Source organism: Serinicoccus sp. JS2-9, from assembly GCF_059025165.1.
Window position 1 is genome coordinate 2,358,653 of record NZ_CM180091.1, and the last position, 111,973, is coordinate 2,470,625.

Sequence of the window (111,973 nt, forward strand, 5' to 3'; positions counted from 1 at the left end):
CCCTGGTCCAGCCGCAGCAGTCGACCGATCATGGTGAGCACCGTGGACTTGCCCGCGCCGTTGGGGCCGATGAGCGCCGTGATCCCCCCGGCGGGGATCTGCGCGGTGACCGGGCCGATGAGCGTCTCGGTGCTGTAGGTCTTGGCGACGTCGGTGAGCTCGATCACAGGCGGCCCTTTCGCAGGATGTAGACCAGGAAGGTCACCCCACCGACGAGCTCGATGATGATGGTGACCATGCCCTGGGCGTAGAACACGTGCCGCAGCACGAAGTAGGCACCGGACAGCACGACATACCCCAGGCAAAAGGCCATCGGCAGCAGCAGGCGGTGGCTGTAGGTGTCGGCAAACTGGTAGGCCAGCATCGCGACGAGGAAGCCGAGGAAGGTCATCGGCCCCACCAACGAGGTGGTCATCGCCATGAGCACCGACACGAGGAAGAGCACGGTGATCACCTCGCGCTTGTGGTTGAGCCCGAGGTTGTTCGTCGCGTCCCGTCCGAGCGCGAGCACGTCGAGGCGGCGGGCCCGCCACCACAGGGCGCCGCCGGCGAGGAGCGCGATCGGTATGGCGTAGGGCAGGTAGGCCGCGTCGGCGTTGCCGATGTTGCCGAACAGGCGGGCGGTGAGGATGTCGAACTCGCTCGGCGTGAGCAGGCGCTGCATGAAGGTCGACAGCGATCCGAGACCACCACCGAGGATCACGCCGACGAGCAGCATGATGTGCAGGTTGCCGAAGCGGCCCGACAGCAGCCAGCCGTAGAGGATGGTGGCGACCACGACCATGAGCAGGGCCTGCACGAGGAACTGCGTCGTGCCCGTGACCATCGCGACGCCGGAGGCGCCGAGGAAGAAGACCGCGCCGGTCTGCACGACGATGTAGAGCGCCTCGAAGCCCATGATCGAGGGCGTGATGATGCGGTTGCTGGTCGCGGTCTGGAAGGACACGGTCGCGAAGGCGTGGCAGAAGGCCACCACGAGGATGACGCCGATGCTGGTCGCCCGCAGCTCGGCGATCCGCCAGAAGCCGTCGCTGCCCACAGGCATCGGGTTGTCCCAGGCCAGGATCCCGGCCGTGAACCCGACGGCGAGCAGGGTCAGCAGCACCATGACCGCGGCATACCGGATCCGGTCACGACGGTCGACGAGAGGCCGGGTGCCGCGGGCGGGTCCCGACCTCGGGGCCTCGGCCGACGCGGCGCCGGCCTCCGGCGCGACGGGGGGCGTGGTCCGGGAGGCTCGCTGCTCGACCTGCTCAGACACGGCGCTGCCTGATGACGAGCAGGGCGATGAAGAAGGCGGCGCCCAGGACGCCGAGGATGAGGGACACGGGCACCTCGAAGGGCATGATGATGGTGCGACCGATGAGGTCGCAGACCGTGACCACCCAGACGCCGAGCAGGCACACCCAGGGCAGGTTGCTCCTGAGGTTGTCTCCCCGGATGAGCGAGACCACGTTGGGCACGATGAGGCCGAGGAAGGGCAGGGCGCCGATGACCACGGTGACCACGCCGGTCGCGACGGCCACCATGGCCACCCCGACGAGGATGACCCGGTCGTAGTTGACGCCGACATTCGTGGCGATGTCCTTGCCCAGGCCGGCGAGTGTGAGCCGGTCGGCGATGAGGAAGACGAGGACGGTCACCACGAGGACGATCCAGAGCATCTCGTAGCGGCCCCGGACCACCGAGGTGAAGCTGCCGGCGAACCAGATGCCCATCTGCTGCAGCATGTCGAAGCCCAGCGCCAGGTAGGTCGAGACGGCGCCGACGACGGCGCCGATCATGATGCCGACGATCGGCACGATGAGGGAGGAGCGCAACGAGACCCGGCGGAGGAAGGCGAAGAAGATCATCGTCCCGACGAAGGCCATGACGACCGCTCCGGTCATCTTGGTGAGCAGGCTCGCGCCCGGGACGAGGATGAAGACGAGCAGCAGACCCAGACCGGCCCACTCGGTGGTGCCGGTCGTCGTGGGCTCGACGAAGCGGTTCTGGGTGAGCAGCTGCATGACCAGCCCGCACATCGACATCGCTGCTCCGGCGAGCACCAAAGAGATGGTGCGGGGCACCCGTGTGATCGCGAACATCTCCCACCCGTCCTGCCCGGCGGTGATGTCGTAGACCCCGACCGAGAGCGAGAGCGCGAGCAGTGCGGCCGTGGCGACCAGGGCGACCACCAGAGCCCACGCCGAGGACCCCCGGCGGCGGCCAGGGCGGCCGGCCGGGGGTCCTGCGGAGGTCGACGTCGTCGACGAGGTGCTGGGCGTCACGGTCAGCGGGCGGCGCCGCCCATCGCGTCGGCCATGTCGTTGAAGATGGTGGTGTAGGCCTGGATGTCCTCGGTCAGGTAGAAGTCGGCCGGCAGGTAGACGATGTTGCCCTCGGTCACCGCGGTGACATTGGCCAGTGCCTCGGACTCGGCGATGAGCTCCTCGGCGCTGGAGTACTCCTCGCCCTCGGCGGCGACGGCCGCGTCGCGGTCCATGACGATGATCCAGTCCGGGTTGGACTCGGCGATCGCCTCGACCGAGATGTCGTCGCCGGTGTGGCCGCTGCCGCCCTCCTGCTCCAGGGCCGGGGTGAGACCCAGGACGTCGAAGACCGGACCGATCGCGCGGCCGGTGCTCGGGGCGACGTAGCCGATGTCGCCGCCGGAGGTGATCAGCCCCATGACCGTCTGCTCGCTGTCGTAGGCCTCGGTGGCCGCGGCGATGGACGCCTCGAACTCCTCGACCAGCGCGGCCGCGTCCTCCTCGTGCTGGACGGCCTGGCCGGCGAGCTCGATCTGGCGGATGAGCTCCTCGTCCAGGGGGTTGGTCTCGTAGTCCGTGGTGGTGTCGACGATGGCGGCCTCGGGCACGAGCGAGGTGATGTCCTCGTAGAAGTCCTGGAAGCGGTATCCGGTGAGCACGAGGTCGGGGTCGGCGGCCACGATGGCCTCCAGGTCGGGCTCGCCGTGGTTGCCGAGGTTGACCACGGAGTCGTCGCTGGCGTAGCCGATGTCCTTCGGGAAGATGTCCAGCGGCGCGGCCACGACCGGGACGCCCCAGGCGTCGAGGGCGCGAACGACGCGGTTGTCGGTGACCATGACCCGCTCGGCGGGGACGGGGACCTCGACGGTGCCCTGGAAGTCGGTGACCTCGACGGTGCCGGCAGCCGCCTCCTCCTCGGGGGCGTCGGTGTCGGCGGAGCTGGACTCGGTGCTGTCGTCGCCACAGGCGGCGAGCGTCAGCATGGCGGCGGTCGCGGCGGCCACCAGGCCGTAGCGAGAGCGGCGCAGGGACTGCATAGCGGTACTCCTCAGATCTCAGGTGAACGGGGACGCCCCGTTGTCGACGAGGTAACCCTAACCTAAGTTCTGTTTCGCGATGACATGTGCCCCAAATCAGAGCGCAGCCGCGACCGCCTCCGCGAAGAGCTTGTCACCGTCGGCGACGCCGGGGTCGAGGCCGCGGCCGACGAACCAGGTCGCAACGTTGGCGCAGTCGCGGTGCAGCAGGTCCGCCCCGCGCGGGTTGGCGACCACGTCCACCACCTGAGGAAGGTCGATGACGACGAGCACCTCCCCGTGCACGAGCAGGTTGTAGGCCGACAGGTCGCCGTGAGCCCACCCCAGGTCCGCCAGGCGCAGCACGGCCTCGCGGGTCTGTGCCCACAGGTGGCCCAGCAGCTCGGCGTCCGCGGGTGTCTGGGCCAGCCGGGGGGCGGCCACGCCGTCGTCGGTCCCGACGAAGTCCATGAGGATCTCGGTGCCGTCGAGGGAGACCGGGTAGGGCACGGGCACCCCGGCAGACCACGCGGTGCACAGCGTCTCCCACTCGGCGTGCGCCCAGCGGCCGCTGGCGACCTGTCGGCCCCAGGCGGTGCCCTTGGCCAGCGCGCGCTGGTCGCGCGAGCGGCGCACGCCGCGGCCCTCGGTATACGTCGTGCTGCGGTGGAAGGACCGGTGCTCGGGGTCGCGGTAGCGCTTGGCGGCGAGCAGGCAGCTACCCGCGGCGCCGGCCGTCGCGGCCGCGCGCTCGAGCAGGAAGACGTCGGCTTCCTTGCCGGTCTTGAGAACGCCGAGCTCGGTGTCGATCGCGCCCGAGTCCTGGATCACCCAGCCCGGCACCGGGTCGGGCCCGCGGCAGCCGGCCTCGACGTCCCAGTAGGTCGTCAGCCGTTGCTCGGGGGTGAGGTGGTCGGCCGCGTCGAGCGGCGTGTAGTCGAAGACGAAGAACGGGTCGATGTCACCCGTCGAGGGGGACGGTGATGCGTGCACTGGTGCTCCTGCAGGAAGAGATGGGGGTCGTGGGACCGGCAGCGGTCAACCTCATGACGCTCCCTCCTTCCTGCTCGGAGCGCGCCGGGCGCGCGCTCGTGCCATCAGGATGGTCCGCCGACGCGGGACGGGCAACGGGTTTTCCGGCTTGACCCGCACCGCCGCCGGCTGCAGCCTGGAGGGCATGTACCTCATCGTGGTCAAGTTTCCGGTCCGGCCCGAGTCTGTGGACCAGTGGCCGCAGATCGTCGCCGACTACACCCGCGGCGTGCGGGAGGAGGAGGGCAACCTCTTCTTCGAGTGGTCGCGCAGCCTGGAGGATCCGCACGAGTTCGTCCTCGTCGAGGGCTTCACCAACGAGGGAGCCGGGGCGCACGTCGAGAGCCCGCACTTCAGTGAGGGCATCGAGGCGATGCGCCAGCACCTCACCGCGACGCCGCAGATCATCTCCCGTCAGGTCGAGGGCGACGGCTGGGACTCCATGGGCGAGTTGCGGATCGACTGACGCGAGGTATGCCGTGGCGCCGGCTCAACTGAGCGAGCGCTCGGCCTGCTCCTCCTCGGGGATCTCGTCCTCGAGGCGGGTCAGGACCGTCTTGCCGAGGACGGCGACGACCACCAGCCCGACGAGCACCGCGAGCAGCCCCATGAGCGTGCTCGTCGTCAGCGCGAAGACGCAGTAGCCGAGCAGGGCCACGACCGCGCCGGAGATCGCGTAGGGCAGCTGCGTGGTGACGTGCGTGATGACGTTGCAGCTCGCCCCGGTGCTGGACAGGATCGTCGTGTCGCTGATGGGGGAGCAGTGGTCGCCCCACACCGCGCCGGCGAGCACCGCGCCGAAGGCGGCGAGCAGCAGCTCGTCACCGCCCTGCACGTTGATCATGATGTCGCCGGCGATCGGCAGCAGGATGCCGAAGGAGCCCCACGACGTGCCGGTCGAGAAGGCCATCGCCCCGGCCAGGACGAACATCACCGGGATGAGCCACTGCACGGGCATGTTGGCGCTCTCGACCAGCCCGCCGAGGTACTCGCCGGTGCCGAGCTCGCTGATGAGCGCGCCGAGGATCCAGGCCAGCACGAGGATGTAGACGGCCGGCAGCATCGACTGCACGCCGTCCCAGACGCCCTTGCCGAAGGTGGAGCCGGAGAACTTCGGGTCCGAGGTGGTGTAGCGGGTGTAGTAGTACAGCGCCGAGACCAGCCCCAGGACGGCGCCGTAGATGAGCGCCTCGGTGACGTCGGTGTTGGCCATGACGTCGAGGGCGCCGACCCCCTCGGCCGCGACGTAGTCCTCCGAGCCGGTGAAGCCGCGGTAGCCGGTCCACACGATGCCGCCGAGGACGCCGGCGACCAGCAGGAAGAACGGGATGACGAGCGCGCGCTTGTGGCCGGGCTCGTGGATCGGCAGGTCCTCGGCGATCTCGCCCGGGATCTCCTGGGTGGCGTCGTAGGTCTGGCCCTCGGTGATGGCGCGGCGCTCCTCGCCGCGCATCGGGCCGAAGTCCATCTGCAGGATGACCACGATCCACACCAGCAGGATCGCCGCGATGGCGTAGTAGTTCATCGCGGCGGCCCCGAGGAAGGCCCCGACGTCGCTGACGCTGAGGCTGGACATCGCCACGATCGGCGCCATGATGCCGATGATGCTGGCGCCCCAGCTGGAGAAGGGCACGAGGACGGCGACCGGCGCCGAGGTGGAGTCGATGAGGTAGGCGAGCTTGGCCCGGGCGACGTGGTGCCGGTCGGTGACCGGTCGGGCGACCTGGCCCACTGCGAGGGCGTTGAAGTAGTCGTCGATGAAGATCGCGATGCCGAGGGTGGCACCGAGGCCCTGCGCCCCCCGACGGGTCCGGATGCGCTGGATCGCCCAGTCGGAGAAGGCCTGGCTGCCTCCCGACATGAGGATGAGCGAGGCGATGATGCCCAGGGAGATCGTGAAGATCAGGATGTAGACGTAGTAGGTGTTGACCGCCCCGTCGGCCCAGAAGATGCCGGCGAAGGAGGTCCAGACCAGTCGGAGCGTCTCGAGCGGGTTGAAGTCGGCCACCAGCAGGGCGCTGGCGAGCACGCCGGCACCGAGGCTCAGCAGGACCTTCTTGGTCGCGATGACCAGGATGATCGCGACGACGGGTGGCAGGACGGTCAGGATCGGCAGGTTCTCAGCCATGGGTGCCTCCTCGGGGCTCAGGCTCGATCGTGTCAGCGTAGGCCAGGCTGCTCCGCCGTGTCAGACATCGGCGCGGCGGCGGTTGACCAACCGGGTGCGGATGGTGGCGATGACGACCACGGCGAGCACGCCGTAGAGCAGCCAGGTGATCCAGCTGCTCACGAGGACGCCGTAGTTGCCGTTGGACGAGAGCAGCGCCTCCCGCAAGGACCCCTCGGCGAGCGGACCGAGCACCATACCGATCATGAGTGGCGCGAGCGGCACGTCGTAGCGCCGCATGACGAAGCCGACCACGCCGATGAGCAGCAGCAGGTAGAGGTCGAACTGCGCGGCTGACAGGGCATAGACGCCCAGCCCGCAGAAGACGGTGATCCCGGCGTAGAGGTAGGGCGGTGGGATGAGCAGCAGCTTGGCCCACAGCTGGGCGAAGGGCAGGTTGATGACGAGCAGCACGACGAGCGCCACGAAGAAGCTCGCGAGCAGCGCCCACACCAGGTCCGGGGCGCGGTCGAAGAGGAGCGGGCCGGGTTGCAGACCGTACTGCCGGAAGGCGGCCAGCATGATGGCCGCGGTGGCCGAGACGGGGAGTCCGAGCGCGAGCAGGGCTCCCATCGCGGTGCCGGTCGTGGCGTTGCCCGCCGCCTCCGGCGCGGCCAGGCCACGGATCGCACCCTTGCCGAAGGTCGGCCGGGGACGGCGGCGGTCGATCCGGCGCTCGATGTCGTAGGCCATGAAGGTCGGCACCTCTGAGCCGCCGACCGGGATGATACCGAACGGCAGACCGATCGCGGTGCCGCGCGCCCACGCGGGGGCCGCCTCACGGAACTCGGCGCGCGAGAGCCAGGCCCGGCCGCTGGTCTTCATCGCGACCGTCTTGGGGTCGCGGCGCACCCGACTGGCGATGTGGAAGACCTCGCCGAGGGCGAGCACCGCCACCGTGACGGTCACCAGGGAGATGCCGTCGAAGAGCTGGGCCGCGCCGAGGGTCGAGCGCTCCACCGCCGAGATGCCGTCCATGCCGACCGTGGCGATGCCGAGCCCGATGACGAGTGAGGAAACCCCCTTGATGACGGAGTCCCCGACGATCGAGGAGGTCGCGACGAAGGCGAAGATCGCCAGCGCGAAGTACTCCGCGCTGCCGAACGAGGCGGCGAAGTCGGCGAGCACGGGCGCGACGAAGACGACGACCACGGCCGCGCAGAAGCCACCGATGAAGGCGCCGAGGGCCGCGGTGGCCAGAGCCTGCGGTGCCCGGCCGTCCTTGGCCATGCGGTGGCCCTCGAAGGTCGACGCTATCGCCGAGGCCTGCCCCGGCGTGTTCATGAGGATCGCCATGGTGGAGTCGCCGAAGAGCCCGCCGAAGTAGACCCCGGCGAACATGATGAAGGCCGCCGTGGGCTCCAGGGCGAAGGTCATCGGCAGCAGGAGGGCGACGGCCATGGAGGACCCGAGACCAGGCATGACGCCGACCGCGGTGCCGAGCAGGCAGCCGACGACGACCCAGAGGAGGTTCATGGGGGTAAGGGCTCCGGCGAAGCCCTCCATGAGCAGCGACAGGGACTCCATCTCAGAACACCCCGAGCACGCCGGCCGGCAGGTTGAGCCCGAGTCCCATGGCGAAGAGCAGGTAGATCACCGAGGAGACCACGAGCGCGAGGCTGGCGTCGAAGAGCGGCCGCCGCGAGCCGATCCCGCGGGCGACGCACCAGAAGAGCAGGGCGGCGGCGAGGATCCAGCCGAGCAGCTCGATGGTGAGGGCGAAGGCGAGGAAGCCGCCGATGCACCAGGCCACGGCCTGCCAGTCGGTGAAGGTGCGCCACTGCTGGTCGCCGGTCTCCTCCACCGGTTCGGGGTGGCGCAGGTAGTGCACGACGAGCAGCGCCGTGAGCAGGTATCCAGCCACGATGAGCAGGATCGGGAAGAACCGCGGGCCCGGGAAGTCGGTGCCCTCCGGGACGTCCATCGTGAGCACCCCGACGAGGAGGAAGGTCATGAAGGCGCCCAGCAGCGCGGGGAAGACGAGCCCGGAGCGACCGTGCCAGAAGCCACGGTCGGTGAGGTCGGTGTCGACGGCCGTCCGGTGCGGCGGCGGAGTCTCCTGCAGCCGAGGTTCGGTCTGGGTCTGCGGGCCGGTGTCCCGGCCCCGGTCCTGCCCGCTCATAGCCCCAGCTCCTCGACGAGTGCCTCGTTCCGTGCGATGTCCTGCTCGAGGAAGTCGAGCAGCTCCGGACCGGTGAGGAAGACGTCGGTCCACTTGTTGCGCTCCATCGCCTCCTGCCACTCCGGGCTCTGCGCCGTCTCGGTGACGATGGCCTCGAGCTCGGCGAACTGCTCGTCGGTGATGCCGGCCGGGGCGAGGAAGCCGCGCCAGTTGGTCATCGCGACGTCGTGGCCCTGCTCGACCAGGGTCGGCAGGTCGATGCCGTCGACCCGCTCCGGGGAGACGATGGCCAGCCCGCGCATCCGTCCCGCCTCGATCTGGTCGGCGAACTCGTTGTAGCCCGAGACGGCCGCCCGCGCGTCGCCGGAGGAGAGCACCTGGATGGCCTCGCCGCCGCCGGACTGCGGGAGGTAGGTGATCTCGGTCGGGTCGATGCCGACCTTGATCGCGAGGTCGGCGACGATGAGGTGGTCCAGTCCGCCCGCGGAGCCTCCGGTGAAGGGGAAGGCCGACGGGTCCTGCTCCCAGTCCGCGATGAGATCGTCGATCGTCTGGTAGGGCGAGTCCGCCGGCACGACGATGATGTCGTACTCCTCGCTGACCCGCGCCAGCGGTCGCATGTCGGTCATCTCGACGGGCGAGTCGTTGAGCGCGATGGCGCCGGCCATGACGGTTCCCGTGGTGAGCAGGTTGGTCGCCTGCCCCTCGAGCGTGGAGAACTTGCCGAGCCCGATGGTGCCGCCCGCACCCGGGATGTTGAGCACCGTGGCGTTGTTGACGATGCGGTTGGCCCGCATCGCCGCCTGCTGCTCCCGGGTGAAGGTGTCCCAGCCACCGCCCGCGCCGGCCGGGGCGATGAGGGTCAGGGTGGAGCGCAGGTCGTCGCTCTGCTCGCTCGACCGCGCCGAGACCGTCGTCGCCCAGCCGACCACCAGCACCGCGACCACGGCATACACCACCATCCCCCACCGTGGCCCGGACCTGCCCCTCCGTGCTGCCGTGTCCATCTCGCTCCTTCGCTGGTCAGCGCCTGCCGACTACTATCACTGACGTAGCGTCAACGCACAAGGAACCGACGCTTCTAGACCGATGAGGACGGGGGCCGCGATGACCGTGGTGCTGGCATGGACGACGACACCGGAAGGGCACGCGGCGCAGGAGACTGCGGTCGCCGAGGCGCGGCGACGCGGGCTGGGGCTGGTCGTGGTGCCCCTGGGTGAGGAGGCACCCGACGAGGCGGCGATCGAGGCGGCAGACCTCGAGGTCCGGGTCCACCAGCCCGATCGGCGCGACCGTGACGTCGTCGGCGACTTCCTCGACATCGCAGGTGAGGAGGACGCCTCGCTCATCGTCATCGGGGTCAAGCACCGCTCTGCGGTGGGCAAGCTGCTCCTCGGCTCGGCCGCCCAGCAGATCCTGCTCGAGGCGGCCGCCCCAGTCCTCGCGGTCAAGGCTCCCCGCTGACCCCTGCGCGCACCGGACGCACGTTCTGCACGCACCGGACGCACGTTCTGCACGCACCGCCCATCGCGCCGGGAGGGGCACGTGACAGGCTGGGTGCCGTGACTGGTGCTCTGGACACCCAGCAGATCCTGACCCTCCTGCAAGAGGTCGCCGCCGAGGTGATCACCCCGCGCTTCCGGGCGCTCGCCGACGACGAGATCGGCACCAAGTCCCACCCCGGTGACCTCGTCACCGTCGCCGACCGCGAGGCCGAGGTGATCATCACGCGGGAGCTGCGGACGGCATACCCCGACGCGGTGGTGCTGGGGGAGGAGGCCTTCGCCGACGACCCCTCCTCGATGGAGCGCTTCCGGGTCGCTGAGCACGCCTTCACCGTGGATCCGGTCGACGGGACCCGCAACTTCGTGCACGGATCGCCGGACCACGCCGTCATGGTGGCTGAGACGCGGGGCGGTGAGACCGTCCGCGCGTGGATCTGGCAGCCGCAGCACGAGCTGGCCTACGTCGCGGAGAAGGGCGCCGGCGCCACCCGCAACGGCGAGGGTATGCCGTCACTCACCGCCGGAGCAGACCCCTCCGGCTGGCGCCTGCGGTCCTCGGCGCCGCGCCGGGTGGGGGAGTCGGTGGCCGGGTCCCGGCCGATGGAGCTGTCCTGGCTGAGCTGCGGCATCGACTACCCCAAGCTCGCCGAGGGCGTCTGCGACGCGATCGTCTATCACGGTCGCCAGCCCTGGGACCACGTGCCGGGCGCGCTCATCGTCAGCGAGCTGGGCGGCGTCGTGGGATCGCCGGAGGGCGAGGCCTACGGTCCGCGCAGCACGCCGAGCGCGCTGCTGGCGGCGGCGACCCCGCAGGTCTACGAGGGGCTGCGACCGGCGCTCTGAGACGGACCACCGGCGCCGTCGCGAGGCGCCCCCGCGTGGCCCGGGTGATCATCGGCCTCCCCGGCCTCGTGCTCGGTGGTGTCGTGGACGGCGGCGCGCAGCGCCAGCTCGCGCGCGAGCGTGGTGACCTGCTGCTCCAGCTGCCGCATCCGGCGGTAGGAGGCGGCGACGTACCCGAGGAAGACCACGGTCAGGCCGTAGAGCAGCAGGTCCGCGCCGCGCCCCACCCCGAGCAGCTGGGCGACCTGGGTGAGCAGCCGTGGAAAGAGGATCGCCATCGCGGCGAGCACGACGAAGGCGACGAGCAGCAGCCGGCGCACCGCCTGGTGCCGGACCCCGGCGGTCGACCGGGTGAGCATCGCGGTGACCACGACCACGCTGGCCAGGAGCACCACCTTGATCACAGGTTGGTCGAGCACGTCGGCTCCTCTCGGGCGGCGGGGCGGGCCTGGGTCATCGGCATCGTCATCGCGCCAGCCTCACTTGAGGATGGTGTCGACGAGGATGTTGACCGAGTTCATGAGCGACTGGCCCTTGGCGCGGCTGTAGTCGGTGTAGAGCACGTGCACCGGGTGCTCGGCCCAGGGGAGCTTCGTGCGCCCCAGCTGCAGCACGATCTCGGTGGCGTGCGCCATGCGGTTCTGCCGCAGGTTTAGCAGCGACGCGGCGTCGCGCCGGATCACCCGGAGCCCGTTGTGCGCATCGGTGAGCTTCAGCCCGGTCTGCTGGTTGGTCAGCCAGACCGCCGCCTTCAGCACGAGCTTCTTGAGCAGGCCCGGTCGGGTGCGCTTGTCGAGGAAGCGCGAGCCGAAGACGATCGCCAGGTCCTCGTCCTTGGCCCGCTGCACCATCTCGGCGGCGTCGGCCGGTCGGTGCTGTCCGTCGGCGTCGAAGGTGACGAGGTATGCCGCGTCCGTCGCGTCGAGGACGTAGCGCATCCCGGTCTGCAGCGCGGCCCCCTGCCCGAGGTTGAACGGGTGCTGCACGACGACCGCGCCGGCCGCCCGCGCGCGCTCCGCCGAGGCGTCGCTGGACGCGTCGTCGACACAGACGACGTGCGGGAAGAGCTCGCCCGCCTCGGCGAGCACCTCCTCGATGACACTCGCCTCGTCGAAGAGGGGGATCACCAACCAGGCATCCTCCTGCACGGGCGCTAGAGTCATGCCTGCATTGTCCCTCACCGACCTGCCTGGGAGCTGGCATCACCACCTCGACACGCATCGTGGACAGCGCCGACGTCGCGGACAGCGCGACCATCGGCGACGGGAGCTCGGTCTGGCACCTCGCCCAGGTGCGCGAGGACGCCGTGCTCGGGACGGGCTGCGTCGTCGGCCGCGGCGCCTACATCGGCACCGGCGTGCGGCTCGGTGACGCGTGCAAGGTGCAGAACTACGCCCTCGTCTACGAGCCCGCGCGCCTCGGGCACGGGGTCTTCATCGGGCCGGCCGTGGTGCTGACCAACGACACCTTCCCGCGGGCCGTCAACCCCGACGGCTCGGCCAAGTCGGCCAGCGACTGGGAGGCCGTCGGCGTCACGATCGAGGACGGTGCCGCGATCGGGGCCCGTGCCGTCTGCATCGCCCCGGTGACCATCGGTGCCTGGGCGACGGTCGCGGCGGGGGCGGTCGTGGCGCACGACGTGCCCGCCCACGCCCTCGTCGTGGGGGTCCCGGCGCGGCAGGTGGGCTGGGTCGGCCACGCCGGCCGACCGCTGGAGGCGACCGGCACCCACGGCGAGTGGCGCTGCCCGCAGGAGGGCACGACATACCGTGAGCAGGACGGCACCCTGACCCTGGTGGAGGGCGAGGGTGCCACAGACCCCGCCACGTCCCCGTGACCACCCCTGACCCCACCCCGCAGACCCCTGAGGAGACCGATGAGTGAGCAGCCCATGATCCCCGCCGCCAAGCCGATCATCGGCGAGGACGAGCGGGCCGCCGTCGACCGGGTGCTGCGGTCGGGGATGGTCGCGCAGGGGCCGGAGGTGGCGGCCTTCGAGGGGGAGTTCGGCACGCAGCTGGTGGGTGGGCGGACCTGCGTCGCGGTCAACTCCGGCACCTCCGGGCTGCACCTGGGGCTGCTCGCGTGTGGCATCGGGCACGGCGACGAGGTGATCGTGCCGAGCTTCACCTTCGCCGCGACGGCGAACGCGGTCGCCCTGACGGGGGCGACGCCGGTCTTCGCCGACATCAGCCCGGACACCTTCAACCTCGACCCGGAGTCGGTCCGGGAGGCGCTGACGGAGCGGACCACCGCGGTGATGCCGGTGCACCTCTACGGTCACCCGGCGGACATGGACGCGCTGCGGGCGCTGACGGCCGAGCACGGCATCCAGCTCTTCGAGGACGCCGCGCAGGCGCACGGCGCGACCTACCACGGCAAACCGGTCGGGCGCTTCGGCTCGTTCGCGATGTTCAGCCTCTACCCGACCAAGAACATGACCTCGGGCGAGGGCGGCATGGTCGCGTGCGCCGACGACGAGATCGCCCGCGGGGTGCGGCTGCTGCGCAACCAGGGCATGGAGAAGCAGTACGCCAACGAGGTGATCGGCCTCAACAACCGGATGACCGATATCCACGCGGCGATCGGGCGGGTCCAGCTGACCAAGGTCGGTGCCTGGACCCAGGCCCGGCAGGAGAACGCCGCGACGCTGGACGAGGCGTTGGGCGGGATCGACGGCGTGGTGGTGCCTCCGGTGCGCGAGGGTTGCACGCACGTCTACCACCAGTACACGATCCGGCTCGCCGGGGCCACGGCGCAGGAGCGCGACCAGGTGGTCACCGCGCTGCGCGAGGAGCACCGGGTGGGCTGCGGGGTCTACTACCCCACGCCGAACCACGAGCTGGTGTCGCTGTCGCGCTTCGCGCCCGACCATGAGCTGCCCGAGACCGCGCGGGCGGCGGCCGAGGTCGTCAGCCTGCCGGTGCACCCCTCGCTGACCCAGGCCGACCTGGAGCGGGTTTCGGACGCGGTGGACGCCGTCGTGGGAGCGGGGGCGTGATGGAAGACGGCACGACGATCCGCATGGGGCTCATCGGGCTGGGCTCGATGGGGCGACACCACGCGCGGGTGATCCGTGAGGTCGAGGGGATGGACCTGGTCGCGGTGGCCGATCCCTACGGCGACAAGCACGGGGTGGCCGGCCCGCTGGCGGTGCTGCCCGATGTCGAGGCGCTCATCGGCGAGGGGATCGACGCCGCGATGGTGGCGGTGCCGACCTATCTGCACGAGGAGGTCGCGCTGGCGCTGGCCGAGGCCGGTGTCCACACGATGGTGGAGAAGCCGATCGCCGCGACCGCGGAGTCGGGGGAGCGCGTGGCCCGCACCTTCGAGGAGGCCGGGCTGGTCGGAGCGGTGGGTTATGTCGAGCGGTGCAACCCGGCGCTGCGGGAGATGCGGCGGCGGATCGAGGCCGGTGAGCTGGGCGAGGTCTACCAGATCACGACGTCCAGGCAGGGCCCGTTCCCCGCGCGGATCGCCGACGTCGGCGTGGTCAAGGACCTCGCGACGCACGACATCGACCTCACGGCGTGGATCGCGCAGTCGCCCTACGTCAGCGTCGCCGGCCAGGTGACGCACCGGTCCGGTCGCGAGCACGAGGACATGGTGGTGGCGACCGGTCAGCTCGAGAGCGGCATCATCGTGTCGCACATCGTCAACTGGCTCTCACCCCGCAAGGTGCGCGAGACAGTCGCCACGGGGGAGAACGGGTCGTTCGTCGCCAACACCCTCTCCGGCGACCTGACCTTCGTCGCCAACGGCGACGTGCGCAGCGAGTGGGACGGCGTCTCGGTCTTCCGGGGCGTCTCCGAGGGTGACTCGACGCGGTATGCCATCGCTCGCCGGGAGCCGCTGCGGGTGGAGCAGGAAGGCTTCCGGGACGCCCTCTGGGGTCGCGACTCCGACATCGTGTCGATGGCCGACGGGGTGCACACCCTCAAGGTCGTGGAAGCGGTGCTGGAGTCCGCCGCGACCGACCGCACCATCACTCTGTGACCACCCCACCCCTCATCCCACCGGGCGTCGCGCATGGTTGCTCCAGACCCGACCGGGCGTCGCGAATGGTTGCCCGACGCGCCTTTCCGGACAGAGGATTCTGGGGCCCGTTCCCCAGAAGCCTCTGTCCACTTCCTGTGGCCCCCGGCGACTGTGAGTGGTTGAACCGTGCGTGAGCGCAAGCCCCTCGTCGTCCTGGCGTCGCGGATCTACGCCCCCGAGGCGGCGGCTGCGACCTTCCGGCTGTCGGCGTTGGTCCGCGCCCTCACCGATCGCGCCCGGGTCCGCGTCCTGACCACGACGCCGCCCCCGGCTCTGCGCCCACCACGGTCGAGGCTCGGTGGGGTCCAGGCCAACCATGCGCGACGCTCGGTGGGGGGTGAGGCCAACCATGCGCGACGCTCGGTGGGGGGTGAGGGCCAGCAGGAGGAGGGGCGCGCCAGCGCGGCAAGGGTGGAGGTGTCGCGGTGGCCGGTGCTGCGCGACGCGACCGGGTATGTCCGTGGCTACCTGCCCTACCTCTCCTTCGACCTGCCGCTCGCCCTCCGGCTGCTCACCGGTCCACGCCCCGACGTGGTCGTCGTGGAGCCGCCGCCGACCACGGGCGCGGTGACCCGGGTCGCGCTCGCGCTCCGAGGCGGGATCCACGGGCGAGGGATCCCCTACGTCTACTACGCAGCCGACGTGTGGTCCGACGCGACGGCCTCGATGGGTGCACCTGCGCCCGTGGTCGGGCTGATGCGTGCGGTGGAGCGCTTCGCGCTGCGCGGGGCGGCGCACGTCGTCGCGGTGAGCGACGGGGTCGCCGAGCGCGTGCGGGCCCTGGCCGAGCCCGGGGCACCGGTGACGGTCGTGCCCAACGGGATCGACACCGACGTCTTCACCCCGGACGGCGAGGTCCACGCGGAGGCGCCCGGCACGCCATACCTCGTGTATGCCGGGACCGCCTCGGAGTGGCAGGGCGCCGAGGTCTTCGCCGAGGCGATGCGCGCGGTGGTGCGGAAGGTGCCGCACGCCCGGCTGGTGTTCCTCGGTCAGGGATCGTCCTGGCCGGCGTTGCAGCGCATCGCGGGCGAACTGCCCGTGGGGGCGATCGAGCTGCGCCCCCTGGTGCCGCCGGAAGAGGCTGCGGCGTGGCAGCGCGGCGCCGCGGCGGCGTTGGTGAGCGTCCGCCCGGGAGTGGGATACGACTTCGCCTATCCGACGAAGGTGGTCGCGGCGCTGGCGTGCGGGGCGCCCGTGGTCTTCGCCGGGCCGGGCCCGGCCGCGGCGGACGTGCGCGGCCACGGGCTCGGGGCGGCGGTGGAGCACGAGCCAGGGGCCGTGGCCGCAGCGATGGTGGCCGCCCTGCGCGCCTCGCCGGACGAGCAGGAGCGCGCCCGTCGGGTCGCGTGGGTCCGGGAGCACCGGAGCCTCGCGGCGACCGGCGAGGGCGCGGCGGCCGTGGTCCTCGAGGCGTGGGAGGGTGAAGGGGCGCCGAGGAAGGACCGACCATGAGCAGATGGGGCAAGGAAGGCGAGCGTCCGGGTGCGCCGGAGGCGCAGGACCAGCTGGCCGACCAGGGGGTGACGAAGCGGCGCCCGTCGGCGGCGACCACCGCCCGCGCGGTCCAGAACTGGGTCGACCAGACGATCGACCAGGCGCAGCGGCAGGGTGCCTTCGACGACCTCCCGGGAGCGGGCAAGCCGCTGCGCGACGTCGACACCCGCACCGATCCGGACTGGTGGGTCAAGAGCCTGATCCAGCGGGAGCAGCTCGATCTCTCGGGCGCGATGCCCGGCGTGATGCAGCTGCGCCGCGAGAAGGCGGCCTATCCGAAGGCGCTCTTCGCCCTTCCGGACGAGGCCGCCGTCCGGGCCGTGGTGGAGGACTTCAATGCGCGGGTGCTCGCCGACCGCCGACGTCCGCACGCCGGGCCGACGTCGCCGCCGGTGGTGGGACGGCTCGACGTCGAGCAGATGGTGCAGGCGTGGCGGGAGGCCCGCGACGCCTCCTGAGGGTCCTCGGGGCGGTGCCACGGTGACCGCCCAGGTCACGGCTACGCTGGGCGGCGATGCTCGCTCTGTGGCGCACCGTCCGCCAGCTCCTGACGGTCCTGCCCCCCGGCACCAGCCGTTTCATCATCGGCTTCGCGGTGCTGCAGAGCCTGCTCGCCGTCCTCGACGTCGCGGCCCTCGGCCTGCTCGCGATCGTGCTCACCCCCATGCTCACCCAGCGCAGCGCGGCGCTGCCCGTGCTGGGCATCGAGCTGTCCGAGCCGGTCGAGTTCGGGATCGTGCTGCTCGTCGTCGGCGGGCTCATCAGCACCAAGTCGGTCTTTGCGATCCTGCTGCAGTGGTGGGCGACGCGGCGCTTCGCGCGCTTCGAGCAGGCGCTGGGGGCGCAGTTGCTCGAGACCACCTTTCGTGCACCGTGGGCCGAGCGGCTGCGCCGCAACTCCACCGACCTGGTCCGCTCCACCGACGTCGGGGTCGGGGCGACGGTGGCCGGGGTCATCATCCCGTTCTGCCAGCTCTCGGGTGAGGTCTTCACCTTCCTCGCCGTGCTCGTGGTGCTCCTCGTGGCCCAGCCGGTGCTCGCGACGGCCACGATCCTCTACTTCGGCCTCGTGGCCTTCGCGCTCTACCGCGTCGTGCTGCGGCGGGCGGTGCAGGCCGGCAAGGACAACCGCAACTACTCCGCCCGCGCGGTGCGCCTCGTGACCGAGATGGTGCACTCGCTCAAGGAGGTCACGCTCCGGGACAAGTCGCAGGAGGTCGCCACCGTCGTGCTCCGGGCCCGGCGCCGCGCCTCGCAGGCGCGAGCCAACCAGACCTTCCTCGGTGCCGTCCCGCGCTACGTCCTCGAGGCAGCGCTCATCGGCGGTCTGGTGCTGGGCGGCGCGATCGGGTGGCTGCAGGACGGGGTGCCCGGCGCGTTCACCGCGATCGCGCTCTTCGGGGTGGCCGGCTTCCGGCTCGTGCCCTCGCTCACCCGCTTCCAGACGATCATGGGGCAGACGGCTGCCAACATCCCGTTCGCGACCCAGGTTTTGGAGGAGATCGACCGTGGCCGCCGGTATGCCGAGGCGGATCGGACGGGAGGCAACGCGCCGCTGCCGGACGACGCGCGCACGTTGCGCCTGGACGGCGTGACGTTCAGCTATCCGGACGCCGCGGAGGCGGCCGTGCGCGATGTCTCCCTCACCCTGCGGTTCGGCGAGACCCTCGCGCTCGTCGGGGCGTCCGGCTCGGGCAAGTCGACCCTCGTCGACCTCGTCCTCGGCCTGCTGCAGCCGGACTCGGGACAGATCCTCGTCGACGAGCAGCCGCTGCCGGACGTCCTCAAGGCCTGGCGGTCCCGCGTGGGCTACGTGCCGCAGGACGTCGCGCTCTTCGACGCCTCGGTCGCGCGCAACGTCGCGCTCTCCTGGGACGATGACGGCATCGACGAGGACCGCGTCCGCCGCGCCCTGGAGCGGGCGCAGCTGCTGGAGGTCGTCGAGGCCCGGCCCGACGGCATCCACGCGCCCGTGGGGGAGCGCGGGCTGGCCCTGTCCGGGGGTCAGCGGCAGCGGCTCGGGGTCGCGCGCGCCCTCTACACCGACCCGCTCGTGCTCGTCATGGACGAGGCCACCTCGGCGCTCGACACCTCCACCGAGCGGGCGGTGACCTCGGCCATCCGCGAGCTGCACGGCCAGGTGTCCGTCATCGTCGTAGCGCACCGGCTGGCGACCATCCGGCACAGCGAACAGGTTTGCTTCATGGACCGCGGCGAGCTGGTCGCCACCGGCACCTTCGACGAGGTCGTCGCGCAGGCTCCCGACTTCGCCGTGCAGGCGGCGCTCGCCGGCCTCGCGGACGAGAGGAAGGACTCATGAGCCCCCAAGGACCCCGTCTGCCATCGGTCGAGGGCCGGGCTCCGCGCGTCGCACTGCTCGTCTACAACGACGCCCACGCCGACTCCCGCGTCATCAAGACCGCCGAGAGCCTGCGGGCTGCCGGTGCGCAGGTCCGGATCTTCCCCGTCGCGCGGGCCGGGTATCCCGAGGGCCCGGGGGTTGTGGGCGACGGGATCGCGGTATGCCGTGCCCGCGAGTTCGCGCTCGCGCGCCAGGCCCCCTGGCTGCTCGATCTGGCGCGCCGGGTGACCGGTCGTCAGCCACCCGCGGCGGTGCCTCAGCCACCCGAGGCACTGCCGCAGGCGCCAGGGACGCCCGCGCCCACCGACCACGCACCCGACGACCACGCACCCGCCGCCTCGGCCCCCGCGGCGGGCGAGCGGCATACCCCCGCCGCCCCTGGCGCCGCGCCGTCGGAGCCGCCGCAGCCGCCGCTGCCCGAGCCCCTCTTCGACCTCTGGCTGCGCACGTGGCGGACCGCCAGCCTCGGACTCTACTGGTGGGACGCCGCCCGCGACGCGATCGACTTCGACCCCGACGTGGTGCACGCCAACGACGGCAACACCCTCGCCCCCTCCTGGTGGATCACGCAGCGCACCGGGGCGCGCCTCGTCTACGACGCCCACGAGCTGTGGCGGCACCGCAACGTGCGCCAGGACCGGCCGGTCGCGCCGCACGTCGAGGCCCTGATCGAGTCGACGGTCATCCGACAGGCGGCCGGTGTCATCACGGTCAGCCCGTCGATCGTCACCTGGCTGCAGAAGGCCTACGGCCTGCCGGAGGCGCCCACCCTGGTGCGCAACGTGCCGCGACCGGCCGTGGGCAAGGCACCGGGCCGCGAGCAGGGCCGGCTGCGCGCGCTGGCCGGGCTCGGCCCGGAGCAGCAGGTCATCGCCTACGGCGGCCGGATCACCACCTCCCGCGGCATCGAGGAGACGCTGGAGGCGATGACCCACCTGAGCGCCCAGGTGCACCTGGTGCTCCTGGGCTACGGCGAGGCGGGCTATCTCGCCGGGCTGCGCCGCCGGATCACCGACCTCGGGCTCGACGCTCGGGTGCACTTCGTGGGAGCGGTCGCCCCGCACGAGGTCTCGACGGCGCTGGCCGACGCGGATGTCTCGGTCGTCTACGTCCGCCCCATCTGCCTCAGCTACCGCTACAGCCTGCCCAACAAGCTCTTCGAGTCGATCCACGCCGGGATCCCGGTGGTCGCCGCGGACCTGCCCGACACGGCGGCGCTGGTCCGCGAGCTCGGCGTCGGCGAGATCTTCGCGGCCCAGAGCCCCCTCGACCTGGCGATGACGATCGAGCAGGTGCTCGCCGACCCGGCACCGTACGCCGCGGCCGCGCGGCGCGTCGCGGACGGGCTGACCTGGGAGGGGGAGGAGCAACGGCTCCTCGAGCTCTACGCGCGGGTGCTGCGCGGGTGAGCGGCCCTCGCGACCCGCGTCCCCGGCTGCTCGTCATGGCCTGGAGCCCGCTGCGATCCGACGCGCGGGTCCTGCGCCAGATCCGACTCTTCGCCGACCGCTACGCCGTGACGACGATCGGCTACGGCGAGACGCCAGACGGCGTCGTGGAGCACCTGCGCCTGCCCGACCACGTCGTCCACTGGCACAAGGACCGCCGGCTCCTCGCGTTGCGGCGGTTCGAGACGGCATACCGCACCGCGCCGGTGACCGTCGCGGCGGCGGAGCTGCTCGCGGACCAGCGGCCCTTCGACGTCGTGCTGGCCAACGACGCCGACACGCTGCCGCTCGCGCTCGACCTGGCTCCCTACGGCGGGGTGCACCTGGACCTGCACGAGTACGCCTCCCGGCAGAGCGAGGAGTCGTGGCGGTGGCGGGTCTTCGTCGCGCCCTACTACCGCTGGCTGCTGCGTAGGTATGGGCGCGAGGCCGACTCGGTGAGCACGGTCGGGCGCTGGCTGGCGCGGGAGTACCGTCGCGAGTTCGGCCTCACCTGTGCGGTGGTGCCCAACGCCGCACCGTATGCCGATCGCGCACCGACGCCGGTCGGCTCGCCGCTGCGGCTGGTGCACTCGGGTCTCGCCCGTCGGGGCCGGAGCCTGCACGTCATGGTCGACGCCGTGCGCGCGTGCGAGCGCGACGTCAGCCTCGACCTCTACCTCATGCCCAACGACCCGGCCTACCTGGAGCAGCTCCGGTCCTCGTGCGCGGATCTGCCGCAGATCCGCTTCCACGAGCCGGTGCCGCCCGAGCAGCTGGGCGACGTGCTCGCAGCGGCTGACCTGGGAATCTTCGTGCTGCCGCCGGTCAACTTCAACTACAGGTTCACCCTCCCCAACAAGTTCTTCGACTTCGTGCAGGCCCGGCTCGGGATCGTTGTCGGGCCGAGCCCGGAGATGGCCGACCTGGTGCGACACCATCACCTGGGCATCGTGCTCGACGACTTCACGGCCGCGGCGCTGGCAGTGGCGCTGGACGCCCTGACCGACGAGCAGGTCGCGGGCTACAAGGCCGCCTCGGACGCCGCGGCTCGCGAGCTCTCGGCGCAGGTGCAGGTGCGCGGCTGGGTGCGTGCCGTCGACACCCTCTCCGCCCGGGTGGGCGGCTGACCCCACGGCGGGTCCTCAGTGCGGGGGGCTCGGTGCGGGGGCAGCGTTCAGGGGATCCAGCGTGGCGGAGGTCGTCAGGAGCAGGGAGGTGGCGGCGGCCCGTGAGGAGACGCCCAGGGTGGCGTAGATGCTCATGAGGTGGGTGCGGACGGTCCCCTCGGAGATGCCCAGGGAGCGGCCGATGGCGCGGTTGGTGCAGCCCTGGGCCGCCAGCTCGAGGACGGCGCGCTGCCGGGGGGTCAGGGCGGCCACACCGGTTCCGTGCTGCAGGTCACGGACCGACTCGGCGCGGTGGAAGGCCATGAGCAGGTGGGGGCGCAGCAGCTCGACCAGGAGGCGGTCGTCGTCGTCGAAGTCCGGTCCGTCGTGCCGCACGCACAGCAGGCGTAGGGTGCGGCCGGGCGACCCGCGGCCCCAGACCGTCATCATCTCGAACTCGGGAGGAGGGCCGTCCTGGCTCTCGACCCACATGCGGTAGAAGGGCGTCTCGTGCCACTGGCGGCGCGAGTAGCGGTCCGAGCCGAGGTACACCCCCGACAGGTCGCCGGTGCGGTCCGGCAGGGAGCAGTCACTCTGCCAGTACTGCTCCCAGAAGGCCAGCTCTGCCGGGTCGTCGGGGTCGACGGCCACCTCCTCGTCACTGCTCTCGTGGTCGACCTCCTGCAGGAAGTGGTGCCGCCGACGCGCGCTGTCGACGTCGTTGAACCCCACCGCGTCACACTGCAGCACGCGCCGCACCCCCTCCAGGAGTCCGAACGGCAGGCCAGCTCCCGGCCCGTCCTGCTGCAGCACCTCGTGCAGCTGCCACAGCTCGTCGAGCGTCCGCACCCTGCGCGTGACGGGGGCCGACATGGGCTCCTCCTCGCTTCGCTGCCCACCTATTCTGCCAGCCCCTGAGTCGGCGCACCAGGGTTCGAGGACTACGACGAACGTCGTATACCGCCGCCGCCCAGGTCCCGGCAGCGTGGTGGTGGTCAGCGCGGGACCCGACAGCGGGACCCGACCGAGAGAGGAAAGACCATGTTCACGACCACCACCCGACACACAGCCCTGGCCGCCGGCGCGGCGGTCGCCATCGTCGGCGCGCTGCTGGCCCCCACGGGCGCCGCCGCCGACGACGCCACCGCCGACGACCCACCGGCACCCCAGGTCAGCGTCCTGTCCCGACACGCGGACTTCCCCGACGACATCACGATGTCGATCAGGCGTTCGCTGGACGGAGGGCCGACCCAGGTGCTCAACCTGCGCGACCCCGGCCACGTCGTGGTCGCCCGGGTCGAGCTGGCCCCTGGGGCCGCCTTCCCGTGGCACACCCACCCCGGCCCGGTCGTCATCTCGGTGGCGGAGGGCGAGCTAGTCTACCAGCAGAGCACCGACTGCCGGAAGCGCACCTACGGCCAGCAGACGGCGCTCGTCGACCCGGGCGACATCGTCCACACGGCCTGGAACGACGGGGACGTGCCGACGGTCCTCTACGCCACCTTCTACGACGTGCCGGCCGACGGCGCCCCGACCATCCCGGCGGACCGCCAGGACGGTTGGTGCGAGGGTCAGGTCGTAGCGGGACGCAAGGCGCTCTGATCGACGGACGGACGGGCGGAGGGCACGCGTCGGGGCGGCGACGCCTCGCGTGTGCCACCCGGTCAGGGGTGCAGCCGGGCGCCCTTCAACACCTTGTCGACACCGTTCTTCGGGCCGTGCACCGCCAACCCCACCAGATCCAGGTCGGCGCCGCCCACCGCCTCGACCACGGCGCGGTTGGCGGCGTCGTGGCCGGTGCTGAACATGTCGGCGGTGTAGACCGCCACCGGCAGTCCACGGTTGAGCGCCCGCTCGCGGGCCGACCGCAGGGTCTCGGCGGAGGCCTCGAAGACCAGCACCGGCATACCGAGGATCGGCAGGTAGGCCTGCCCGTCCGCGTCGGCGTACGGCTGGCCGACGAGCTCGGGGAGGTCCGCGGCGATGCCCGAGGAGAGGAAGGCGGTGACGTTGAGCCGCTGCCAGGTGGCGAGGTCGTCGCGCACGGCGACGGCGATCTTGGTGGCGAAGGGCGGCGTGAGCAGGTCGTCGTCGGTCATGCACCCAGCGTGCTGCCGAGCGGCCGGACCGTCTTGTACGTCCTTGATCCCGGCTCGGATCTCAGCGGTGGGAGTGCTGGTAGCGCCCGGGCGTGGTGCCCAGGAACGCCCGGAAGTGCCGGGTGAGGTGCGCCTGGTCGTAGAAGCCGGCGTCGATCGCGACCTGCCCGGCGGGCAGACCGGTGAGCAGCATCCGTCGTGCGTGGTCGAGTCGGCGACCGAGCACATACCGGTGCGGTGGTATGCCGTAGCTCGCGGAGAAGGAGCGCACGAGGTGCGGGACGCTGACCTCCAGCTCGGTCGCCACCGTGGCCAGCAGGTCGGGGCCGAACGGGTCGGCGTCCAGGCGTTCGCGCGCCCGCAACGCCAGGAGCTGCGTCGGTGGGCGCACGGGCGCGGCCCGGCGCGAGAGCAGGTGGGTGAGCCGCTCGCGGGTGAGGGCGAGCCCGCTCTCGGCCTCGACCAGGTCGTGCCGCAGCAGCGCGCGGTCCAACCGGGACACCCCGGCCCGGAGGGTGGTGTCGTCGAGGAAAGGGGCGTCGACCGCGCGCCCGACCAGCGCGGGGGCGAGCTGGTCCTCGGCGAGGTAGAGCACCCGCTTGGCGAAGCCGCCCGCGGTGAGAGCCCGGCCGTCGTGGGGCACGTGCGGTGGCAGGACCGTGACCCCGGACCGGGGCGGCGCCTGGCCGGAGCGCCGGTCGAGGGCGTAGCCGATGGCGCCGCGGTCCACGACCAGGACGGTCCACGTGTCGTGGGTGTGCGTCGGGTAGGCGTGGTCCTTCCAGGCGGCGTGGAAGACCTCCTCCACCCCGCGCAGCCCGGGCCGAAAGGCCTGCACGTGGTTCGGGGGTGGCTCCATCGCTCGATCCTCGGGGCAGCTCAGCTGCGGGTCGTGCGGTCACGCTCCAACGCGTCGAGCACCGCAGCTGCGGCGTGCCCATCGCCGTAGGGCGCGGCCTCGATGGGCGCGGGGCCCGGGCGGGAGGCAGCCTCGCGCACGGCGGGGCCGGGCTCGGCGAGGACGTTCCAGCCCAAGTGGACCGTCTCCACCCACTCGGTCTCGGTGCGGATGGTCGTGCAGGGGGTGCGCAGGGCGAAGGCCTCCTTCTGCAGGCCGCCGGAGTCGGTGATGACCCCGCGGGCCTGGCTGACCGCGCCGACCAGCTGCGGGTAGGGCAGCGGGTCGCGGGTGGTGAGCGCGCCGCCGTCGAGGTCGAGCCCCTGCTCGGTGGCCCGGACCCGCAGCCGCGGGTGGGCGAGCAGCACCACCGGGTGGTCGACCTGCTGCAGCGCCTCGACGGTCGCGCGCAGGCGAGCCGGGTCGTCGGTGTTCTCCGCCCGGTGGATCGTCGCGACGGAGAAGCCGCCCGGTGGCATACCGAGCATGTCGAGGGTCGCGCCGACGTCGGTGAGCTCGTTGCGCACCTGGAGCAGGACGTCGATCATGACGTCGCCCACGACGACGGTGCGCATCGCGAGACCCTCGGCCGCGAGGTGGTCGCGCGCCACCGCGGTGGGGGCGAGCAGCAGGTCGGCGGCATGATCGGTGAGCACCCGGTTGTGCTCCTCCGGCATCCGCCGGTTGAAGGAACGCAGCCCGGCCTCCAGGTGCGCGATCGGGAGGTGCAGCTTCACCGCCGAGAGCGCCCCGGCGAGCGTGGAGTTGGTGTCTCCGTAGACGAGGACCCAGTCGGGACGGTGCTCCAGCAGCACCTCGTCCAGCGCGGCGAGGATCGCGCCGGTCTGGGCCCCATGCCCGCCCGAGCCGACGCCGAGATGCACGTCGGGGTCGGGGATGCCCAGGTCGGCGAAGAAGACGTCGGAGAGCATCGGGTCGTAGTGCTGCCCGGTGTGCACGATGACGTGCTCGACGTCGCGCGCCGCGCACTCGCGGGCGATCGGCGCGAGCTTGACGAACTGCGGCCGGGCGCCGACGACGGAAAGGACCCTCACCTGAGCGACTCCAACCACCCTGCGATGGCGCGCCGGAGGTCATCCATCACCCGGGGAGCAGCTGCGGCAGCTTCTGCGACGATGGCCATGTCGACGGACTGGCTCAGGATCCGTTCCGTGGCCGGCCGGGCTACCGTATCGGCGGAGAGCTGCGGATGACCCATGCCGACGAGGATCCGCATGAGTTCGTCGAGGTGTGCGAGCCGAGCCGGGACCACCTCGGGATCGAGATCACGAGGGGTCATGTGCCGGTCTCCGCCAGGAGGGCGAGTTGGCGACGACGCAGGTAGGCCGTGTCAGCGTAGTCGCGCATCGCCCTCATCTGACGGGTCGCGAAGGCACCTGCTTCGCGCTGCAAGAGCACCTCACCGCGGGTGAGGGCGCGCTGACGGGCGACGGGGCCAGCGCGATCGAGATCCATGACATCCACCGCATCACCGAGCAGGCCCAGCAGGTCACTGGTCAGGCCGATGAGGTCACCGCGCGTGGTCCTGGTATCCCAGGCGACCGCGAGATCCACGTCACCGGGGGAGTTGTCGGTGGGCTCTGCGGCGCTGCCGAACAGCACGACCAGGGCGAGCCCGTGCCGCTGAGCAGCGTCGGAGAGGGAGCCGTCAGTGAGCGCGCGACGCAGTCGTGCCAGAGCTGCAGCCCCGTCGCGCGTGTGCGTCATCGACATGGCTGCCAGCCTAGAGCCTGCCCTCGAGGCGTCGCGATAGCGTGACCCGCGTGCGGGTCCTGGTGGTGACGACGTGGTGGCCGACCTCGTCGTCACCGGCGACCGGCGTCTTCGTCGCCCGTGACGTCGCCGCGCTCGCGACCCGGCACGACGTGCGGGTGCTGCATCTCGTCGCTCCCGGGCTGGCGGGACGGCCAGATGCTCGCCCGGACGGTCAGCTCGCGGGGATGGTGCTGACGGATTCGGTCGTGCCGGTGGAGCAACTGGTCATGGACGTCAAGCGGCCGGATCACGTGCTGCGGGCGGCGCGGCGGGTGCGTGAGCTGTCCAGGGGCGCTGACCTGCTGCACACGATGGCCATCTCGTCGCTGCTGCCGCTGGCGGGCTGGCGGCCCTCGGTGCCGTGGGTGCACACCGAGCACTGGTCCGGGCTGCTGGCTCCGGAGACCTTGACCCCGGCCCTGCGCGTGGCCCGCCGCGCCGTGCGACCGCTGCTCGCGCGGCCCGACGTCGTGGCCGTCGTGGGCGAGGATCTCGCGGCGGGGATGCGCCGCCTGCGCTCCGGCCCCGTCGAGGTGGTCCCCAACATCGTCACCGTGCCGGCCGAGCTGGCTCCCCGGAGGCGACCCGACGCCGACCTCGCCGGGCGCGGGGTGCTCGAGATCGTGGCGGTGGGTGGCCTCATACCTCGCAAGGACCCGGTGCGCGCGGTCGAGGCGGTCGCCGCCCTGCGGACCCGGGGGATCGCCGCGCGGCTCACCTGGATCGGCGAGGGCCCGCTGCGCGGGGAGGTCGAGCTGCGGGCGGATGCGCTGTCCGTGCCGGTGCGGCTGCCCGGCGGGGTCCCGCCGGAGGAGGTGCCGGGGCTGCTGGGGGAGAGCGATGTCTTCCTGCTGCCGACGCGCGCGGAGACGTTCTGCCTGGCCGCGGCTGAGGCGCTGGCGGCGGGTCGCCCCGTCGTGGTCGGTGACACCGGCGGGCCGCGGGAGTTCGTCGGTCCGCCCAGTGGGGCGCTGGTCCGGCCCGGCGCCGCGCCCGAGGCGTGGGCCGACGCGGTGGAGCAGGTATGGCGTGACTCCCGAGGCCTCAGTGCCGAGGAGATCTCTGGTCCGGTGGCGCGGCGCTACGGCCCGGGAGGGTATGCCCAGCAGGTGGACGGGATCTATCGGCGGCTCGTGGGGAAGGGCGGAGCGGTGTCCGGTCGTGGGTCAGGCGAGAGCCCTCCCGCTGAGGGCACCCGGGAGCAGCCCCTCGTCGACCTGGTGATCGCGCTGCACTCGGCCGATCGGCAGGTCGGCCGCGCGGTGCGCTCGGTGCTCGACGGCTCACCTGGCGTCGACGTGCGGGTGAGCGTGGTGGCCCACAACCTGGCGTTGAAGGACGCCCGCGCCGCGCTCGGAGACCTGGCCGACGACCCCCGGGTGCGGGTGCTCGAGCTGGCCGACGGCATACCGAGCCCGAGCGGACCCTTCACCCTCGGTCTGGACGCCGCCACCGCACCCTGGACGGCGATCATGGGGTCCGACGACACGCTGGCCCCGGGGGCGCTCGCCGGGTGGCTGGCGGCGGCCGATGGACTCGACCCTCAGACGCCGGTCGTCGTCGTGCCGCCGCTGCGTCTGGCGGGGCGACGCGTGCCGACGCCGCCGGTGCGTCCGGTGCGGCGTCTGCGGCCTGGGGGGCTGGATCTCGTGCGCGACCGGCTCAGCTATCGCTCGGCACCGCTCGGGCTGCTCTCGCGCGGCGCGCTCGCGCTGCCGGGCTCGCGGCTGCTCCCTGGTGCGTTCGTCGGGGGGGACGTGCCGATGGTGACCGCGCTGTGGTCGCAGGCGGAGGTCAGGTATGCCGCAGCCGCCCCCGCCTACGAGATCCACGAGGACGCCGGTGACCGGGTGACCTACGACCCGCGGCCGATGGCGCAGCAGCTGGCCAGCGTCGACGCGTTGTGGGACCTGCCTGTCGGCCAGCAGTTGACGGCGCCGCAGCGGCGTGCCGTGGCGACGAAGGTGCTGCGGATCCACGTCTTCGGCGCGATCCTCACGCGCGCCGACCCAACCTGGTGGTCGCCCGCGGAGCGCGAGGAGCTGGCACGGGTGACCCGGCGTGTGCTCGCCGAGGCACCCGGCTGCGCCGACCCGCTCAGTGTGGCTGACCACGACCTGCTGGCCGCGATCCTCGAGGTCTCGGTGCCGGCGGATCGGATGCTCGAGCTGGCCCGGGCCCGGCGCCGGCACGGGCATCCGCGGACGCTGCTGCCGTCGTCGTGGCGGCACGCGCTGCACCCGGAGGCCCCGCTGCGCTTCATGGCTGCCTCGCTGATCGCCTCGCGCCGGTGAGTCGCGCCCGCGCTTGAGCGTCGCCTCCACCTGAGTCTCGTCACGCTCGTGCGCCTGGTGGTGACACAGGCGTGGGCGGGAGAACGCCTGTGTCACCACCAGAGGCACAGGTATGCCGCATCGGCCGTCCCGATCGGCGCAGCCCCCCGGCCAGTGAGGGCATATCGCGCGGCCGGTCGGGGCATATCGCGCGGCCAGTCCGGGCATATCGCGCGGCCGGTCAGGGCATTTCGTGCGGCCGGTCAGGGCATTTCGTGCGGCCGGTCGGGGCATTTCGTGCGGCCGGTCACGGCATTTCGTGCGGCCAGTCCGGAAATGGGCAGGTCAGTGGCGGGGGAAGCGGGGGTCGAGCCAGGCGAGCAGGTGGTCCTCCACCTCGTCACGGTTGGTCTCGTGGAAGACCTCGTGGCGAGCACCGGGCCAGACCTGGGTCGTGACGTCCTTCATCCCGACCCGGGCGAAGAGGTCGCCCACCTCGCGCGCCGCGTCCGCTCCGCCGACCGGGTCGAGCTCTCCGACGACGAGGTAGACCGGCAGATCCTTCGGCATACCCGCCGCCGTGGTCTCCTCGCTCACCCAGCGCAGCCCGGTGAGCAGGTCACGGTAGAAGCCTGCGGTCGCGGTCGCGCCGGACAGCGGGTCGGCCTCGTAGGCGTCGACCTGGGCCTCGTCCCGGCTGAGCCAGTCCGAGCGGGTGCGAGGTCGCCCGAAGGCGCGGTGGTAGGAGCCGAAGGTGAGCGCGCTCATGAGGTGGCTCGTGGCACGCGGGCCGCGCAGGCGCGCCTCCAGCGAGGCGACCTGCAGACCGAGCAAGCCGTTCAGCCCAGGATCGCCCGCCGTGCCCGAGAGCACCAGGGCCGCGAGGCGGTCGCCGTAGCGCGCGGCATACGCCCGGGCCAGCAAGGAGCCCATGCTGTGCCCGAGCAGCACCAACGGCACCTCGGGATGCTTCCGCGAGATCTCCTCCGAGAGCGCGAGCAGGTCGTCCACCACCGCCGCGAAGCCGGCCTCGTCGCCGAGGTGCCCGAGCTTGCCGTGCTGCCCCCGCCCGGTCACGGTCTGCCCGTGCCCGCGGTGGTCCGGAGCGTAGACGGCATATCCGTCACCGACCAGGCGCTGCGCGAGGTGCTCGTAGCGCGCTCCGTGCTCCACCATGCCGTGCGCGATGAGCACGGCCGCGCGTGGGGAGCCGTCCGGGAGCCACCGGCGGACGCTCACGAGGGTGCCGTCGGCGGCGGTCAGCGAGAAGATCGAGGAAGGCATAGGGCACCATCTTGACCGATACCGCCACGTATCCTGTGGCAGGCACCCACACCTCTTCCAGGACGGAAACCTCTTTGATGAAGATCGCGGTCGTCGCGCTTGGCAAGATCGGGCTCCCGCTGGCGGTGCAGTTCGCCGATGCCGACGAGAACCACGAGGTCGTCGGGGTCGACGTCAACGCCGCCACGGTCGAGGCCGTCAACGCCGGCACCGAGCCGTTCCCCGGCGAGGACCACCTCGGCGAGAAGCTCGCCGAACTCGTCCCGGCCGGACGGCTGCGCGCCACCACCGACTACGCGGACGCCATCCCCGGCGCCGACGCCGTGGTGCTCGTCGTGCCGCTCTTCGTCGACGAGGCGACCGGGGCGCCCGACTTCGGCTGGATGGACTCCGCGACCCAGAGCCTGGCGCAGCACCTGACCCCAGGCACGCTCATCTCCTACGAGACCACGCTCCCGGTCGGCACCACGCGTGGCCGGTGGAAGCCGATGATCGAGCAGATCAGCGGGCTGACCGAGGGCGACGACGGTGGCTTCCATCTCGTCTTCAGCCCCGAGCGCGTCCTCACCGGCCGCGTCTTCGCCGACCTGCGGCGCTATCCCAAGCTGGTCGGCGGGCTCACCGAGGAGGGCACCCGCCGCGCCGTGGACTTCTACGAGGCGGTGCTCACCTTCGACGAGCGCGACGACCTGCCTCGCCCCAACGGCGTCTGGGACATGGGCAGCGCCGAGGCGGCCGAGATGGCCAAGCTCGCCGAGACCACCTATCGCGACGTCAACATCGGCCTCGCCAACCAGTTCGCCCGCTTCGCCGACGGCGCCGGCATCGACGTGCACCGCGTCATCGAGGCGTGCAACTCCCAGCCCTACAGCCACATCCACCAGCCCGGCATCGCGGTCGGCGGTCACTGCATCCCCGTCTACCCACGGCTCTACCTCTCCACCGATGCCGACGCCACCGTCGTCCGCAGCGCCCGCGAGGCCAACGCCGCCATGCCGGAGTATGCCGTCGCCCGCGCCGAGTCGCTGCTCGGCTCACTGGCTGGGCTGCGGGTCGTGGTGCTCGGCGCCGCCTACCGCGGCAAGGTCAAGGAGACTGCCTTCTCCGGGGTCTTCGGCACTGTCGACGCGCTGGGCGAGCGGGGTGCCGAGGTGCTCGTCCACGACCCGATGTACTCACGGGAAGAGCTCGCCGGCTTCGGCTGGACGCCCTACGCCCTCGGTGATGCGGTCGACGTCGCGATCGTGCAGGCCGACCACCCTGAGTACGCCACCCTCTCGGCCGCCGACCTCCCCGGTCTCCGGCTGCTGCTCGACGGGCGCCGGGTCACCGACCCGGAGCGCTTCACCGGCGTGCCCCGCCTGACGATCGGCGGGGGCGAGACGCCCGCCGCATGACCGGGGTGAGCTGGGGGGAGGCCCTGCCGGGTCTGGTCGGCATGGCGCTGCTCGTCGTCCTGCCCGGGTATGCCGTGCTCCGCTGCCTCGGCGCGCGTGGCCTCCTCGCGCTCGGTGCCGGCCCGGCGGTCACCGCCGGTCTGGCGGGCGTGCTCGCCGTCGGCTACGACCTGCTCGGCATCCCGTGGGGGCTGCTGAGCTTCGCCCTCGGCTCCCTCGGGGCCGTGCTCGTGGCGAGCGGCCTCGGGCTCTGGTTGCGCACGATCGCCGACCCCGCGGGCGTGACGGTCGCTGGGGAGCGGGCGCTACGGCACACCGAACGGGGGTGGTTGGCGCTCACCTGGGCCCTCGGCGGCGGCGTGATGGCCGCGGCGATGGTGTCCGGGATGGGGCGGGCGGACCAGCCGCCGCAGGCGTGGGATGCCGTCTTCCACCTCAACGCGCTGTGGTTCGTGCGCGAGACCGGCAACGCGAGCTCGCTGGGCGGGCTGGCACCGATGTACGCCGACCAGGCCGCGCCCTTCTACCCAGCCGTGTGGCACGCGCTGGTGGCGATCGCGCCGGGCTTCGACGGGGTGACCGAGGCCGCCAACGCCTCCTCGGTGGTCATCGGGTCGGTGGTCTGGATCGCCGGCCTGGTCGCCCTGGCGCGCGTGGTCTGGCCGGCGCGGGCGCTGCCCACGATCCTCGTGCCGGTGCTCGCCGCGACCTACGTGACCTTCCCGGCGATCGCGGTGTCGATGCTCGCGGTGTGGCCGTTCGCGCTGTCGACCGCCTGCGTTCCCGGCACGATCGCGCTGCTCATCGCGACCTTTCGGGGGGTGCTCTCCTGGCGGATGCACGTGGCGCTGTCGATGGGGCTGCTCTGGGCCGTCGGCGGCGTCGTGCTGGCGCACGCCTCGGGGTTGTTCAGCCTGGCGCTGCTGGCGCTCCCGCTGCTGGCGGTGCTGGTGCTGCGCCAGCTCCGGCGCCTCGTGCGGCGGGGGCGACCGCTGCTGGCCTGGGGGCAGGGCATCGCCTGGCTCGTGGTGGTGGTCGGCGCGATGACCTTCCTGCTCACCTTCCCGCCGGTGCTGGCGATCATGGACTACCAGCGTGGCGGGCAGGAGTCCTACTGGCCCGGCATGGGGTCGCTGCTCATCGACCACCCGCTGATCTACGTCTACAAGGTCACCTCGGTCAACCTCGTCGGCACCCTGCTCGTCTGGCTCGGCGTCGTGCTCGCGGTGCGGTGGCGGCACGCCCGCTGGCTCGTGGTCTCGCTCCTCGCGGCGGTGGTGCTGACCCTCCTCGCGGCGGGGCCGCCCGAACAGCCGCTGCGGATCCTCTCCGGCTTCTGGTACACCCAGGCCTCGCGCCTCAACCAGCTCGTCCTCATCCCCGCGATCATGCTCGCCGCGGGCGCGGGCGGGTGGCTCGCGGGAAAGATGGCGCGCAGCTTCGCGGTGCCGGTGCGGTGGACGGCGGGGTTGCTCGTCGTGGCGCTCGTCGTGCTGACGTCCGGGCTGCGCTGGACCACCCAGACGCAGATCATGTCCTCGACCTACACCTTCTACCCCATCGCCTGGGGCACCATCCTCGAGCCCGAGGAGATCGACATGATCGACCGGGCGGCACAGACCCTGCCCGAGGATGCAGTGGTCCTGGGGGAGCCGGTGGCGGGATCTCCATACCTCCTCCATCGCTCGGGCGTCGACGTCGTCTTCCCGCAGCTCAGCCCGATCCCCGACAGCCCGGAGCGCGACATCGTGCTGGACCGCTTCGACCGGTGGGCGGACGACGCGTCGGTGTGCGAGGCGGTCCGAGAGCTCGGGGTGACGCACGTGTATGCCGACGCGCTCGTCTTCGAGGACGTCGAGAACGCGAAGTGGGAGGAGACCTCACCCGGGCTGCGCAACCTCGACCCGGACGGGGGCAAGGGCAGCGGCGGCGGCGATGAGGAGGATTCCTGGACGCTGGTGGACGAGGGTGGTCGCGCCTCGATCTGGGAGTTCACGGGCTGCGCGTGACCAGAGCCCCATCGCATGAGCAGTCGAAGGTGCCTCACACGTGGGCCCTTGCCACCGTGTGAGGCACCTTCGACTGCTCATGGTCCGACCGCGCCGTCGCGGTAGATCAAGCTATAGTCTGAATATGACAAGAAAGAAGCGATCTGCTTCATTCAGGGCGGTGCTGATCGGAGATCTGCGGGACTCCCGGACCGTGAAGGATCGACGGGCTCTTCACCGTAGCCTGACCGAGGCGCTCGCGGGGGCAGACGAGGCGACGGCCCCCCTCGCGGCGGGATGGGTGACCGCGGGCGACGAGTTCCAGGCGGTTCACGCCCGGCTTGGCTCCGCGGTGCGATACACCCTGCTGGTGCGTCTGGCCCTGCACCCGGTCGAGGCGCGGTTCGGCATCGGCTGGGGCGGGGTGACTCTGCTGGACGAGCGCACCCAGGACGGGCCGGCGTGGTGGGCGGCCCGCAGTGCGATCGACGCCGTCCACACCCTCGAGGACGGCGCTGCAACCCGGATGGCCCGGACCGCCTTTCGCCGTGCCGAGGCGGCACACGCGCGCGACGCCGAGGCGGACGACGCCCATGCCGACGAGGTCGACACGCCTGACCTTGCCGGTGCCGATCTGGAGGCCGCGATCAACGCCGCGCTGGCCTGTCAGGACCAGGTGCTGGGATCGTGCGACGAGCGCAGCATCCGGATCCTGGGAGGGCTCGTGGCCGGGAGGTCGCAGCAGCAGATCGCCGTGGAGGAGGGCGTCAGCGCCTCGGCGGTGTCGCAGCGGGTCATCCGGGACGGCCTAGCGATGGTGCTGCGCTCGCACGAGCTCCTGGGGAGCCTGTGATGGTGGCGCTCGCTCTGGGCCTGCTCGGTCTGGCGTGCAGCGATCTGGCGGCCGGCCTCGCCCGTGCGGTCAGCGCCCGCGGGCAGGAGTACCAGCGCGTCGCACAGCGGCGGGTCCGGGGGCTGCAGGCGCTCGCCGGCCTGGTCGTGGTCGTGCTGGCCGCCTGGGCGACCGGTCTCTTCACCGACGACCGCGGGGTCGCCCTCACCGTGGTCGCCGTCGCGGGTGTCGTCGTCCTGGGATGGCAGGCCACCGGGGATCTGGGTGAGCAGCGACCGTGGGCCCCCTTGGCCGTGCTCGGTCCGGGGCTCGCCGGCCTGCTCCTGCTCGGCGGGCTGGGTGGCGACGCCTCGACCGGTGCGCTGGCGGCCTGGATGCACTGGGTCGACCTGCCCGGGATCGACGGGGTCGCGCCTGATCGTCTGGTGCTGCTCGTGGCCCTCGTGCTGGCCCAGCTCTCGACCGGCAACGTCGTCGTGCGCCTGGTGCTGCGGGCGGTTGACATCAGCCCGCCGGAGAGCGACGACCGCGACGGGCTCCAGGGCGGCCGGGTGCTCGGGCCGATGGAGCGGCTGCTCATCCTCGGCCTCGGGCTGGCCGGGGAGGTCACGGCGGCGAGCATCGTCATCGCGGCCAAGGGCCTCATCCGCTGGCCAGAGCTGTCCCGTGCCCGCAGCCAGAGCTCGTCCGACGGGCCGTTCGCGCCCGACCAGCCGGCGCCCTCGATCCACGAACAGACCGAGTACTTCCTCGTCGGCAGCTTCGTCAGCTGGCTCGTCGCACTCGGGAGCCTGGTCCTGGCCGCTCTCGGCTGACCGCTCGGCGTCCGGCCCACCGGGCGTCGCGCATGGTTGCCAGGAGCCCCACCGGGCGCCGCGCATGGTTGCCAGGAGCCCCACCGGGCGTCGCGCATGGTTGCTCCCTGACACACTGACCCCCGTGGAGTTCTACAGCGCCTACGACCAGGGCTTCGCCCGCGTCGCCTCCTGCACCCTGCCGGTCGCTATCGCCGACCCGGCCACCAACGCCGAGCGGACCATCGCGCAGGCCCGCGAGTGCGACGCCGAGGGCGTGGCGGTGGCGGTCTTCCCCGAGCTCGGGCTGACCGGGTATGCCATCGACGACCTGCTCCTGCAGGACGCGGTGCTCGACGCGACCCTCGTGGCGCTCGGGTCGATCGTCGAGGCCAGCCGGGAGTTGCTGCCGATCCTCGTCGTCGGTGCCCCGCTCCGGCACCAGCACCGGCTCTACAACTGCGCGGTGGTGATCCACCGCGGCGCGATCCTCGGTGTCGCGCCCAAGTCCTACCTCCCGAACTACCGCGAGTTCTACGAGAAGCGGCACTTCGCGGCGGGAGCCGGGACCGACGGCCAGACCATCCGGCTGCCCTTGGGCGAGGTCGAGGTGCCCTTCGGGCCCGACCTGATCTTCCGGGCCCTCGACGTCCCCGGTCTGGTGCTGCACGTCGAGGTCTGCGAGGACCTCTGGGTGCCGGTGCCGCCGTCCGCCGAGGCCGCCCTGGCCGGCGCCACGGTCGTCGCCAATCTCTCCGGCAGCCCGATCACCGTGGGCAAGTCCGCGGAGCGGCACGAGCTCTGCGCCCAGGCCAGCTCGCGGCTGCTCTGCGCCTACGCCTACGCGGCGGCGGGGGAGGGGGAGTCCTCGACCGACCTGTCCTGGGACGGCCAGACCATGGTCCACGAGCTCGGCTCGCTCCTCGTCGAGTCCGAGCGCTTCGGCCAGGGCCCGCACCGCAGCGTCGCCGACGTCGACCTCATGCGCATCCGCGCCGACCGCGCCCGGCAGGGCAGCTTCGACGACAACGCGCTCGCCCTCGGCGACCGGGTGACCCGCTTCCGCACGGTCGACCTCGTGCTCGAACCACCGCATACCGACATCGGGCTGCGCCGCACCGTCGACCGCTTCCCCTTCGTCCCCGACGACCCGGACGACCTGGCCCTCGACTGCTACGAGACCTTCAGCATCCAGGTCACCGCCCTCGCCCAGCGCCTGTCCGCGATCGGGGAGCCCAAGGTCGTCATCGGCGTCTCCGGGGGCCTCGACTCCACCCACGCCCTCATCGTCGCGGCGCGCGCCATGGACCGCGCCGGGCGCCCGCGCAGCGACATCCTGGCCTTCACCATGCCCGGCTTCGCGACCAGCGACCACACCAAGGACAACGCCACCGAGCTCGCGACCTCGCTCGGCGTGACCTTCGAGGAGATCGACATCCGGCCCATGGCGCGCCAGATGCTCGAGGACCTCGGCCACCCCTTCGCCGACGGCGAGCCGGTCTACGACGTCACCTTCGAGAACGTCCAGGCGGGCCTGCGCACCGACTTCCTCTTCCGCGCGGCCAACCAGCGCGGCGGCATCGTGCTCGGCACCGGCGATCTCTCCGAGCTCGCGCTCGGCTGGTGCACCTACGGCGTCGGCGACCAGATGTCGCACTACACCGTCAACTCCGGGCTCGCCAAGACGCTCATCCAGCACGTCATCCGCTGGGTCGTCGAGGAGCAGATGTTCGACGAGGTGACCGGGCGCGTGCTCACCTCGATCCTCGACACCGAGATCACCCCCGAGCTCGTGCCCGCCGGCGAGGACGGGGCGGTCCAGTCCACGCAGGAGAAGATCGGGCCCTACGAGCTGCAGGACTTCACCCTGCACCACGTCATCCGGTTCGGTATGCCGCCCAGCCGGATCGCCTTCCTCGCCTGGCACGCCTGGCGAGACGTCGAGCACGGTCCGTGGCCGCCCGGCTTCCCGGAGGAGGGTCGCAACGCCTACGACCTGCCCACCATCCGGCGCTGGCTGGTCCTCTTCGTCGAGCGGTTCTTCGCGTTCAGCCAGTTCAAGCGCTCGGCGCTGCCCAACGGGCCCAAGGTCTCCTCGGCGGGTGCCCTCTCGCCACGCGGCGACTGGCGCGCACCCTCGGACGGCAACGCCCGCGCCTGGTTGGATGAGCTGGAGGCCCACGTGCCGGAGGCGTAGGCCAGCCCGACTCGTAGCGCCTTCTTCTACTCGTGCCCGGTGGCAGCGCGACATCAGGGCAACAACGCGCCACGAGTGCCGCACGCCTCAGTCCGTCCACTGGCCGCGCGCGACCAGGACCTCCTTGAGCACATCGGCGCGGTCCGTCATGATCCCGTCGACCCCGAGGTCGAGCAGCCGGTGCATCTCGACCGGGTCGTTGATCGTCCAGCAGTGCACGAACTTGCCGATCTCGTGCGCCGCGGCCAGCGAGGTCGGCGTCACCACCTCGATCCCGTGGTGCTGCGGCGGCACCTGCAGCCCGTCCACCACGCGGAGCGCCCGCGCGGCCACCGAGGCGCGGATGAGCGGTGGCAGCTCGGCGGCGGCGCGGAAGCCAGCGGTGCTGCGCTGCCCGGCCGAGCTCACGACCGGCCGCGTGAGCCGCATCACCGCCGCCTCGCGCCGCTGGTCGGAGAAGCTGGTCACGCAGACCCGGTCGTGGGCGCGGGTGCGCTCGATGACGCGCACCAGCGGCACGATCGCGCCGGGTGACTTGATGTCGATGTTGAGCCGCAGCTCGGGCCAGCTGGTCAGCAGGTCCTCGAGCTGGGGCACCGGCTCCTGACCGCCGATGCGGGCCCGCGAGACCTCCCGCCAGGACAGCTCGGGGATGGCGCCCCGGCGGTCGGTCACCCGGTCCAGCGTCTCGTCGTGGAAGGCGACGACGACCCCGTCGCGGGTGGCGTGGACGTCGGTCTCGACATAGCGGTAGCCCAGGTCGACGGCCGCCTCGAACGCGGGCAGGGAGTTCTCCAGGCCGGCACCGCTCGGGTCGAACCCGCGGTGGGCCATGGGGATCGGACCGCGATGGTCCAGGTATGCCGTCCGCACAGATCGAGCGTATCGGCTGCGCGCGGGTGCTCCGGTCAGACGTCGGCGCGCGGCTCCTCGATGATCGAGGTCCCCCGGGCAGGGACGAGCTCGCCGACGCCGTCCAGCACCTCGTCCGGGCGGAAGGGATAGGACGCGAGCGTGTCGAGGCTGCTGATCCCGGTCGTGACCAGGACGGTATGCAGTCCGGCCTCCATCCCGGCGATGATGTCGGTGTCCATCCGGTCGCCGATCATGCCGGTGGTCTCGCTGTGCGCGCCGATCGTGTTGAGCGCCGACCGGAACATCATCGGGTTGGGCTTGCCCACGACATACGGCTCCCTCCCTGTGGCCTTGCTGATGAGCGCGCTGATCGCGCCGGTCGCGGGCAGGATGCCGTCGGCGCTCGGCCCGGTCGCGTCCGGGTTGGTGGCGATGAAGCGGGCCCCCTTCTCGATGAGCCGGATCGCCATGGTGATCGCCTCGAAGGAGTACTGCCGCGTCTCGCCGATGACGACGAAGTCGGGGTCCTTCTCGGTCATGGTGTAGCCGGCTTCGTGCAGCGCGGTGATGACGCCCGCCTGCCCGATGACGTAGGCCGACCCGCCCGGCTGCTGGGTCGCGAGGAAGTCGGCGGTGGCCAGGGCGCTGGTCCAGATCCGCTCCTCGGGCACCGGCAGGCCGGAGTTGTGGAGCCGGGCGGACAGGTCGCGGGCGGTGAAGATCGAGTTGTTGGTGAGGACCAGATAGGGAGTGTGGGTGTCGTGCCAGTGGTCGATGAGCTCGCGAGCGCCGGGCAGGGCGCTGCTCTCGTGCACCAGCACACCGTCCATGTCGGTGAGCCAGGCGTCGATGTCGTCACGGGTGCGCATGACCCCAGCCTAGGGCGGCGGCGTGAGCCGCAGGTGTCAGCGACCTGGGTGCCGCCTGGACGCTGCGTGCGCGCTCAACGCAGCCGCAGCGGCCCGTCGTCCGGTGGCTCCGGGGACGGCTCGCCCACCTCGCCGAAGGGCTGCACCGCGCGCTCGGCCGTGGTGAGCTCCGCGCTGGTGCGCCACATCGTCGGGAAGGCCGCCCGTGCTGCGGCCCGGCGCAGCGTGACGTCGTCGAGCGGGCGGCGGGAGGCGACCAGCACGACGTTGCCGTAGCGCTTGCCCTTGGCGACCTCGCGCAGGACCAGTTGCCCGACGTGGGGGAGCGCGGTGCGAAGCGTGGCACCGAGCCGCGTCACCCAGCGCAGCCCGGGCAGGTCGGCCGCGTTGACGAGCAGCAGGCCGTCCGGCGCGAGCACGCGCGCCACCTCCCGCGCCCACGCCTGCCCGGCGAGCGCGCCCGGCACCCGGCCCTCGTCATACGCATCGACGACGACGACCTCGGCCGAGCCGTCCCGCAGCCCCACGATCCCCTCCTGCCCGGTCTGGGGCCGGACCCGGATCCGGTGCCCGCGGGGGAGCGGCAGCTCGGCCCGGACTAGCTCGGTCAGCGCCGCGTCGGGCTCGAGCACGATCTGCGGCGAGCCGGGGTGGACCCGGTGCACCCACCTGGCAAGCGTCATACCGGCACCGCCGACGTGAGTCACCGCCAGCGGTGCCGGGTCGGGGCGCAGCGCCTCGAGCACCGTGGCGAGGTGCTCGACGTACTCGAAGACGAGCAGCAGCGGGTCGCCCGGGTCGACGTAGGACTGCGGGTGGCCGTCCCGCACCACCGTCGCCCCGCCGCGCTCGTCCCAGACGACCCCCACCTCAGATGTCGCGGAAGGTCTGGATCTCGGCGCCGAGCGCGTTGAGCCGGGACGCGAGATCCTCATACCCACGGTTGATGACGTAGACGTTGCGCAGCACCGAGGTGCCCGGCGCCGCGAGCATCGCCAGGAGGATGACCACGCCGGGGCGCAGGGCCGGCGGGCACATGATCTCGCCGGCGCGCCACTTGGTCGGGCCCTCGATCATCACCCGGTGCGGGTCCATGAGGTGCACCTTCGCGCCGAGCGTCGTGAGCTCGGTGAGATAGATGGCGCGGTTCTCGTAGACCCAGTCGTGGATGAGGGTCGAGCCCTCGGCGCACGCCGCGATGATCGCGAAGAACGGCAGGTTGTCGATGTTGAGGCCGGGGAACGGCAGCGGGTGGATCTTGTCCAGCGGCGCCTTGAGCGGGCCAGGCTTGGTCGTCAGGTCGACGAGTCGGGTATGCGCGTTCGAGCTGGGGTATTCCTCCGACAGGTCGCACTCGAAGCCCATCGTGTCGAGCACCGCGAGCTCGATCTCCATGAACTCGATCGGCACCCGGCGCACCGTGATCTCGCTGCCGGTGACGACCGCGGCAGCGAGCAGGCTCATCGCCTCGATCGGGTCCTCGGAGGGGGCGTACTCGATGTCGACGTCGATCTCCTCGACGCCGGTGACGGTGAGGGTGGTCGTGCCGAGCCCCTCGATCGTCACGCCCAGCTGCTGCAGGAAGACGCAGAGGTCTTGGACCATGTAGTTGGAGCTGGCGTTGCGGATGACCGTGGTGCCCGGGTGGCGGGCCGCCGCGAGCAGGACGTTCTCGGTCACGGTGTCGCCGCGCTCGGTGAGCACGATCGGCCTGCCCGGACGGTATGCCGTGTCGACCGTCGCGTGGTAGCTCCCGGTCGTGGCGGTGACCTCGAGGCCGAACTGGCGCAGCGCGATCATGTGTGGCTCGACGGTGCGGGTGCCGAGGTCGCAGCCGCCGGCATACGGGAGCTCGAAGGTGTCGAACTCGTGCAGCAGCGGGCCGAGGAACATGATGATCGTGCGGGTGCGCCGGGCCGCGGTCTCGTCCATCGCGTCGAGGTCGATCTTCTCCGGCGGCACGATCTCGAGGTCAGAGGAATCCGGGAGCCAGCGGATCTTGAAGCCGATGCTCGTGAGCACCTCGGTGATCCGGTTGACCTCCTCGATCCGGGCCAGGTTGCGCAGCGTGGTGCGACCCTTGTTGATGAGGGAGGCGCACAGGAGGGCGACCGCGGCGTTCTTGGAGGTGCGGACGTCGATGCACCCGGAGAGCTTGACGCCGCCGGTGATGCGCAGGTTCTGCGGGACGCCGGAGGAGACCTGGACGATCTCGGAGTCGAGCTTCTCGCCGATGCGGGCGATCATCTCGAGGGAGAGGTTCTGCTTGCCCTGCTCGATCCGGGCGACGGCGCTCTGGCTGGTGCCGAGGAGGTCGGCCAGCTCGGCCTGGGTGAGGTCCTTGTGGCGGCGGGCGTCGCGGATCAGCCCGCCGATGCGGGAGAGGTAGCTCTCGGTCATAGCCCACCACTCTAGATCACATATATGAGATAACGCTGAGTGAGAGAGTCCTTGCGTAGTCTGCCCGCCGTCACCGTCTCACAGATCGTCCGGCGTTGCGATGCTGGTCCCGGCGGGGTAGGCGGCATACGCTGGAGCGCGTGGTGAGCCGGATCTCTGACCAGCGACCGCGGAAGACTGCCGCGGGGAGCGAGGCTGTGCTCGACGCCGGGCTCTTCGCCCGGGCGCTCGAGGGGATCCGAGCCGCGCAGGTGCGACCCGAGATGGTCCTCGAGGAGGTGCCGGCCCCGACCCGCCTGGCGCCGCACGCGGTCGCGCTGTCCGGCGAGGTCGTGCCCTCCCATCTCGACGACGACGACCCCATCGCCACCGGACGCTTCGTCGTGCTGCACGACCCCGACGGCCCGGAGCCGTGGGAGGGCACCTGGCGTGCCGTGACCTATGCCAAGGCGCAGATGGAGCCCGAGGTCGGGCACGACCCCCTCGCCGGCCAGGCCGGCTGGTCGTGGTTGACCGACGCCCTCGACGACGCCGAGCTCGGCTGGACCGCGGCCGCCGGCACCGTCACCTGCGTGACCTCGGAGAGCTTCGGGGCGCTCGCGGACCGGGAGCCGTCGGTCGAGCTGGAGATCCGCGCCTCCTGGACACCCGTGCTCACCGAGGGCGACGAGCCGCGGGAGCTGGCGGCGCACCTGGGGGCCTGGGGCGATCTGCTGTGCACGCTCGCGGGGCTGCCGCCGCTGCCCGAGGGCGTGGTGGCCCTGTCGGGAGTTCGTCGCTGACATGGCGGCAGAGGCGACCCCCGAGCACGACGACCACGCCGAAGACTTCGAGCGTCTGGACTCCCCGGCCGACGGCATACCGGGAGTGGTCGACACCCCCGACGGTCTGTCGGCCTGCCTCGACGCGCTGCGCTCCGGCACCGGACCGGTCGCCGTCGACGCCGAGCGCGCGTCCGGCTACCGCTACGGCCAGCGGGCCTACCTCATCCAGCTGCGCCGGGAGGGAGCGGGCACCTGGCTCGTCGACCCGACGCCCTTCGAGGGGCTGGGTGAGCTCGACGCGGTGCTCGCCGAGGACGAGTGGGTGCTGCACGCGGCGACCCAGGACATCCCGTGCCTGGCCGAGGTCGGGATGCGTCCGCGCGCCCTCGTGGACACCGAGCTCGGGGCGCGGCTGGCCGGGTTGCCCAGGGTGGGGTTGTCGGCGGTGCTCGAGTACTACCTCGGCGTCACCCTGGCCAAGGAGCACTCGGCGGTCGACTGGTCGACGCGGCCGCTGCCCGAGCCGTGGCTGCGGTATGCCGCGCTCGACGTCGAGCTGCTCGTGGAGCTGCGCGATCGGATGGAGCGCGACCTGCGCGAGCAGGGAAAGTGGGAGTGGGCGCAGCAGGAGTTCGCGGCGCTGTGCCACTTCGTCGGGCCGCCCGGCACCGACGACCCCGACGCCTGGCGGCGCACCTCCGGGATGCACCGCCTGCGCAAACCACGGGCGCTCGGGGCGCTGCGCGAGCTGTGGTTGGCCCGTGACGCCATCGCGCGGGAGCGCGACGTGTCTCCTGGCCGGGTGCTGCCGGACAGCACGCTCGCCGAGCTCGCCCAGCGGATGCCGCGGCAGGCCGCCGGCCTCACCCCGGCCCGCCAGGAGCGCTCACGCAGTCGGCAGCGTCGGGCCGAGCAGGGGCTGCTGCGGTATCAGCGGACCTGGTTGGCAGCGATCCGGACCGCCGCCGAGATGAGCGAGGAGGAGCTGCCCGAGCCGAACCGCAAGAGCGACGCTCCGCCGCCGCCTCGGGCCTGGCCGGATCGCGACCCCGAGGCCGCCGAGCGGCTGGCGATGGTGAAGGGCGAGCTGGCCGACCTCTCCGAGCGGCTCGACATCCCGGTGGAGAACCTCATGACCCCTGACGTGGTCCGGCGGATCCTCTGGAAGCCTCCGGGTGGCCCAGGCTCGGGTGCGCCCGACGAACCTGCCGTGGATGCCGCTGCGGAAGAACTCGGTGCCCGGCCCTGGCAGCGCGAACTGGTGGTGCCGATCCTGCTCGCGGCCCTGGAGGCCCACCCCTCCTGACCGGGCCTCGCGAGTGGTTGCTCTCAGCGGGTCGAGTGCTCGTGTACGAGCTCGACCACGCGGGTCAGCACGTCGGGGTCGGTGTCGGGCAGCACGCCGTGCCCGAGATTGAAGAGGTGGCCCGGCACCCCGTCGCCGCGCCCCTCGTCGATGATCTCCCGGACGCGCGCCGCGAGCGGCTCCCACGGCGCGAAGAGGAGCGCCGGGTCGAGGTTGCCCTGCACGGCATACCTGCCGCCGGTCCGCTCGACCGCATCCGTGAGGCTGACGCGGTAGTCGACGCCGATGACGTCTGCCCCGGCGTCCGCCATGGCGGGCAGGAGCTCGCCGGTGCCCACGCCGAAGTGGATCCTGGGCACGCCGAGGTCGGCCACGCCCGCGAGCACCGCGCGGCTGTGCGGCTCGACATGGCGCAGGTAGTCGGCGCGGGAGAGATGCCCGGCCCAGGAGTCGAAGAGCTGCACCGCGCTGGCGCCCGCCTCGACCTGCACCCGGAGGAACGCCCGCGAGATCTGCGCGAGTCGGGCGCACAGGTCGCTCCACAGCTGGGGGTCGCCGTGCATGAGGGCCTTGGTGCGCTCGTGGTTCTTGGACGGGCCGCCTTCGACGAGGTAGGACGCGAGAGTGAACGGTGCACCGGCGAAGCCGATGAGCGGGGTGCTCCCCAGCTCGTCGACGAGGAGGCGGACCGACTCGGTGATGTCGGGCACGTGCTCGGGGGTCAGCTCGGGGAGCCGGTCCAGGTCGGCGCGGCCCCGGATCGGCTCGGCGATGACCGGGCCGGTGCCCGCCACGATGTCGAGGTCCACCCCGACCGCCATGAGCGGCACGACGATGTCGCTGAAGAAGATCGCCGCGTCCACGCCGTGCCGGCGCACCGGCTGCATCGTGATCTCGGCCACGAGATCCGGTGTGCGACAGGCGGTCAGCATCGGGACGTCTCGACGCAGCTCGCGATACTCCGGCAACGAGCGACCCGCCTGCCGCATGAACCACACGGGGGTATGCGGCACCGCCTCCGCCCGGGCGGCGCGCACCAGCACGCTGTCGGCGGGGTCCGTGTCAGATGCGGTGGCAGATCCCGTGTCAGGACCAGTGTCGATCTCGGTGGGCGAGGAGGCGGGGGACGTCACCGCACGAGTCTCCCACGGCATACCCCCACGGTTGGCGCCGTGCCCTTCGGCTGCAGCAGTGGGGGACCGCGTGAACCGTGGGGGAGCACACCAACCGTGGGGCGCGTGGTGAGGGCTACTTCGTGGTGCCCGACCCGGGCCGCTTGGACTCCTGGTCAGACCCCTCGTCCTCGTGCGGGGGTGTCGCCTGGGACGTGGTGCGGGCGGACGACGGCGACCGCCGGCGGCGCCACCACCACAGGACCGGCACCAGGACGAGAGCCAGCACGACGAGGAAGGGCAGCAGCGCCCCGAGCAGCGTGAGCAGCACCGTCACGGACGCGGCGAAGGCGTCCCAGCCCTGCTGCAGGCCGGCCACGAAGCCGGTGTCAGGCCGCGTCTCCTCCAGGTCGCCGGATTCCTCGGCCAGGTGCAGGGTGATGGTGGAGCGGGCGATGTCGTCGGACAGCACCTGCATGCGCGCCTTGAGGGCGTCCAGCTCGGCCTCGCGGGTCGACAGCTCGCGCTCCAGGCTGGCGATCGACTCGACGTCAGGAGCCTCATCGATGAGGTCGCGCAGCCGCGTGGCGCCGGCCTCGAGGGTGGCGATGCGGGCCTCGACGTCGCGGTACTCCGTGGTGACGTCGTCGGCGTTGCTGCTGGTGGACTGCACCTCACCGAGCTCACCCAGGCTGGCCACGACCGCGTCCAGCTCGGCCGAGGGCACCCGGAGCACGAGGGAGCCGTAGCCGTTGCGCTCCTCGGTGCCCGGCCGCACGTCCTCGGAGGAGACGTAGCCGCCGACGCCGGTCGCGGTGGCCCGAGCCCGCGTCACCGCGGCGCTCACGTCCTCCACGACGACCTCGAGCTCGACCCGGCGCACCATCAGCGGTGCCTCGCCGTCGCTGGCGACCGATCCTTCCCCGATCTCGGCCGCGGCCTCGGCGGCGCGGCTGCCGGACCCGTCGCCCGCCTCGTCCCCGGCTTCGGCCTCTGCCATGCCCTGCTCGGCGTCGGCGTAGTCCGCCGCGGCGTCGCTGCCCGCATTGTCGGCTCCACTGTCGGCACTGCTGCACCCCGTCAGCAGCGCGAGCAGCGCGGCCACCACGGCTGCCACGATCATCCTGGTGCTCATCGGTTCGCCTCTTCCTGTCCGGCCCGCACGGCGATCCCCTGCGGATCGTCGGTGCGACGAGACCATCCTGTCCGCGCGTTCCGCGGACGTGGTCACGATCACGTCACGATGCGCGGGGCAGGGGTCACGGATGGGTCACCTGCCCGCGATGAGACGCTGGGAGGTATGACGTCCTGGCTGGTCATCGGTGGCGGGATCAGTGGTCTCACAGCGGCGCTGGCGGTGCTCGAGCGGGATCCTGCGGCGTCGGTGACGGTCCTGGAGGGCAGCGACCAGGTCGGGGGCAAGCTGCGCGGGGCCAGGGTGGCCGGCCGCTCGGTCGACGTCGGCGCCGAGGCCGTCCTGGCCCGCCGCCCGGAGGCGGTCGACCTCATGGGGCGGCTCGGCCTGGCCGATGAGGTCGTACACCCCACCGCGGCACCGGCCCAGGTGTGGAGCCGGGGTGCGCTGCACCCGCTTCCGCGGCGCACGCTCATGGGTGTGCCGGCAGAGGTCGCCGCCCTGGAGGGGCTGCTCACCGCCGAGGAGGTCGGCCGCGCCGCGGCCGAAAACCCTGAAACCGTTGCGGCACAGGATATTTCGGTGGGTAAGCTCGTCTCGGACCGGCTCGGGCCGGCGGTCGCCGAGCGTCTCGTGGAGCCGCTGCTCGGCGGCGTCTACGCCGGCCACGCCGACCTCATCTCGGCTCGCGCCGCCCTGCCCGCGCTGCTGCGGGCCGCTGAGGAGGGAGAGCGCCTGCAGGACGCTGCGGCCAAGCTGTTGCCCGCGCCCACCGACGGCACCCAGACCCGCAGTGCCGCACCGGTTTTCGCAACGGTCCAGGGCGGGCTGCACCGGCTGGCCGAGGCGGCCGCGGAGGCCCTCACCGCGGCGGGGGCCGTCATCCGCACCGGCACCCTCGCGCGCGAGCTGCGCGCCCACACGGGTGGCGGCTTCGAGGTGGTGACGGGACCGCGGCCGAGCCCCACGTCATACCGTGCGGATCGGGTGGTCCTGGCCACCCCGCCCGCCCCGACGGCGCGGCTGCTGCGCGAAGTGGCGCCGCTCGCCGCGGACCGGCTCGCCTCGGTCGAGACCGCCTCGATGGCGGTGCTCACCCTCGCTCTTCGCACCAGCGACCTGGGCGACCTGCACGGGTCCGGCTTCCTCGTGCCCCCGGTGGAGGGGCGCACCATCAAGGCGGCGACCTTCAGCGCAACCAAGTGGGACTGGGTGCGCGAGCTCGGGAGAGCCGCCGGACCGGACGGTGAGGACGTCACCTTCCTGCGCGCCTCGGTCGGCAGGCACCGCGAGGAGGCCACGCTGCAGCGCTCCGACGACGAGCTGCTGACCGCTGCGCTCACCGACCTGGCGACGGCCCTCGGCCGGCCCCTCCCGGAGCCGGTGGACGCGCATGTCCAGCGCTGGGGCGGGGCGCTGCCGCAGTATGCGGTCGGTCACGTCGACCTCGTCACCGCCGTGCGCGAGCACGTCGCCCGCGTGCCCGGACTGGCCGTGTGCGGCGCGGCCTATGACGGCGTCGGGATCCCGGCCTGCATCGCCTCGGCCCGCCGGGCGGTCGCCGAGCTGCACCCCGCACAATGAGTGCCATGGCTGACTACTCGCACCCGACGCAGGAGCAGGCCGAGGAGATCAACGCCTCGATCCGCTACGCCGCCTACTCGGTCTTCCGCGCCGCCGCGCCGCTGCCCCCGGGCGCCGAGCGTGCTCCGCTCGTCGAGGAGGTCGCCAGCCTGCTGGCCGAGCTCGAGGGCGAGGGGCTCGTCGTGCGGGGGGTGTATGACGTCTCCGCCCTGCGCGCCGACGCCGATCTGCTCATCTGGTGGCACGCGGAGCGGGTCGAGACGGTGCAGGCGGCATACCAGCGGCTCCGGCAGACCCACCTGGGGCAGCACCTGGAGCCGGTGTGGAGCAACGTCGCGATCCACCGGCCGGCGGAGTTCAACCGCGGCCACGTCCCGGCGTTCCTCTCAGGCGCGGACCCGAAGGGCTATGTCTGCGTCTACCCGTTCGTGCGGTCCTACGACTGGTACGTCATGGACGCCGCCGACCGCTCCCGCATGCTGCGCGAGCACGGGGAGGCGGCGCGGGACTACAAGGACGTCCTGGCCAACACGCTCGCGAGCTTCGCGCTCGGCGACTACGAGTTCCTGCTGGCCTTCGAGGCCGACGAGCTGCACCGGATCGTCGACCTCATGCGCGAGCTGCGCAACACCGAGGCGCGGCTGCACGTGCGCGAGGAGATCCCCTTCTTCACCGGCCCCCGGGTGAGCTGGGAGCAGGCGGTCGCCTCGCTGCCCTGAGCCGTCACCGGCTCTGTCGGAGCCTCGTGCGACGCTGTCGGTATGCCTGAGCCCACTCCCGGGATCGACCCACCCACCATCGGCATCCTCGGCACCGGCTCGCTCGCGGCCGCCATCGTCACCGGCCTGTGCGAGGGAGTCGACGACGCCCCGCCGATCCTGCTCTCCCCGCGCAACGCCCAGGTCGGCGCCCGGCTGGCCGCGTCCTACCCGAGCGTGCAGGTGGCGACCGACAACCAGGCCGTCGTGGACGGTGCTGACACCGTGCTGGTCTGCCTGCGGCAGGCAGATGCGGGGCGGCTCGCCGACCTCACCTGGCGGCCGGAGCAGACAGTCGTCAGCGCGGTGGCCGGCCTGACCGCGCCGGCCCTGGCCGAGGCGGTGGCCCCAGCCACACAGCTGGCCCGCGCCGTCCCGGTCGTCGGGGTCGCGACCCGGTCCTGGTCGACGCCGCTGCGGCCAGCCGTGCCCGGCGCCGTGGCGGTCTTCGAGCGCACCGGGGGAGTGCTGCCCGTCGACGACGACGAGCAGTTCGACGCGATCTTCACCGCACTCGGCACGGTGGCACCGATCTTCGACTACCTCGGCGCCATCGAGGGCTTCCTGCGCGACCACGGTCTGCCGGCCGGCGGAGCGAGGACCCTGCTCGGGCAGAACGTCGCGCAAGTCGTCGGGCCGCTGGGTGTCGAGCCGGAGCCGGACTTCGTCGAGCTGCGGCGCGAGCACGCCCCACCCGGCGGCGGCAACGACCAGATGGCCACGCTGCTGCGCGAGGCAGGTGTGCCGCAGGCGACCCGCGCCGCCCTCGACGAGGTCTTCCGGCGGCAGACGGGTGGTGCCTGGGATTAGGCAGGCCTAGACCAGAGGGCCGCACGAACCGGTCCGGGCCTCTCCGGCTGCCTCAGCCCTGGCTGGGCTCCAGCGTCATCGCGATGCTGTTGATGCAGAACCGCTGGTCGGTGGGGGTGTCGTAGCCCTCGCCCTCGAAGACGTGGCCCAGGTGGGAGCCGCAGTTCGCGCAGCGGACCTCGACGCGGGTGCTGCCGAGCGAGTCGTCCTGGAGGTACTCCACCCGGTCCTCGGCCAGCGGCGAGTAGAAGCTCGGCCACCCGCAGTGGCTCTCGAACTTCGTCTCGCTGCGGAAGAGCTCGGTGTCGCAGGCGCGGCAGCGGTAGACGCCCTCGGTCGTCGTGTTCGTGTATTCACCGACGAACGGGCGCTCCGTGCCGGACTCGCGCAGCACGGCGTACTCCGCCGGGGTGAGCTGGTCACGCCACTCCTGCTCGCTCTTGCTCGTCGCGTAGTCCTTGGCGTCGGAGCCGGCGGCGTCGGTCGCGGGGGTGCTGTGGTGATGGGCCATGTCAGTGCCAACGAGCGAGCCTCCCGATTGCTTCCTGACCCCATGTTCTGGACAGGGGATTCTGGGACCCGCTCCCCAGAACCTCTGTCCAGAAGGGTCGGTCGGCGCCTGGAGCTCCCCCGTCGTGCCGCTAGATTGCGGGTATGCCTGCTGCCGCCACGACGTTGAGCGCTCCCGGCCCCGCGGGGGAGACTCGGGAGGTACGCCTGTCGAGCCCCGACAAGGTGGTCTGGCCGGCCACCGAGTCGGGTGCGGCGATCACCAAGGCCGACCTGGCGGCATACCTGCAGGCGGTCGCGGAGCCGATGTTGCGTGCCCTGGCCGACCGGCCCGTCACCCTGCAGCGGGTGCGCGGCGGCATCGAGGGGGAGGAGTTCTACTCCAAGAACCCACCCAAGGGCGTGCCCGAGTGGTCACGCACCACCACGTGCACCTATCCCTCGGGCCGCAGCCACCCGCAGCTGGTCGTCGACGATCTCGCGACCCTGCTGTGGACCGCCCAGATGGGCACCGTCACCTGGCACCCGTGGCCGGTCCGCAGCGGTGACAACGACCATCCAGACGAGCTGCGGATCGACCTGGACCCGCAGCCGGGCAGGGGATTCGCCGACGTCGTCGAGGCGGCGCGAGGCCTGCGGCAGGTCATGACCGACGTCGGTCTCACGCCCTTCGTCAAGACCACCGGCAACCGCGGCGTGCACGTCTTCGCGGCGATCGAGCCGCGTTTGGAGTTCCTCGAGGTGCGGCACGCCGTCATCGGCCTCGCCCGAGAGCTGGAGCGCCGCATGCCCGACCTCGTCACCACGGCGTGGTGGAAGGAGGAGCGCGGCGAGCGCATCTTCGTCGACTTCAACCAGGCCACGCGGGACCGCACTCTGGCGGCCGCCTGGAGCACGCGGGTTCTGCCGGGTGCGCCGGTGTCGGTGCCGCTGACCTGGGAGCAGCTCGGCGAGGTCGATCCCGCGGTGCTCACGCTGCACACCGTCCCCGAGTTCCTGGCCGAGCACGGCGATGCCTGGGCCGGGCTGCACGACGGTCCGGGCCTGATCGACGGCGCCTACGCCCTGTGGGAGGCCGACCTGGAGCGGGGCCTCGGCGAGCTCAACTTCCCGCCCGACCATCCCAAGATGCCGGGCGAGCCGCCGCGGGTGCAGCCGTCCAAGAAGGTCGCGGCCCACTGGGACGAGGACGGCAACCGGGTCGAGGGCAGCTGAGCGAGTCCCGCGTCCGAGTTGTTGGTCCCGTGAGAGTGAGGACCGTGGCGGAGCCCCACGGGACCTTCTGCGCTCCTCAGGCGGTGGTGGTCGCGAGGTAGAGGTCGCCCGCGCCCTCGATCCGGACCGGTCCCGCCCGGTCCACGAAACAGGCCTCGCCGCGGGACAGCGCCAGGCTCGCGTCGTCCGCCCGCAGGGTGAACTCGCCCGCCAGCACCAGCGCGATCGAGGGACTACCCGTCGCCACCTCGGCCGGCCCGCTCACCCGCAGCAGCTGCCACGGCACCGCCGCCCCGTTCGCTACCGCGCTCGGACGGTATGCCGTCACTCCCGGCGCGATGTCGACCGGCGCCAACCGAGGGGCCGGCCCGGGCGTGAAGTCCAGCACGCGCAGCAGCTCGGGCACGTCCACGTGCTTCCCGGTGAGCCCACCCCGCAGCACGTTGTCACTGGGGTTCATCACCTCGACACCGAGCCCGGACAGGTAGGCGTGGATGTTGCCGGGAGGCAACCAGAGCGCCTCACCGGCTGCCAACGACACGCGGTTGAGCATGAGGGCGACAGCGATCCCTGGATCGCCGGGGTGGTGGCGGGACAGCAGCCGGAGCAGATCTGCGTCCCGCTCGCGTGCACCGCCGAGATCTGTCGTCACCAGCGCCGCGACCAGGTCCGCGACCTGCTCCTCCCCGGACAGCAGCCACTCCACCGCGGCGGCCACACCCGTCTCGGCCTCGTGCGCGCAGGTCAGCAGCGCACGCCACCGGTCGAGCGCCGGCTCGTCCGTGCAGGCCGCCACCGCATCGAGCAGATCCGAGACCTCGCTGACCGGCCGGAAGCCGCACAACGCGTCCAATCCGTCCTCGACCGCGACGATGATCTCGGGCTTGGCCTGAGGGTCCTTGTAGGTGCGCTCTCGCGCGCCCCACGGGACCCCGTGCGCCTCCTCGCGGGCGAAGCCCCGACCTGCCCGCTCGGCGTCCGGATGAGCCTGCAGCGACAGGGGGCCCCCGATCGCGAGCAGCTTGAAGAGATAGGGCAGGTGCTGGCGGGTCTGCACCTCCCATTGCGCGAGGTCACCCCACGGCGGCTCCTCGCTCGCCGAGCCGCCCCAGTCACCGGCGGGGCGAGTCACCCGCGCCGGACCCGCGGCATGTGCTCCGAGCCACAGCTCGGCTTCGGGCTCCGATCCTTCCCTCCGGCCCAACGCGGCGCCGATACCGCCCGGTCTGCCCCACGGATAATGACGCACGACCCCCTGGAGGGGCATCAGCGGGCGGGCGGTCATGGCGATCCTGGCTCGGGCAGAAGGTGACGTCGCCTGAGCCTAGCGGCGATGTCGACAGGTGAGGGCACGGCATACCTGACCTCTGTCGGTGCCATCGGGCACACTTGCCTCGTGGACCTGCCCGTCATGCCCCCGGTCACGCCGATGCTGGCCAAACCGGCCGCGAGCCTGCCGCAGGGCTGGCTCTACGACCCCAAGTGGGACGGCTTCCGCTCGATCGTCTTCCGCGACGGCGAGGAGGTCGAGCTGGGCTCGCGCAACGAGAAGCCGATGACCCGCTACTTCCCTGAGCTGGTCGAGGCGGTCCGTGCCGAGCTGCCGCCGCGCTGCGTCGTCGACGGCGAGATCGTCGTCGCCACGGCCGACGGCGACCGGCTCGACTTCGAGCGCCTCAGTCAGCGGATCCACCCGGCCGACTCGCGGGTGCGCATGCTTAGCGAGGCCACACCCGCCGCGTTCGTCGCGTTCGACCTGCTCGCGCTGGGCGACGACGACCTCACGGGTATGCCGTTCCGCGAGCGCCGCGCCCGCCTCGCCTCGATCCTGCCGGAGGTCTCCACCGGCTCGGTGCACCTGTCGCCGCTCACCGACGACCCTGAGCTGGCGATGCGGTGGTTCGTCGACTTCGAGGGCGCCGGGCTCGACGGGGTGATCGGCAAGGACCCGGAGGCGGCCTACCAGGAGGGCAAGCGGATCCTCACCAAGCTCAAGCACACCCGCACCGCCGACTGCGTGGTCGCGGGCTACCGCACCCACAAGAGCAGCGACGAGGCGATCGGCTCGCTGCTGCTCGGCATCTACACCGACGAGGGTCGGCTCGCCCACGTGGGCGTCTCCTCCTCCTTCCCGATGAAGCGGCGGCACGAGCTCTTCGCCGAGCTGCAACCCTGGGTGGCCGACTTCGAGGGGCACCCGTGGGACTGGGCGGCACAGCTGCAGGCCGACACGCCCCGCAAGAGCGAGGGCTCGCGCTGGGCGGCGGGCAAGGACCTCTCCTTCACGCCGCTGCGCCCCGAGCGGGTCGTCGAGGTGAAGTACGACTACCTCGAGGGCGACCGCTTCCGGCACACCGCGCAGTTCGTGCGCTGGCGGGAGGATCGCGACCCCGAGAGCTGCACCTTCGACCAGCTCGACCAGCCCGTCGACTTCCCGCTCGCCGATGTGCTCCGTGCGCCGGTGACCCCGCAGGGGCAGGCGTGACCGGCACCGCGAGCCGCGCTGCCGTCGTCAGTGCCAGCGTGGCCGGTGGCGCGGCGCTCGGGGGCGCGGTCTCGATGGGCACCGCCACCTATTTCGCGCACCGGATCATCACGCCGGAGCACGAGAAGAAGGACGACGTCACCATCACCGACGTCGACCTCGACGCCCGGACCGTGACGCTGCGGGCCGATCCGCAGACGACCTCGCCCGGTCGCTACGGGCTGTGGCTCGACCACGGCGAGGGTCATGCGCGTCTCGGAGAGATGGTGGAGCCGGCGCACGAGGACGACGGCCCGGGCGGCCGCCGTCAGGCGACGGTGACCCGGGAACTGCTGGACGTCGACGCCGGCGAGCTCATGCCGGGGCCCGCGCGGTGGGACAAGTACTTCTACTGCGGCACACCGACGTCCGCGCTCGGCATCGACCACGACGACGTGCTCGTCACCTCCGACGTGGGTGACCTGCCCGCCTGGCGGGTGCCGCCGGAGCCGGCGACCGACCGGGGCGACTGGGCGATCCTCGTGCACGGTCGCAGCGCGCGCCGGGAGGAGACGCTGCGGGCGGTGCCGGTGCTCCACCGGCTCGGCTTCACCTCGCTGATCCCGATGTACCGCAACGACATCGGGGCACCTCCCTCCACCGACGGTCGCTACAGCCTCGGCCTCTCGGAGTGGCGCGACATCGACGCCGCGATGAGGTATGCCCTGGCGCACGGCGCGCAGCGACTCGTCCTCGTCGGGTGGTCCATGGGCGGCGCCATCGTGCTGCAGGCGCTCAACCGCTCCGACGTCGCGCACAAGGTGCAGCGGGTGGTCCTCGACGCGCCGGTGATCGACTGGGGGTCGGTGCTCGCGCACCAGGCGGACCTGCACTTCATCCCTCGCCCGATCGACCACCTGGCCCGCAGCCTGCTGCGGAGCAAGCTGTCCCGGCATCTGCTGCGGATCGCCGAGCCGGTCGACGTCGCCGCCACCAACTGGATCGACCGGGCCGACGAGGTCAGCCACCGCATCTTCATCATCCACTCGGCCACCGACGAGACCGTGCCCTTCGGCCCGTCGCAGGACCTGGCGCGGCGGCGGCCCGGCCTGGTGCAGACCTTCGTCTGGCCGCAGGCCCGGCACTGCCAGGAGTGGAACACCAACCCCGGCCTGTGGGAGGACCTCGTCGCCTCCTTCCTGCGCTAGGAGGAGCCGCATGAGTGAGCAGAGCACGTCCGAGTCGCAGAGCGGCGACAGCCGCTCCAGCGATGCTCCTGTCCAGGTCGGGCGCGGCCCGCTCATCGACGCCGAGGTCGATGCCTGGTATGCCGCACCGCCCGGCTCGCAGCGCTGGGTCCGGGGCAGCTTCATCACCACGCTCGATGGCCGCTCGACCGGCCCGGGAGATCTCAGCGGTGGGCTCAACGAGGGCTCCGAGGGGGATGCCGCCGCCTTCGGCGCACTGCGCCGGTGGGCCGACGCCGTCGTGGTCGGCGCGGGCACCATCCGCTCCGAGGGCTATGGGCCTCTCGACGAGGCGATGCTGGTCGTCGTGACCCGCTCCGGCGACGTGCCGGGCGACCTGGCCGACCATCCGCGCGTGCTCGTCGTGGGGGGCGACGGGTCGGACGTCACCTCCGAACGCGTGCTGCAGGAGTGCGAGTCTCGCGGCTGGGGCCGCATCGTGGTCGAGGGCGGTCCCGAGCTCTTCGGGCCGTGGGTGAAGGACGGCGTGGTGGACGAGCTCTGCGTGACCGTGCGGCCGGTGCTCGCCGGCGGCGACGGCGCGCTGCTCATCCCCGGTGGCGTCGAGCTGGAGACGTTGGCGGGGGAGGCGACCCACGTGCTCGAGTGGGCCGGTGACCTGCTGCTCCGCACGCGCCTGCGCTGACGGGCCGGGGCTCCTCTGACAGACTGCTCCGATGGGCACGAAGAAGTCGAAGACCAAGGACTCCAATGGCAGCAAGAAGGCCATGGCGAAGGTCAAGGACACGAAGAAGTCCAAGGCCAAGAAGGTCGAGTCCAAGAAGTCCAAGGGCACGAAGGCCAAGGACTCCGAGAGGAAGAAGCCGAAGGCGGCTCCTGAGCCCGATGCCGAGGCGAGCGGCACGCCATACACCGACGCCTTGAAGGTCACCGACGGCTTCAGCCTCGCCGACCTGAGTCCCCGGGCGACGCCGGCCTTCGACGGTGACAAGCAGGCCGGCAAGGACGCGCTGCTCGCCGCCGACGACGAGCTCGGCACGCTGCAGGAGCAGCTCTACGCCGAGTCCAAGGCAGGCGGTCGCAAGCGCGTGCTGCTCGTCGTGCAAGGGATGGACACCGCCGGCAAGGGCGGGATCATGCGGCACGTGGTCGGCGCGGTCGACCCCCAGGGGGTGGAGCTCACCGCCTTCAAGGCACCGACCGCGGAGGAGAAGCGGCACCCGTTCCTCTGGCGCATCCGCAAGGCGCTGCCCGGGCCGGGGATGATCGGCGTCTTCGACCGCTCGCACTACGAGGACGTCCTCATCGTGCGGGTGCACGACCTCGTGCCGCCGGCCCAGTGGAAGCGGCGCTACGCCACGATCAACCGCTTCGAGGAGAAACTCGCGGCCGACGGGGTCACCGTCATCAAGGTGATGCTCCACATCAGCGCCGACGAGCAGAAGGAGCGCCTCGCCGAGCGGCTGGAGCGCCCGGACAAGCACTGGAAGTTCAACCCCGGCGACCTCGACGAGCGGGCCTACTGGGACGACTACCAGGAGGCCTACCAGGCGCTGCTCGACCGCTGCAGCAGCGACGCCGCCCCCTGGTTCGTGGTTCCGGCCGACCGCAAGTGGTATGCCCGGCTCGCCGTGCAGCAGTTGCTCCTGGAGCACCTGCGCGGCCTCGACCTGGCCTGGCCGGAGGCCGACTTCGACGTCGCCGAGCAGCAGGAGCGCCTGGCCGACCTCTAGGCCCCGAGTTCCCTGACGTTTTCGACCATGGGTTCTCGTGCCATGGCGCGAGAACTCGTGGTCGAAATCCTCGGTCGGCGGCGAAGTCCACCGGCACAACAGCTTCTGGACACAGGAATCTGGGGAACGGGCCCCAGGAACCAACGTCCAGAACGTCAGTCGGCCGCGAGCTCCGGCTGCGGCGTCGCCTGCAGCACCACGACCGCCCGAGCGGGCATCTGGTGCGTCTTGCCGGTCTCCCAGGGCACGTCGTCGTCGAGGTTGTCGCCGCTGGTGTCGATGACGACCTGCCAGGTCGGGGTGTTCATCCCGTCCGGCACGGTGAAGTCGACCGGCTCGTGGTGGCCGTTGAAGAGCAGGAGGAAGTGGTCGTCCGTCAGCTCGCGACCCCGCTCGTCGGTCTCGCCGATCGCCTCGCCGTTGAGGAAGACCATGACCGCCTGCTCGTGGCTGTGCCACCGCTCCTCCGTCATCACCTGGCCGTCGGGGGAGTGCCAGACGATGTCGCCGAGCTCGCTCTGCCCGCCGTGCTCGGCGTCGCCGGCGTAGAAGCGCCGCCGCCGGAAGGCCGGGTGCTCGCGCCGCAGCGCGATGAGTGAGGAGGTGAAGTCGAGCAGCTCGGCCTGGTCGGGCGCGAGGTCCCAGTCCATCCAGGCCAGCTCGTTGTCCTGGGCATAGACGTTGTTGTTGCCGTGCTGCGTGCGGCCCACCTCGTCGCCGTGCGCGAGCATCGGCACGCCCTGGCTCAGCATGAGCGTCGCGAGGAAGTTCTTCTGCTGGCGCAGCCGCAGCGCTTCGACCTCGGGGTCGTCGGTCGGGCCCTCGACGCCGCAGTTCCACGAGCGGTTGTGCGCCTCGCCGTCGTGGCCGCCCTCGCCGTTGGCCTCGTTGTGCTTCTCGTTGTAGGACACGAGGTCGCGCAGCGTGAACCCGTCGTGCGCGACGACGAAGTTGATCGAGGCATACGGGCGCCGGCCGCTGTTCTCGTAAAGGTCGGAGGAGCCGGTGATCCGCGAGGCGAACTCGCCCATCGTCGCCGGGGCACCGCGCCAGTAGTCGCGGACCGTGTCGCGGTACTTGCCGTTCCACTCCGTCCACAGCGGCGGGAAGTTGCCGACCTGGTAGCCGCCGTCGCCGAGGTCCCACGGCTCGGCGATGAGCTTGACCTGGGAGATGATCGGGTCCTGCTGCACGATGTCGAAGAAGGCCGACAGCTTGTCCACCTCGTGGAACTGCCGGGCCAAGGTCGCCGCGAGGTCGAAGCGGAAGCCGTCGACGTGCATCTCGGTGACCCAGTAGCGCAGACTGTCCATGATGAGCTGCAGCACGTGCGGGCTGCGCATGAGCAGGCTGTTGCCGGTGCCCGTGGTGTCGTAGTAGTGCGCCTTGTCGAAGTCGACGAGCCGGTAGTAGCTGGCGTTGTCGATGCCGCGGAAGGACAGCGTCGGCCCGAGGTGGTTGCCCTCGGCGGTGTGGTTGTAGACGACGTCGAGGATGACCTCGATGCCCGCCTCGTGCAGCGTCTTCACCATCGACTTGAACTCGGTGACCTGCTCGCCGCGGTGCCCGTAGGCGGAGTAGCCGTTGTGCGGCGCGAGGAAGCCGATCGTGTTGTAGCCCCAGTAGTTCGACAGCCCCTTGTCCTGCAGGTGCGGGTCGTTGACGAACTGGTGCACCGGCAGCAGCTCGATCGCGGTGACGCCAAGCTGGGTCAGGTGGTCGACGACCGCGGGGTGCGCGACACCGGCATACGTCCCACGGATCTCCGGCGGCACCTCCGGGTGGTTCATGGTGAGGCCCTTGACGTGCGCCTCGTAGATCACGCTGTCGTGGTAGCCGTGGTTCGGTGGACGGTCATGGCCCCAGTCGAAGAACGGGTTGACCACGACGGAGGTCATGGTGTGCAGCGCAGAGTCATCCGTGTTGTATGACGTGGGGTCGCCGAAGTCGTAGGCGAACAGCCCCTGGTGGCCCCGGATCTGACCGGCGATGGCTTTCGCGTAGGGGTCGAGCAGCAGCTTGTGCGGGTTGAACCGGTGGCCCTCGGACGGCTCGTAGGGCCCGTGCACGCGGTAGCCGTAGCGCTGCCCGGGCTGGCAGTTGGGCACGTAGCCGTGCCAGACGTGCGCGTCGACCTCGGTCAGCGGCACGACCGTCTCGATCGCGCGGTCGTTGACCAGGCAGAGGTCGACGCCGGTCGCGTGCTCGGAGAAGAGCGCGAAGTTGGTGCCGCGACCGTCGAAGGTCGCGCCGAGGGGATAGGCCGAGCCGGGCCAGATCTCCATGGGTGGCCTTTCTGTCAGGTGGTGGTTCACGGGAGGGCTGACAGCGTCGTCACCAGCCATCCAGTCTACGGCGTCGACGAGGTATGCCGTGGTCCCGGCGGTCCTCGGCACGCCGCCGCGGGTGCCGGGGCTCGCGGGGCTACCGTGACGGGTGTGTCGACCGCACCGACGTTCCGGCGCCGGCTGCGCCGGACCCTCGCCCCGATCCCGGGGGCGGTGCCGCTGGTCCGGCTCACCGCCGAGACGGCGGTCGTCGCGTTCCGCTACCGCGCCACCGGCCTCGCGGCAGAGGCGGCCTTCTTCACCCTGCTGTCGCTCCCGCCGCTGCTCGTCGCGCTGGTCGCCGGGGCAGGCTTCGCCGCCGAGTGGCTGGGGCCGGAGACGCTGATGCGGATGAGCAGCGCTCTCGAGCGCTGGTCGCTGACCTTCCTCACGCCGGAGGCCGTCGAGGACGTCATCATGCCGACCTTCGAGCAGACGCTCACCGCCCGCCGCGGCGACTACCTGTCGGTCGGATTCCTCATCGCGCTGTGGTCCGGTTCGCGGGCGCTGCACATCTTCCTCGACGCGATCTCGATCATGTACGGCCAGGGCGGCGACCGCGGACCGGTCGGTGCCCGCGTGCTGTCGCTCACGGCATACCTCGCCTCAGTCGTGGTCATGGGCCTGACCCTGCCGCTGCTCCTCATCGGCCCGGGCTATCTGGTGCGCTGGCTCCCAGAGAGTCTGGAGATGCTGGTCGAGGCCTACTGGCCGCTCGTGGGGGTGCTCGGCCTGATGAGCCTCACGGGCCTGTTCCACGTGGCGACGCCGGCCCGTTCGCCCTTCTGGCGGGACCTGCCCGGTGCGCTGCTGACGGTCGTCTTCTGGGTCGTCAGCTCCATCCTCATCCGGCGCTGGGCCGAGCTCGCCGCGGGCGGATTCTCGGTCTTCGGCCCGCTCACCGCGCCGATCATCCTCATGGTCTACCTCTACTTCATCTCTTTCGCCGTGCTCGTCGGCGCCTCGCTCAACGCCGCGATCCGCCGGCTCTGGCCGCCGCCGGAGTATCGCGGCCCCCGAGCCCGCGTCAACGAGTGGTGGGAGGAACGCCGCGTGCACCGCGAGCTGCGGCGTGAGGAGCGTGCGCAGCAGCGCGCCGCCGCCGACGAGACCGTCGAAGAGGAGGAGCGGCGGCTCGCCGAGATGGACGGCATACCGGGCCCGCGGTGAGCCCGACGAGACACGCGCGGAGGTGATTTGGAACCGCGCGCGGCGTCGAGTAGTGTTTTCTCTCGCGCCGCTGGAAGCAGCGGAGCAGGCGGATGTAGCTCAGTTGGTAGAGCGCAACCTTGCCAAGGTTGAGGTCGCCGGTTCGAGCCCGGTCATCCGCTCTGAGGCACCACCACCAGATGCCTCATGGTGGAGTGGCCGAGAGGCGAGGCAGCGGCCTGCAAAGCCGTATACACGGGTTCGAATCCCGTCTCCACCTCGCGCTCGCGGTATCCTCCGCGTAGGGACGATTGGCGCAGCGGTAGCGCGCTTCCTTGACACGGAAGAGGTCACTGGTTCGATCCCAGTATCGTCCACCAGGACAGCAGGCCCCTGACCAGCGGATATGCCGGTCAGGGGCTTCTCTTGCCCAGCGCGTGTCATATACGTGTCATTCAACTGCGTGTGCCGTGTCCTGGAACCAAGAGGAGTTGTCTGCTGAGCAACTTCAAAGCTGTCTGTCGTAAGGCGGCAAGGGGGTTCGACGGGCTCCCCCTGAAGGTCACAGATCGGCTGCTGTCGGCTTCGAGGGCCGCCGACGACGGAGGCGGTGAGACGTTCTGATCAGGGGGGAAGTTGGGACGCACGCGCCGGGCACCTGCAGCGTCTCGACAGCGCCGACCGGCGACGGCGTGGGCTTTCGGCTGAGCGATGGGCGCCAAGATCCGCGCGCCAACCGGTAGGAGAGGCGGGCCAGCTTGAGCGGCCGGAACCTGGCTACACTCGCTTCCTCACCGTGATCGGCGGTCAGTGCGAACCGTTGCTGGCGGGTGCGGGGGTTGACGGCTCTGGATCGGTAAGGTTGTCACGCGGTGGACAACCCGCGTATGCCGCACCGAGGTCCCGATCGACCGCAAGACGAACCAGTCCCGAGGATGTCGACATGACTGTCAACGGCCAGTTGGAAGTCCCCGGTTTTGGCCAGGTGGAAGTCCCCACCCTCTGCGGGTTGATCAGGGGGTGGGCAGCTCACCTCCTCGGCGTGCGTGTGCTTGGCGCATGCGGTAGGACTGGCCGTTGGTGAGCACGGTGGTGGCGTGGTGCAGGAGGCGGTCGAGCATGGACACTGCGGTGGTGTGCTCGGGCAGGAACCGTCCCCAGTCCTCGAAGGAGTGGTGGGAGGCGATGCCGAGGGATCGGCGTTCGTAGGCGGCGGCGATGAACCGGAACAGCAGCTGGGCGCCGGTGTCGTCCAGGGGCGCGAAGCCGATCTCGTCGACGAGGACGACGTCGTTGCGTAGCAGGGTCTCGATGGTCTTGCCGACGGTGTTGTCGGCCAGGCCGCGGTAGAGCGTCTCGACCAGGTCGGCCGCGGTCAGGTACCGCACCCGGTGGCCGGCGAGGACGGCGGCGTGACCCAGGGCGATGAGGGTGTGCGACTTCCCTGTGCCGGCGGGCCCGATGAGCGTGACGTTCTCCCTGGCCCGGACCCACTCCAGGGACGTCAGGTACGCCCAGGTCGGGGCCGGGATCGAGGAGGCGGCCAGGTCGAAGTCCTCGATCGTCTTGAGCACCGGGAACGCCGCGGCCTTGAGGCGTGCTCGCTCGTTGGAGGCGTCCCGGGCGGCGATCTCGGCCTCGACCAGTGCCCGTAGCACTTCCTCGGGCGACCACCGTTGGGTCTTGGCCGTGACGAGCAGCTCGGGGGCGAGCTGTCGCATCGCGGCCAGCTTGAGCCGGCGCAGCCCCGCGGTCAGGTCCGCATCCAGCACCGGCACGGTTGAGGCGCTCACGAGGACACCGCCTTCGGTGCCGGGGCGTACTCGGCCAGCGACCGTCCCGCAGTCGTGGGCAGGTCGAGGACGAGAGCGTCCCCGGCCGGGCGCGGGGTCGGGAGCCCGGTGCCGGCGGCCAGGATCGAGCGGACGTCGGCCGCTTTCCACCGCCCGAACGCGGTCGCTCGCTCGAGCGCGGCGACCATCGTGGCCTCGCCGTGGGCGGCGGTCAGGGTGTTGAGCTCGGCCAGCTCGGGACCCAGGCGGGTGTGCCCGGCCCCGGCGGCACCGGCGATGAACGCCTGCGCGGCCGGGCCGAGCGCGCAGAACTCTTTCTCCGCCGCGGACCGCGGGCGGATCGCCCGCACCGGTGCCGCGGGGCGGGCACCGCCGTAGTGCTCGTCCAGGACCGAGGCATCACCGGGCGCCACGAGGGGGTGCTCGGCGTGGACCTCACCGGTGCCGGGGTCCAGGACGAGCACCCGGGTGCCATCGACGAGCACGCCCACCTGGGTGCCGATCAGCGCGGTCGGAACCGAGTACCGGGCCGAGCTGAGGCGGATCGTGGACAGCTTGTCGACCTTGCGGGTGACCGGCGCCGGGCCGATGACCGGGCGCAGCGAGGGCAGCTCGGTGAGCAGGTCGACCTCGGTGGCCAACCGGTCGGACGGGACCGCGCAGGTCTCGGAATGGACCGCGGCGTTGACCTCCTGGCACCATGCCGCTGCCCGCTCGTTCGCGGCACCGAGGTCGGCCAGGACCCGCGCGGCGCCGGCGGCCAGGCCACCGGCGCCGGCGTGCTCGAGCAGCAGCGGCAGGGCCAGGTCGTCCTTGCCGTACCGGACCAGGTTCTCCACGATGCCCTTGGACTCCGGGTCGGCCGCCTCGCAGAAGTCGGGCCGGAACCGGTAGTGCGTGGCGAAGCGGACGTACTCAGCCGTGGGGACGACCCGGTTGGCGACCACGCCACCCTTCAGGCAGCCCATCCGGTCGGCGAGCACCACTCTTGGTGTGCCGCCGAGGACCTCGAAGCACTCGGCCAGCATGGCCATCGTCGTGGCCGCCTTCTCGTCGGCGGCGAGGCGGACGAACCGGAACCGCGACCAGGCCAGCACCGCGGCGAAGACGTGCACGCCGCCGATCACGCCCCAGTCGATGACCAGGTGCTCACCCGGGGACCACGACGCCGGCCGGTGCCGGCGTCCGTGCTCGCTGCGGTACCGCGTCTTCTCCTGGGCGACGAGGCGGCGGAAGTTGCGCGCCGAGCCCGTGAACCCCGCCGCGCGGGCCCTGGGCAGCAGCCGCTTGGCACTGATCCGGCCCCGGGTGTCTTTCACGTCCCCGGCCACGAGCGCGCGCACGGCCTCGTAGTTCGCCGGCCGCGGCGCCCTGACCGGGCGGCCCTGACCGGCGGTGTGACGTTCCACGACCCGCTTGACGGTCTTGTGCGTGGTGCCGCAGATGTCGGCGGCCCCGCGGTAGGTGCCCACCTTCTGGTAGGCGGTGATGATGTCCAACTCTTCCCTCATGTTCTTCAATGGAGCTCCCTGGGCGGTGCGGTGACTGGCTAGACACCGCCACCGTTCACCGTCCAGGGGCTCAGCTCATGGACGACACGAGCAGAGGGTGGGGACTCCTACTTGGCCACCAGCGGGGACCTCACGTGGCCACCAGTGGGGACTTTGCCACGGCCATGGACACATGACGTCGGGTTGCCGGAGCCTGTGATGCGCCACATTCACGGCTACGAATCCTGTTTCTCCAGCCATAGGCGATGCTGGGTAGAGGTGGTCTCATGGTGTCACGACATCGTGGTCCTGGGGACCGGCGCATCTGAGGAGCAGCATGAAACCGTCAGCCTTCGCCTACTTCGACCCTGACACCGTTGAAGAAGCCGTGGAGCTGAAGCGCCAGCACGGCTCGGAGGCTATGTTCCTGGCCGGCGGCCTCAGCCTGATGCCGCTGATGAATCTGCGCATGGTGAAGCCCAAGGTGCTCATCGACATCAACAGGGTCGCCGACCTTGACGAGGTCACGACGAGCAACGGTTATGTCGAGATCGGCGCGACCGTGCGGCACCGTGCAGTCGAGACGTCAGACCTGGTTCGGGCCCATGCGCCACTCTTAGCCGAGGCCGCACCGCACATCGGCCACGCCGAGGTGCGGTTTCGCGGCACCTTCGGCGGGAGCGTTGCGTACGCGGACCCGGCCACGGAGTTCCCGACCGCAGTCCTGACGGCCGGCGGTCAGATCGTCGTCGTGGGTCCGGACGGCACGCGGACGATCCCGGCCGAAGAGTTTTTCACCGGCTTCGAACAGAATTCGCTGGCCTCGGAGGAGATGCTGGTCGCCGTGCGGGTGCCGTCAGCGGGTCAGGACGTCCGGGTGGGGTTTGTCGAGGTGTCCAGGAGGGCTGGCGATCGCCCGCTCGTCGCGTGTGGCACCCAGCTCACGGTGGCCGAGGACGGTCGCATCACCACGGCCCGCATCGGCCTGGCCGGAATTGCTGGCACCCCGGTGCGCGCGAGCGACGCCGAGGCCGCACTTGTCGGTGCCGAGCCGACCGACGGCGTGGTCGAGGAAGCCGCCCGGACGGTGGCCGACCTTGTCACCTCGGAAGGGGACATGCACGCCACACGGGCCTACCGACAGCACGTCGCCGCCATCCTCACCGCGAGGTCGATCAGGACCGCGCTGGGAAGCGGCCCGAGAGGAGAGAACTGATGAGCAGTGTCACGTCCAGAACCCCCGCAGCCGACACCGCATACCGTCGGCCGCTGAGCGCGACGGTCAACGGGCGGCCGGTCACCGAGGAGGTGGACACGCGGATGACCCTGGCTGACTGGCTTAGGGAGCGACAGGGGCTGCGCAGCGTCCACCTCGGCTGTGAGCAGGGGGTGTGCGGCAGTTGCAACGTGCTCCTCGACGGAGAGTCGGTGCGGTCCTGCCTCTTGCTCGCGGTGCAGGTGGAGGGCCGCCAGGTCGAGACGGTCGAGAGCCTGTCCTCGGACTCTGAGAACCTGCACCCCATCCAGCAGGCGTTCCAGGAGGAGCACGGCCTGCAGTGCGGGTTCTGCACCCCCGCGATGCTGCTGCGGACCAAGGAGATCCTCGCCGACGGCCGGGAGCACACCGACGACGAGGTCCGCGAGGAGATCTCGGGGATCCTGTGCCGGTGCACGGGGTACCAGAACATCGTGAACGCCGTCCAGTGCGCGCGTCGCAAGTTGTGCCGGCACGAGGAGGAGAACCAGTCATGAGTGTTCAGCACGAGGTCACTACGCCGACGACGGACGACTCGGGCCGGACCCCGACCCGGATGGGGACCGAGTCGGTGCCGGCGCCCCCGGGCAGCAAGTACAAGTATGTCGGACGCAGCATGAAGCGCGTCGAGGACCCGCGGCTGCTGGTGGGTCGAGGCGGATACATCGCCGACATCGACATCCCCGGCCTCAAGCACGCCGCCATTCTGCGCAGCCCGGTGCCGCACGCCCGGATCGTCTCGATCGACGCAACCGAGGCGCTGAAGATCCCCGGTGTCATCGCGGTCGTGACCGGCGAGGACTGCAAGGCGCAGATGAACCCGTGCATGAACTTCGGTCCAGAGACTATCCCGCAGTTCCCGCTGGCCGTGGACAAGGTGAGGTACGTCGGTGAGGCGGTCGCGGCTGTGATCGCCGACGACCGCTACCTTGCGGAGGATGGTGTGGACGCGCTCAAGGTCGAGTATGACGAACTGCCGGTCGTCGCGGACCCGCACGCCGCGCTTGAGGAGGGGGCAGCGCTGGTGCACGAGGGCCACGGCTCCAACCTGGCCTACGAGCGGACCTTCACCTTCGGCGAGGTCGACGAGGCGTTCGCCGACGCCGACATCATCGTCTCCGACCGGCTGCACTGGGGCCGCTCGGCCGGCACGCCGCTGGAGACGACGGGCGCGATCGCCCGTCCGGGCCTCAACGGGGTGCTGGAGATCTACTGCAACTCGATGAACTTCAGCTACTTCGTCTGGCTGATCGCGACGGCCCTGAAGAAGCCGAGTAACAAGATCACCATCCAACCTGTGCCCGCAGGCGGCAGCTTCGGCAGCAAGTTCACCGCCCACAAGGTCCCAACCCTGGCCGGTTTCCTGGCGCTGCAGGTGAACCAGCCCGTGGCCTACATCGAGGACCGGGCCGACCACACCATGAACTCCGACCACCATGCGTCGGACCGCTACTACGACGCCCGGCTGGGCCTCAAGGCGGACGGGACCCTCGTCGCCCTCGACGTGGACGTGGTCGACGACTACGGCGCATACCTGCAGTTAGGGGTCGGTACGCACGGCAACGCACTGTCGCAGTCGGTCGGTCCCTACCGGATCACCAACCTGCGCTACCATCTGCGGGCCGTGGTGACGAACAAATGCCAGCAGGGTGCCTACCGCGGCTTCGGCTCAGAGGTCCAGAACTGGGTCCTTGAGCGGCTCGTCGACCTCGCCGCGAAGGAGACCGGCCTGGTTGCCGAGGACATCAGGCGCAAGAACTTCATCCGCCCCGAGCAGTTCCCTTACAAGATCCCGGGTGGCAACCTCTACGACTCGGGCGATTACGAGAGGGTGCTGGACGAGGCACTCTCCCTCGTCGACCTCGCCCACTGGCGTGCCGAGAAGGAGCGGCTCCGCCGCGAGGAGGGCCGCTATATCGGCATCGGCCTGGTTTCCACGCAGGAACGCAGCGTCTTCAGCTCCACGGAGTTCTGGTACTGGTTCGACAAGCCTGCTTTCCCGATCACCTCCAGCCCCGAGAGCGCCACGGTCAGCATCGACCCCGCCGGCGAGTTCCAGGTTGTCCTGCACTCACAGGCGATGTGGGGCAACAGCCCCGAGACCGTCGCCGCCATGGTTGTGGCCGAGGAGTTCGGGATCGACCCGAGCAAGGTCAACATCAGGTATGCAGACACCGCTCACGCTCTTCCCGGCACGGGACCCGGAGGCTCTCGGTTCACCGTCATGGTGACTGGTGCCATCCGGGGCGCATCGCGCAAGTTGCAGCAAAAGATCGTGGATATCGCTGCCCACACGCTCGAGGTCCCTGCGGACGACCTTGAGATCACCGACGGGCGAGTCCAGGTCAAGGGAGCTCCGCAGGTCGGGCAGGCCCTGGCCGAGGTGGCCGCGACGGCATACTTCTTCGCGCTCAACCTGCCACCGGGGATGACCAGCGGACTGGAGGAGCAGTACACCTACGACCACCCGCTGACAACGCTCCCCTCGGACGACCGGAGCGACCTGGGCATCTTCTACCCCATCATGGGCCACAACTGCCATATCGCGGTGGTCGAGGTCGACCCGGACACTGGCGGCGTCAAGATCTTGGACTACGCCGCGGTTCACGACGCCGGCACCATCGTCAACCCGGTCACCCTGGGCGGGCACGTGACGGGTGGCACGGCGCAGGGGATCGGTACCGCACTGCTGGAGGAGCTTCCCTACGGTGAGGACGGCCAGTTCCAGGTCGGCCGGTTCCGGGACTATCTCATCCCGAGCGCGCACGAGGTCCCGTCGATCAAGCTGGGGCACGTCGAGACGCCCTCTCCGTATACGGAGTTCGGCATCAAGGGAGGCGGCGAAGGAGGACGCATGGCCACCCCCGGCGTCCTGTCGGCCGCGGTCGACGACGCACTCCAGGAGTTCGGGATGCGCGTGCGTGAGCTTCCGATCAAACCGAGCTCAATCGTGAGCACCGTGCTGGCATCGCGCGGGCAGACGGTCTGAGAGCCGCGGATGACGCACCGTTCCGCGACGACACCCCCACCTGGGTATCCCACCCCGCGGCAGCTGCAGGATGGCCTTCTCGACGTCGGCTACCTCGCTGGCGACGAGCTGGCCATGTCGGCCTACCTGGCGCTGGGGCTTGGCCGACCTCTGCTGCTGGAGGGCGAGAACGGTGTGGGCAAGACCGAGATCGCCCTGGCGCTGTCCAGGCTGCTCGACCGTGAGCTCATCCGGCTGCAGTGCTACGAGGGCATCGACGTCAGCCAGGCGCTGTACGACTGGAACTACGCTCGTCAGCTGCTAGCGGTCCGCGGCGGCGAGGGCTATGCGGACGTCTTCTCGGAGGACTTCCTCCTGCCTCGCCCGCTGCTGACCGCCCTGCAGCGCGGGTCGAGGGCGGTCCTGCTGATCGATGAGTTGGACCGGGCCGACGACGACTTCGAGGCCTTCCTGCTCGAGCTGCTGGCCGACTTCGCCGTCACCATTCCCGAGATCGGGCGGGTGGCTGCAGATGAACCACCGCTGGTCATCATCACGTCCAACCGCACGCGTGACCTTCACGGTGCGGTGCGTCGCCGCTGCATTTACTCATGGGTCGACCACCCCGACCCGAGCCGGGAGCTGGAGATCCTGCGTCTGCAGGTGCCGCACGTCCCGGACGCGCTCGCGCGGCAGGTCGCCGAGGCGTTGGGCAAGATCCGCACTCTGGACCTGGGGCGCAGACCGGGCGTCGGCGAGGCGGTGGACTGGGCCGCAGCGCTGCACATGCTCGGGGTCATGCGGCTGGACCGGGACACGGCTCGCCAGACGCTGTCGGTGCTGGTCAAAGACGCAGAGTCGCAGGACGTCGTGTTGGAGCACCTTGACGACGTGCTTGCCGAGCAACCTGCGTGAGCATGGCCCTCACCCAGGGACTCCATGCAGAGTCGGCGGCGGTTGACCTCGTGACGACGCTGCGCAGCCGGGGCGTCAGCGTCAGCCCCGCGCAGACCGTGACGTTCGTCCAGGCGCTCCAGCTGCTGCGGTCGCCCGACCTCATGCAGATCTACCATTCCGGTCGGTCCGTCCTGGCCACAGACGTTGAGGTCTACCCGCAGTACTTCGCCGCCTTTGTCCAGTGCTTCCTGGCCGAGGGGCTCCCACCCCAGCCCCCCTCTGCCACAGCGCCGCCGGCAGTCCACGTCGAGACCGTGGAAAGCCTCGGCGCACCCTCTGGGCAGGAGCGTCAACACTCCGAAAGCCTTACGCCGGCCCCCGTCGACTCCAGCGACTACGACCGGCTTCGGAGCGCCTCCTTCGCCGACTTGAGCGCTGACGAGCTTCGCCGCGCACACGCGCTCATTGACCAGCTACGCTCGGTCCAGATCGAGGCTCGGCAGGGCCGACGGCGTGTCCGGTCGGCGTCCGGACCCTTCGTAGACATGCGCAGCACGATCCGACGTTCGCTCGCCACCGACGGCGAGCCCATCCGCCTGACTGCACGACAGAGGCGACGACGGCCTCGACCCGTCGTGCTGGTCATCGACATTTCGGCGTCGATGTCACCCTTCGCGCTCGCCTGGATTCGCTTCAGCCACGCACTGAGCCGCGCGGGACACCGCGTCCGCGTCTACACGGCGGCTGTGCGCCTCACTGAGATCACCGGCAGTCTGCGGCCGACGTCGCCGGATCGCGCTCTCGCCCAGGCATCGGCCGTCATGACCGACTGGGACGGTGGCACCAGGCTGGCGACCTCCCTCAGCCATCTGACCACCACTGAGCAGCAACGCGCGCAGGTGCGCGGCTCGATCCTCCTCGTCTGCTCGGACGGGCTCGACCACGACCCTCCCGAGTCGCTTGGCCGCGCGATGCAGCATCTGGCTCTGCTGGCACACCGCATCGTCTGGCTCAACCCGCTCTCGGCCGATCCCCGCTATGAACCGCGTGCCGGAGGCATCGCCGCGGCCCTGCCGCACGTCGACACGCTCATGAGCGGCCACAGCGTCGATGCCCTTGACGCGACGGCGCGTGTCCTTCGGGGGCGGTGAGGGTGGGTCCTCAGAGCTCATCTACGACGGATCGGGAGGTGTCCGTGCGTGCGTGACGTGCTGGGTCCGTTGGTCGACTGGTGGAGGGCCGGCGAGACGGTCGCGCTGGGCACCGTCGTCGGAACGTGGAAGTCCGCGCCTCGGCAGGCCGGTGCCTCGATGATCGTCGGAGTGGGCGGCGAGGCGGTCGGGTCGGTCTCGGGCGGGTGTGTCGAGGGAGCGGTCTACGAGTTGGGGCAGGGGGTCATCGCCTCGGGTCAGCCGGTCCTCCAGCGCTACGGGATCTCCGACGACGACGCGATGGGGGTGGGTCTCACGTGCGGCGGAATCCTCGACGTCTTCGTCGAGCGCGTCAACCAGCGGCAGTTTCCCGAGTTGGGAGAGGTGGCTGCCGACATCGACAGCGGTCGTCCGGTCGCGGTCGCCACAGTTGTGGAGCACCCGTACGCGGACGTGCTGGGCCGGCACCTGGTCGTCCGCCCCGACGGCGCCGAAACCACGGGGACCCTGGGCACCGACCTAATGGACAACTCGGTCATCGACGACGCCCGAGGCATGCTGGCGCAGGGGCGGACGGCAACCCTGGAGTATGGACCGCAGGGAGAGCGCAGGGGTGAGGGTATGCGGGTCTTCGTGGCCTCCTACGCCCCACCGCCGCGCATGCTCGTGTTCGGCGCCATCGACTTCGCCGCCGCTGTGGCCCGGATCGGCGCGTTCCTGGGCTATCACGTCACCGTCTGCGACGCCCGACCGGTGTTCGCGACGAAGAGCCGGTTTCCGCATGCTGACGACGTTGTCGTCATGTGGCCTCATCTCTACACAAAGACCCAGATCGAAAAGGGCCTGCTCGATTCCCGCACAGTGGCCTGTGTGCTCACCCACGACCCGAAGTTCGACGTGCCGCTGCTCGAGGTGCTGCTCGGCATGGACGCACCGGACCTGGCGTACTTGGGAGTGATGGGCTCACGTCGCACGCACACGGACCGCCTCATACGGCTGCGTGAGGCTGGACTGACCGACCGGCAGCTCTCGGTGCTGCGCAGCCCGATCGGCCTGGACCTCGGTGCTCGGACGCCCGAGGAGACTGCGGTCAGCGTCGCCGCGGAGATCATCGCCCTGCGGTGGGGCGGGCAGGGAAAACCCCTGACGCACACCAGGGGAGCGATCCATCGCCACGGAGGCGTCTGAGCGTCCGAGTGTCTGCTGTGTTGCGGTGCGGGAGCGGACCCACCACGCGAGGGAAACGGGTGGGAAGCGACTGCGCGAGTAGCTGGACATGGGGGGCCTTCCGACGTGCGTTGCTGTTGAGCATCACTGTCACGACGCGCTCGGTCCTCGACAATGGGTGGACACACTGGCTTCGGGCTCGAGGGTGTGTGTGAGCACAGTCATGCTCCTCGGTCGTGGTGTCAGACTGTGAGGTATGGCGTCACGGACAAAGAGCCTGGAAGAGTTCCTCCATGGAGTCGCAGAGATCTCCTCTGCCGTCAACGAGCCGATATCGATACCGACACTGCTCAACCTGGTGGCTAAGACGGCTTGCGAGCTGCTGGGATTCGACTTCTGCGGTGTCTTCCTTCCGGACAAGAAGGGCGAGATCCTCGTCGTCGAGGGGTCGTACGGCTTCTCATCGACGTACATCGACGAGGTCAACGCACTTCATCCGATCGTGCTGCGCGAGGGGGAGGCTCAAGCGCCCTCTACTCGCGCTTTCTTGACCAAGCGGTCGGTGCAGGTGACGGACACCCGCACCGACCCGACCTTCGCACCATGGGGCGCAGGGGCTAGAGAGCAAGGCTTCACTTCGATGATCGCGGTCCCTCTGCTGGTCTCGGGCGGGGCGCTCGGTACGCTCAACGGCTACACCTCGGAGGGGCACAAGTTCAGGCCGGACGAGATAGACCTGGCCACGACGCTAGCGAACCAGGCTGCGATTGCGATAGCCGCGGCTCGGCTTCGCGCGTCGCAAGCGCGCACGATCGAAGATCTGCGGGGGCTCAACAACTCGTTGGAGCAGCAGCACCTGTTGCTTCGACAGGGCGCTGAGATTCACCAGCGACTGACTGATGTGGCGCTTCAGGAGGGCGGGGTCATCGGGGTCGCGGAGGTGCTCAGCGGTCTCTTGGGTCGGGCAATCCTGGTCCAGGAAGCCACGGGAAGATGGCTGGCTTCCGTCACCAGCGATGGGGACGGTGTCGACCTCCCCGAAGAAGCCGACAACGGGCTGCTGTCGTTCGCCGATGGGACTTCGACCGGTGCGGGGCGGGACTCGCTCCTGGAGGCATCCTCACACGAGGAGACGTGGGTCGTCGCGCCGGTCTGGCTGGGTGGTGAGCTCGCTGCCCGCGTCTGGGTGGCCGGGACTATTGAAGACCTCGACCTACTCGATCGCCGCGCGCTCGAGCACGCTGCCACCGTCCTTGCTTTGGAGCTACTGCGCCTCCGCACGGCCTTGGAGGTCGAATGGCGTACCGCTGCTGACCTCGTCAGGGACCTGATCCACGGCAACGCGTCCGACGCGGCTGCCTTGCTTCCGCGGGCCGAGCGGATGGGGCACGATCTTGACCACCCTCACCACGTGGTGGTTGCGCGGGCGGACACGAACTCCGACGACCTGGGCTCATCAGTGATCAACGCCGTGCGCTCCGCGGCGACCACGATCGATCCTCGACCCCTGATTGCGACGGCCGGCGCCCTTGTCGTTGCGCTGTGGCCATCAACCGAGCCACATGACGTCGCGGTAGTGGCAGACGCACTAAGGACCCGATTTCGCCGTGCCCGTCCCGGCGCCACCATGTCCGTCATCGTGACACCTGCTTGCCGATCGCTCCACGACTATTCGCGGGCCTACCGACTGGGGCGGGGGCTCGCCGATCTTGCGCATCGGCGCGGCGTGGTGAACGCGACCCTGCAGATTGGCGATCTAGGTCCGCTCAGTCTCTTGCTGCAGATTGAGCACACTGAAGAACTCACGGCCTTCTCCGACAAGGTGCTAGGCCCGCTCCGGACGTACGACGAACGCCGGGGTGCGTCGCTGGGTCAGACGATGGGCGCCTACTTCCAGAACAATCTCAACACTGCAGCCACCGCGGCGCAGTTGCACGTACACCCGAACACGGTGGGATTACGGATCCGTCGTGCGGAAGAACTGCTTGGGCTCTCCCTCACGGACGTGGACGCGATCCTGCTGATCGGCCTGGCACTCATGTGTGATGAGGTCGTCGGTGTCAGGGGCAGTTCCGGAGATTCTTGAAAGTCTGGGGCATCATGAGCAGCGGGATGAGCCACAGCCCGGAGATGATGACCAGCACCAACGTGGTGTAACCACGCTCAATCGCTGCTGCGACCAACGGCGTGCCGAGGACCACGACGAGATTGGCCCCGGCGTTGAGGACCCCCACCGCGGCGGCGGGCTGGTCAGGGCGCCACTTTTGTGCACGTGCGAGCGTGGCCGCGAACGGCAGACCTCCGGCCATGCCCACCGCGAACGTCGCAGCTGTTGCGACGGTGATGGTCGAGGGAATGGCCAAGACTGCGGTCCCGGCCGAGCAGATGACCAGGGAAACCACTGTCAGCAGTCGGACGCTTCCGGGATAACGACCGAGGACAATCCCGCCGATCGGTCGGCTGACGATCGTCAGCGCGAGGATGAGCGATGAGATCATTGAGGATGACGTGTAGGGGAGACCCCACCTACTTGTCAGGATCACTGCTGCCCAGTTTCCCAGGACCACGCTCAGTCCGAATGTCGAAGCGTGGACAGAGGTGAGTCGGTAGAGCTCCACATCGCGGAGCAGGTGCGGTCGGGGGCCTCGCGAACTCCTGGAGGAGGGTCGACGCACGCGGCCTGGCGGAACGACCAGCCAGGCTACGAGGGCGGTGCAGAGCGCGACCGCAATGCAGGTGATCCACGCGGTCCCCCAGCCGAGAAGGGTCTCCAACCGGGGCACGACAGCCAAAGCCAGTCCGCCGGAGCCGATCCCCAACCCGCCGAATACCCCCAGTCCTGCTGCGCCGGTCCCCGCCCGCCTCGCCAACTCGGCACCGGCGACGAACCCCACCGCGCTGCCTGCGCCCGCGACTCCACGTGCGACCACGGCGACGCTGACCGACGGCATGACCAGCGCGACGAGGTATGCCAGGGCAGTCACAGAAGCTCCGACCAAGGCGGCGCCTCGCACGCCGAACCGGTCAATGAGCTGCCCAGCCGGCAACTGCAGGCAGGCGTAGGTCACAGCGAACGTGGCCGTCAGCAGTCCTACCGTGACCAGCCCTGTGTCGTAGTGCCGAGCCAGTGTGCCGGCCCCCGCTCCTGCTGCGGTAAGACCCCATCCGCCCATGCCCGCCAGCAGGCTGGCGGGCAGGAGGAGCCTGCGCGAAACGCCGCCAGTGACCTGCGTCATGAGAGCGGCGCCTCAGGGCGGGTCAGGGAGCGTCCAGCTGGAGAGGTTCGTTCTTGCTGTCGACGTGCTCGACCGTGCTGAAGACCAACTCATCGGTCCCGATGTTCTCGATGTCGTGCAGGAGGAACTCGCCCGGCCCAAACTGGAAGTGACGGGTCTCACCAGCTTCGTACTCCACCTCGCGGGTCGTGCCATCGGATGTGTGCTGCCTGCTGCGTCCAGCGGTGACGGCCGTCCAGAAATAGTCAAGGACGTGGCGGTGCGCGTGCCAGCGTTCTCCAGGCTGGAGCCGGATCTCCCACACCCGGACACGATCGTTCTCGCTCAGAAGTCGAGACCCGACGTTTCCGTCGAAGGCCATCTGCTCGAACTCGTCCTTGATCTCGTCCGACCATCCGTCGAAGTTCTCGCCAACGAGTTCCCCCGCCAGCTGCAGATCCGTGAGGAACTTGGGTGTCGTCATGCCAATTACCACCTTGTCTTGTTCGTCGTCCGTCGGGGTAGCACGTCGAGGCTCAAGACGTGCTTGTCTTGGTTTTTGTTGGTTCGATGAGAACTCCTGGGCCGTAGAGGCCGAAGTCCAGGGTAGGGTCGCCAGGAGTCCAGGTGTTTCGGAACTGGGACCGCTCGCCCATCTCAGTCACCCGGTCCACGAGGAAGTCTCCGAGTGCGAGACGGTCTGGCTCCCAGTCCAGGAGGGATGCCGCGATATCTCCGTTGCCGTTCCCGAGGGCCTCGGCAAGCGACCACGCATCCGCCGCTGCTTTGGCAGTACCTGCGGCAGCGTGAGGACGACTGGCGAACGACGAATCACCGACCAGTGCGACGCGGCCGCACACCACTCGCTCCGAACGGATGTCGTAGAGCGCCTGAATGTATGGCTGCTCCGTGGCCTGCACGAGTTCCGCGGCTGCCGGTGACAAGAGTTCTGGCGCATCGGCCTTCATCTGCGTCACGTATCGGTCCTGAACCTGGCCGGGATGCACCGACACTGGGCGGGCGATGCCTTGCTTGTCCAACATCATCTCGTCCAGTTCTGGGCCCTCAGCGACGTTGCGGTACCAAACGTAGTTCATCAGCCGTTCACCAGCTGCAAATGCGTCGTTGGAAGCAGGTATCGGATACATGCAGATCTGGGTCGAGGGTCCGATCGAGTAAGTCAGGGCGTTCAGAAGCTCGGCGGTTTCCTGGGACAGTTGCCCTTCCGGGACGGTGCCGCGCCATCCGATGTAGCCGGCGTAGGTTTGGGCGGATCCAGGGTTGAGTCGCTGACGTCCCACAGAGGAGATCCCGTCAGCAAAGACGACCAGTTCTGCGCGTTCTTCCCGCCCACTCACGAACCTCACGGTCACGCCGGCCTCGTCCTGGCTGAACCCAGCGGCGTACTCACCGAGCACGTACCGTTGGGGATCGAAATCCTCATAGAGGGCGCGATACAAGGTGCTCCAAGAGCTGTACCGCCACTCGACCTCCTCCTCGTGAAGGATCTCGTTGTCCTTGCCCACATAGCGGACGTACTCCGTGGCCGTGCTGACATCTTCGGGCTTGCGGCTGCTGCGCTCGGCAAACCATCTCAACGTGTCAGGCTGCAGCACGATGCCTCCGCCCCGGTCAGTCAGAAGCTGAGGCGTCCGCTCGAAGACTGTGACATCGAACCCTAGGTCGCGCAGTAACAGAGCGGTGGTCAGACCGCCGACCGACCCGCCAATCACCAGTGCGCGTGTGCCGTCGAATCCTGTGGTCATCAAGTACCCCTAGGCGGAAATGAACTATGCGGTCAGCGCCGACGCTTCGGCGGCACTGGCATCAAGTATGGAAGTCGCCTTCATGCAGCGTCTATGGGTGGAAACACAGCCCTTGGCTGAAGCCCTGTGGTCCGGCATAGTGAGTCTTCGCCCCGAACCCGGCTACCGCCGTTGTGTCACGGAGAGCGTCGGCAAGACGACCGGGATTGCCTGCGCATCATCTGGGAGGGGTGGCCGTTGTCCGTCACGATCTGCGGACGGAGGCCCCGAGGGCCGGGAATCGAGGACGGTGCCACGAACAGGAGATCCGGGGAGTGCCTCTCCAAAGGTCCACCCGTGTTGCGACCTCGAGTGGCACCCGCCGCGCCACGGACACCCGTGCGGTTCGGCAGTTGGCCTGCTGTGCCATCCGAGGCCGGCCACGATCGCCCACGCCCACCACGGTAGTGACCGGGCGGCGGTGACGAAAGGGCTCAGGCCCCACTGCGCGACGAGGCCGAGCAGGCCCACAGGGTCAGCCCGACCTGCACCGCCCCGACCACCAGTAGGCGGCCCGGGAGGCCCGTGGCGGGTCCGCGACCAGGCTGTCGGTCATCGATCCGCCGAGACACGGGCGACGTCGGCGCCACCGGCACCCACCTCGCCGTTCGCACCGGGGAGGGCGAGCAGGTCCAGGTGTCCGACCCGCGCGCGCAGCACGCCGTCCCGCAGCTGCCGCTCGCGCGTGTCCCGCCACCCACGCACCACGGCAGCCAGGTCGGGGTCGTGCTCGACCGCGACCGCGGCCCGGTCGTCGACGTAGCGGGCCAGGAGCCCTTCATCCTGAGCGCCCAGGACCCAGTCCGTCGCCCGCGGCTCGACGTAGGCACCGCGCCTCCGCAGGGCCCGGGCCATCACCGCGGCCCCCTCCGGCCCCGGTCGGCCCTCACGCCGCTGGTGCGCGTCGAAGGCTGCCGCGACGACCGAGTCCGCAGGGTGGGAGGGCGTGAGCGCGACCTGCCCGGTGACGCTGAGGCTCAGCAGGGCCGCGTGTCCGGGCTCACCTGTCGGCGCGATCACACCGGCGAGCGTCTCGAGCTCCGCCGTTGACAGCAGGTCGAGCAGCGCTGCGCACGTCAGCAGGACCTCACCGTGCTGCGGCACCAGGGCGCCCAGCTCGTCCACGGTCGCCACCGCGCGCTCCGTCGTGACACCGTCGACGGCGTCGGCGCCGTCGGCCCCACCGAGCCCCAGGAGGTCGGCGTCGTGGTCGACCAGGACCCACCGCTGGAGGCCGGGCAGGCGGGGTGCGAGCCAGGCCTGGTTGGAGCCCGTGCCCGCACCGATGTCAACCACCACCAGCTCCTCGACCCCTCGCGCGCTCAGGTGGGCGATGAGCACGTCGAGCAGGTCGAGGGCGGCCTCTCGTGCCTGGTGGTCGGCACGCCGCCGCAGCGCCAGCCAGTCGGCCGGGACCGGGCGGGCTACCATCGCAGCACCTTCGCGATGTCCGCTGCGGTCGTGGCCCACCCGCGCAGCCTATCCCGGTGGGCGCAGGCGGCCGTCCGCCAGGCGGCGCGCAGGTCCCCGTCGTCCAGCCACCGGGCCAGGGCCCTCGCCCAGGCCTGAGGGTCGGTACCGTCGACGCCGGCGCCGGCGGCGGCCAGACCATCCCGCTCACCGGAGCCGCGCAGGGCCTCCATCGCGCCCGTCCCGGCCGTCACGAGCGCGGGTATGCCGTGCGCCAGCGACTCGGTCACCACCATCCCGTAGGTCTCGGCGGAGGACGGCAGCACGAGGAGGTCGACGGTGTGCCAGAGCGCCTCGAGCTCCTCGCCCTGACGTGGGCCGAGCACCCGGACGCGACCGTCCACTGCGTCCGCCCGGGCGCGCACGGCGTCGACGTAGCCCTGGTCCGCTCCTGCGGGCCCGACCAGCGAGGCGGTCCAGTGGCGGTCCAGGACCGTCTGGAGCGCGTCGAACAAGACCAGCGGGTTCTTCCTCGGGGTGATCGACCCGAGGAAGAGCAGGTGTGGCGGCGTGCTGCCGGTCGCGGGAGGCGCCGCCTGCGCGCCCGGCGGCACGGGGTGCACGTCGGTGACGCCATACCGGGTGATGAGGTCGTCGCCGGCCCACCGGCTGGTCGCGATGATGGTGTCGGCGGCCCGCAGGGCGGCTGCCTCCGAGGCGGCGAGCCAGTCCACCTCCTGGGCGCTCAGGCCGCCTTCGGCGGCCAGCGGCAGATGCACGAGCAGAGCGACACGCATCCCATGAGCCCGAGCCTGGGCGAGCTCCTCGGGCGCCGCCGAGCCGACGATGCCGTCGACGAGCACGTCGGTGTGCCGCCCCAGCGCCTCGCGCAGCGCCTGCCGGTCCTCCTCACCCGCCCGGGGCCAGGCTCCGGGGACGGGCTCGACCACCACCTCGACCCCGCTCGCGACGAGCTCGGAGACGACCCGGGCGTTGTAGTGGTTGCCGCCACTGGGGCCGGCGAGATCACCGGGCACGATCAGCGCGGGCGACCGACCACCCTCACGTCGTGAGGTCGAGGTCATACGTCACCCACGCCCGGGGGTGCTCGCGCACGACGACGCCGATGCCCTCGACGGCTGGGTCGGCACGCTCGGCCAGCGCGTGTGCGACGTGCGCGGCGACGGCCTCGGTCGTGCTGAGCCGGCCGGCGAAGGAGGGGTGCTCGTCGAGGTTCTGGTAGCGCAACGGGTCGAGGACCGCGGCGAGGTGGTCGCCCGCCTCGCCGATGTCGACCACCACGCCGTGCTCGTCCAGCTCGCGCCGACGCCAGGTGGCCTCCACGACCAGGGTGGCGCCGTGCAGCGCCTGGGCCGGGCCGAAGAACGGGTCGGGCAGGCTGTGGGCCACCATGACGTGGTCGGTGACGGTGAGTCCGAACATCGTGCTCCTCGTTGGTCAGGGGTGGTGCCGTCGGGCCACGTCGCCGTCAGCGTCGTGGAGGGGCGGGTAGGTCAGCACGACACACCCACCGAGGCGACCGGGGTGCTCGAGCTCCTCGAACGCGGCGGTGACCTCCGCGAAAGGGTGGGTCTCGCCGAGGAGGAGGTCGAAGGCGGGGTCGGCCAGCAGGTCGAGGGCGGTGCCGAGCCGGGCCGAGGGGTCCCGGCGGTGCCGGCGGGCGGCCCCGACGCGCGACACCTGGCTGGCCACCAGCCGCAGGCGGTGGGAGTGGAAGTCCTCGCCGAGCGGCACCTGTGGCGCCGGAGAGCCGAACCACGACAGCTCGACGACGTCGGCGTCCTCCCCGGCGAGCGCGAGGGCCAGGGCCAGGCCGGGCTCGCTGGCCGAGGCGTGGAAGACCAGGTCGCAGTCGGCGAGGGCGTCCGGGGGAGGCACCGCGTCCAGTCCGGCATCGCGCAGCTGCGCCCGCCGGGCGGCGTCGGCCTCCACCACCTGCAGGCGAGCGAGCGGGAAGCGGCGCAGGAGCAGGGCGAGCGCCCCGCCGATGAGCCCAGCCCCCACGACGGCCACCCGGTCACCCGCGCACGGCGGGGCGTCCCAGAGCGCGTTGAGCGCCGTCTCGGTCGGGCCGGTCAGGACGGCACGGACCGAGGGCACCTCATCGGGGACGCGGGTGAGGGAGTCGACGGGCACGACATACCGGTCCTGGTGCGGGTGGAGGCAGAACACCCGCGCCCCGACCCAGTCCTGCGGGCCGCGCTCGACCACCCCCACGGACAAGTAGCCGTACTTCACGGGGAAGGGGAACTCGCCCTCCTGAAAGGGCGCGCGCATCCGGTCGACCTGGGAGTCCGGCACCCCGCCGCGGCGCACGAGCATCTCGGTGCCCCGGCTGATGCCGCTGGTGACGGCCCGCACGAGCGCCTCCGACGGCCCGGGCTCGGGCAGGGTCTCGGCGCGCACCTCACCCGCGCCGGGCGCGGTGGCCCAGTAGGCGAGTGCCGTGGTGCCGGGTGCGGACCTCACGCCCGGGTCTCCAGCTCCACGACATCGCGGACAAAGGATGTGGCGAGCAGCACCAGCGACGTCAGGACGACAGCGACGGCCAGCGGTGCCGGCACGACCGGCACCAGGGCGATCAGCAGCGCGATGCCCTGGACGGCGGCGACGACCCGTCGGAACGGACTCGGGGCCAGGCCAGCGCGCAGCTCAGGACGCACCCAGGAGGCGAGCACGAAGACGTAGCGCATGGCTCCGATCGCCACGACCCACCACCCCAGCGTCACGCTCACCAGGATCGACAGCACCAGCAGCAGGGCGGCGTCGGACTCCATGTCCAGCCGCGCCCCGGACGGGCTGGCCGTGCCGGTCGCCCGGGCGAGCCACCCGTCCACTGCGTCGAGCAGCAGCGCGGCACCGACGACCAGGGCCACCATCCAGGTCCGGGCGGGCAGCTGACCGGCGAGGACGAGCACCGTCGCGGCTGCGACCACACCCGTGAGGGCCACCCGGCCCAGGGTGACCACGTCGGGGGGGCTGACGGCGGCGGGACGGCGCCGTACCAGGGCAGAGCTCGCTACCGCCGGCACCACCAGACCTGTGAGGACCGCCAGGATCCCGATGCCGACGCCGGGACCGACCCAGCCGACCAGCCCCACGCACAGCGCGAGGGGGAGGAGCACGACCCCGGACTCCACGACCTCGGCGCCGCGGAGCCGGGCCGCGGGCACCTGGGCGGACATCAGCTCGCGTCCGAGACGTCGGCCGCCAGCGTCGCGCGGGCGGCCGCAGCCGGCCGCAGGTCGAGCTCGGTGACGATGTCGTCCCCGAGCTGGTAGCGGCGCGCGGTCGGCCGGAGCGCGTCAGCGAGCAGATCCTGGCCGGTGACGCGCAGCCCGGGCACACCGTCCCCGATCAGCACCGGCGCGGTGGTGAGGTAGAGCCGGTCCACGACGCCGGCCTGCACGAAGGCGGAGACGAGGCGCCCTCCTCCCTCAACCAGCACGCGGTGCAGCCCACGTGCGGCGAGCAGCTCGAGGACGGCTCCCGGCTCCCATGGGCCGGCGGTGGGCCAGCGGACCACCTCGACGTGCCCACCCACCGGGCCGACCCTCGCCTCGCCGCCGACGACCCACAGCGTCGGCGCGGCGCCGTCGGTGAGCACGGAGGACTCGTTCGGGGTGACCGCGCGCGGGTCGAGCACGACCCGGGTGGGGTTCGGTCCGTCTACCGCCCGGACGGTGAGTCGAGGGTCGTCGCAGGCCGCGGTGGCTCCACCGACCACGACGGCATCCACGAGCGCCCGGAGCCGGTGCAGGTGCTCGCGGTCCTGCTCGCCGGTGACGAAGGCCGCGTCACCGGTCCGGCTCGCGATGAAGCCGTCCAGGCTCTGGCCGAGCTGGGCCAGCACCAGGGGGCCGTCGGCCCGGTTGAGGTCGCCGTAGCGCTGCGCCAACTCGCCGGAGCTGGGGATCCGGCCGGCCAGCAGCTGGGCCCAGTCATCACCGCCGGCCTGGTCGTGCCCCATGCGGGCGCGCTTAGTGGCCAGGTAGAAGGCGTTCTCCTCGCGCTCGGGCATGACCAGCGGCACCCGCTCCACCACCTCGATGCCGAGGGCGGTCAGTGCCTGCTCCTTGGCCGGGTTGGACGACAGCAGCCGGACCCGGCGCATACCGAGATCGAGCAGCATCGCGGCGCAGTGGTCGTAGGTGCGGGCGTCGGCGGGGTGGCCGAGGGCGAGGTTGGCGTCGACCGTGTCCACCCCCTGGTCCTGGAGGGCGTAGGCCCGCAGCTTCTCCGCCAGGCCGATGGCGCGGCCCTCATGCCCGCGGGCATAGACGACCGCCCCGCGCCCCGCCCGGGCCAGCAGACGCAACGCGTGCTGCAGCTGCTCGCCGCAGTCGCACCGGCGTGACCCGAGCGCGTCCCCGGTGAGGCACTCGGAGTGCACCCGCACCAGGGGTGGTGGCAGGTCGGGACCGTCGTCGTCGCGCACGCCGAGGCTGAGGACGACGTGGTCGATGCCTGTGTCGTCGCGGTATGCCGTCATCCGGAAGGTCGCGTAGTCGGTGGGGAGCCGGGTGTCGGCCACCCGTTCTACCCGCGGCGTCGCGTCTCTCACCTGTCTAACCATCGTGCACATTATGGTCGGGGGCGGCGATCTTCTCCTGCGGAGACGTCCCTGGGCCGGCGACGTGACACATGTGGCCGACCCGAGCAGAGGGAAGGTGACGGATGTCGATGACGGTGACCGACGACGGCGGCACGTGACGTCGCGCTGCAGCGCCTGCCGACCAGCGCGGGACGGATCATGCGGCTGGTCGACCGCATCCAGACCGGCGCGATCCCCGGCACGCTGGCGCTCTTCGTGCTCCTGGTCGCCGTGAACCCCGGGCCCTGACGCCTACCTGCCTCGTGCCGGATCAGCCGACCAGGGCGTCGACGCCGGCGACCGCGGCCACCGCCCCTGCCTCCTGCAGCTGCGCGCGCCGGGTGGCATCGTCGGCTACTCCGACCACCCGCACCCCGGCCGCGGCACCGGCCTGCACATCGGTCACGGAGTCGCCCAGGAAGACCGACTCCCCGGGACCGGCGCCGGTGAGGCTCAGCGCACGGAGCAGGAGATCGGGCGCCGGCTTGAGGTCGGCCACCCGCCCTGCGGACCGCCCGACCGTGTGCAGGCGGGCGCTCGTGCCCGGTCGGGCGCGGTCCAGCACCCCCGCGACGACGCCCGGGGTGTTGTTGGTGACCACCACGACGCTGGCGCCGCGCCCCAGGGTCTGGTCGATGAGATCCAGGGCACCGCCGCGGGGTGACACCCGGGCCGCCGCCGCGAGCTCCAGCTCGGTCACCAGTCGCTCCAGCGGCGGCAGCAACCGGGGGGAGTGCTCGCCCACCAGACGCAGACACTGCACGTGGTCCGCCTCGCCCTCGAGCCACCGCGCCAGCTCCGGGCCACCGAGCCTGCCCGCCTCCTGCCGCAGCCGATCGCCGACCTCCGCCCAGGCGGCGCCGGGGAAGAGCCGGGCGAGCGGCCCGTCGAAGTCGATCAACAGGGTGCCTGCGTCCTCGACCAGGCGTCGGGCGGTGTCCATCCGGCCGAGCCTACCCAGGCTGTGCCGGACACCACGGTGCTGCCGGGGCGGTGCAGGACCGCGGTCCCGGCCCGGTCGGTCGTCCCGCTGCTAGATTCGGCGGGGTGGCTGCGCCGCCAGCACCCCGCCCGTCGTCGGGTCCGCGCCTCCTGATGAGGTCGTTCCTCGCCCTCGTCCTCGCCGTGCTGGCCCACGGACTGGGCCTGCCCGGTGCCTTCGTCGCACTCGGGGGCGGTGAGCTGCCGGCCGGTCCCAGCAGGCAGGATGGGGTGATGAGCGTTCCAGCTGCCCAGGCCCGCACCCGATGAGCTCGCAGGACGGCGATCTCGACCAGAGCACCGAGCCGGAGGCCGGGGGCCAGGGCGACCACTACGAGACCGTCGAGGTCGGGGGAGTGGAGCGCCGCCTCGAGGAGGAACTGCACGAGGAGTTCAACGCGACCGTCTCCGAGGGCGAGGAGCGGCTCAAGCGGACCCACCGAGGACTGGTGGTGACCGGCCTCTTCGGTGGGATCGACGTCGGGCTGGGCATCATGGCGATGCTCGCGGTCATGCACGCCACCGGCAGCACGCTGCTCTCCGGCCTGGCCTTCGGGATCGGCCTGCTCGCGCTGCGCCTGGCGCACTCCGAGCTGTTCACCGAGGACTTCATGCTTCCGGTCAACGCCGTCCTGGCCGGGCACGGGACCTTCGGTCAGCTCTTCCGCCTCTGGTCGGTCACCCTGGTGACCAACCTGGCGGGCGGGTGGATGTTCATGTGGTTGGTGGTGTATGCCTTCCCCGAGTTCCACGACAACCTCATCAGCTCCGCGGTGGACTACGTGACGGCCGGCTTCACCATGGAGACGATCGCGCTGGCGCTGCTCGCGGGAAGCACCATCACACTGATGACCCGGATGACCCAGGGGGCCAGCTCCGATGTCATGACGGCGGTCATCTCCTTCATCGGCGGGCTGCTGGTGGTCGGCCTGCAGATGCACCACGGGGCGCTCTCCTCGGTGCTCATCTTCGGGGCGATGCAGGCCGGGGCGGAGATCACGGTGGGCCAGTGGTTGGGGTGGTTCTGGTGGGTCACCCTGCTCAACATGGTCGGTGGCCTGGTCATCATGACGGCGCCGCGGATCGTCCGGACGTGGGAGCTGGTCCGCGAGGAACGCGCCCGGCGCCTGTCCGAGGGCCAGGCTCACTAGGTGGGATGCCCGGTGGTCAGCCTGGCGACCGGATCAGGCGGTCCCCGGCCGACGCGCTGCTCTGCCGGGGGATGACGGGGAGACGCCGCAGCGGCGCCGCCTCACAGCTCGGGGGGCGCCTCGAACAGGTCGACCCGGGCCGGTGCCAGGATCGACCGGGAGACGTTCTTGAAGTCGAAGCGGTCGAGGATGCGCGCGGCGTCCTCGTCGCTGAGGTCGTAGGCGTGCGCGAGCATCCGCACGTGCTCGGTGTAGAACGCGTGCAGCTTGTCGACGCCCTTGATGAACTCCAGCTCCTTGGCCACCGGACGACCCTACGCAGACGACGTTGACGGGGAGATGGACGCAGCGTGAACTCCCCACGACCCGGTGACTGGACACGCGCAGGGCCGGTGCAGTGGGCTAGGGGCGTGACCTCTCTGCTGCACCTGCGCGCCGCCGGCACCTCGCTCGTCCTCGATCTCTCCGACGGTCTCCTCCCGGTGGTCCGCCACTGGGGAGCCGACCTCGGTGAGCTCACCGACGCCGAGTTGCAGGCCGTGGCGCTCAGCGGCCAGGTGGCCCGGGGGGACAGCCCGTTCGACCGCGCCGACCGGGTCAGCATCCTGCCCGAGCATGCCCGTGCCTGGCTGGGCCGCCCCGGCGTCGAAGGCTCGCGCCAGGGCCGGGACTGGTCCCCGGCCTTCCGCACCTCGGCCGAGCACACCGCGGTCACGACCGAGCCGGACGGCACCCAGCGGGTGGTCGTCCACGCGGCGGACGAGACGGCATACCTCGCCGTGGTGCACGAGCTGGAGCTGCACCCGGGCGGGCTGCTGCGCACACGCACCACGCTCACCAACACCGGCGAAGGGCCCTACGAGGTCGGCGCGATCCGCACCACCCTCCCCGTCCCGGAGCGTGCCACCGAGCTGCTCGACTTCGCCGGGCGGCACACCATGGAGCGCATCCCGCAGCGGCGACCCTTCACCGTCGGCATCCACAGCCGCGAGGTCCGCACCGGCCGCACCGGCCTCGACGCGGTGCACCTGCTCGCCGCGGGGGAGCCCGGCTTCGGCTTCGGGCACGGTCAGGTCTGGGCGGTGCACCTGGGCTGGAGCGGCAACCAGACGACGTATGCCGAGCGCCTCGCCAACGGCGGGCGCGTGCTCGGCGCGGGGGAGCGGCTCGAGCGCGGCGAGCTCATCCTGGCGGCGGGGGAGAGCGCCACCACGCCCTGGACGTATGCCGCGCACGGCACCGGGCTCGACGAGGTCGCCGCGCGCTTCCACGCCTGGCTGCGCGGCCGCCCGCACCACCCGACCCGGCCGCGCCCGGTGACGATCAACAACTGGGAGGCGACCTACTTCGACCACGATCTGGACCGGCTCACGGACCTGGTCGACCGCGGCGCGGCGGTGGGAGCCGAGCGCTTCGTGCTCGACGACGGCTGGTTCGGCGGGCGGCGCGACGACACCACCAGCCTGGGCGACTGGGTCGTCTCCGAGGACGTGTGGCCCGATGGGCTCGACCCGCTCGTCGAGCACGTGCACACGGCCGGCCTGGAGTTCGGGCTCTGGGTCGAGCCCGAGATGGTGAGCATGGACTCCGACCTGGCGCGCGCCCACCCGGAGTGGATCTTCTCCGCCGGGGGGCGGCGGGGGCTGGAGTCACGCCAGCAGCACGTGCTCGACCTCGGCCACCCGGGCGCCTACGCCCACGTCCGCGACCAGCTCATGGCGGTGCTCGACCGCTACGACATCGCCTACCTCAAGTGGGACCACAACCGCTATCTCAACGACGCCGGGCACACCCCCGGCGGCGAGCCGGGCGTCCGGGCGCACACGTTGGCGGTCTACGCGCTCATGGACGAGCTGCTCGCCGCGCACCCGGGCCTGGAGGTCGAGTCGTGCTCGGCCGGCGGTGGCCGGGTCGACCTGGGTGTGCTCGACCGGACGGTGCGGATCTGGGCCTCGGACTGCATCGACCCGCTGGAGCGTCACCAGATCCAACGCGGGACCTTCCTGCTGCTGCCGCCGGAGCTGGTCGGCACCCACGTCGCCTCCGGTGAGTCGCACACCACCGGGCGGCGGCACACCTTGTCTTTTCGCGCGGGCACCGCGATCTGGGGGCACCTCGGGATCGAGTGGGACCTCGCGACCGCCACCGAGGCCGAGCTCGCCGAGCTCACCGCCTGGGTGGCGCTGCACAAGGAGCACCGCGAGCTGCTGCATACCGGTCGGGTCGTCAACGGCGACCACCACGACGACGAGGTATGGGTGCATGGCACCGTCGCGCAGGACCGCTCGGCGGCGCTCTACCAGGTCAGCATGCTGCGGCGACCGATCACGACCGGGCCCGACCGGGTGCGGCTGCCCGGGCTGGACCCGGAGCGGCGCTACCGGGTCACGCTGGTGCGCCCCGGGGAGAGCGAGCCGCTCGTCGCGGGCCGCGGCGTCGTGCCGTGGGCGGTGGACGGCATCACGCTGCCCGGGCGGGTGCTGGCCGAGGCGGGCCTGCCGATCCAGCCGATGAACCCCGAGCACAGCCAGATCTGGCAGGTGGTCGCGGTCTGAGGAGCGGGTGAGACGACGGCCAGCGTGTGCCGGGCTGCCCAGGATGGGGCGATGAGCGCGGCGGGCAGCACCTGGGCCAAGAACTTCACCTATGCGGGGCGAGCGAGTTCGTCGAGCCAGCAGGGCGGGAGGAGTTGGCCGAGGTGATGGGCAGCGCGGATCGGGTGCGGGTGCTCGGGTCACGCCACTCGTTCAACCGGATCGCGGACACCACCGGCACCATGGTGAGCCGCGGGCGGCTCCCGGTCGACGTGACCGTCGACAGCGACCGGCAGCGCACCGGATCGAGGGGGCCGCGGCCTACGGCGGGGTCGCCCGACGGCTGCACGAGCTCGGCTGGGGGCTGCACGCCATAGCCTCGCTGCCGCACATCACGGTCGCCGGGGCGGTCGCCACCGACACGCACGGCTCCGGCGCTCATCAATAGCATGGAGGCGGGGCTGAACCCGCTCGGTGCGCGCCCGCACTGGGGCAAGCTCTTCGATGAGGCGGCGCTGGCCCGGCGGGTCGACGAGCTCTACCCCCACCTGGGGCGTCTAGGCTCGCTGCGACGACGCCTCGACCCGCGCGGGGCGCTGCGCGACGACTTCCTCGACCGCCTCGGGGTCTGAGCCACGCGAGCCCGCCGACGTCTGGCGCGCCGCGCGCCGAGGATCGACCCGACCCCACGAGCCAGGAGACACACACCGATGAGCGAGCTGATCTGGTCGCCCGCCGCCGACGACCAGCAGGTGGCGGTCGAGCTGGCCGAGGCCTTCCGCGTCGAGTTCGGCGGGGCCGCCGACGGGGTCTGGGCGGCGCCGGGACGGGTCAACCTCATCGGCGAGCACACCGACTACAACGGCGGCTACTGCCTGCCGCTCGCCCTGGCGCACCGGACCTACGTCGCGGTGCGGCGCCGCGACGACGGGCGGCTCCGGATCGCCTCGCGGCAGGCGCCGGGTCAGGCGTGGGAGGGTGCCGTCGCCGACGTGGAGCTCGGCTCGCCAGAGGGGTGGACGTCCTACGTCGCCGGGGTCGCTGCGATGCTGGGGGAGCGGGTCGGGCCGGACCTGGTGGGCGCGGACGTGCTCGTGGACGGGTATGTGCCGCTCGGCGCCGGATTGTCCTCCTCGGCAGCGCTGTCGTGCTCGGTCGCGCTGGCGCTGGCCGAGCTCGTGCCCGAGCTCGGCGGGCTGGACCGCGCCGAGCTCGCCGCCGCGTGCGTCCGTGCCGAGAACGAGGTCGCCGGCGCCGCCACCGGGGGCATGGACCAGAGCGTCTCGCTGCGGGCTGTGGACGAGCACGCGCTGCTGCTCGACTGCCGTGACTTCTCGATCACGCCCGTCGCGTGGACCCTGCCCGGGCACGAGATCCTCGTCATCGACACCCGCGCGCACCACTCGCTGGCCGACGGGCAGTACGCCTCCCGCCGCGCCGTCTGCGAGCGGGCCGCCGCTGCGCTGGGCGTGGAGTCGCTGCGCGAGCTGGAGGGTGAGGACGTCGAGGTGGTGCTGGCGGGTCTCGGTGACGACGCCGAGGCGGTCGCGCGGGTGCGGCACGTGCTCACCGAGAACTCTCGCGTCCTCGATCTCGTCGCCGCGCTGCGTGAGCGGGAGGCGGATCAGGTGGGTGAGCTCATGCTCGGCTCGCACGCCTCCTTGCGCGACGACTACGAGGTGTCGTGCCGCGAGCTGGACCTCGCCGTCGAGGCGGCGGTGGCCGCGGGCGCCCTGGGCGCCCGGATGACCGGAGGTGGCTTCGGCGGCTCCGCGATCGCGCTCGTCGCGCGGGATGGGGTCGAGGAGGTCGCTCGGGCGGTGGCGGACGCCTTCGCCGGCGAGGGCCTCGAGGCGCCGCACTTCCTCACCGCCACCCCGAGTGCCTCGGCGCACCGCGTCCGCTGAGTCCCTACGGACGTGGACAGAGCGTTCTGGGACCCGTTCCCCAGAAAGCTCTGTCCAGTTCTGGAGGAGTAGGTCAGGTGATCAGCGCCGCCGCCTGGCGGGCGATCTCACCCTCCTCGTCCGTGGGTATGACGAAACCCGCCACCGCGCTCGCCGGCGTCGTGATGCGCCGCTCGCCGTCGGCAGCACCCGGGACTGCGCCCGCCGAGTCCGCCGCGCCGTCCGCGCCCGCCACCCCCGCATTCGCGTCGGCGTCCAGCTCCACCCCGAAGCCGGCCAGCCGCTCCAGCACCGCCGCGCGCAGCTCGGCGTTGTTCTCACCCACGCCGGCGGTGAAGGCGATGGCGTCCAGCCGACCGAGCACCGCGGCATACCCCCCGATGTAGCGCAGCAGCCGGTGCACGACCACCCCGAAGGCGAGCGCCGCCGCCTCGTCGCCGGCCGCCCGACGCTCCATGACGTCCCTGAAGTCCGCCGACCCGGTCAGCCCGAGCAGCCCCGACTCCTTGCTCAGCGCCCGCTCGACGTCCTCGGTCGACATCCCCGCGACCCGCCCAAGATGCCCCGCGATCCCCGGGTCCAGGTCGCCCGGCCGGGTGCCCATGACCAGTCCCTCCAACGGCGTCAGCCCCATCGAGGTGTCCACGCTGCGCCCACCGCGCACCGCCGTCGCGCTCGCGCCGTTGCCCAGGTGCAGCACGACGCAGCACACGTCCTCGACCGGCCGCCCGAGCAACGCCGCCACCCGCCGCGAGACATAGGCGTGCGAGGTCCCGTGGAAGCCGTAGCGCCGCACCCGGTGCCGCTCCTGCCACTCCCGCGGCACGGCATACGTCATCGCCTCTGCCGGCATCGACTGGTGGAAGGCGGTGTCGAAGACCGCCACCTGCGGCACGTCCGGGAAGGTGCGCCGGGTCGCCTCGATGCCCTGCAGGTTGCCCGGGTTGTGCAGCGGCGCCAGCGGCACCAGCCGCTCCACCGCGGCCAGCACCGCGTCGTCGATGACGACCGGATCGGCGAAGTCCGCGCCCCCGTGCACCACCCGGTGCCCGACCGCGACGAGGTCGACCTCCTCCAGCGCCGGACCGTGCTCAGCGAAGGCCTCGGTCGCCAGCTCGAGCGCCCGCGCGTGGTCGGTCACGTCGACGCCGCGCTCGTGCGTCTGCCCCTCGACGGTATGCCGCAGCACACCTCCCTCCAGCCCGATCCGTTCGACCAGGCCCTTGGCGTGCGAGGTGCCGGTGCCGGGCTCGATGAGCTGGTACTTCACCGAGGAGGAGCCGGCGTTGATGACGAGCACCACCGGGGTGCCCGCCGAGGTCCGGGACGCGTCGGTCATGGCGTTCAGCCCTTCGCCTGGATGCCGGTGATGGCCACGGTGTTGATGATGTCGCGCACGGTCGCCCCGCGGGAGAGGTCGTTGACCGGCGCGTTGAGACCCTGCAGGACTGGCCCGACCGCCACGGCGGAGGCACTGCGCTGCACCGCCTTGTAGGTGTTGTTGCCCGTGTTGAGGTCGGGGAAGATCAGCACCGTCGCCCGCCCCGCCACCGGCGAGTCCTTGAGCTTGGTCGCAGCGACCGCCGGGTCGACGGCGGCGTCGTACTGGATCGGCCCTTCCACCAATAGCTCCGGCTCCCGCTCGCGCACCAGCTCGGTCGCGGCGCGCACCTTGTCGACGTCGGCGCCGCTGCCCGACCCACCGGTGCTGTAGGACAGCATCGCGACCCGCGGCTCCACCCCGAACTGCGCTGCCGTCCCCGCCGAGGAGATCGCGATGTCGGCGAGCTGCTCGGCGCTGGGGTCGGGGTTGATCGCGCAGTCGCCGTAGACGAGCACCTTGTCGGCCAGGCACATGAAGAAGACGCTGCTCACCACGGACACCCCCGGCGAGGTCCGGATCACCTCCAGCGCCGGCCGGATCGTGTGCGCGGTCGTCGTGATCGAGCCGGAGACCATGCCGTCGGCCTCGCCGGCGTGCACCATCATCGTCCCGAAGTAGGCCGGGTCGACGACGATGTCGTGCGCCTGGTCCGGGGTGACGCCCTTGTGGGCGCGCAGCTCGGCATACGTCTGCGCGAAACGCTCCCGCTGGTCGCTGGACTGCGGGTCGATGACCTGCGCCGCGTCGAGCCGCAGCCCCAGGCTGGCCGCCCGCTCGCGCACCTGTGCCTCGACACCCAGCAGCGTCAGCCGCGCCACCTTGCGCGCGAGCAGGGTGTCGGCGGCGCGCAGGATGCGGTCCTCGCCCCCCTCGGGCAGCACGACGTGGGCGTCCGCCGCGCGCGCCCGCGCCATGATCTGGTGCTCGAACATCAGCGGTGTCACCACCTGCGAGCGCCGCGCACCCGCGTCGTCGTCCTCAGCGGGCGGCAGCAGGCGGTCGAGGTCCACGTGGTCGTGCACCAGCGCCCGGGCGTGCTCGATCTTGCGCTCCGAGCGTGGCGTGATGCGCCCGACGACGTCGTGCATCGTCATCGCGGTATGCATCGTCCCCCCGTCGCAGCTGATGATCGGCAACTCGACGGCGAGCCCCTCGACGAGCCGGTCGACCTGCGGCGTCGTCGCGAAGCCGCCGTTGAGGACGATGCCGGCCAGCGTGGGGAAGGTGGTCGAGCGGTGCGCCAGGATCGCCGCGAGCAGCACCTCCTCGCGGTCGCCGGGGCAGATGAGCACGTGCCCCTCGCGCAGCCGGTCCAGGACGTTGGGCATCGTCATCCCGGCCACGATGAGATCGCTCATCTCCCGGTCCAGGAGGGTCTCGTCGCCCGCCCGCAGGGTGCCATCGACGGCTTCCATGAGGTCGCGCACCGTGGGTGCCGAGAGCAGGTCGTCGGCCGGGATGGTCAGCACCGCAGGTATGCCGTTCCCGCCACCGGCCTCGTCGGCCAGCCGGGTCTCCAGCTCCTGCCTCACGGCCTCACCCCCCTCCACCTTGTTGGCCAGCACCGCCACCACTTGCGCGTGCCGGCTGCGGGCCTCCTGCACGCTGATGAGGGCCGCGGTGGCCGTGTCGTCGGCCGGGCGGTCCGAGCCCGGCACGATGAGCACCATCGGCGACCCGAGGTGCGCCGCGAGAGCGGCGTTGGTGGAGAACTCCGTCGGTGCCGGCACCCCGGTGAAGTCCGAGCCGACGACGAGCACGGTGTCGTGCTCCGCGGCATACGCGTGGAAGCGGTCGACCACGGCGTTGATCGACGCCTCGCGGTCTCGGTTGAGCTGGTCGTAGGTCACGCCGACCGCCGTCTGCGGCTCCGCCGCCGACGTCGAGAGCGGGTGCAGCAGCTCGACGAGCGGGTCGGCGGCGCGGTCCTGCACCACCGGTCGGAAGACCCCGACCCTCCCTCCGCGGGCACACAGCTCGGCCAGGAGGCCGACGGCGACCGCCGACTTCCCCGACCGGGACTCGGCACTGGCCAGATACAGGCTCGTCGTCACCCTCCCACCCTAGCCACGGCATACTCTCCCGACATGAGCGAGCCGAGCAGCGAGACCACGCAGCACATCCGGGTCTGGGTCGATGGTGAGCTGCGGGGCCCTTCCGCCACGGTGCGTGCCCTGGATCACGGGGTGACCGTCGGCGATGGGGTGTTCGAGACCTGCAAGGTGACGGACGGCGTGGTCTTCGCGCAGACCCGGCACCACGACCGGATGGACCGCTCGCTCGCCGCGCTCGGACTGCCTGAGCTGGACCGGGATCGCATCCAGGAGGGCATCGACGCGGTCCTGTCGCAGGGAGGTATGCCGTTCGGCCGGCTGCGCTACACCGTCACCGGGGGAGTGGGTCCGCTCGGGAGCGAGCGGCTGGCCGGCGGGTTGACCTATCTGGTCACCGCGATGGCCCAGGAGCCGCCGGCCCCGACCGCGACCGCCCTGGTCGTGCCCTGGACCCGCAACGAGCGGGGGGCGCTCACCGGGGTGAAGTCGACCTCCTACGCCGAGAACGTCGTGGCGCTCTCCGCGGCGAAGGCCGCGGGGTGCGACGAGGCGATCCTGGCCAACACCTCTGGCCTGCTGTGCGAGGGCACCGGCACCAACCTCTTCGTGGTGCACGAGGGAGTGGTGCGCACCCCCCGGCTGGCGAGCGGCCCGCTGGCCGGCGTCACGCGGGGGCTGACGATCGAGTGGCTCCGGGAGGACGGCATCGAGGTCGAGGAGGGCGACCTGCCCGTCGAGGCGCTCGCCGACGCCGACGAGATCTGGCTCACCAGCAGCCTGCGCGACATCACCCCGCTCACGCGGCTCGAGGTCGCCGAGCCGGTCGAGCTCGCCTCGGGCGAGCTGCTGCATACCCCCTCGATCGCGGCGCGCGAGCTCGGTGACGCACCGGTGGCGGGCCGGGCCCGGGAGGTCTTCGCGCGCCGGGCGGCGGAGGCCCCGGACCCGGCGAGCGGCGTCTGAACCGCAGATTTCGTCGCGCGGGCGCGGGAGGCTAAGATCGTCTCTCGCGCCTGCGGGCGTGTCCGGACGTGTAGCTCAGTTGGTTAGAGCGTTCGCTTCACACGCGAGAGGTCAGGGGTTCGAGTCCCTTCACGTCCACCCTCTCCCCTTCTGCCCCGGACCAGATCCGTCCCGGTGACACTCCCGCCCAGATCGGCCACAGCGTTCACGTGAACGCTGTGGCCGTTCTCGATCGGCGCGCCGCCGGGACGGACCGGCGTCACTGCCCGAACACGCCCAGCAGCTCCAGCGCCGCACGCGCGGCGGGGGACTGCCAGCTCCGCTGCCAGGCGAAGGTATGTCGACCGCCTGGGTCCGTCGGTCAGTTCCACGGTGCGCACGGTCGGCAGCAGGTCGAGGCCGGGCAGGAGCAGCGCCACGGCCAGCCCGGCTCCGACGATCCGGGTTATGAGGTCAGGGGTGGCGGCCTCGTAGGGCACCGCCCGCCCCAGCCCCGCCTGCTCGAAGGCGAGGTCGCCCTGGGCCCGGCCGGTGCTCCCGGCGGCGAAGTCGGTGAGCGGCTCGTCAGCCAGGTCAGCAAGCGACACCGCCGCGCGACCGGCGAGCGGGTGGTCGACCGGCACGACCGCGACCAGTCGCTCCTCACCGATCTCGCGGTGCTGGACTCCTGAGGGCAGCACCCCGTCGGCGAGGCCCAGCACGGCGAGGTCGAGGACCCCGGCGCGCACCTGCTCCATGAGCGCATCGCTCGCCGCGACCCGCACCCGCACGCCCACCTCGGGGTGCGCGTCACGCAGCCGGCCGAGCAGCGACGGGAGGTCGGGGCGGGCGAGCATCGGGATGACGCCGACCTGGTGGTCCCGCGGACCACCCCCTGGGCGGCCGCCGCACGGCCGTCGCCCGCTCGGCTGCTTCCAGGCAGGCGCGGGCCCACGGCAGCATCGCCTCGCCCGCCGCTGTCGGCTCGACCTTCCGGCTGGACCGCTCGAAGAGCCGTGCGCCGATCTCCTGCTCCAGCTTGGCCAGCTGGTGGCTCAGCGCCGACTGGACCACGAACTCCCGGCGCGCCGCCCGGGTGAAGTTGCGCTCCTCATCGAGCGCGACGACATACCTCAGCTGGTGCAGTTCTGGGGAGTGCCCGTCTGGGTGCCGGAGGTCGACGCGCAGTGGCTCGGCCACCAGCCCACGCACCTGGAGCTGTGGACCGGCACCCGCAAGCTCGTGCCCGGCGTCACCGCCGCCCAGCCGGGCAGGCACTTCCCGGGCAGCGCGGTCGTGCACTGGGAGGGCGCCGACGGCTTGGGCGTGCTCCTCGCTGGCGACACCATCTTCGTCAACCTCGACGGGACCACGTCGTTCATGCGGTCCTATCCCCACCGGTGGCCGCTGTCGGCGGCGATTGTGCGACGGATCGCCAGCGACGTCGCACGCTGGGAGTTCGACTGGCTCTACAGCAACTTCGAGGCGGCGATCACCAGCGCCGCGCGCCAAGCGGTGCACGACTGCGCCGAGCGGCACGCCGCCTGGGCGCTGGGCGAGCACGACGACGAGTGCGGTCCCGGCATCACCGCGTGACCCGGTCCGCGATGCAGTGGTGCGGGCGCCTCTGTCGGAGCCGGCTGATAGACACCGGGTATGGATGAGCCGAACCCCTCGGGGGGCATGGACCAGGCCACCCGATTCCCACCGTTCGAGGTCACGAGGGCAGCGATCGAGCAGATCAAGGTGCTCGGCGGCGTGCTTGTGGGGCTGGCCGAGGGCGGGTGTTGCGGCACGACCTACGTGTATGCCGCGCTCGCCCCTGAGGAGATCGACGGCGGGAGCGAGGACGATGCTGGCGGGAAGGAGAACCGTGGCGTCAGGCCGGTGCATCATCCGGGTGGGAGCGCCGATAACGTCGAGGCCGAATGGTTCGGCTGCCCGGGCGCGTGGCTCCTGGTCGAGCCGGCGGCGCTCACGGTCCTCACGGGCGCCCGGCTCGACTATCGCGCCTCATCCAAGCCGCCGCGCTTCCGGGTGGAGGCCAACCCCAACACACCCCAGCGCTGCCCGTGCCGGCGCTCCTTCGGCGCGGAGTGGCCGGGGCCGAGGCAGCCGACCTGCCGTGCCTACGCCCCCATGCCCTGGGACGAGAGCTACGAGCCGCCGGCGGACTGGGCTCGGCGGACGGGGTGGGCACGCCGGACCTGAGACCCCCGCACCATCGACGACACGCCGGGCAAATCCCACACTTCTGTGCGGGCTGACATCAGTGTGATTTCTGTTGTGAATGAGGCGTATGTGATTCATGTGACTTTCCACAGGAACGCATTCGCCACACCCACCGGAGGAAAGCACATGCGACTGTCCCGAACCCTTGCTGCCGGCGTGGGGGCCGCGCTGCTGGCCACTGTGCCGGTCGCCGCCTTCGCCGAGACCGACGACACCGACGACTACACGGCCTACGGCTCCGCTGGCCAGCTCGCGGGTCACCTGACCGATGCCCACGGCTACACCGATGTCAGCTGCGAGAAGTTCACTGCCCTCAACGCGGAGAGCTACACCATCGACCCGGCCGTCTACCCGAATGCCATCGCACTCCGGTTGCAGGGCAACCGGTCTGGAAAGAGGCTGGTGCTTGATCCGGTGACTGGCAAGGCCTACCCGGCGCCAGAGGACGCAACCAAGATCAACTGGGTCATCGTGTGCACCGGAACTGCTCCGATCGAGCCCACGGATCCCGGTACCACCGACCCCGAGCCCACTGACCCGGGGACCACCGACCCCGAGCCCACTGACCCGGGGACCACCGACCCCGAGCCGACCGACCCGGACACCACCGACCCCGAGCCCACTGACCCGGACACCACCGACCCCGAGCCCACCGACCCGGACACCACCGACCCCGAGCCCACGGGACCGCCCGTGGAGACGGACGGCCCAAGCGAGCGACCGGTGAACGGCGCCCTGTGGCTCGGCGTCGGCACGCTGCTCGCGGGTGCGGGCGCTCTGGTCCTGGGTCGTCGCTTGACCCAGAGCTGACGTCGGCGATGACGCCCTGACCCTCTCAGGGCTCACGACCACGACGACCCGCCCGGTCCTACCGTGGACCGGGCGGGTCGTCCGTCGTCATCGCCCGGCGAGCCGGCCGGGCACCTCCGTCAGCGCGAGCTCGACCCACTTCATCACCTCGTCGGTGACCGGTCGGGCGCGCACCCCGGCACGATCGAGCCACACCATGCCCTCGTCCTCCCGGACCACCGGCATACCGTCCGGTCCCGCGTCCCACCCAGGTGCCAGGGTCGCGAAGTAGATCAGGTCGATGTGCTGGTGCGGTGGGTCGGGCGAGATGTCCTCGACCTGGATCCCCTCCGGACGCAGCAGCTGCCTGGGCGACCCGGGGGAGTCGTGACTGATCCCGGTCTCACCGACGAGCTCGACCTCGAGGCCGGTCTCCTCGACGGTCTCGCGTCGCGCCGCATCATCGGGCAGCTCGTGCGCCTCGATATGCCCGCCCGGGGGGAGCCAGAGCCCGACCTTGGGGTGCGGGTGGAGCAGGACGTGGCATTCGTAGATGACGAAGACGGCGACCGTGAAGTGCTTGCTGATGCCGTCCGGCGGCTCGCGATCCTGCACTGCTCCCATGCCCGGACACCCTAGGCTGCGGCCCGATATCCCCTGGGGCCGACCGACCCCCGGCCGGTAGGCTGGCCCGACAGCTCGTCCCCCACCCGCGGGGACGGGTACGGCATACCCCATCACCCCCGAGGAGACCCAGCGTGTCCAGCCAGATCACCGTCATCGTCGCAGGCAGCGAGCGAGTGGTCGACGAGAGCACGACTGCGGGCGACCTCTTCGCCGACGACAGGCAGGTCGTCGTCGCGCGCGTCGGGGGAGAGCTCCGCGACCTGGCGCACGTGCTGGCCGACGGAGACGTCGTCGAGCGGGTCCTGGTGAGCGAGCCTGACGGTCTCGACGTGCTGCGCCACTCGTGCGCGCACGTGCTCGCCCAGGCGGTGCAGCAGACCTTCCCGGACGCGAAGCTCGGCATCGGTCCGCCGGTGCGCGACGGCTTCTACTACGACTTCGACGTCGAGGAGCCGTTCACCCCCGACGACCTCAAACGCCTCGAGAAGGCGATGCAGAAGATCATCAACACCGGGCAGACCTTCGCCCGGCGGGAGATCGAGGACGACGCGGCCCGGGAGGAGCTGGCTGGCGAGCCCTACAAGCTCGAGCTCATCGGGCTCAAGGGCGGCTCGGCCGAGGACGCAGCCGACGGCGCCAGCGTCGAGGTCGGCGGCAGTCAGCTGACCATCTACGACAACCTCGACCGCACCGGCGAGGTCGTCTGGGGAGACCTGTGCCGCGGCCCGCACCTGCCGAGCACCAAGATCATCGGCAACGCCTTCAAGCTCATGCGCAGCGCCGCGGCCTACTGGCGCGGGAGCGAGAAGAACCCGCAGCTGCAGCGCATCTACGGCACCGCCTGGCCGAGCAAAGAAGAACTGCGAGCTTACCTGGAACGACTCGCCGAGGCCGAGCGACGCGACCACCGCAAGCTCGGGGCGGAGATGGACCTCTACTCCTTCCCGGAGATCCTGGGCTCGGGGCTGCCCGTCTTCCACCCGCGCGGCGGCGTCATCAAGCGGGAGATGGAGGACTACGTCCGGGCACGGCACATCGAGGAGGGCTTCTCCTACGTCGGCACCCCGCACATCTCCCGCGAGGAGCTGTTCTACACCTCGGGTCACCTGCCGTACTACAGCCACGGCATGTTCCCCCCGATGGACGTCGACGGGCATCCCTACCGCCTCAAGGCGATGAACTGCCCGATCCACAACCTCATCTACCGCTCCCGCGGCCGGTCCTACCGTGACCTGCCGCTGCGCTTCTTCGAGTTCGGCACCGTCTACCGCGACGAGATGTCGGGGGTGCTCTCGGGGCTCACCCGGGTGCGGATGATCACCCAGGACGACTCGCACTCCTACGTCACCAAGGAGGACGCTCCGGCCGAGGTGCGGCACCTGCTGAGGTTCGTGCTGTCGCTGCTGGACGACTTCGGGCTGGATGACTACTACCTCGAGCTGTCCACCCGCGACGACGCCAACAAGGACAAGTTCATCGGCTCGGACGAGGACTGGGCCGAGGCCACCGCGATTCTGCAGGAGGTCGCGGACGAGTCCGGGCTGGACCTCGTGGCCGACCCGGGCGGCGCGGCGTTCTACGGCCCCAAGATCTCGGTGCAGGCGCGCGACGCGATCGGTCGCACCTGGCAGATGTCCACTATCCAATACGACTTGAACCAGCCCGAGCGCTTCGAGCTGGAGTACCAGGCGGCGGACGGCAGCCGTCAGCGCCCGGTCATGATCCACTCGGCGAAGTTCGGGTCGATCGAGCGCTTCATCGGGGTGCTGGTCGAGCACTACGCCGGCCAGTTCCCGCCGTGGCTCGCGCCGGTGCAGGTCGTCGGCGTGCCCGTGGCCGAGGACTTCGGCGGCTACCTCGACGAGGTGGCCGCGAAGCTGCTCGCCCAGGGCATCCGGGTCGAGGTCGACCACGGTGACGACCGCTTCCCCAAGAAGATCCGGAACGCCAGCAAGTCCAAAGCGCCGTTCATCCTCATCGCCGGCGGTGACGACGTCGAGGCGGGTGCGGTCTCCTTCCGCTTCCGTGACGGGTCGCAGGAGAACGCCGTGCCGGTCGACGAGGCGGTCGAGCGGATCGTCGCCGCCGTGCGCGACCGCGTGCAGGTCTGACACGGCCGACCTCGGACGGGGCTGACCAGCCCGGATCCGCCCGCCGCCGCACCATCCGTGGCTAGGATCACGGCATACCGGAGGATCAGGAGGCGGTATGCCGACGCTGGGCGAGGTCGCGGAGACCATCCGCGTGCGCGCGGTCAACGACGACGAGGCGCTGCTGCTCGGGGCCCTGCACAAGCAGGCGCTGCTGCGCGCCGGGAGCGACCCTGACCCCGATCCCGAGCGACCGCAGCACGTGCGGGCCTTCGCCGCGGCCTGGCACCGCCGTGCCGACGACCTGCCCGCCTGGGTTGCGGAGCACGACGGTCAGCACGTCGGCGTGGCGCTCGTGCGCCGCACGATGCTGCCTCACCTGGCGGGCGCCGTGCCCCGGTTGCTGGTCCTGTCAGCGCTCGGCGCGGTCAGTGGCGCCTTTGAGGAGGCGGTATGCCTCGCTCTCGTGCGCGAGGTCGTCACCTGGGGGAGGGGGCTCGGTGCCGACCGCGTCGAGGTCGCGGCGGACGTGACTCTGCCCGGTCCGGTGCTGGATGCCGTGCGCGCCGACGTGCGTCAGGTCCGCTCGGTCGCTCTGCCCACGCGGGCCTGAGGGTCACTCGAGCACGAAGACCGGGATCTGCCGGTCGGTCTTCTCCTGGTAGTCGGCGTAGGTGGGGAACGCCACGACGGCCCGCTCCCACCAGGCCTCCCGCTCCTCGCCGTCCTCCAGCAGGCGGGCGCGCAGCGGCCGCTGGCTGGTGCCGTCCTGCACGAGCACGTCGCGGTTCTTGACGAGGTTGTGGAACCACGCGGGGTGCTCGGGCGCGCCACCCTTGCTGGCGACGGCCAGGTAGCTGCCCTCGTGCTCGACCCGCATGAGGGGCACCCGGCGCAGCATGCCGCTGCGGGCACCTCGCATGGTGATCACGACGATGCTTCTGCCCTGGATGTCCGCGGCGCGGGTGTCACCAGCGGCGTCGATGGCCTTGAGCTGGTCGGCGACCCATCCGCTCTTCTCGGGCAGGTATGCCGCAGGGTCGCCGATCGCGGCGTCGGCGAGGTCGTGGGTGGGCTGAGTCTCGTCGGTGCTCATGGTGGATCAACGGTCGGAGGTGCCGCCGGATTCCGGCCACGGTGGGTGCGCGATCTGACTGGCTGTGGGTGCGGCACCTAGACTCACCGGCATGATCTTGGATTCCGCGTCCGTCCCGGCGGGGGACCTGCCCGACAGCGAGGACGCGGAGGGTTTCGCCGGCGTCCGAGACGGCTTCGAGCGGCTCTGGACCCCGCATCGGATGGCCTACGTGCGCGGGGAGCGCCCCGGCCCGGATGCGGGGACCGGCTGCCCGTTCTGCGTCGCCCCGGACCAGGCTGACGACGAGAGCCTCGTGGTCCATCGCGGTGAGCACTGCTACGTCGTGCTCAACCTCTTCCCCTACAACCCCGGCCACCTGCTCATCTGCCCCTACAGGCACCTCTCGCTCTACGTCGACCTGACGCCGGACGAGACGAGCGAGTTCACCGAGCTGACCCGCTCGGCGATCCGCGCCATCACCGCGGCGAGCAATCCGGCGGGCTACAACATCGGCATGAACCAGGGCGAGGTGGCGGGCGCCGGGGTTGCCGCCCACCTGCATCAGCATGTCGTGCCGCGGTGGATGGGCGATGCGAACTTCCTCCCCATCGTGGCCCAGACCAAGGCCGTTCCACAGCTGCTGCAGGACGTGCGCGAGCAGCTCGTGGAGCACTGGCCCAGCCGCTCGCCGTGACGCTCGGCGATGTCGAGGTCGCGATCCGCGCGGTCCGAGCCGGTGCCGAGATCGTGCGGCGTGATTACGGCAATCCGCACGTGCGGACCGGAGAGGGCCTGAGAGATCTCGTCACACAGACGGACCTCGACGCCGAGCGGGCCATCCTGGACGTTCTGGCCCAGGAGCGCCCGCAAGACGCCGTGCACAGCGAGGAGCTAGGTGAAAGGGGACGCCCAGCCTGCACCCGTCGATGGCTGGTGGACCCGCTCTGCGGCACGGTGAACTTCGCTGCCACCACCCCTGGGGTCGCCGTCAACGTCGCCCTCGCCGAAGGCCGGTCAGTCACGGTAGCTGCGGTGGCGGACCCTGTCGCCGGTGAGCTCTTCTGGACGGACGGTGAGCGGTCCTTCACCCGTCGCGCGAGAGATGGGCGGTCTGCTGGACGAGCAAGGCCCAGCTCTGCTGCCCGGCTGGTCGAGGTCAACTGCGACGCTCCTCCGGGCGCACCTTTCGTGGGTGGTCAACTCGTCGCCGATCCTCGACTGAGGGCGATCTGGAGCCCGCGAGTGACGTCCTCCACGTTGGCGCTTGCGTGGACGGCCGTGGGGCGGCGGGCTGCCTATGTCTCGGACGGCTCCTTCGACAACAACGTGCACTATGCCGCTGCCATCGCCGTGTGCCGGGACGCAGGCTGCATCATCAGTGACTTGTCGGGTGACTTGCCAAACCTCGGCCGAGGATTGGTCGTCAGCGCGGACACCGGCACGCACGAGGCCATCCTCGAGATCATCGCCCCTCACGTGGTGGACGTCCTCGGCTCGTCATAGTAATGACGTCGTCGCTCCGCCTCGCCGAGTCACGAACGAGCGTCGGGAGGAGGGACGATGCGAGTTCCCTTACCTTCCTGGCCCAGGCCAAGGCCGTGCCCCAGTTGCTGCAGGACGTCCGCGACCAGCTCGTCGCGCGCTGGCCCGGCGACTGAGGAGCCAAGGGTCGAGCTACCACTTCAGCCGGCACGCGGCTTCGCCGGGTCGCGAGCGAGGGTCGGGAGGAGAGGTGGTGCCATCCGATGGTCCTGGGCTGGTCGATGCCGATGACGCTCGCGGGCCAGATTGCAGCGGTGGCACAGGCCTCGGCCGTTGCTGGCCGTCGCCGAGCCGCCCTCGGAGTGCCGGATGATGTGGTCGATGTCGCGGATCGGTGCCCCGCACCAGCGGTTGCGGCAGGTGCGGTCGCGGCTGATGACGAACCGGCGCACCTCACCGGTGAACCTCCGACGACGTGCGTCCTGCTCGATGAGCACCTGCGACACCGGATCGGTCCACATCCGGCGCAGCCACACGACGGCCTCGCGCTTGCTGTCGGCCACGTCTGAGTCCGGGTCCGTGCCGGACGACGTGGGGGCGCTGGAAGGTGCGGGACGACGCTCGGTTGCTGGCGCGGCTACCGGGGGAGTACCACGGGACGGCGCCGGTGCCGGTTGAGTGTCACGGGACGGCGCCGGTGCCGGTGCCGGGGGAGTGCCGCGAGACGCCGCAGGTGCCGGGGGACTGTCGGGAGCTACCGAAGTCGCACGGCGCTCCTCATGTGCCGCTGCCGGTGAGCCTGTCGGTGCCGAAGGTGTGACGGGCGGCCCGTGAAGCAGGCCGCAGGAGGCGTCGGTGCACCGGCCGCCCCGGGGGCAGAGCTGGACCCGGTCGGGGGTCGCTGGCGTTGACGTCGGGTTGGGCCGTTCACCGGACGGCGCTCCGCCGCATCCGTGGACCTCTTCGGCAGCGTCGTCGTCGGCCGCGTTGTCGGGGCGCAGCAGCTGGCGGGCCAGCTCGGCCGGGATCGGTCCGTAGCCCTCCAGCTCGGCAGCGTCCGACGTGCCCGCGACGAGAGCGCGGTCGGTGATGACGAGCCCGACCTCGATGTCGACACCGTCGACGACGGACCGACCGGTCAGCCGCTGGAAGAGCTCGTCGGCCATGAGCTGGTTGAGCCCGCGCGGATCTCCGCTGGCCCGGGCTGCGGTCGCGTGCGTGCGCAGGGCGGCGTAGCAGGCGACCGCCTCGTGGGCCGGCAGGTGTGCACTCAGCCGCCCCATGACATCGGGAGCTGGACGGACTGACACACCCCGGTCCTCGGCCGCCTTCCGGGCTCGGGCGACGTAGGCGGCCGGGTCGATCTCGTAGACCAGGGCGCGCGCCGCGGCCGTGATCTCCTGGGTCGACGAACCGGCCAGTCGTGGCGCGAGCCTGCGGTCCACCTCGGCCCGGTCCTCCGTCGACAGGCAGGTCGTCGCCTCCGTCACGGCGCGGGCCTGCATCGCGCTGATCTGCGCGTCGGCGAGCGCGGCGAGCGTCTGCGGCATCTCTTGCACCAGCACGCGGGCACTGGTCAGCTCGCGAGAGCCCCAGTAGGGCGAGGTCATCCGGGCGTGGGCCAGCTCGTCGGCGATGGCCTTGCCGCGGCGCGAACGGGGGACTCCCTCGGCCTGCTGCCGATCCAGCTGGGAGGTGCCGAAGTCGACCTGGAGCCGGGCGCTCACCGCCGCCGCGCTGCGGGTCAGCTCCTCGAGCTGTCGGAGCATCTCGAGCCGCGCGGAGTCGTTGAGGTCGAGCAGGTCGTCGCTCCCCACGACCATCAAGGCGTCCCGGCACGCTTCCACACCAGCCAGCGACCCAGGCGGTGCCGATGCCTCGGGTGAGGCAGCCCTGCTGGTCGTGGCGGGGCCGGTGGCAGAGGCAGGGGTGCTGCTCGGCTGTGGGCGGGACTGCGCGGAGCCGATGCCGTGCGTCCTCTGCTCCGGCTGTGGTGCCGCCATCTCGCCCACCCCCTCGGTGCGCTCGGTCGACCAGACCCCCACGATCTGGTTCCTTGTCTCCGACACTACCGGAAACCACCGACAGAGTCGAACATATGTCCACAGCGTGTCGTGAGTCGTGGCGGGCGATGCTCGGGAAGGTGGGATTCGAAGCCGTGAGCGATGCCGACGTGGTCACGAGAGCCACCTTCCCGGCCGTAGACTTGGCCCCCTCGCAGGCGAGGCGCAACCCGTGCGGCCTCGCCCACGGCATACCCGCATCGCACGAGAGGCCACCCCCGCATGTCCCAGCCCAGCACCCAGACCACCGGCACCACCCGCGTCAAGCGCGGCATGGCCGACATGCTCAAGGGGGGCGTCATCATGGACGTCGTCACCCCCGAGCAGGCGAAGATCGCCGAGGACGCGGGCGCCGTCGCGGTCATGGCGCTGGAGCGGGTGCCGGCCGACATCCGCGCCCAGGGTGGCGTCTCCCGGATGAGCGACCCCGACATGATCGACGGCATCATCGAGGCCGTCTCGATCCCGGTCATGGCCAAGGCGCGTATCGGTCACTTCGTCGAGGCGCGGGTCCTGCAGAGCCTGGGCGTCGACTACATCGACGAGTCCGAGGTCCTGACCCCCGCCGACTACTCCAACCACATCGACAAGTGGGCCTTCACCGTTCCCTTCGTCTGCGGCGCGACCAACCTCGGCGAGGCGCTGCGCCGCATCACCGAGGGCGCGGCGATGATCCGCTCCAAGGGCGAGGCCGGCACCGGCGACGTCTCCAACGCCACCACCCACATGCGCTCGATCCGCGCCGAGATCAACCGCCTCACTTCCCTCGCCGAGGACGAGCTCTACGTCGCGGCCAAGGAGCTGCAGGCGCCCTACGAGCTCGTCAAGGAGGTGGCGGAGGCCGGCAAGCTGCCCGTCGTCATCTTCACCGCGGGAGGCATCGCGACCCCCGCCGACGCGGCCATGATGATGCAGCTCGGCGCAGAGGGCGTCTTCGTGGGCTCGGGCATCTTCAAGTCCGGCAACCCCGAGCAGCGGGCCGCCGCGATCGTCAAGGCGACGACCTTCCACGACGACCCCGACACGATCGCCGAGGTCTCCCGCGGCCTCGGTGAGGCGATGGTCGGCATCAACGTCGACGACATCCCCCAGCCGCACCGGCTGGCCGAGCGCGGGTGGTGAGCGCGGCGCGCTGACTCCTGGTCGTCAGCGTGCAGCAGGCGGCGCACCGGTCGGCCCGGGGTGGGCACGTCGGTGCATCCACCAGAAGACCGGCGGCAGGAGCAGTGCGACGGCGCCCAGGACGATGAAGAGCACGTGCGGCCACCCGACAGCCAGGACCAAGATCACCCGCGCGATGCCGCCCAGGAAGAAGACCGCCAGCAGCGCCAGAAACGGCGCACCCCGCGTGGACAGGTCGCGCGCCGCCCAGATCATCGCGACGCCGAATCCGAGGAACAGGGTGGCGTAGAAGCGGTCCTCGCTGTCCATGGTCGCGTTGACCGGCACCGAGCCTGGGATGGAGTCCGGACCCATCCGGGAGGTGCGCCAGGGCGATGAGGCAGCAGACGCCGCCGAAGGCCGTCGACAGGATCGACAGGACTCTTCCCATGGTTGGGTTCCCCCTACCGGCATGGCCGGGTCACTGACCGTCGGTCGGCGTGAGCCTGAAGGTCCGCACTCCGCGCCCTACGGCCAGCAGAGCCAGCAGGCCGACGCCTCCCCACATGATGACACGGAGCAAGGAGCTGCGGCCTCGATCGACTTGAGCCGGGTCGCCGATCACGGCACCGTCGAGCAGGTCCCCCGCGACCGAGATCTCGCCGATCGCTGCCCCAGTCCAGCCAGGCTCGGCCACCAGCAGCTCCTGGGCCTCGCCGGTCCCGGCGTCGACCGACCACAGGTGCAGCCGGCTGCTCGTCGTCTGGTTGTCGTAGGTCGAGACGAGGACCTGGTCAGGGCTCAGCCACCCGAGCGCGTCGGTCGTCCGCCCGGATCCGGCCTCCTCGACCAGGGCAGCCAGGTCGAGAACCTCCGACCCGCCCACCGCCCCCTCCCGCAGGGCACTCACCGTGATCCAGCCCTCCCCGCCGGTCACCACACGCCCTCCGTCGGGGCTGATCGCGGTATGCCGTAGCGCGGCCCCCGTGGCGGCGCCGAGCCCGACGTCGTCCACCACGACCTCCATGCCGTCGGCGGAGCGCAGCGCCGTGCCCTCCCGGGTCGTCACCAGCAGTCCGTCGTCGTGCGGCAGGGGGGCGATCCCGCTGACCCCGGCGAGCCCCGGCAGCTGCGCCGCCTCGCCCTGTCCGGCTCCGTCGATCGCCACGCGACGCACGTCCTCGGCGACGAACGGTGCCCGCGGGGCGAGCGAGGCATACCTGTCGATGTCGCCCTCGACCGTGCCGACGAAGACCGGCCGACCGTCGCCCGACCACGCCATCGGCACGGTCGAACGGCCGTCCGGCATCGACCAGCTCCGCACGGAGCCGTCCTCGAGCGACACCGTCGCGAGGTGGCCGTTAGGCCGGGAACGGATCTGGGAGGAGCGTCGAGCTGGTGCCCGGAGGCGAGGCGTGCTCGCCTCGGGCGTCGAGCGGGAGCAGCAGGGCCCCTGCTGCCACGCAGGACGCCGCCACGAGCAGCGCCGTCCCTACCGCGCCGCGTGGTCGAGCAGTCATCAGCACGCACCTCCTGCCCAGGAGTATGCCGTCAGGGGCCCCTCACCCCGAAGGGTGAGATTGACCCTTGCCGGGCTCGCTTTCACAGGCGTACCGTGATAAACGCCATATTCATCCTGTGACTAGGGGTAGTGTCATGCAGCGATCCACCCATCGCACGGCCACTCTCGCGTCCGCCGCTCTCGTCCTCGCAGCGGCTCTCGCGACGCCCGTTACCGCTCAGGCGGAACCACCCCCCGTCGACGACGTGGTGGCCACGGGGCTCAACGCACCCAAGCACCTGGTCTTCGCGCCGAACGGCGACCTCTACGTCGCCGAGAGCGGTGCGGAGGGTGACGGGAGCGGGCCGTGCCTCGAGCACCCGGAGTTCGGCACCCAGTGCCTGACCGACACCGGCTCGGTCACCCGGATCACGCCGGCCGGGCACCAGGAGCGCGTCGTGACCGGGCTCGCCTCGCTGGACGGCGCCGAGGACAACATCGGTCCGCACGGCATCCTGGTGAAGGGGACCCGCATCCTCGTGACGATGGGGCTCGGCAACACCGCAGACAGTCGCGACGGGCTCGGAGAGCTCGGCGCCCAGCTCGGGACGCTGCTGCAGCTGCGCACCACCGGCACCCGCCAGACGCCGGTCGTGCTCGCCGACCTGGCCGCGCACGAGGACGCCGACCCGGCGGGCGACGGCGTCGACAGCAACCCGGTCGACGTCTCCCGCGACCGCAACGGCTATCTGGTCGCCGACGCGGGAGGCAACACCGTCGTGCGTGCAGATCGCGGTGGCACCGAGACGGTGGCCGTCTTCCCGCCCCAGCTCGCGCCGGCACCCCCGTTCCTCAACCTGCCTCCCGGCACGATGATCCCCGCGCAGGCGGTGCCTACCGCCACGGCGCAGGGTCCGGACGGCGCGTGGTACGTCTCCGAGCTCACCGGTTTTCCCTTCCCGCACGGTGGATCCCGGGTGTGGCGCCTCGCCGAGGACGGCACGCCCGAGGTCCATGCGGGCGGGCTGACCACCGTCACCGACCTGGAGTGGGACGGTGCGGACCTGTATGCCGTCCAGATCTCCAGCCGGGGTCTCCTGAACGGCATGACGGGCACGCTGGTGCGGGTCGACGAGGACGGCGCGCCCGAGAGGGTCGGCGGGCCGTGGGACGCGCCCTACGGTCTCGCGATCCGGGACGGTCACGCCTATGTCACGATCAACGCGGTCGTGCCGGGCGGCGGCCAGGTGGTGCGGGTGCCGCTCGACTGAGACCGAGACCTGGCACCGCTCCACGGTGGCCGCGGCGCGCCCAGGGACTACGCGCCGCGGCCACCGCCCTAGACTTCCCGCTCGTGACTCTTCCCACCATCGGCGTCCTCGCCGTCCAGGGCGACGTGCGCGAGCACGCGGCCGCGCTCGGCGCGTCCGGGGCGACCGCACGCCTGGTGCGCCGACCGGCCGAGCTGGACGGTCTGGCGGGACTCGTCATACCCGGCGGGGAGTCGACCACGATCGACCGACTGTGCCGCATCTTCGGACTGCACGAGCCGATCCGGGAGCGCATCGCCGCCGGCTTCCCGGTCTACGGCTCCTGCGCCGGCATGATCCAGCTCGCCGATGAGATCCTCGATGGTCACCGCGAGCAGAAGACCTTCGGCGGCATCGACATGACGGTGCGGCGCAACGCCTTCGGGCGGCAGGTCGACAGCTTCGAGGTCGACCTCGTGGTGGAGGGCCTGGCCGATCCGGGTATGCCGTTCCCCGCCGTCTTCATCCGCGCCCCCTGGGTGGAGCGGCTGGGGGAGGGCGTCGAGGTGCTCGCGGCCGTGGACGGGCACCCGGTAGCGGTGCGTCAGGGGTCGTTGCTGGCCACGAGCTTCCACCCCGAGGTCACCGGCGACCACCGGCTGCACGACCTCTTCGTGCGGATGGCCTCAGGCTGACTCGTCGATCGGCATACCGGTGCTGTCGGCGAAGGACCGCCCGAGGTCGTCGTCGCCGACCCGCGTGACCGCCACGTGGCCGGCAGCGAGACCGTCCACCTCGGCGACCCAGGCCATGACGTCGTAGGGCCGCGCCACGAACTCCTCGGGCGGGAAGGGAAGCGGGTTGCGCATCGGATAGCCCGTGTCGGGCTGCTGCGCCATGAGCGCCTCGGCAAGGACCAGCACATCGGCGGGCGTGCGCGGTCGGATCTGCACCTCACGTGGGTCCCCAGCCATGCGGGTAGCCTAGGACGTCGATCCGCTCCCGGCACCGCACCGGCGGCCGAGCGGCATACCGACCCTGCGACGACAGCCAAGGAGCAACGATGAGTGGTCACTCCAAGTGGGCGACGACCAAGCACAAGAAGGCCGCGATCGACGCCAAGCGCGGCAAGCTCTTCGCCAAGCTCATCAAGAACATCGAGGTCGCGGCCCGGATGGGTGGGGGAGACCCGACCGGCAACCCGACGCTCTACGACGCCATCCAGAAGGCCAAGAAGTCCTCGGTGCCCAACGACAACATCGACCGCGCGGTCAAGCGGGGGTCCGGGGCCGAGGCGGGCGGCGCAAGCTATGAGTCCCTGGTCTACGAGGGGTATGCCCCCGGTGGCGTCGCGCTCTACATCGAGTGCCTGACCGACAACAAGAACCGCGCCGTCATGGAGGTCCGCACCGCGCTGACCCGCAACGGCGGGTCGATGGCCGACAGCGGCTCGGTCGCCTACCTCTTCGACCGCAAGGGGCAGGTCGTCGTCGGCAAGGAACAGGAGCGCGGCGAGACCGACGAGGACTCGCTGCTGGAGATCGTGCTCGAGGCCGGCGCCGAGGAGATCGAGGACGTCGGGGAGTCCTTCGAGATCATCTCCGAGGCCACCGACGTCGTGGCGGTGCGGACCGCGCTGCAGGGCGCGGGGATGGACTACGACTCGGCGGAGGTCACCTTCGTGCCGAGCATGGAGGTGCCGCTCGACGCCGACGGGGCCAAGAAGGTCATGCGCGTGGTGGATGCCCTGGAGGACTGCGACGACGTGCAGAACGTCTACTCCAACGCCGACATCTCCGACGAGGTGCTCGCCGAGCTGGACACGGAGGAGTAGCGGCAAGCAACCATGCGCGACGCCCGGGTGGTGCTGGGGCAACCATTCGCGACGCCCGGTGGGGGTGTGGGCGTGTCGTGGGAGTGGGGTGTCGGAGTGGCTGTGTAGCGTGGGGTGCGAACATCTGTCCACACCTACAGCAGGCTCCGCGGCCCGGTCGACGAGGCGCGCGGCGCGGGAGGAGTCCGGTATGCGTGTGCTCGGCGTCGACCCCGGCCTCACCCGGTGCGGTCTGGGCGTGGTCGAGGGGCTGCCGGGTCGTCAGCTGAGGCTCGTCGAGGTCGGGGTCGTGCGCACGCCGACCACGGACGACCCGCAGGAGCGGCTCCTGACGCTCCAGACCGAGATCGACGAATGGCTGGCCCGGACGCGCCCGGAGGCGGTCGCGGTGGAGCGGGTCTTCGCAGGCACCCGCAACAGCAGCATCATGGGCGTCGCCCAGGCCTCGGCCGTGCCGATGCTCGCCGCGGCGCGGCTGGGTCTCCCGCTGGCGCTGCACACCCCCTCCGAGGTGAAGGCGGCGGTGACCGGCAACGGCCGGGCCGACAAGGCCCAGGTCGGCCACATGGTCACCCGCATCCTGTCGCTCGAGCAGACTCCCAGACCCGCCGACGCGGCGGACGCGCTGGCGCTGGCCATCTGTCACCTGTGGCGGGGCGCCGCGCAGAGCCGGATGGGCGACGCTGCGATCGGCACCAACCGCATCCAGGACGCCGAGCGGCAGGCGGCCCAGGCCGCGCCCAACCGGCTGGCGCAACTGCACGCCGAGCACCGCACGGCTGCACGGGCGGCCACCTCACGGGCCTCGGCCCGTGCAGGGTCACGCACGGCAGTGTCCCGCAGCGCAGCCTCCCGCAGCGCAGCCTCCAGCACGGATCCCACCACCAGCAGGAGGAGCACCCCGTGATCGCCTCGGTCCGCGGACCCGTCCGTCACGTCGGGCTCGACCACGTCGTCGTCGAGGTCGGCGGGGTCGGCCTGCTCCTGCACACGACGCCCGCCACCGCCGCGGAGTGCACGACGGGGGAAGAGGTGACGCTCGAGACGACCCTCGTGGTGCGCGAGGAGTCGTTGACCCTCTACGGCTTCGCCCGGGCCGACGGCAAGGCGCTGTTCGAGCAGGTGCAGACGGTCAGCGGCGTCGGCCCGCGCCTGGCGTTGGCGATGCTCGCGGTCCACTCGCCCGACGAGGTCCGGGCGGCCATCGCCCACGGCGACCTCGTGGCGCTGACCAAGGTGCCGGGCATCGGCCGCAAGTCGGCCGAGCGGCTGGTCCTCGAGCTCAAGGACAAGATCCTCGCGGTCGGCGTCGAGGCCGGGGTCTCGCCCTCCACCCCGTCTGTCGCCGGCGGTGACGACGCCGTGCACCAGCAGGTCCGCGAGGCGCTGCAGGGCCTGGGGTGGACCACCAAGCAGGCGGACGGTGCCCTGGTCACGGTCGGCTCAGGCGACGACGCCCCGTCCGACGTGGCTGCGCTCCTTCGCGCGGCCCTCCGGGAGCTCGGCCGGTGAGCGAGCCCTACGACGATGGCTCCCGGGAGGTCGGGGCGGAGGACCTGACCGGTGACGCGACGGACGGCGTCGACCCGTCGTCGCGCGTGGTCGACCCGGCCGGCACCGACGAGGAACGCCGCATCGAGGCTGCCCTGCGGCCCCGCCGGCTGGCGGACTTCCCGGGGCAGCGGCGGGTCCGCGACCAGCTCGGGCTGGTCCTGGAGGCGGCCCGCCGCCGCGGTTCACCACCGGACCACGTGCTGCTCTCCGGGCCGCCGGGGCTGGGCAAGACGACGCTGGCGATGATCATCGCGGGCGAGCTCGAGCAGCCCATCCGCATCACCAGCGGTCCTGCCATCCAGCACGCCGGCGACCTCGCCGCGGTCCTGTCCTCCCTCGTCGAGGGAGAGGTGCTCTTCCTCGACGAGATCCACCGGATGGCCCGGCCCGCCGAGGAGATGCTCTACCTGGCGATGGAGGACTTCCGGGTGGACGTCATCGTCGGCAAGGGGCCGGGCGCCACCGCCATCCCGCTGGAGCTGCCGCCTTTCACCGTGGTGGGGGCCACCACCCGGGCCGGCCTGCTCCCGGCGCCGCTGCGCGACCGCTTCGGCTTCACCGGCCACCTCGACTACTACGCCACCGACGACCTGGTGGCCATCCTGCGGCGCAACGCCGAGCTGCTGTCGATCGACGCCGACACCCCCGGCATCACCGAGATCGCCTCCCGCTCACGCGGCACGCCGCGCATCGCCAACCGGCTGCTGCGCCGGGTGCGCGACTGGGCCCAGGTGCACGGCGAGCACGTCGTGGACGAGCCGGCCGCCCGGGCAGCGCTGGCCCTCTTCGACGTCGACCAGCTCGGCCTGGACCGCCTCGACCGGGCGGTCCTCGACGCCCTCTGCACCCGCTTCGCCGGTGGGCCCGTCGGGCTGTCGACGCTGGCCGTGGCGGTGGGGGAGGAGCCCGACACGGTCGAGACCGTCGCCGAGCCCTACCTGGTCCGGGAGGGCTTCATGGTGCGGACGCCTCGGGGTCGCGCCGCGAGCCCGGCCGCCTGGGAGCACCTGGGTCTCACGCCACCGCGTGAGGCGAGCGGCGGCATACCCGGCTCGATCCCTGGCGTCTCTGGTGCCGGGGGTGGGCGGCTCGGCGGTGGTGAGGGGGCGCCGACCCTGCCGCTGGACGGTGCGTGAGCGCCGCCGGCGGTGACGCCGCGTCACGCCCGGATCACGCGGGGCGCCTCTTTGGTCGCCCCAGCCGACTCACCTAGACTGCCCCGGGTGCCTGCCTCCGCACCGCGTGCGCGGGGCGGGCCGAGTGGTGCCGCGTTCGGCGCCCACGAGACACGTTCCGAAGGGTCAACTCCATGACACTCGCGACCGGCGCCGCTGCGGGCGCGGGAGGCTCCGGCTTCACGCTGCTCATCTTGGCACTGCCGATCCTGTTCCTGCTCTTCCTCATGTTCAGCCAGCGCCGCCGCGCCCGGGCCGTGAACGACGCCCAGCAGTCGCTGGCGCCGGGGCAGGAGGTGATGACCACCGCCGGGATGTATGGCGTGGTCCGCGCGATCGAGACCGACACCGGCACCGTGCATCTCGAGGTCGCCGACGGCGTCGTCCTGCGCTACCAGCGCCGCGCGATCCTGCCCATGTCGATGGTGCCCGGCGGGGGACCGGCATCGTCGCCCTCGACGCCCACGGACGACGAGCCGACCGACGGCCCCGGCGAGGAGCCTCGCCGATGACGCTCTCGACGCCGTCGTCGCGGCGCGAGGACGAGGACCTGCCCGGAGCCGGAGCGACCGGTGGCCGGCGGCAGGGACGCGGGCGCTCGAGCGCGCCCCGCGCCACCCAGCAGCGCAAGGCCCGAGTGCGCGGCCCGTTGCGCACCCTCCTGAGCCTGCTCGTCGTGACCCTGCTGCTCTTCGGGGGCATCGGTGCGGCCCGCCTCTGGGCCGAGCCGCAGGCCTCGCTCACCCCCCAGCTCGGTCTCGACCTCGCCGGTGGTCGCCAGATCGTCATGGAGCCGCTCACCGAGGACGGCAGCTCGGTCTCCGACGACCAGCTGGACCAGGCCATCGACATCATCCGCCGCCGCGTCGACGGTGGCGGCGTCACCGAGGCCGAGGTCACCCGGATGGGTCAGAACATCTCGGTCGCCATCCCGGGCAACCCCACGGCCGAGCAGGTCGAGGCGCTCTCCCGCTCCTCCCAGCTGCGCTTCCGTCCGGTGCTCGTCGCCGCGCCGGTCGCGCCGGAGCTGCCGGAGCAGCGCACCCTGCCGCTGCCGCCCAGCGTGGCCGAGGAGCAGCTGCAGGCGCAGCTCGACGCCCAGGAGGAGGCTCAGCAGCAGGCCGAGGAGGAGGCCGAGACGGGCGACAGCGTCGAGGAGGGCGAGCCCTCCTCCGACGAGGCCGAGCAGACCGAGGACGAGAACCGCGGTGGCACCCGGCTCTCCGGCTCCGACGACGCGAGCGAGACCGTAGCGCCGGGCGTGCCCGCCGACGACGCGGGCAGCACCGACGACGCGACCACCACCGCGCCCGTGGAGGAGGAGCCGCTGCCGGAGGATCCTTCCAGCCT

The 111,973-nt window shown here is 71.3% G+C and carries 109 protein-coding genes, 4 tRNA genes and 1 pseudogene (2 of these 114 cut by a window edge); 62 read left to right on the forward strand and 52 right to left on the reverse strand.

Annotated features, from left to right (window positions below; all coding sequences use genetic code 11):
• The 5 genes from AC5PYY_RS11345 to AC5PYY_RS11365 all read right to left on the reverse strand — a co-directional run.
• Positions 1–167, reverse strand: partial view of an iron ABC transporter ATP-binding protein gene (locus tag AC5PYY_RS11345; RefSeq protein WP_493896922.1) — the 5' end (the start) only. Its footprint begins 589 nt before the window's first position; 167 of the gene's 756 nt are visible here — the first part of the coding sequence; it begins with the start codon at positions 165–167; its stop codon lies beyond the left edge, outside the window.
• Positions 164–1,261 carry an iron chelate uptake ABC transporter family permease subunit gene (locus AC5PYY_RS11350; protein ID WP_493896923.1) on the reverse strand — a complete coding sequence of 366 codons (1,098 nt, stop codon included), beginning with the start codon at positions 1,259–1,261 and terminating at the stop codon, positions 164–166. The genes AC5PYY_RS11345 and AC5PYY_RS11350 overlap by 4 nt, the downstream gene beginning before the upstream one ends.
• On the reverse strand, positions 1,254–2,276 hold the full coding sequence (locus tag AC5PYY_RS11355) for an ABC transporter permease (RefSeq protein WP_493899365.1): 1,023 nt from the start codon (positions 2,274–2,276) through the stop codon (positions 1,254–1,256). Before AC5PYY_RS11355 ends, AC5PYY_RS11350 begins: the two co-directional genes overlap by 8 nt.
• Positions 2,273–3,289, reverse strand: coding sequence for a siderophore ABC transporter substrate-binding protein (locus AC5PYY_RS11360; RefSeq protein WP_493896924.1), 1,017 nt, complete (start codon positions 3,287–3,289; stop codon positions 2,273–2,275). Before AC5PYY_RS11360 ends, AC5PYY_RS11355 begins: the two co-directional genes overlap by 4 nt.
• A gap of 96 nt (positions 3,290–3,385) precedes the next feature.
• On the reverse strand, positions 3,386–4,261 hold the full coding sequence (locus AC5PYY_RS11365) for a serine protein kinase RIO (RefSeq protein ID WP_493896925.1): 876 nt from the start codon (positions 4,259–4,261) through the stop codon (positions 3,386–3,388).
• Positions 4,262–4,445: 184 nt separating this feature from the next.
• Between AC5PYY_RS11365 and AC5PYY_RS11370 the strand changes: the two genes are divergently transcribed.
• Positions 4,446–4,766 carry a putative quinol monooxygenase gene (locus tag AC5PYY_RS11370; protein WP_493899366.1) on the forward strand — a complete coding sequence of 107 codons (321 nt, stop codon included), beginning with the start codon at positions 4,446–4,448 and terminating at the stop codon, positions 4,764–4,766.
• Positions 4,767–4,790: 24 nt separating this feature from the next.
• Here the strand turns inward: AC5PYY_RS11370 and AC5PYY_RS11375 are convergent, their stop codons facing one another.
• Genes AC5PYY_RS11375 through AC5PYY_RS11390 form a run of 4 tightly spaced genes read right to left on the reverse strand, consistent with a single transcriptional unit; the run spans position 4,791 to position 9,596 of the window.
• On the reverse strand, positions 4,791–6,428 hold the full coding sequence (locus tag AC5PYY_RS11375; protein ID WP_493896926.1) for a Na+/H+ antiporter NhaC family protein: 1,638 nt from the start codon (positions 6,426–6,428) through the stop codon (positions 4,791–4,793).
• A gap of 60 nt (positions 6,429–6,488) precedes the next feature.
• Entirely contained in the window at positions 6,489–7,994 is a 1,506-nt protein-coding gene (locus tag AC5PYY_RS11380) for a tripartite tricarboxylate transporter permease (RefSeq protein WP_493896927.1), read from the reverse strand.
• A 1-nt stretch (position 7,995) separates the two neighbouring features.
• Positions 7,996–8,589: a tripartite tricarboxylate transporter TctB family protein gene (locus tag AC5PYY_RS11385; protein ID WP_493896928.1), complete on the reverse strand. Its 594-nt coding sequence runs from the start codon at positions 8,587–8,589 to the stop codon at positions 7,996–7,998.
• Positions 8,586–9,596 carry a tripartite tricarboxylate transporter substrate binding protein gene (locus tag AC5PYY_RS11390; protein WP_493896929.1) on the reverse strand — a complete coding sequence of 337 codons (1,011 nt, stop codon included), beginning with the start codon at positions 9,594–9,596 and terminating at the stop codon, positions 8,586–8,588. Before AC5PYY_RS11390 ends, AC5PYY_RS11385 begins: the two co-directional genes overlap by 4 nt.
• Positions 9,597–9,696: 100 nt before the next feature.
• Between AC5PYY_RS11390 and AC5PYY_RS11395 the strand changes: the two genes are divergently transcribed.
• Both AC5PYY_RS11395 and AC5PYY_RS11400 read left to right on the forward strand, forming a co-directional pair.
• Positions 9,697–10,053 (forward strand): universal stress protein, encoded by a 357-nt coding sequence (locus AC5PYY_RS11395; protein ID WP_493896930.1) that lies wholly within the window; start codon positions 9,697–9,699, stop codon positions 10,051–10,053.
• Between the two features lie 98 nt (positions 10,054–10,151).
• Positions 10,152–10,937 carry an inositol monophosphatase family protein gene (locus AC5PYY_RS11400; RefSeq protein WP_493896931.1) on the forward strand — a complete coding sequence of 262 codons (786 nt, stop codon included), beginning with the start codon at positions 10,152–10,154 and terminating at the stop codon, positions 10,935–10,937.
• On the opposite strand, the gene AC5PYY_RS11405 is transcribed toward AC5PYY_RS11400, so the two are convergent.
• Together AC5PYY_RS11405 and AC5PYY_RS11410 are read right to left on the reverse strand one after the other, a co-directional pair.
• A complete protein-coding gene (locus AC5PYY_RS11405; RefSeq protein WP_493896932.1) occupies positions 10,910–11,356 on the reverse strand; it encodes a DUF2304 domain-containing protein in 447 nt (148 codons plus the stop codon). The two genes, AC5PYY_RS11400 and AC5PYY_RS11405, sit on opposite strands and share 28 nt — an antisense overlap.
• Positions 11,357–11,416: 60 nt before the next feature.
• Entirely contained in the window at positions 11,417–12,100 is a 684-nt protein-coding gene (locus AC5PYY_RS11410; protein ID WP_493896933.1) for a glycosyltransferase family 2 protein, read from the reverse strand.
• A gap of 56 nt (positions 12,101–12,156) precedes the next feature.
• On the opposite strand from AC5PYY_RS11410, the gene AC5PYY_RS11415 reads away from it, so the two are divergent.
• The 8 genes from AC5PYY_RS11415 (at position 12,157) to AC5PYY_RS11450 (ending at position 21,391) form a co-directional block, all read left to right on the forward strand.
• Complete coding sequence (locus AC5PYY_RS11415; RefSeq protein ID WP_493899367.1) at positions 12,157–12,774, forward strand: acyltransferase; 618 nt, start codon at positions 12,157–12,159, stop codon at positions 12,772–12,774.
• A gap of 39 nt (positions 12,775–12,813) precedes the next feature.
• Positions 12,814–13,938, forward strand: a complete 1,125-nt coding sequence (locus tag AC5PYY_RS11420) for a DegT/DnrJ/EryC1/StrS family aminotransferase (RefSeq protein WP_493896934.1) — start codon at positions 12,814–12,816, stop codon at positions 13,936–13,938.
• Positions 13,938–14,933 carry a Gfo/Idh/MocA family protein gene (locus AC5PYY_RS11425; RefSeq protein WP_493896935.1) on the forward strand — a complete coding sequence of 332 codons (996 nt, stop codon included), beginning with the start codon at positions 13,938–13,940 and terminating at the stop codon, positions 14,931–14,933. Before AC5PYY_RS11420 ends, AC5PYY_RS11425 begins: the two co-directional genes overlap by 1 nt.
• A 168-nt stretch (positions 14,934–15,101) precedes the next feature.
• Complete coding sequence (locus tag AC5PYY_RS11430) at positions 15,102–16,430, forward strand: glycosyltransferase (protein WP_493896936.1); 1,329 nt, start codon at positions 15,102–15,104, stop codon at positions 16,428–16,430.
• Entirely contained in the window at positions 16,427–16,930 is a 504-nt protein-coding gene (locus AC5PYY_RS11435; RefSeq protein WP_493896937.1) for a DnaJ family domain-containing protein, read from the forward strand. The genes AC5PYY_RS11430 and AC5PYY_RS11435 overlap by 4 nt, the downstream gene beginning before the upstream one ends.
• A gap of 56 nt (positions 16,931–16,986) precedes the next feature.
• On the forward strand, positions 16,987–18,792 hold the full coding sequence (locus AC5PYY_RS11440; RefSeq protein WP_493896938.1) for an ABC transporter ATP-binding protein: 1,806 nt from the start codon (positions 16,987–16,989) through the stop codon (positions 18,790–18,792).
• On the forward strand, positions 18,789–20,243 hold the full coding sequence (locus tag AC5PYY_RS11445) for a glycosyltransferase (protein WP_493896939.1): 1,455 nt from the start codon (positions 18,789–18,791) through the stop codon (positions 20,241–20,243). Before AC5PYY_RS11440 ends, AC5PYY_RS11445 begins: the two co-directional genes overlap by 4 nt.
• A complete protein-coding gene (locus AC5PYY_RS11450) occupies positions 20,240–21,391 on the forward strand; it encodes a glycosyltransferase family protein (RefSeq protein ID WP_493896940.1) in 1,152 nt (383 codons plus the stop codon). Before AC5PYY_RS11445 ends, AC5PYY_RS11450 begins: the two co-directional genes overlap by 4 nt.
• Positions 21,392–21,406: 15 nt before the next feature.
• Here AC5PYY_RS11450 and AC5PYY_RS11455 read toward each other — a convergent pair whose 3' ends face one another.
• Positions 21,407–22,243: a helix-turn-helix domain-containing protein gene (locus AC5PYY_RS11455; protein WP_493896941.1), complete on the reverse strand. Its 837-nt coding sequence runs from the start codon at positions 22,241–22,243 to the stop codon at positions 21,407–21,409.
• 168 nt (positions 22,244–22,411) lie between these two features.
• Here AC5PYY_RS11455 and AC5PYY_RS11460 point away from each other — a divergent pair, with 168 nt between their 5' ends.
• On the forward strand, positions 22,412–22,972 hold the full coding sequence (locus AC5PYY_RS11460; protein WP_493896942.1) for a cupin domain-containing protein: 561 nt from the start codon (positions 22,412–22,414) through the stop codon (positions 22,970–22,972).
• A 62-nt stretch (positions 22,973–23,034) separates the two neighbouring features.
• Here AC5PYY_RS11460 and AC5PYY_RS11465 read toward each other — a convergent pair whose 3' ends face one another.
• The 5 genes from AC5PYY_RS11465 to mntA all read right to left on the reverse strand — a co-directional run bounded on the left by AC5PYY_RS11465 (position 23,035) and on the right by mntA (position 26,101).
• Positions 23,035–23,469 carry a DUF2000 family protein gene (locus AC5PYY_RS11465; protein ID WP_493896943.1) on the reverse strand — a complete coding sequence of 145 codons (435 nt, stop codon included), beginning with the start codon at positions 23,467–23,469 and terminating at the stop codon, positions 23,035–23,037.
• 61 nt (positions 23,470–23,530) lie between these two features.
• Positions 23,531–24,328, reverse strand: coding sequence for an AraC family transcriptional regulator (locus AC5PYY_RS11470; protein ID WP_493896944.1), 798 nt, complete (start codon positions 24,326–24,328; stop codon positions 23,531–23,533).
• Positions 24,329–24,348: 20 nt separating this feature from the next.
• Positions 24,349–25,422, reverse strand: a complete 1,074-nt coding sequence (wecB, locus tag AC5PYY_RS11475) for a non-hydrolyzing UDP-N-acetylglucosamine 2-epimerase (RefSeq protein ID WP_493896945.1) — start codon at positions 25,420–25,422, stop codon at positions 24,349–24,351.
• Positions 25,419–25,667 carry a hypothetical protein gene (locus tag AC5PYY_RS11480; protein ID WP_493896946.1) on the reverse strand — a complete coding sequence of 83 codons (249 nt, stop codon included), beginning with the start codon at positions 25,665–25,667 and terminating at the stop codon, positions 25,419–25,421. The genes wecB and AC5PYY_RS11480 overlap by 4 nt, the downstream gene beginning before the upstream one ends.
• Complete coding sequence (mntA, locus tag AC5PYY_RS11485; protein WP_493896947.1) at positions 25,664–26,101, reverse strand: type VII toxin-antitoxin system MntA family adenylyltransferase antitoxin; 438 nt, start codon at positions 26,099–26,101, stop codon at positions 25,664–25,666. The genes AC5PYY_RS11480 and mntA overlap by 4 nt, the downstream gene beginning before the upstream one ends.
• Before the next feature lie 50 nt (positions 26,102–26,151).
• On the opposite strand from mntA, the gene AC5PYY_RS11490 reads away from it, so the two are divergent.
• Positions 26,152–28,437 (forward strand): glycosyltransferase, encoded by a 2,286-nt coding sequence (locus AC5PYY_RS11490; protein WP_493896948.1) that lies wholly within the window; start codon positions 26,152–26,154, stop codon positions 28,435–28,437.
• 324 nt (positions 28,438–28,761) lie between these two features.
• Here AC5PYY_RS11490 and AC5PYY_RS11495 read toward each other — a convergent pair whose 3' ends face one another.
• Entirely contained in the window at positions 28,762–29,700 is a 939-nt protein-coding gene (locus AC5PYY_RS11495; RefSeq protein WP_493896949.1) for an alpha/beta hydrolase, read from the reverse strand.
• A 77-nt stretch (positions 29,701–29,777) separates the two neighbouring features.
• Between AC5PYY_RS11495 and AC5PYY_RS11500 the strand changes: the two genes are divergently transcribed.
• From AC5PYY_RS11500 to AC5PYY_RS11520, 5 genes are all read left to right on the forward strand, one after another.
• Positions 29,778–31,097, forward strand: a complete 1,320-nt coding sequence (locus AC5PYY_RS11500; protein ID WP_493896950.1) for a nucleotide sugar dehydrogenase — start codon at positions 29,778–29,780, stop codon at positions 31,095–31,097.
• Positions 31,094–33,106, forward strand: coding sequence for a DUF6541 family protein (locus AC5PYY_RS11505; protein ID WP_493896951.1), 2,013 nt, complete (start codon positions 31,094–31,096; stop codon positions 33,104–33,106). Before AC5PYY_RS11500 ends, AC5PYY_RS11505 begins: the two co-directional genes overlap by 4 nt.
• A gap of 160 nt (positions 33,107–33,266) precedes the next feature.
• Complete coding sequence (locus tag AC5PYY_RS11510) at positions 33,267–33,938, forward strand: SatD family protein (protein WP_493896952.1); 672 nt, start codon at positions 33,267–33,269, stop codon at positions 33,936–33,938.
• Positions 33,938–34,753 (forward strand): hypothetical protein, encoded by an 816-nt coding sequence (locus tag AC5PYY_RS11515; protein WP_493896953.1) that lies wholly within the window; start codon positions 33,938–33,940, stop codon positions 34,751–34,753. The genes AC5PYY_RS11510 and AC5PYY_RS11515 overlap by 1 nt, the downstream gene beginning before the upstream one ends.
• A gap of 124 nt (positions 34,754–34,877) precedes the next feature.
• Positions 34,878–36,929 (forward strand): NAD(+) synthase, encoded by a 2,052-nt coding sequence (locus AC5PYY_RS11520; protein ID WP_493896954.1) that lies wholly within the window; start codon positions 34,878–34,880, stop codon positions 36,927–36,929.
• An 87-nt stretch (positions 36,930–37,016) separates the two neighbouring features.
• Here AC5PYY_RS11520 and AC5PYY_RS11525 read toward each other — a convergent pair whose 3' ends face one another.
• The 4 genes from AC5PYY_RS11525 to AC5PYY_RS11540 all read right to left on the reverse strand — a co-directional run bounded on the left by AC5PYY_RS11525 (position 37,017) and on the right by AC5PYY_RS11540 (position 41,053).
• Entirely contained in the window at positions 37,017–37,802 is a 786-nt protein-coding gene (locus AC5PYY_RS11525) for a glycerophosphodiester phosphodiesterase family protein (RefSeq protein ID WP_493896955.1), read from the reverse strand.
• A gap of 35 nt (positions 37,803–37,837) precedes the next feature.
• Entirely contained in the window at positions 37,838–38,653 is an 816-nt protein-coding gene (locus tag AC5PYY_RS11530) for an HAD-IIA family hydrolase (protein WP_493896956.1), read from the reverse strand.
• Positions 38,654–38,727: 74 nt separating this feature from the next.
• On the reverse strand, positions 38,728–39,522 hold the full coding sequence (locus AC5PYY_RS11535) for a spermidine synthase (protein ID WP_493896957.1): 795 nt from the start codon (positions 39,520–39,522) through the stop codon (positions 38,728–38,730).
• Between the two features lies 1 nt (position 39,523).
• Entirely contained in the window at positions 39,524–41,053 is a 1,530-nt protein-coding gene (locus AC5PYY_RS11540; protein ID WP_493896958.1) for a helix-turn-helix domain-containing protein, read from the reverse strand.
• A gap of 140 nt (positions 41,054–41,193) precedes the next feature.
• On the opposite strand from AC5PYY_RS11540, the gene AC5PYY_RS11545 reads away from it, so the two are divergent.
• Positions 41,194–41,835, forward strand: a complete 642-nt coding sequence (locus tag AC5PYY_RS11545; RefSeq protein WP_493896959.1) for a DUF3000 domain-containing protein — start codon at positions 41,194–41,196, stop codon at positions 41,833–41,835.
• A 1-nt stretch (position 41,836) separates the two neighbouring features.
• Positions 41,837–43,123, forward strand: a complete 1,287-nt coding sequence (locus tag AC5PYY_RS11550) for an HRDC domain-containing protein (RefSeq protein ID WP_493896960.1) — start codon at positions 41,837–41,839, stop codon at positions 43,121–43,123.
• 23 nt (positions 43,124–43,146) lie between these two features.
• Here AC5PYY_RS11550 and hemE read toward each other — a convergent pair whose 3' ends face one another.
• Positions 43,147–44,256 (reverse strand): uroporphyrinogen decarboxylase, encoded by a 1,110-nt coding sequence (gene hemE, locus AC5PYY_RS11555; protein ID WP_493896961.1) that lies wholly within the window; start codon positions 44,254–44,256, stop codon positions 43,147–43,149.
• A 115-nt stretch (positions 44,257–44,371) separates the two neighbouring features.
• Positions 44,372–45,370 carry a DUF4349 domain-containing protein gene (locus AC5PYY_RS11560; protein WP_493896962.1) on the reverse strand — a complete coding sequence of 333 codons (999 nt, stop codon included), beginning with the start codon at positions 45,368–45,370 and terminating at the stop codon, positions 44,372–44,374.
• A gap of 165 nt (positions 45,371–45,535) precedes the next feature.
• On the opposite strand from AC5PYY_RS11560, the gene hemG reads away from it, so the two are divergent.
• From hemG to AC5PYY_RS11575, 3 genes are read left to right on the forward strand one after another with little or no spacing between them, the layout of a single operon-like run.
• Positions 45,536–46,954, forward strand: coding sequence for a protoporphyrinogen oxidase (hemG, locus tag AC5PYY_RS11565; RefSeq protein ID WP_493896963.1), 1,419 nt, complete (start codon positions 45,536–45,538; stop codon positions 46,952–46,954).
• A gap of 5 nt (positions 46,955–46,959) precedes the next feature.
• Positions 46,960–47,673, forward strand: coding sequence for a hydrogen peroxide-dependent heme synthase (gene hemQ / locus AC5PYY_RS11570; RefSeq protein WP_493896964.1), 714 nt, complete (start codon positions 46,960–46,962; stop codon positions 47,671–47,673).
• Between the two features lie 42 nt (positions 47,674–47,715).
• Entirely contained in the window at positions 47,716–48,522 is an 807-nt protein-coding gene (locus AC5PYY_RS11575; RefSeq protein ID WP_493896965.1) for an NAD(P)-binding domain-containing protein, read from the forward strand.
• Between the two features lie 52 nt (positions 48,523–48,574).
• On the opposite strand, the gene msrB is transcribed toward AC5PYY_RS11575, so the two are convergent.
• Positions 48,575–49,033 carry a peptide-methionine (R)-S-oxide reductase MsrB gene (msrB, locus tag AC5PYY_RS11580; protein ID WP_493896966.1) on the reverse strand — a complete coding sequence of 153 codons (459 nt, stop codon included), beginning with the start codon at positions 49,031–49,033 and terminating at the stop codon, positions 48,575–48,577.
• A 143-nt stretch (positions 49,034–49,176) separates the two neighbouring features.
• Here msrB and ligD point away from each other — a divergent pair, with 143 nt between their 5' ends.
• Entirely contained in the window at positions 49,177–50,247 is a 1,071-nt protein-coding gene (gene ligD, locus AC5PYY_RS11585; protein ID WP_493896967.1) for a non-homologous end-joining DNA ligase, read from the forward strand.
• 76 nt (positions 50,248–50,323) lie between these two features.
• On the opposite strand, the gene manA is transcribed toward ligD, so the two are convergent.
• Positions 50,324–51,532: a mannose-6-phosphate isomerase, class I gene (gene manA / locus AC5PYY_RS11590; protein WP_493896968.1), complete on the reverse strand. Its 1,209-nt coding sequence runs from the start codon at positions 51,530–51,532 to the stop codon at positions 50,324–50,326.
• A 111-nt stretch (positions 51,533–51,643) separates the two neighbouring features.
• On the opposite strand from manA, the gene AC5PYY_RS11595 reads away from it, so the two are divergent.
• Genes AC5PYY_RS11595 through AC5PYY_RS11610 form a run of 4 tightly spaced genes read left to right on the forward strand, consistent with a single transcriptional unit; the run spans position 51,644 to position 55,652 of the window.
• Entirely contained in the window at positions 51,644–52,732 is a 1,089-nt protein-coding gene (locus tag AC5PYY_RS11595) for an ATP-dependent DNA ligase (protein WP_493899368.1), read from the forward strand.
• A complete protein-coding gene (locus AC5PYY_RS11600) occupies positions 52,729–53,919 on the forward strand; it encodes an alpha/beta hydrolase family protein (protein ID WP_493896969.1) in 1,191 nt (396 codons plus the stop codon). The genes AC5PYY_RS11595 and AC5PYY_RS11600 overlap by 4 nt, the downstream gene beginning before the upstream one ends.
• A gap of 10 nt (positions 53,920–53,929) precedes the next feature.
• Positions 53,930–54,604 carry a dihydrofolate reductase family protein gene (locus tag AC5PYY_RS11605; protein WP_493896970.1) on the forward strand — a complete coding sequence of 225 codons (675 nt, stop codon included), beginning with the start codon at positions 53,930–53,932 and terminating at the stop codon, positions 54,602–54,604.
• A gap of 31 nt (positions 54,605–54,635) precedes the next feature.
• Positions 54,636–55,652 carry a polyphosphate kinase 2 family protein gene (locus AC5PYY_RS11610; RefSeq protein WP_493896971.1) on the forward strand — a complete coding sequence of 339 codons (1,017 nt, stop codon included), beginning with the start codon at positions 54,636–54,638 and terminating at the stop codon, positions 55,650–55,652.
• Positions 55,653–55,807: 155 nt separating this feature from the next.
• Here AC5PYY_RS11610 and glgX read toward each other — a convergent pair whose 3' ends face one another.
• Entirely contained in the window at positions 55,808–57,937 is a 2,130-nt protein-coding gene (glgX, locus tag AC5PYY_RS11615) for a glycogen debranching protein GlgX (RefSeq protein WP_493896972.1), read from the reverse strand.
• A 153-nt stretch (positions 57,938–58,090) separates the two neighbouring features.
• Between glgX and AC5PYY_RS11620 the strand changes: the two genes are divergently transcribed.
• The 4 genes from AC5PYY_RS11620 (at position 58,091) to AC5PYY_RS11635 (ending at position 59,508) form a co-directional block, all read left to right on the forward strand.
• Positions 58,091–59,149, forward strand: a complete 1,059-nt coding sequence (locus AC5PYY_RS11620; RefSeq protein ID WP_493896973.1) for a YihY/virulence factor BrkB family protein — start codon at positions 58,091–58,093, stop codon at positions 59,147–59,149.
• Between the two features lie 88 nt (positions 59,150–59,237).
• A tRNA-Gly gene (locus tag AC5PYY_RS11625) sits at positions 59,238–59,310 on the forward strand.
• Between the two features lie 27 nt (positions 59,311–59,337).
• Positions 59,338–59,408: transfer RNA gene (locus AC5PYY_RS11630), tRNA-Cys, on the forward strand.
• Between the two features lie 25 nt (positions 59,409–59,433).
• Positions 59,434–59,508, forward strand: a tRNA-Val gene (locus AC5PYY_RS11635).
• A gap of 633 nt (positions 59,509–60,141) precedes the next feature.
• Here AC5PYY_RS11635 and istB read toward each other — a convergent pair.
• Entirely contained in the window at positions 60,142–60,921 is a 780-nt protein-coding gene (gene istB / locus AC5PYY_RS11640; protein WP_493896384.1) for an IS21-like element helper ATPase IstB, read from the reverse strand.
• Positions 60,918–62,441, reverse strand: a complete 1,524-nt coding sequence (gene istA, locus AC5PYY_RS11645; RefSeq protein ID WP_493896385.1) for an IS21 family transposase — start codon at positions 62,439–62,441, stop codon at positions 60,918–60,920. Before istA ends, istB begins: the two co-directional genes overlap by 4 nt.
• Positions 62,442–62,748: 307 nt before the next feature.
• Between istA and AC5PYY_RS11650 the strand changes: the two genes are divergently transcribed.
• The 7 genes from AC5PYY_RS11650 (at position 62,749) to AC5PYY_RS11680 (ending at position 71,935) form a co-directional block, all read left to right on the forward strand.
• Entirely contained in the window at positions 62,749–63,627 is an 879-nt protein-coding gene (locus AC5PYY_RS11650; RefSeq protein ID WP_493896974.1) for an FAD binding domain-containing protein, read from the forward strand.
• Positions 63,627–64,163 (forward strand): (2Fe-2S)-binding protein, encoded by a 537-nt coding sequence (locus AC5PYY_RS11655; RefSeq protein ID WP_493896975.1) that lies wholly within the window; start codon positions 63,627–63,629, stop codon positions 64,161–64,163. Before AC5PYY_RS11650 ends, AC5PYY_RS11655 begins: the two co-directional genes overlap by 1 nt.
• A 119-nt stretch (positions 64,164–64,282) precedes the next feature.
• On the forward strand, positions 64,283–66,655 hold the full coding sequence (locus AC5PYY_RS11660) for a xanthine dehydrogenase family protein molybdopterin-binding subunit (RefSeq protein ID WP_493896976.1): 2,373 nt from the start codon (positions 64,283–64,285) through the stop codon (positions 66,653–66,655).
• A gap of 9 nt (positions 66,656–66,664) precedes the next feature.
• Positions 66,665–67,549, forward strand: a complete 885-nt coding sequence (locus tag AC5PYY_RS11665) for an AAA family ATPase (protein ID WP_493896977.1) — start codon at positions 66,665–66,667, stop codon at positions 67,547–67,549.
• Positions 67,550–67,551: 2 nt separating this feature from the next.
• Entirely contained in the window at positions 67,552–68,682 is a 1,131-nt protein-coding gene (locus tag AC5PYY_RS11670) for a vWA domain-containing protein (protein ID WP_493896978.1), read from the forward strand.
• 48 nt (positions 68,683–68,730) lie between these two features.
• A complete protein-coding gene (locus tag AC5PYY_RS11675; RefSeq protein ID WP_493896979.1) occupies positions 68,731–69,870 on the forward strand; it encodes an XdhC family protein in 1,140 nt (379 codons plus the stop codon).
• A gap of 235 nt (positions 69,871–70,105) precedes the next feature.
• A complete protein-coding gene (locus AC5PYY_RS11680; protein ID WP_493896980.1) occupies positions 70,106–71,935 on the forward strand; it encodes a helix-turn-helix domain-containing protein in 1,830 nt (609 codons plus the stop codon).
• Here the strand turns inward: AC5PYY_RS11680 and AC5PYY_RS11685 are convergent.
• The 10 genes from AC5PYY_RS11685 to AC5PYY_RS11730 form a co-directional block, all read right to left on the reverse strand.
• Entirely contained in the window at positions 71,910–73,085 is a 1,176-nt protein-coding gene (locus AC5PYY_RS11685) for an MFS transporter (RefSeq protein ID WP_493896981.1), read from the reverse strand. The two genes, AC5PYY_RS11680 and AC5PYY_RS11685, sit on opposite strands and share 26 nt — an antisense overlap.
• A gap of 22 nt (positions 73,086–73,107) precedes the next feature.
• Entirely contained in the window at positions 73,108–73,548 is a 441-nt protein-coding gene (locus AC5PYY_RS11690) for a cupin domain-containing protein (RefSeq protein WP_493896982.1), read from the reverse strand.
• Positions 73,549–73,600: 52 nt separating this feature from the next.
• On the reverse strand, positions 73,601–74,830 hold the full coding sequence (locus AC5PYY_RS11695; RefSeq protein ID WP_493896983.1) for an FAD binding domain-containing protein: 1,230 nt from the start codon (positions 74,828–74,830) through the stop codon (positions 73,601–73,603).
• A 591-nt stretch (positions 74,831–75,421) separates the two neighbouring features.
• Complete coding sequence (locus AC5PYY_RS11700; protein WP_493896984.1) at positions 75,422–76,300, reverse strand: hypothetical protein; 879 nt, start codon at positions 76,298–76,300, stop codon at positions 75,422–75,424.
• Positions 76,294–77,364 (reverse strand): glycosyltransferase family 4 protein, encoded by a 1,071-nt coding sequence (locus AC5PYY_RS11705; protein WP_493896985.1) that lies wholly within the window; start codon positions 77,362–77,364, stop codon positions 76,294–76,296. Before AC5PYY_RS11705 ends, AC5PYY_RS11700 begins: the two co-directional genes overlap by 7 nt.
• A complete protein-coding gene (locus tag AC5PYY_RS11710; RefSeq protein WP_493896986.1) occupies positions 77,342–77,722 on the reverse strand; it encodes a 6-pyruvoyl trahydropterin synthase family protein in 381 nt (126 codons plus the stop codon). The genes AC5PYY_RS11705 and AC5PYY_RS11710 overlap by 23 nt, the downstream gene beginning before the upstream one ends.
• Positions 77,723–77,737: 15 nt before the next feature.
• Positions 77,738–78,769: a zinc-dependent alcohol dehydrogenase gene (locus AC5PYY_RS11715; RefSeq protein WP_493896987.1), complete on the reverse strand. Its 1,032-nt coding sequence runs from the start codon at positions 78,767–78,769 to the stop codon at positions 77,738–77,740.
• Positions 78,766–79,485: a CDP-alcohol phosphatidyltransferase family protein gene (locus AC5PYY_RS11720; protein ID WP_493896988.1), complete on the reverse strand. Its 720-nt coding sequence runs from the start codon at positions 79,483–79,485 to the stop codon at positions 78,766–78,768. The genes AC5PYY_RS11715 and AC5PYY_RS11720 overlap by 4 nt, the downstream gene beginning before the upstream one ends.
• Positions 79,485–80,834, reverse strand: a complete 1,350-nt coding sequence (ribA, locus tag AC5PYY_RS11725) for a GTP cyclohydrolase II (protein ID WP_493896989.1) — start codon at positions 80,832–80,834, stop codon at positions 79,485–79,487. Before ribA ends, AC5PYY_RS11720 begins: the two co-directional genes overlap by 1 nt.
• Before the next feature lie 331 nt (positions 80,835–81,165).
• Entirely contained in the window at positions 81,166–81,837 is a 672-nt protein-coding gene (locus AC5PYY_RS11730) for an HAD family hydrolase (protein WP_493896990.1), read from the reverse strand.
• 152 nt (positions 81,838–81,989) lie between these two features.
• Here AC5PYY_RS11730 and AC5PYY_RS11735 point away from each other — a divergent pair, with 152 nt between their 5' ends.
• A complete protein-coding gene (locus tag AC5PYY_RS11735) occupies positions 81,990–82,145 on the forward strand; it encodes a hypothetical protein (RefSeq protein ID WP_493896991.1) in 156 nt (51 codons plus the stop codon).
• Entirely contained in the window at positions 82,142–83,026 is an 885-nt protein-coding gene (locus tag AC5PYY_RS11740; protein WP_493896992.1) for a formate/nitrite transporter family protein, read from the forward strand. The genes AC5PYY_RS11735 and AC5PYY_RS11740 overlap by 4 nt, the downstream gene beginning before the upstream one ends.
• A gap of 101 nt (positions 83,027–83,127) precedes the next feature.
• Here AC5PYY_RS11740 and AC5PYY_RS11745 read toward each other — a convergent pair whose 3' ends face one another.
• On the reverse strand, positions 83,128–83,331 hold the full coding sequence (locus AC5PYY_RS11745) for a hypothetical protein (protein ID WP_130012290.1): 204 nt from the start codon (positions 83,329–83,331) through the stop codon (positions 83,128–83,130).
• A 105-nt stretch (positions 83,332–83,436) separates the two neighbouring features.
• On the opposite strand from AC5PYY_RS11745, the gene AC5PYY_RS11750 reads away from it, so the two are divergent.
• Positions 83,437–85,581: an alpha-galactosidase gene (locus AC5PYY_RS11750; RefSeq protein WP_493896993.1), complete on the forward strand. Its 2,145-nt coding sequence runs from the start codon at positions 83,437–83,439 to the stop codon at positions 85,579–85,581.
• A gap of 85 nt (positions 85,582–85,666) precedes the next feature.
• Here AC5PYY_RS11750 and AC5PYY_RS11755 read toward each other — a convergent pair whose 3' ends face one another.
• Positions 85,667–85,930 (reverse strand): hypothetical protein, encoded by a 264-nt coding sequence (locus AC5PYY_RS11755; protein ID WP_493896994.1) that lies wholly within the window; start codon positions 85,928–85,930, stop codon positions 85,667–85,669.
• A 79-nt stretch (positions 85,931–86,009) separates the two neighbouring features.
• Here AC5PYY_RS11755 and AC5PYY_RS11760 point away from each other — a divergent pair, with 79 nt between their 5' ends.
• Together AC5PYY_RS11760 and galK are read left to right on the forward strand one after the other, a co-directional pair.
• On the forward strand, positions 86,010–86,192 hold the full coding sequence (locus AC5PYY_RS11760; protein WP_493896995.1) for a D-arabinono-1,4-lactone oxidase: 183 nt from the start codon (positions 86,010–86,012) through the stop codon (positions 86,190–86,192).
• 78 nt (positions 86,193–86,270) lie between these two features.
• On the forward strand, positions 86,271–87,467 hold the full coding sequence (gene galK / locus AC5PYY_RS11765) for a galactokinase (RefSeq protein WP_493896996.1): 1,197 nt from the start codon (positions 86,271–86,273) through the stop codon (positions 87,465–87,467).
• Between the two features lie 73 nt (positions 87,468–87,540).
• Here galK and AC5PYY_RS11770 read toward each other — a convergent pair whose 3' ends face one another.
• Together AC5PYY_RS11770 and pta are read right to left on the reverse strand one after the other, a co-directional pair.
• Complete coding sequence (locus AC5PYY_RS11770; protein WP_493896997.1) at positions 87,541–88,806, reverse strand: acetate/propionate family kinase; 1,266 nt, start codon at positions 88,804–88,806, stop codon at positions 87,541–87,543.
• A gap of 5 nt (positions 88,807–88,811) precedes the next feature.
• Entirely contained in the window at positions 88,812–90,905 is a 2,094-nt protein-coding gene (pta, locus tag AC5PYY_RS11775) for a phosphate acetyltransferase (protein WP_493896998.1), read from the reverse strand.
• Between the two features lie 33 nt (positions 90,906–90,938).
• Here pta and AC5PYY_RS11780 point away from each other — a divergent pair, with 33 nt between their 5' ends.
• Together AC5PYY_RS11780 and AC5PYY_RS11785 are read left to right on the forward strand one after the other, a co-directional pair.
• Positions 90,939–91,868, forward strand: a complete 930-nt coding sequence (locus tag AC5PYY_RS11780) for an aminotransferase class IV (protein ID WP_493896999.1) — start codon at positions 90,939–90,941, stop codon at positions 91,866–91,868.
• A 64-nt stretch (positions 91,869–91,932) separates the two neighbouring features.
• Positions 91,933–92,006: transfer RNA gene (locus tag AC5PYY_RS11785), tRNA-Val, on the forward strand.
• 254 nt (positions 92,007–92,260) lie between these two features.
• Here the strand turns inward: AC5PYY_RS11785 and AC5PYY_RS11790 are convergent.
• Both AC5PYY_RS11790 and AC5PYY_RS11795 read right to left on the reverse strand, forming a co-directional pair.
• Positions 92,261–92,704, reverse strand: a pseudogene (locus AC5PYY_RS11790) (LysR substrate-binding domain-containing protein); the annotation flags it as partial.
• Entirely contained in the window at positions 92,658–92,993 is a 336-nt protein-coding gene (locus tag AC5PYY_RS11795; protein ID WP_493899369.1) for a LysR family transcriptional regulator, read from the reverse strand. The pseudogene AC5PYY_RS11790 and the gene AC5PYY_RS11795, both read right to left, overlap by 47 nt.
• On the opposite strand from AC5PYY_RS11795, the gene AC5PYY_RS11800 reads away from it, so the two are divergent.
• From AC5PYY_RS11800 to AC5PYY_RS11810, 3 genes are read left to right on the forward strand one after another with little or no spacing between them, the layout of a single operon-like run.
• Positions 92,898–93,443: an MBL fold metallo-hydrolase gene (locus tag AC5PYY_RS11800; RefSeq protein WP_493899399.1), complete on the forward strand. Its 546-nt coding sequence runs from the start codon at positions 92,898–92,900 to the stop codon at positions 93,441–93,443. The two genes, AC5PYY_RS11795 and AC5PYY_RS11800, sit on opposite strands and share 96 nt — an antisense overlap.
• A gap of 60 nt (positions 93,444–93,503) precedes the next feature.
• Positions 93,504–94,058, forward strand: a complete 555-nt coding sequence (locus tag AC5PYY_RS11805; RefSeq protein ID WP_493897000.1) for a hypothetical protein — start codon at positions 93,504–93,506, stop codon at positions 94,056–94,058.
• Positions 94,059–94,103: 45 nt separating this feature from the next.
• Positions 94,104–94,889 (forward strand): hypothetical protein, encoded by a 786-nt coding sequence (locus AC5PYY_RS11810; RefSeq protein ID WP_493897001.1) that lies wholly within the window; start codon positions 94,104–94,106, stop codon positions 94,887–94,889.
• An 87-nt stretch (positions 94,890–94,976) separates the two neighbouring features.
• On the opposite strand, the gene AC5PYY_RS11815 is transcribed toward AC5PYY_RS11810, so the two are convergent.
• Positions 94,977–95,492, reverse strand: coding sequence for an NUDIX hydrolase (locus AC5PYY_RS11815; protein ID WP_493897002.1), 516 nt, complete (start codon positions 95,490–95,492; stop codon positions 94,977–94,979).
• A 134-nt stretch (positions 95,493–95,626) separates the two neighbouring features.
• Here AC5PYY_RS11815 and thrS point away from each other — a divergent pair, with 134 nt between their 5' ends.
• On the forward strand, positions 95,627–97,606 hold the full coding sequence (gene thrS, locus AC5PYY_RS11820) for a threonine--tRNA ligase (protein WP_493897003.1): 1,980 nt from the start codon (positions 95,627–95,629) through the stop codon (positions 97,604–97,606).
• A gap of 97 nt (positions 97,607–97,703) precedes the next feature.
• Complete coding sequence (locus AC5PYY_RS11825) at positions 97,704–98,198, forward strand: hypothetical protein (RefSeq protein WP_493897004.1); 495 nt, start codon at positions 97,704–97,706, stop codon at positions 98,196–98,198.
• A gap of 3 nt (positions 98,199–98,201) precedes the next feature.
• Here AC5PYY_RS11825 and AC5PYY_RS11830 read toward each other — a convergent pair whose 3' ends face one another.
• Complete coding sequence (locus AC5PYY_RS11830) at positions 98,202–98,681, reverse strand: nitroreductase family deazaflavin-dependent oxidoreductase (protein WP_493897005.1); 480 nt, start codon at positions 98,679–98,681, stop codon at positions 98,202–98,204.
• 91 nt (positions 98,682–98,772) lie between these two features.
• On the opposite strand from AC5PYY_RS11830, the gene AC5PYY_RS11835 reads away from it, so the two are divergent.
• The gene (locus tag AC5PYY_RS11835; RefSeq protein WP_493897006.1) at positions 98,773–99,357 is read left to right on the forward strand and encodes an HIT family protein; all 585 of its coding nucleotides are present in this window, start codon (positions 98,773–98,775) and stop codon (positions 99,355–99,357) included.
• The gene (locus tag AC5PYY_RS11840) at positions 99,354–100,166 is read left to right on the forward strand and encodes an inositol monophosphatase family protein (RefSeq protein ID WP_493897007.1); all 813 of its coding nucleotides are present in this window, start codon (positions 99,354–99,356) and stop codon (positions 100,164–100,166) included. Before AC5PYY_RS11835 ends, AC5PYY_RS11840 begins: the two co-directional genes overlap by 4 nt.
• Positions 100,167–100,345: 179 nt before the next feature.
• Here the strand turns inward: AC5PYY_RS11840 and AC5PYY_RS11845 are convergent, their stop codons facing one another.
• Positions 100,346–101,968 carry an HNH endonuclease gene (locus tag AC5PYY_RS11845; protein ID WP_493897008.1) on the reverse strand — a complete coding sequence of 541 codons (1,623 nt, stop codon included), beginning with the start codon at positions 101,966–101,968 and terminating at the stop codon, positions 100,346–100,348.
• Between the two features lie 462 nt (positions 101,969–102,430).
• Here AC5PYY_RS11845 and pdxS point away from each other — a divergent pair, with 462 nt between their 5' ends.
• Complete coding sequence (gene pdxS, locus AC5PYY_RS11850) at positions 102,431–103,330, forward strand: pyridoxal 5'-phosphate synthase lyase subunit PdxS (protein WP_493897009.1); 900 nt, start codon at positions 102,431–102,433, stop codon at positions 103,328–103,330.
• 24 nt (positions 103,331–103,354) lie between these two features.
• Here pdxS and AC5PYY_RS11855 read toward each other — a convergent pair whose 3' ends face one another.
• From AC5PYY_RS11855 to AC5PYY_RS11865, 3 genes are all read right to left on the reverse strand, one after another.
• Entirely contained in the window at positions 103,355–103,684 is a 330-nt protein-coding gene (locus AC5PYY_RS11855; RefSeq protein WP_493897010.1) for a DUF4345 domain-containing protein, read from the reverse strand.
• Between the two features lie 106 nt (positions 103,685–103,790).
• Positions 103,791–104,633 carry a hypothetical protein gene (locus tag AC5PYY_RS11860; RefSeq protein WP_493897011.1) on the reverse strand — a complete coding sequence of 281 codons (843 nt, stop codon included), beginning with the start codon at positions 104,631–104,633 and terminating at the stop codon, positions 103,791–103,793.
• A gap of 37 nt (positions 104,634–104,670) precedes the next feature.
• Positions 104,671–104,829 carry a hypothetical protein gene (locus tag AC5PYY_RS11865; protein WP_493897012.1) on the reverse strand — a complete coding sequence of 53 codons (159 nt, stop codon included), beginning with the start codon at positions 104,827–104,829 and terminating at the stop codon, positions 104,671–104,673.
• Between the two features lie 136 nt (positions 104,830–104,965).
• Between AC5PYY_RS11865 and AC5PYY_RS11870 the strand changes: the two genes are divergently transcribed.
• Complete coding sequence (locus AC5PYY_RS11870) at positions 104,966–106,081, forward strand: ScyD/ScyE family protein (protein ID WP_493897013.1); 1,116 nt, start codon at positions 104,966–104,968, stop codon at positions 106,079–106,081.
• 83 nt (positions 106,082–106,164) lie between these two features.
• Positions 106,165–106,755: a pyridoxal 5'-phosphate synthase glutaminase subunit PdxT gene (gene pdxT, locus AC5PYY_RS11875; protein ID WP_493897014.1), complete on the forward strand. Its 591-nt coding sequence runs from the start codon at positions 106,165–106,167 to the stop codon at positions 106,753–106,755.
• On the opposite strand, the gene AC5PYY_RS11880 is transcribed toward pdxT, so the two are convergent.
• Positions 106,747–107,034: a hypothetical protein gene (locus AC5PYY_RS11880; protein WP_493897015.1), complete on the reverse strand. Its 288-nt coding sequence runs from the start codon at positions 107,032–107,034 to the stop codon at positions 106,747–106,749. The two genes, pdxT and AC5PYY_RS11880, sit on opposite strands and share 9 nt — an antisense overlap.
• Before the next feature lie 89 nt (positions 107,035–107,123).
• Here AC5PYY_RS11880 and AC5PYY_RS11885 point away from each other — a divergent pair, with 89 nt between their 5' ends.
• The 6 genes from AC5PYY_RS11885 to secD form a co-directional block, all read left to right on the forward strand.
• On the forward strand, positions 107,124–107,894 hold the full coding sequence (locus AC5PYY_RS11885; protein ID WP_493897016.1) for a YebC/PmpR family DNA-binding transcriptional regulator: 771 nt from the start codon (positions 107,124–107,126) through the stop codon (positions 107,892–107,894).
• A 190-nt stretch (positions 107,895–108,084) separates the two neighbouring features.
• Positions 108,085–108,801 (forward strand): crossover junction endodeoxyribonuclease RuvC, encoded by a 717-nt coding sequence (gene ruvC, locus AC5PYY_RS11890; RefSeq protein WP_493897017.1) that lies wholly within the window; start codon positions 108,085–108,087, stop codon positions 108,799–108,801.
• Entirely contained in the window at positions 108,798–109,406 is a 609-nt protein-coding gene (gene ruvA, locus AC5PYY_RS11895) for a Holliday junction branch migration protein RuvA (RefSeq protein ID WP_493897018.1), read from the forward strand. The genes ruvC and ruvA overlap by 4 nt, the downstream gene beginning before the upstream one ends.
• Before the next feature lie 44 nt (positions 109,407–109,450).
• Positions 109,451–110,584, forward strand: a complete 1,134-nt coding sequence (ruvB, locus tag AC5PYY_RS11900) for a Holliday junction branch migration DNA helicase RuvB (protein ID WP_493899370.1) — start codon at positions 109,451–109,453, stop codon at positions 110,582–110,584.
• 173 nt (positions 110,585–110,757) lie between these two features.
• A complete protein-coding gene (gene yajC, locus AC5PYY_RS11905; RefSeq protein ID WP_493897019.1) occupies positions 110,758–111,135 on the forward strand; it encodes a preprotein translocase subunit YajC in 378 nt (125 codons plus the stop codon).
• Positions 111,132–111,973 carry the 5' end (the start) of a protein translocase subunit SecD gene (gene secD / locus AC5PYY_RS11910; RefSeq protein WP_493897020.1) on the forward strand. The gene runs 910 nt beyond the window's last position, so 842 of the gene's 1,752 nt are visible here — the first part of the coding sequence; its start codon is at positions 111,132–111,134; its stop codon lies off the right edge, out of view. The genes yajC and secD overlap by 4 nt, the downstream gene beginning before the upstream one ends.

Bases quoted from the DNA above. Each gene is read 5' to 3' on its own strand.
- AC5PYY_RS11845 (WP_493897008.1), bottom strand. From the start codon at position 101,968: ATGGTCGTGGGGAGCGACGACCTGCTCGACCTCAACGACTCCGCGCGG.
- AC5PYY_RS11470 (WP_493896944.1), bottom strand. From the start codon at position 24,328: ATGGAGCCACCCCCGAACCACGTGCAGGCCTTTCGGCCCGGGCTGCGC.
- AC5PYY_RS11835 (WP_493897006.1), top strand. From the start codon at position 98,773: ATGATCTTGGATTCCGCGTCCGTCCCGGCGGGGGACCTGCCCGACAGC.
- AC5PYY_RS11505 (WP_493896951.1), top strand. From the start codon at position 31,094: ATGACCGGGGTGAGCTGGGGGGAGGCCCTGCCGGGTCTGGTCGGCATG.
- AC5PYY_RS11690 (WP_493896982.1), bottom strand. From the start codon at position 73,548: ATGACGACACCCAAGTTCCTCACGGATCTGCAGCTGGCGGGGGAACTC.
- AC5PYY_RS11495 (WP_493896949.1), bottom strand. From the start codon at position 29,700: ATGCCTTCCTCGATCTTCTCGCTGACCGCCGCCGACGGCACCCTCGTG.
- AC5PYY_RS11710 (WP_493896986.1), bottom strand. From the start codon at position 77,722: ATGTTCGGACTCACCGTCACCGACCACGTCATGGTGGCCCACAGCCTG.
- AC5PYY_RS11650 (WP_493896974.1), top strand. From the start codon at position 62,749: ATGAAACCGTCAGCCTTCGCCTACTTCGACCCTGACACCGTTGAAGAA.
- AC5PYY_RS11540 (WP_493896958.1), bottom strand. From the start codon at position 41,053: ATGACCGAGAGCTACCTCTCCCGCATCGGCGGGCTGATCCGCGACGCC.
- AC5PYY_RS11815 (WP_493897002.1), bottom strand. From the start codon at position 95,492: ATGGGAGCAGTGCAGGATCGCGAGCCGCCGGACGGCATCAGCAAGCAC.
- mntA (WP_493896947.1), bottom strand. From the start codon at position 26,101: ATGTCGATGACGCACACGCGCGACGGGGCTGCAGCTCTGGCACGACTG.
- AC5PYY_RS11730 (WP_493896990.1), bottom strand. From the start codon at position 81,837: ATGGACACCGCCCGACGCCTGGTCGAGGACGCAGGCACCCTGTTGATC.
- yajC (WP_493897019.1), top strand. From the start codon at position 110,758: ATGACACTCGCGACCGGCGCCGCTGCGGGCGCGGGAGGCTCCGGCTTC.
- AC5PYY_RS11550 (WP_493896960.1), top strand. From the start codon at position 41,837: ATGGCGGCAGAGGCGACCCCCGAGCACGACGACCACGCCGAAGACTTC.
- hemG (WP_493896963.1), top strand. From the start codon at position 45,536: ATGACGTCCTGGCTGGTCATCGGTGGCGGGATCAGTGGTCTCACAGCG.
- AC5PYY_RS11390 (WP_493896929.1), bottom strand. From the start codon at position 9,596: ATGGACACGGCAGCACGGAGGGGCAGGTCCGGGCCACGGTGGGGGATG.
- manA (WP_493896968.1), bottom strand. From the start codon at position 51,532: ATGACCGCCCGCCCGCTGATGCCCCTCCAGGGGGTCGTGCGTCATTAT.
- AC5PYY_RS11515 (WP_493896953.1), top strand. From the start codon at position 33,938: ATGGTGGCGCTCGCTCTGGGCCTGCTCGGTCTGGCGTGCAGCGATCTG.
- AC5PYY_RS11395 (WP_493896930.1), top strand. From the start codon at position 9,697: ATGACCGTGGTGCTGGCATGGACGACGACACCGGAAGGGCACGCGGCG.
- ruvC (WP_493897017.1), top strand. From the start codon at position 108,085: ATGCGTGTGCTCGGCGTCGACCCCGGCCTCACCCGGTGCGGTCTGGGC.
- AC5PYY_RS11655 (WP_493896975.1), top strand. From the start codon at position 63,627: ATGAGCAGTGTCACGTCCAGAACCCCCGCAGCCGACACCGCATACCGT.
- AC5PYY_RS11480 (WP_493896946.1), bottom strand. From the start codon at position 25,667: ATGACCCCTCGTGATCTCGATCCCGAGGTGGTCCCGGCTCGGCTCGCA.
- AC5PYY_RS11760 (WP_493896995.1), top strand. From the start codon at position 86,010: ATGGAGGCGGGGCTGAACCCGCTCGGTGCGCGCCCGCACTGGGGCAAG.
- AC5PYY_RS11685 (WP_493896981.1), bottom strand. From the start codon at position 73,085: ATGACGCAGGTCACTGGCGGCGTTTCGCGCAGGCTCCTCCTGCCCGCC.
- AC5PYY_RS11370 (WP_493899366.1), top strand. From the start codon at position 4,446: ATGTACCTCATCGTGGTCAAGTTTCCGGTCCGGCCCGAGTCTGTGGAC.
- AC5PYY_RS11670 (WP_493896978.1), top strand. From the start codon at position 67,552: ATGGCCCTCACCCAGGGACTCCATGCAGAGTCGGCGGCGGTTGACCTC.
- AC5PYY_RS11360 (WP_493896924.1), bottom strand. From the start codon at position 3,289: ATGCAGTCCCTGCGCCGCTCTCGCTACGGCCTGGTGGCCGCCGCGACC.
- pdxS (WP_493897009.1), top strand. From the start codon at position 102,431: ATGTCCCAGCCCAGCACCCAGACCACCGGCACCACCCGCGTCAAGCGC.
- galK (WP_493896996.1), top strand. From the start codon at position 86,271: ATGAGCGAGCTGATCTGGTCGCCCGCCGCCGACGACCAGCAGGTGGCG.
- AC5PYY_RS11735 (WP_493896991.1), top strand. From the start codon at position 81,990: ATGAGGTCGTTCCTCGCCCTCGTCCTCGCCGTGCTGGCCCACGGACTG.
- AC5PYY_RS11425 (WP_493896935.1), top strand. From the start codon at position 13,938: ATGGAAGACGGCACGACGATCCGCATGGGGCTCATCGGGCTGGGCTCG.
- AC5PYY_RS11680 (WP_493896980.1), top strand. From the start codon at position 70,106: ATGGCGTCACGGACAAAGAGCCTGGAAGAGTTCCTCCATGGAGTCGCA.
- AC5PYY_RS11435 (WP_493896937.1), top strand. From the start codon at position 16,427: ATGAGCAGATGGGGCAAGGAAGGCGAGCGTCCGGGTGCGCCGGAGGCG.
- AC5PYY_RS11780 (WP_493896999.1), top strand. From the start codon at position 90,939: ATGAGCGAGCCGAGCAGCGAGACCACGCAGCACATCCGGGTCTGGGTC.
- AC5PYY_RS11440 (WP_493896938.1), top strand. From the start codon at position 16,987: ATGCTCGCTCTGTGGCGCACCGTCCGCCAGCTCCTGACGGTCCTGCCC.
- AC5PYY_RS11700 (WP_493896984.1), bottom strand. From the start codon at position 76,300: ATGGTAGCCCGCCCGGTCCCGGCCGACTGGCTGGCGCTGCGGCGGCGT.
- AC5PYY_RS11720 (WP_493896988.1), bottom strand. From the start codon at position 79,485: ATGTCCGCCCAGGTGCCCGCGGCCCGGCTCCGCGGCGCCGAGGTCGTG.
- AC5PYY_RS11575 (WP_493896965.1), top strand. From the start codon at position 47,716: ATGCCTGAGCCCACTCCCGGGATCGACCCACCCACCATCGGCATCCTC.
- ligD (WP_493896967.1), top strand. From the start codon at position 49,177: ATGCCTGCTGCCGCCACGACGTTGAGCGCTCCCGGCCCCGCGGGGGAG.
- AC5PYY_RS11660 (WP_493896976.1), top strand. From the start codon at position 64,283: ATGAAGCGCGTCGAGGACCCGCGGCTGCTGGTGGGTCGAGGCGGATAC.
- AC5PYY_RS11455 (WP_493896941.1), bottom strand. From the start codon at position 22,243: ATGTCGGCCCCCGTCACGCGCAGGGTGCGGACGCTCGACGAGCTGTGG.
- hemQ (WP_493896964.1), top strand. From the start codon at position 46,960: ATGGCTGACTACTCGCACCCGACGCAGGAGCAGGCCGAGGAGATCAAC.
- AC5PYY_RS11375 (WP_493896926.1), bottom strand. From the start codon at position 6,428: ATGGCTGAGAACCTGCCGATCCTGACCGTCCTGCCACCCGTCGTCGCG.
- AC5PYY_RS11460 (WP_493896942.1), top strand. From the start codon at position 22,412: ATGTTCACGACCACCACCCGACACACAGCCCTGGCCGCCGGCGCGGCG.
- AC5PYY_RS11605 (WP_493896970.1), top strand. From the start codon at position 53,930: ATGAGTGAGCAGAGCACGTCCGAGTCGCAGAGCGGCGACAGCCGCTCC.
- AC5PYY_RS11410 (WP_493896933.1), bottom strand. From the start codon at position 12,100: ATGACTCTAGCGCCCGTGCAGGAGGATGCCTGGTTGGTGATCCCCCTC.
- AC5PYY_RS11500 (WP_493896950.1), top strand. From the start codon at position 29,778: ATGAAGATCGCGGTCGTCGCGCTTGGCAAGATCGGGCTCCCGCTGGCG.
- AC5PYY_RS11560 (WP_493896962.1), bottom strand. From the start codon at position 45,370: ATGAGCACCAGGATGATCGTGGCAGCCGTGGTGGCCGCGCTGCTCGCG.
- AC5PYY_RS11385 (WP_493896928.1), bottom strand. From the start codon at position 8,589: ATGAGCGGGCAGGACCGGGGCCGGGACACCGGCCCGCAGACCCAGACC.
- AC5PYY_RS11420 (WP_493896934.1), top strand. From the start codon at position 12,814: ATGAGTGAGCAGCCCATGATCCCCGCCGCCAAGCCGATCATCGGCGAG.
- AC5PYY_RS11530 (WP_493896956.1), bottom strand. From the start codon at position 38,653: ATGCGCACCCGTGACGACATCGACGCCTGGCTCACCGACATGGACGGT.
- AC5PYY_RS11865 (WP_493897012.1), bottom strand. From the start codon at position 104,829: ATGACTGCTCGACCACGCGGCGCGGTAGGGACGGCGCTGCTCGTGGCG.
- AC5PYY_RS11880 (WP_493897015.1), bottom strand. From the start codon at position 107,034: ATGGCTGGGGACCCACGTGAGGTGCAGATCCGACCGCGCACGCCCGCC.
- AC5PYY_RS11665 (WP_493896977.1), top strand. From the start codon at position 66,665: ATGACGCACCGTTCCGCGACGACACCCCCACCTGGGTATCCCACCCCG.
- AC5PYY_RS11445 (WP_493896939.1), top strand. From the start codon at position 18,789: ATGAGCCCCCAAGGACCCCGTCTGCCATCGGTCGAGGGCCGGGCTCCG.
- AC5PYY_RS11705 (WP_493896985.1), bottom strand. From the start codon at position 77,364: ATGACCTCGACCTCACGACGTGAGGGTGGTCGGTCGCCCGCGCTGATC.
- AC5PYY_RS11610 (WP_493896971.1), top strand. From the start codon at position 54,636: ATGGGCACGAAGAAGTCGAAGACCAAGGACTCCAATGGCAGCAAGAAG.
- msrB (WP_493896966.1), bottom strand. From the start codon at position 49,033: ATGGCCCATCACCACAGCACCCCCGCGACCGACGCCGCCGGCTCCGAC.
- AC5PYY_RS11805 (WP_493897000.1), top strand. From the start codon at position 93,504: ATGGATGAGCCGAACCCCTCGGGGGGCATGGACCAGGCCACCCGATTC.
- AC5PYY_RS11740 (WP_493896992.1), top strand. From the start codon at position 82,142: ATGAGCTCGCAGGACGGCGATCTCGACCAGAGCACCGAGCCGGAGGCC.
- AC5PYY_RS11695 (WP_493896983.1), bottom strand. From the start codon at position 74,830: ATGACCACAGGATTCGACGGCACACGCGCACTGGTGATTGGCGGGTCG.
- AC5PYY_RS11870 (WP_493897013.1), top strand. From the start codon at position 104,966: ATGCAGCGATCCACCCATCGCACGGCCACTCTCGCGTCCGCCGCTCTC.
- AC5PYY_RS11885 (WP_493897016.1), top strand. From the start codon at position 107,124: ATGAGTGGTCACTCCAAGTGGGCGACGACCAAGCACAAGAAGGCCGCG.
- AC5PYY_RS11855 (WP_493897010.1), bottom strand. From the start codon at position 103,684: ATGGGTCCGGACTCCATCCCAGGCTCGGTGCCGGTCAACGCGACCATG.
- AC5PYY_RS11830 (WP_493897005.1), bottom strand. From the start codon at position 98,681: ATGAGCACCGACGAGACTCAGCCCACCCACGACCTCGCCGACGCCGCG.
- AC5PYY_RS11825 (WP_493897004.1), top strand. From the start codon at position 97,704: ATGCCGACGCTGGGCGAGGTCGCGGAGACCATCCGCGTGCGCGCGGTC.
- glgX (WP_493896972.1), bottom strand. From the start codon at position 57,937: ATGGAGATCTGGCCCGGCTCGGCCTATCCCCTCGGCGCGACCTTCGAC.
- AC5PYY_RS11770 (WP_493896997.1), bottom strand. From the start codon at position 88,806: ATGACCGACGCGTCCCGGACCTCGGCGGGCACCCCGGTGGTGCTCGTC.
- AC5PYY_RS11380 (WP_493896927.1), bottom strand. From the start codon at position 7,994: ATGGAGTCCCTGTCGCTGCTCATGGAGGGCTTCGCCGGAGCCCTTACC.
- AC5PYY_RS11465 (WP_493896943.1), bottom strand. From the start codon at position 23,469: ATGACCGACGACGACCTGCTCACGCCGCCCTTCGCCACCAAGATCGCC.